Source organism: Mariniflexile maritimum, from assembly GCF_009746565.1.
GTDB classification, from domain to species: Bacteria; Bacteroidota; Bacteroidia; order Flavobacteriales; family Flavobacteriaceae; genus Mariniflexile; species Mariniflexile maritimum.
In genome coordinates, this window is sequence record NZ_WRPN01000009.1 from 1 (window position 1) to 115,343 (window position 115,343).

Below are 115,343 nucleotides of genomic sequence, written 5' to 3' on the forward strand. Positions count from 1 at the left end.
CCATGCGTAAAAAATTGAAAAATAAATACTAAATTTAACCACAAATGAATCGATTTTGAGCGCTTACTTAGCTATGCTCACTTTCATCCGCTGCAAGTGGTTCACTTTGCCCGCCCTATCCAAAATAGCCAAATTTTCAGCAAAAGTTGTTTTTCCTGTTTTTGGATGTCCAACTATAAGACCATGTGAGCCTTCCATTATCCCGTTCCATAAAAATTTGGGTTCAGGTTCCCTTTCAACTCTTTGAATTAAATCAATTAATTTTCTTGTTTTAACTTTATTAACTTCATTTTTTATTTTCATAATTAAAATTTTTAAGATTGCATTAATCAGCATAATCAGTGCAATCAGATTAATTTCAGCAACTATCAAACTGAAAAATTCCATTCATATATTAAATTGATAGTTAAAATTTTAAACTATGGAATAAAAAAGCCACACATTATTAATGTATGGCTAAATCAAATTTCTGAGTCTTTATTTTTTTATTTATTTTATACTTCTCTTTTTCTTTTTTTTATCTTTTCGTTTCTCCAAAAATCATGGGTTTAACCACGTTTAAAACATGTCGCAAGGTACAAAAAAAAATTCAATTTAGCAAACATTTTCTTACATATTTTATAAGCGAAAAAATTATAGTTTATTACTTTTTAAATTACTTATTTCTCTGCATTTAAAGCATTGCACATAGTAGTATATACAATGCATTAAATAAAACAGAGCACTCTAATTCATTTTCAGTGGTTTTGTAGTTTATAGAGTAAAAACCGTCTCAAAAGCTTGGTTATCCAAAATACAGCATAAACCTCTTTATTAATCATCTACAATAATTTCAAAATAATGGTAATAGTAATAATGTCCTTTTATTTTATAAACTGTTTTAAGTTCCATCGTTACTTTAACTTCTTCAACCCAAACAATATCACCTTTCTTTAAATCACCTATATCATGTTTTAAACACACTTTAAAAGGACAAAAAAGCAGCTTCAATAGGTTGTTCCAGGTTACCACATAAAGGGTTTTGGGGCTGCAATAGCTTAGCAATTCAGCCAACTGTTTTTCATCCATAACTAATCTTTTTTTAGAAGGCTAAATTCTGTTTTTAGCTATATTATTAATTATGAAGGAACCAATTATTGGTGCTGTTTTTAATAGAATTACCAAGGTTTTGTACTAACTCGAATGCATTAACGTTACGCTCAAAATTAGAATCAATGTAAGAACCTTTATTCGCTTCAGTAAAAAGATTGTATAAATTCCACAAGTTAACAGAACCATCTGCACTACGTCCGAAGTTATCACAGGTATAATATTGTTTCACCACTTGATTGATTTGTGAATCACTTAAAGCCATAGGAAATAATCCATTTTGTTCAGCCTTACTTAAATGACCGTACATTCTAGCTTTTCCAATAAATTGAGCAAACTGTTTTTCTGATAGCTCATAATTTGGTAATTCATGCATTAATTCTAAATGCTGTTGCATGTTATACCCTTCAAATAATTCCATCGCCTTATCTGATAATTCAGATATTGAACCAATCCTAATTTCATTCGAGAACCCGTCGGTACTGACACATAAATTTGTGCAAACCTTATTCTTAAAACCTATAAACAACTTGAATTTCTCTAATGATTTTCTACTGTAAAGGTTCTCTTGGTTGTACGCCCTCACACCGCCTATTGTCAATGATAACTCATTACCATTTATTATTTGTTTTATAGATGGTATCTCAATTACAAATGCACATCTTTCATAGTAAAGGGTCTTTTCATGCTCTAATAGTTCTTTAGCTGGCTTTCCAATAGCGGAAGGAATTCTTCCTTTTATTATGTGCGACACCCTTATATCTGGCTGCATGATTTCTACATCAGGGAAAAGCTGTCTTGCAATTTCTTGAGTACTATCTATAAATTGGTAGTGGCTGATACTGGTTTCGTTGTCCTTAGCAAAAACAGGGATGGTGCAATCCCTTTTAAGGTGTTCTAAACTTACTTTTTTTGTATTAGCTTCAATAAAATTTCCATTTGAAGTTCTAGTAATTACTTCATTTTCAGAAATAATCTGATTTTCTATATTATTTTGTACTGTTATCAGTTCCATTTTGTTGGTCTTTAGATTGGTTAATAATTTCTTGATTAGGGATAACTTGTGTTTTCAAGGTTTCTATTTCACGTTGCCGTTGAATAATATGTGGTTTTATCCTATCCTGTATTTCAGGATACTTCGCATAGACATATCTTAATTGCTCTATGGTTTTACAGCTTGAAATTTCTTTTGTGACGTCTTCACTTTTAACTTTATCTGATTGATTGCACCATTGTAAAATCTTTTTGCCTGTAGCTGCATTAATTACAAACTCTGGTTTATCTGATGAAAACAATCCTGTTCTGTCCTTGCTAGCTCTAACTAAATGTTGGTCATTAATGATTTCAAAATTTACAGTTAGCTCATACTCGAATCCTTCTCTTGTAATTTCCTTCATGCCATGTTTGACAACTTTTGTACGTCCATTTGAAGTGGTGTCTATAGAATAGTCTATTTTACTTCTAACAGTAGTAATAACATGACAGGAACTACCCAAAATAGCATCAATAAAAGCCTGATGTCTTGGTGTAACTTGAGCCCAATCCTGAAACCTACCGCCTAACTGTTCATGTATCTGTAAACACCCTCCTTTACCCTGCCATTCATGGGTTATACTGTCAATAATAATGACATCCATAGACGCATTTTCACAGGTTTTAATGGCTTCAATATATCTTTCTGGACTGTAAGGCTCATTTAATGAAAGCACGTTAAAATCTCCTAAATGTGAGTATAAAGATGCTGAATTGTTTTCTGTGTCTATGATGGCTATTTTAGTCCAATCATTTGTAATTCCATAAGCTAATAATAAAGCGGAATAGCTTTTGCCAAACCCACTTGCTCCACTTATTCCAAGTCTTAATTTCACTTGGTCTCTTTGTGCCTTTTGTAGTTTCATAATGTTTTTAATTTAGGTTTGTAATGAAATTTGTTATAGTTTCTAAGAAACTATGACATAAAAAAAGAGCCTCATTTCTGAAGCTCTATTTATCTTATGCCATTGGTTATTTACGCTACCAATTCTTCATCAATAACATTTTCCTTTACTACACTTTCTGCTCTTGCTGTAGTAAGTGTAATACCGTGCGTTTCTTTTCTTCCTAATAATCTGGAAATATCAACGGTTGTTCCAGGTAATTGAGCAACTGCTCTACCTGCGTAATCTCCTTCAGTTTGAATAACAAGATTGATGGAGCTCCCTGCTTTGAATGTATCAGGATGTGCAGCAATACTTTTGGTATAAAACCTTGTCAAGACGTCTTCTGTACCACCATCGGGGTATTTAATTTGGCTTGTCCCTAATTTATAAGGCGTTAGCTTTTCATTGTTTAGATTATAGACTTCATCTTTAATCTCTTTAACTACGGCTGGAACATGAACTTCCAATAGACCTGTTTCTTTGTTTCTTTTCTCTACCATGGTAAAAAATATTTAAAAGTTAATAAATTAATTTATGCCGAACCCGACGCGGGGACGTGCAAAGTTGAAGAAGTGTAGGGTATGATTGCTAGATAGTCCAGCGTATACAACCATACCAAAAAAAATTACTTGGAAAAAAACAGGGGGGGGGTACTTATAAAATTGTGGTAATTTGAAAAATTAAAAAGCGTTCTGAAATTTTGGTCAAAAAAATTTTTTTAGTCCCAAAGGATTCCTCCTTGGAAAAATTGAAGATTCATTTCTTCACATTTTGGGCATTTATAGAAACCATCTGTTAATACATTATTAAAGCTTTGTTCTACTATTTGGTTTCCTTTCTTACCAATTAAATGTTTATTATTATATGAGGATATTTTTGATGAACCACAACTAGGGCAAATTAACTTATCAGCTTTTAAATTACCTTGAACCATATCATGGCAATTTTCACAATAGCATGGAAAGCATTCTACAGTTTTAAAGTTTAACCTACCACCACCAATCAATACTTCTTTATTATACCCACATTTACATATTGCTTTAACTTGCGAACCCATAGTTGAAAATAATGTTTTTATAGAGAATTGTTAATAATAAGTTATTTCTCTTTCTATAATAGCCTTTGGCACTCCATCTAGAAAATCTATCCTTTTTATCCAATTGCCTTGTATATCGTAGATATATTTCCAATTCTTCATAGGACTTTGAGTACCATCTGAGTCATAGTGCTGTTTCCATTCAATTGGATTATTATTTAAATCATATTTTCTACTGTATTTAGAATCTAGAATTCCATCAGGGTTGTACTGACTCCATTCAATTCCATTACCTCTTGTATCATATAAAGAAGTTCGTTTATAATCTAAGCTTCCATCTGAATTGTATTGTAGTTGTTCTATTTGATTACCCATATCATCATAAAGACAGGATGACTTAGTAATGCGGTCGGTAGATAAATCATGAAAAAACCTCTCCTCCCGTTTACCATTGTCATAATAGTTAACAACTAATTTATAAACAATAACTCCCTCATCATTATAGTAAATTTGTATTTCATTCCCTTGTTCATCATATAACATATTCTTTTGACTTCTCAGTTTTCCATCTTGGTTAAATATATTTTCATCAATCAATTTACCCTCTTCATTGTATTTTTTTTTAACCTTATACATTAGTACGTTGTTAGGGGAATAATAATTTTCTTCAGTAATATTACCTAAATCATCATAATATTTAACTGAATCATGTTCATAATCTATCCTTTTTTTTATTCCTTTTAAAATTTCTTCATATTTTTCAATTGCTTCCCAAGAAGTCTCCTTTACAATTTTCACTTTTCCTTTCATAATAAATTGATTGTTTAAAATGGCATGCCATCTTTTCTAGGTGGTATATTTCTACATTCTTCAACACGAAACACCTTTTCACTTTCTTGATGAATCACATATCTTATAACAAACTCATCTGTATCAGGATTATGGAAACTATAAGCTTTTCCAGTTGGATAACAATAGTTGCATTTTGATGGTTTGGCAGTTAATGATGTAATCCCTTTTTCTTTTAATCTTTCAAAAAGGGTCTGCATATCTCCAATAAATTCATGTTTGCTGTTGTGTGAGTAATCAGCAGTTTCATCCAAAATATTTAAAAGTGAAGAATCTAGTTTAACAAATGAACTAACCACTAAACTTTCAATATTAAATAAAACTATGTTTATCTTTTTAGTCATTGATTATACCATATCTTCGCTAGAATAAATCCTCCTCCAACTACTAGTGGATAAGCTAAAAACCCTATAACTTCTGATATTGGACCTATAACTAATAGCGACACTAACAAACATATAAATAAAGGTAGTATAGTTAAACATCCGACATCTTTATCCTTACTTATATCTATTTTTGGATTATGGTTTCTTTCTGAACGCAAAATTTGAGAATAATGCTCATCGCCAAAATAAGCTTCATTATCATCAAAAATATTTTCACTTTCCTCAATATTAATATCTGTTTTGCCATCAAACTTTTGTTGATGATTACCGGAATAACTAATTTCAGAAACCTCTTTGGTTATCTTAATTTTGTCAATGTAGTGAATTCCCAACACTTCATTTGTGTTGTTTGTACCAGTATAAGTTAAGTGTGACAATCTTGCAAAGAACACCAATTTTGTTGGGTCCGCTGTACTTGGTTCAGCTATAATAGTAGTAATATAGCTCTCACCCACTTTAAACTCACCGCCATTTGCTTTCATAAGCTGTAAGCTCTTTTGTGGAATAGTGCATAATAAGTCAATTTCCTTACCATTTGGCAATAAACCTTTAGCATTAGCAAATTTAAATATTTTCTTTTCACCTTTACTGTTAATATAAGACTGTTCTGTTTCACTTGGTAAGGTCATTAGTTTGCAGGCACCTACTAACTGTTTTCTGTCTACACCCTCATACTTTACTGTTTCAATTCTTAATGTGTTCATTTCATATAATCTTATTTACTTATTTCCAAATATAACAAATGCAGTAATATAAGGTTACAATATTTAATCTATCAAATTGGAATTTTACCATATGGTAGAATTATCTGATGAAAGACTTGAACAACTAAAAGCTTCAATTCCCAAAGAAATTGGAAACAGGGTTAAGCTTTTTAGAAAAAAAAGAGGTCTTACACAAACTCAACTAGCACAATTAGTTGGTAAGGATAGACAATACTTATATAAAATTGAAAAAGGTGTTGTAACTCCTAATATTGTTACCATTTCAGTTCTGGCAATTACATTGGAAGTTCCTTTAAGCGAATTTTTTGATATTGAATTTTAACATTTCAATTATCTTGATTAGTTAATACTAACTACAGAAATAAAATTGAACTTATTAAGACTACCTTACAATATACTTTAACCCTAACTGTATACTTCTGCTCTCATATAATTTAAATTCACTGGTATCAACAATATTGAATCCATCTAGTTCAGTAAAAAATATTGGTGTAAAATTATATCTTGCTTCGAGAATTAACCTATCATTAATACTATATTCACCTCCAAATGTAAATGCTCCATTAGCAGATATTTCTTTTATAGTTGCAAATGATGACTTATCATATCCTCCATTAATTCTGGTCAACTCCATTTTATCTTTATTTATAAATAGCATTGATGGTGTTATACCAGCTATTAGTGAAATTTTATCTGCTATTAACTGTTTAAACAACAAGGGAATACTTAGTTTAAAAACACTCCCATTATATGTATAGTCTTCAAATAATATCCCATCATTACCAGAATTAGAAATGTCTAATTTATAAACTCCAAAATTAAGTTCAGGTTGAAATACTGAGGTTTGTCCGAAATGAAACCCCATGCCAATATTAATTCCAAAAGTATTTTCATTTAATCCTTCATCTTTGACTGTATAGTTTCCTAATCCAGCCTTTAAAAAGAACTTTCCTTGTGCACTTGCACTAACACTTACACCCACAAACAATAGGGCTAATAATAAATTTTTCATATTTGTTTATTTTAAGATTTTTAAAAATTATTAATGATTTAATTTAAAAATGTGGTCAATTTAATACCACTTCACAATATTTCCTTACGGATTTCCTTAATAATCAACCCCATATCAGTTTTAACGATTTAATGAGTAAATCCACATTTACTACTTTTATAAACATAAATTAATCCTTGTAATTCCCTTTCTGAAATGGAATAAAAAATGCGTTAACATTTAAACACAATTTTATTGACAAAATCCTGAGTAATAGCAATAGACCTTTCAAATCATTCTTATTTAATACGCTTGTAGTTTTCTACGATTGCATAACCTTATAGACATGCATTAGAAGTATAACCTTAATATTATTAATTGATAATAATACTGAATCGTCAAACCTCCAAAAACCACATTTTAATGGCATCTTATTAAGATTATCAAATAAAAAATCCCAACATATATCTGGTTCTAAATGAAGTAATACATTGTTGAATACATGAACATTTAACATATAATCTTTAAATTTTAAATGAATTTTGTCAATATTAGATACTAAATAGCCAGACAATTCAACGGGCTTCAAACTTTTAATTATTTTTTTACTTTTCCATTTTTTTATTAATAATGAAATTTATTATACATTTATTTTATGCAATAATAAAATCGGTTAATGCAACCTATTTGCAGTAGCAAAAAAAAATATGCCAACAAATTTAAATGCCTTATTAAGGTATAAAGTAATTGACGAATGCTTAAAAAACAATCAAATTAATTGTAGCATTGATTTATTGATTAAGCGGTGTTCTAATGCCTTATCTGAAAGTACAGGGCAATTAAAAAGTATTTCAGAAAGAACCATTAGAGAAGACATAAGAGTATTACGAAGTGATGTATTAGGATTTAATGCGCCTATAGTATTTGAAAATGGTAGATATTTTTATGAAGACAAAAACTATTCACTTTTTAGCAAACCTATCAATCAATTAGATGTTTTAAAGCAAGTTCAAGAGTTACTAATTGAGAATTTTGAAAAAATAGATACTAATAAAAATGCGCTACATTTATTAGCTAAATTATCTGAAATTACAGGTGAAGCTTTACCTTTAAAATATAAAGAAAAAGACAGTAATATATTTGAATTTAAAATTCCTAATTATAAAAAGACATATATAGAAGAATTAGATGATTATCTATTACAGCTAAATTTCAAAAAAAACCACCATAATTTTCTTAAAAGAATTATACTCCTGTTTAATAAAAACAGCAAAAATCAAGAGCATTTCAGATGGGAATACATATTTAAAGCCATTTAGATTTAACAAAAAGGGGAAGCCAGCGATTACCTCCCCTTTAACTTTTCCATCTCTAAACTAACTTTCTTCTGAACCACTTTACCATAGCTTTCCTGCGTTATCTTCATATTGCTATGCCCTAACAATTCACTAACTATTTCCATAGGCACATCATTATAAAGCAATACAGTTGAGGCAAAAGTCTTTCTAGCCATATGCGTTGTGAAGTTTTTATCAATTCCAATAATAACAGCAATTTCTTTTAAATAGGAGTTATATCGCTGATTACTTATTCTAGCAAACACGGACTTTCCACTATTACTATAGCGTTCTATAATTTCAAGTGCCTTAGGAAGCAACGGTATTGATAATGCCTTTGAGGTTTTTTCACGCTTCATCTTAATCCATTTGTTACCATCAAACCCTTTAATAATATTAGAATACTTTAAGTCCATTAGCTCCCTGTATGGCAAGCCAGTATAACAACAGAACACAAATAAGTCTTTCACAAACTGTAACCTAGGTTGTGTAAACTCATGCTCTTCTAGTTTTTTAAGCTCTTCTGGTGATAAGAACACCACTTCTTTACTAACACGTTTAGATTTATAAAGCATAAAGGGTTCATTGTCCAAATACTTTTCAGAAACTGCCACTTTAATGGGTTTTCTGAAGCGCTGTATGCCTTTATTGATGGTAACCTGTTTCTGTTTCTTAACTACTTTTAAATAATATTCAAAGTCATTTAAGAACTGTAATTCAAGTTTTTTTAGAGGATAATCATTGGTTTTGAACTTCCATTTAATAAATGCTTTTACGTCATTTTTAACGTACTCAAACTTGTTATAAGTTATTTGTTTGATATCAATGCCTATAAGTGTTTTAAGCTGTTTTAAGTAACGTTCAAAGTATTCAACCACATTGTATTCTTTGGTCAGTTTTTCTCCCTTGTAGAGCCTGTAAATGTCATCAACAGTAAAGCTTACTTCTTTAACTTGTAACAATAAAAAAACCTTATTAATTTTTGTTTTAATAAGGCTTAGTTCTGTATTGATATAATCACTATCAGGTTCTGGTGGTTTAGCAATTTGTTGTTTACTATCCCAATGTTTAGGATTCACATACAGACCAGTAGAAAATACTTTTCTGACTTTATTATAGGTCAATCTGCACATTATAGCACAAACTCCTTTAGAGTTTTTTTTCTGCTTATTTATATTAAAAAGTATATTAATTTTCATATTGTTTACGATTTAAATTTAATAGGTTTATTTTTGATTAATTAAAGTTATTTATCTTTAAAAGGTTAAACTAAAGGGATATAGAACAATGGATTTACTATGTTCAGCCTAAACCGATGACTGCTTATTGGCAAGTCAAACCTTAAAAAGTAATTACGGTAATGTGAGGAAAGGATGAGTAAAAACCTTCAAATTAGGACATCTGAATTTATCGAAAAATCAATAAAAAGGCATGGTGATAGATTTGATTACACCAAAGTAGAATATTCTAATAGCCACACTAAAGTTTGTATAATATGCCCAGAACATGGAGAATTTTATCAATCACCAACAAATCATTTGTCAGGAAATGGATGTCCAAAATGTGCTTATCAGTATAACCATGGGAAGTATAGATTAACAACTTTTGAAACATTCCTATCACAAGCTAAGGAAATACATGGTGATAAATATGATTATTCTGAAGTGGAATGGAAAAACACTCGCACTAAAATTACTATAATATGCCCTATTCATGGTTCATTCACTCAAATACCTCAAAATCATATTAGGCTAAAATGTGGCTGTAGAAAATGCGGAAGGGAAATTGCTAGAACTAAGGTAAACAAGTATAATACACCTTATTTTCTAAAATCGGCTAAAAAGGTTCATGGGAATAAGTATGACTATTCTAATACCATATGTTTTAATGCTACTGACAAAGTGGAAATAAATTGTCCTGTTCATGGAAAATTTAAACAAAATGCAAATCAACATTTACAAGGTCATGGTTGTCCTAAATGCAACTTCGACCAAATGGCGAAAGATAGGGCAATGGGAAAGGAACTTTTTATTACTAAAGCAAAAGAGTTATTTGGTGATAAATATAATTACTCAAAAGTTGATTATGTAAATGGGAAGAAGAACGTTTGTATCATTTGTCCTGAGCATGGTGACTTTGAAGTTTCACCGAATAATCATCTGTCTAAGAAAAGTGTCTGTCCTACTTGTAATGAATCGAAATTGGAAAGAGAGTTAGCAACTATTTTAGATGAACAAAACATAATATATGAAAGACAGAAAAGGTTTAAATGGTTGGGGAGGCAATCATTGGACTTTTATCTTCCAGAACACGACATGGCAATTGAATGTCAAGGGATTCAGCACTTCAAACCAGTTGACTTTGGTGGCAAAGGTGTAAAATCGGCAAATCGATTGTTTGAAAAGAATAAAAAAAGAGATGATAGTAAACTTACAAAATGCTTAACTCATAACATACAGATGGTTTATATTATTGACAATGAAGAATATCTTGATAATAAATATCATTTTGATGTTACAGAAGCCTTTACATCTAATGTAAGTTATAAAATTATGCATATATATCATTTTGAGAATTACATAAATCATATTGTTGATATCTCTAATTTTTTAAAACAGAAATGAAGTATACCAAAATGAAACTATTTTAATAATTTTTAAAATTTAATTATGGGTGTCTTTTGATATTATGTTGGTACCCTAATAGGAGTCTTTTATATAACAAAAAACTTAGCAATTCAGAATTTAGAAGAAAAAGCCGTTAATGCCGCAATTAATTTAAAACCCCTTGTAAATACCGCATAAAACCAAAAAAGACCTTACATTTCTGTAAAGTCTTTTTCTTGTTTTTGCTCCCCCTCTTGGGCTCGAACCAAGGACCCTTTGATTAACAGTCAAATGCTCTAACCAACTGAGCTAAGGAGGAGTGTTTGTTTTTCGCCTAAGCGAGCGCAAATATATATATATTTTTAGTTATCGCAAACAATATTTTTAAAAAATTTTAATTAAAAATGGCTTTAAAAATATCGTTGCCGTTTGCGAACAAAACCAAGGCGATCAATATAAAGAAGCCTACCATTTGGGCGTATTCCATAAATTTGTCGGCAGGTTTTTTACCAGAAACCATTTCGTATAGCAAAAACATCACGTGGCCGCCGTCCAGGGCGGGAATGGGCAGTAGGTTTAACACGCCCAACATAATGGATAAAAAGGCTGTTAAGTACCAAAACGCATGCCAGTTCCAAGTGGCGGGAAACATATTGCCAATGGCCGCAAAACCACCAATTTGCGCTGCGCCTTTTTTGGTAAATATGTATTGAAATTGCGCTAAATAGTCCTTTACTTCCCAATAGCCATTGCTTATGCCGCCACTAATACTTTCGGCTAGCGAATACTCTTTTTTGTTAAGTTTTATATAGTCCAAATCGGTTGGCGATGTCATAATGCCAATTTTTTTGTCCTCTCCCGGTACAATGGTTAGGTTCTGTACTTGGTTGTTGCGTTCCACTTCTACATTCAGGCTTCGTGCGGAACTGTTTTTTAGTTGATAGCTCAAATCGGAAAAATAGGTAATGGGCTGTCCATTAATGGCAACAATTTTATCGTTTGCTTGCAAACCGGCTTTGGCTGCGGGCGAATCTTTAATAACCGAATCCAAACTAAAGGGGTAACGTGGGGTTAAGGCAGCAAAATCGCCAGCCTCAAAAAGTTTGGTTCCAATATCCTCTGGAAGTTTTATGTCTTGAACGGTGCCGTTAGCATGTTCTACCTTTATATTGTCAACCTTTCTAAACATTAAATATTTATTAACGTCCAATGAAAGTTCTTCAAATGGTTGGCCATTTACCGAAATAATCTTATCACCTTGTTGAAAACCGTAGTCTTCAAGCGTTTTGGCCACTGCAAAACCGTATTTAATATCATCTTTGGTAGAATAATTTGTTCCCCAAACAAACAGCATCATAATAAACAGGAAGAAAGCCAGGATAAAGTTCATGAAAACACCACCCAACATGATGATTAAGCGTTGCCATGCGGGTTTCGAGCGGAATTCCCAAGGCTGTGGCGGTTGTGCCATTTGTTGGGTATCCATACTTTCATCAATCATGCCCGCTATTTTAACATAGCCACCCAAAGGCAACCAGCCAATGCCATAAACGGTTTCGCCAATTTTCTTTTTGAACAAAGAAAACTTAACATCAAAAAACAAATAGAATTTTTCTACCCGTGTTTTGAATATTTTGGCGGGGATAAAATGTCCCAACTCGTGCAATACTACTAAAATGGAAAGACTTAAAATTAATTGAGCCGCTTTGATTAAAAATACAGACATGTATTACGTTTTTTTTATAACCGCACAAAAGTAAGCTTTTAACATCATATAGAAAACATAAAGCACTGTATTACTAATCTTTTAACACGGTTTTATTAAATATTCCATTATTTGTAAACAATTTCACAAAAAGTAGGCCTGAAGGAAAAGAGGCGACATTAATTTGGGGTGTCCAGCCAGATTGCCGTACCAATTGGCCCAAAGCGTTATAGATTTTTATTTCTGAAATTTGGGTGTGCTCGGGTTTTATAATGGTTAATTCATCTTTTGCCGGATTGGGGAATAGGTGTATCTGGGAGGAACTACTCAAAGCATCAACGCTTAAAGTTGTGGTGTTGTTTTTTGAAATTAAATCGGCATCGGGATCAAATGTGATGGATGCCACCGCAAAATTGATTTCTTTGATAACATCTTGATTGTTTTCGGTAATAATGAATGTTTCGTCTTGGGTTTCACCTAAAGTACCGGTAAACCTTATTTTTACCGGGGCCTCAAAAAAAGAAACCGATGCATCACTTTGTGTTTGCGAAACGTTTATAATTACTTGGTTTGAAGTGGGTTGGTGCCATTGAACGGCATAACTTGGATGCCCTTGTTGGTATATCCAATCGTTAAAGAACTCGGTTAAATTTTCGCCACTTGTTGTTTCCATTATGGCTTTGAAATCTTGGGTTTTTGCATAGCCATAAGCCAAATTTGGGGCACTTAAATAATTTTTTACGCCCTGAAAAAAAGTTGCATCGCCCAATTTTTGTCTAAGCATGTGCAACACCATGGCACCTTTATTGTAGCTTAATCGAGCACTAAAAATCCTATTTACGAAGCTTGTATCGGCATCTGTTAAATATACTGCACCATTGGTAAAAGCGGTTATATTGGAAATAAGATCTTGCCGCCAAGTTTTAAACGCTGAAGGGCCATCGAGGTTTTCAATAACCAATCCCGATAAATAGGTTGCAAAACCTTCGTTCAGCCAAATGTCCTTCCAGCTTCCACAGGTAATTTTATTGCCAAACCATTGGTGCGCCAGTTCGTGGGCAATTAAATTTCTGTCAAACCCACCCATAAACGATACTGTGGTGTGCTCCATGCCGCCGCCATAGCCAAATTGGGCATGTCCATATTTTTCGTTGGCAAATGGGTATTCCTCAAAAAGATTGGTGTATAAATTCATAATATCAACCGTAATGGGCGTACTGTTTTGGGCTACTGTTAAGTTTTCTGGATACACATAATTTACAATGTTGAAAGGTTTGCCGTTGTTGGGCACGGGGTGTGAATACACCTCATAATTGGTAACAGCAATGGCCACCAAATACGCAGGAATGGGGTAGCGATGCTTAAAATGGGTGGTTTTGTTTGCTCCGTTAATTTTTTGGCCTTGCTCTAAGCCATTTGAAACTGCTACATAAGCATTGTTTGAAGGATTGAAGGTAGGCGAGGTGATATACACATCCAAAGAATCTGCCTTATCGTTCAAATCTTGTTTACAGGGCCACCACGCCTTGGCGCCGTAGGGTTCGGAAAGCGTCCAGATTATAGGGTTGCCTTCATGTTGACTTTGCACAAACGAACCAAAACCAGATGTTATTGGGTTTCCTGAATAACTTATGGTTATCGAGTCTAAAACACCCTGATTTTGGGTTGTTGGCAGGCTAATTATCAATTCGTCGTTCGCATTATGGGTAAATGAAAGTGCGCTACCTCGCTGCGTTACTTGCGAAACGTTCATGTTGCTGGCTAAGTCAACAGTAATTTGGTTTAAATTTGTCGTGGCTTCAAAATAGGTGGTTACACTACCCGATATTTGAGCCACCGAAGGGTTTACGCTAACCTCTAAACGGTGGTATTTTACATCATAATTTCCAGTATTTGAATTGGCTTTAAAAAGCATTTGGCTTAATGCGGCCTTGGCCTCGGTTTTTTGTATGTGGGTGAATGTTTTATGATAATCCTGCGCCAATAACCCGAAAGAGACCAAACAGCAAACGTATAGCAAACATGTTTTCATAGATTTGATTTTTAGGTTTTTGTGTTAACGAATAGCAAATTAGGGCATTAAAATACTATTTTATTATGAATGTGTCGTATTTTTGCGCCATTATACACTGTTTCTCTTTAAATAACATCGTATGCTTTCCTTTTTTAAAGACTATAAACTATTCGCAATTGTTTTTCTGGTTTTATCCATCATCATCGTTTCAATTATTTACAATACTTTAAACGTGTACCAACCCTTGCCCATTTACCAACCATCTATGGTAAGTACCGAGTTGGTGGACAGCACCCTTCAATACAAAAAAAAATACCATAAAATAGCCAATTTCAAACTTATTAACCAAAACGGAAAGACCATAACCCAAAACGATTACAAAAATAAAATTTACGTTGCCGATTTTTTCTTTACAACCTGCCAAACCATTTGCCCGGTTATGACAAGCCACATGGCCGACATACAACAGGAAATTTTAAATGATGATGAGGTTATGCTGCTATCGCACTCGGTTACCCCAGAAATTGATACCGTTGCACAATTGAAACGCTATGCCATAGAAAAAGGCGTGAACGATGCCAAATGGAATTTGGTTACGGGCGATAAAAAACAAATTTATGAACTGGCACGAAAAAGTTATTTAGCCGTAAAGGATGTTGGCGATGGTGGCCCTTTTGATATGATCCATACCGAAAACTTTATGCTTATTGATAAAAAGAAGCAAATTCGCGGGTTTTACGACGGCACCAATCCGGAAGCCATAAATAAACTTTTAGAAGATATTAAAATCCTTAAACAAGAAAAATAGGTTTTTTTTTGTTGTTTGTTGTTGAGGCGTTGGCTGTTAAGATGTAAATCAACTTAACGCCTCAACAACAAACGACTTAACTTTAAAAAACCAAAACATTTAAACCTTTTAACCTTTAAACTTTAAACTTTTTAGATTACTTTTGCTTCTTTAAAATCAATCTAAATAAGTTGCAGCATACAATAGCCGATTTAAAACGTGGCGAACGCGCCATTATCTTGGATGTTTCATCCATACATATTCCTTTAAAACTCTTGGAAATGGGCTGTTTGCCCGGTAATTCGGTAGAACTTGTTCAGTTGGCACCGTTCAAAGATCCTATGTACTTAAATATTAACGGTACGCATTTGGCAATACGCAAAGAAACCGCCATGCATATTTTAATTGAAAAAGAAACATGAGCAAGCAGATAAATGTTGCCTTAATAGGAAACCCCAATACCGGAAAAACCTCTGTTTTTAATGCACTTACCGGCTTAAACCAAAAAGTGGGCAATTACCCCGGCATTACGGTTGAAAAAAAAGAAGGCGTTTGCAAATTGCCCCGTGGCGTAAAGGCCCATATCATCGATTTGCCCGGAACCTATAGCTTAAATGCATCGTCACTTGATGAAAATGTGGTTATCGAACTGCTCTTAAACAAAAACGATAAAGATTTCCCCGATGTGGCCGTGGTGGTAAGCGATGTTGAAAATTTAAAACGTAACTTACTGCTTTTTACCCAAATTAAAGATTTGGAAATACCTACCATATTAGTGATCAATATGGCAGATAGGATGCGCTACAAAGGGATTTCATTGGATATTCCGTATTTAGAAGCTCAGCTTCAAACAAAAATAGCCTTGATGAGCACCCGAAAGAAAGAGGGTATTGAAACCTTGAAAAATCTTCTTTCAAATTACAAGGATATTCCGGTTTCGGCATGCATCAATCCTTCAGATATTGATAAAGATTACTTTGAGAGCTTACAAAAGGCATTTCCAAACCAGTTATTATATAAACTGTGGCTTGTAATAACACAGGATGTAAATTTTGGAAAAACAGACCGAAATGAAATTGAGGCAGTTGCCAATTTTAAAACAAAAAGTAAGGCCGATTTAAAACGCCTGCAACAAAGAGAAACCGTAAAACGCTATCAGTTTATAAATAATGTACTTAAAAAAGGTCAGACCATTGATATAGCGCAGGCGAAGGATTTGCGCAGTAAGCTCGACCGCGTTTTAACCCACAAATTTTGGGGTTACATCATCTTTTTTATCATTCTCTTAACCATTTTTCAAGCCATTTACGATTGGTCCAGTGTGCCCATGGATTTTATCGACAGTACCTTTGCCTTCTTTAGTGAATGGACAAAAAACCATTTGCCCGAAGGCGCATTCACCAATTTATTGGCAGAGGGCATCATTCCGGGTCTAGGGGGCATTGTTATTTTTATTCCGCAGATAGCCTTTTTGTTTTTGTTCATTTCGGTTCTTGAAGAAAGCGGTTATATGAGTCGCGTGGTGTTTTTAATGGATAGGGTGATGCGCCGTTTTGGATTGAGCGGGAAAAGCGTGGTGCCCCTAATTTCGGGTACTGCCTGCGCCATTCCTGCTATTATGGCCACCCGAAATATTGAAAGCTGGAAGGAACGCTTAATTACCATATTGGTCACGCCTTTTACAACCTGTTCGGCTCGATTGCCCGTATATTTAATCATTATTTCGCTCATTATACCCGAGGGGCGGTTTTTGGGCTTGGGCTATCAAGCGTTAACGCTCATGTTTTTGTACCTTATAGGGTTTGCTACTGCGGTAATTTCGGCCTATATATTAAATAAAATATTAAAGATTAAAAGCAAAACATTTTTTGTGGTTGAAATGCCCAATTACAAATTGCCGTTGTTTAAAAATGTAGCGTTAACCGTAGTTGAAAAAACAAAATCGTTTGTGTTTGGTGCTGGAAAAATTATTCTTGCCATCTCCATTGTGCTTTGGTTTTTGGCATCGTATGGCCCCGGGGAAAAATTTAACAACGCCGAAGAAATTGTTAAAACCGAATATGCATCGCAGCAATTCACCGAAGAGGAAATAAATCAGCATATTGCCTCTTACAAATTAGAACATTCTTATATTGGTATTACAGGTCAGGCCATTGAGCCAATTATCAGGCCTTTAGGTTACGATTGGAAAATTGGCATAGCCATTGTAAGCAGTTTTGCTGCCCGCGAAGTGTTTGTTGGTACACTCGCTACTATTTATAGTGTTGGAAGTGATGATGAAGCCACCATAAAAAACCGTATGGCCGCAGAGGTTAACCCCATATTGGGAGGTCCTTTGTTTAACTTTGCGTCGGGAATTTCATTGTTATTGTTTTATGCTTTTGCCATGCAATGCATGAGTACCCTTGCCGTGGTAAAACGAGAAACCAATAGCTGGAAATGGCCCATATTGCAATTATTTATAATGAGCGGTTTTGCCTATATTGTAGCTTTAATAGCGTTTCAGGTATTGAAATAATTTTTTCGGATACAGGCATAACATGTAATGAAATGTGAACCATCCCGACCAACAAAAAGCATGAACACCATTATACAGAATATCCTTGTTTTTAGCGCACTGGCTTTTGCGCTTTTCTTCTTGGTTAAGAAATTCTTTTTAAAAAAACCGAAATCAAAAAAAGCATTTGGAGACCATCATGATTGTGATAAATGCCATTGATTTATTGAATGATTTCTATTCAATTTCCTTAGTACCGGGACTATAAGTTAAAACGCCATTAATAACGTTTGCTGGTTTGGTAAACGGATGCTCGGTTGCTTTATTTTCTCCCATAATATGCAAAACGTTCCAACCACTAACCTTCAAATAATCGGACACCATCGAGCGATGGCAACGCCACCAAACTGCTTCCGAACACATATAAACCGTGCGTTTGTTTAAGGCAATGGCCTCTAATTCCTGAATACCTTCCTTAAACGCATCCGTTTCCATATAATCGGCATAACTACGGAAGGCTGGATGCCTCCAAACCAAGTTTTTTGAATGTGGATTTAGCTTCCGCCTCCCGCCCAATTTCTTTAAATGTACATATTGGAAATTGTTTTGTGGCAACGAAATCTCTAAGGCTTCTTTGTTGAATTGTGGAAACTTGCGCGACCCAGGAAAGCTTCTAATATCGGCTACTATTTCAATTTTAAAGGATTCCAACATTGCTAAAAATGTTGCTAACGTATGGGTTGAATGTCCAATGGTCCAAATTGTTTTATGTTGTTTATTGGTATTCATGGTCATTATAAATGTAATATTTTTCAAAAAACAATCCGCCAAATTTGAGCCACTAAAAAAGTGACGATAAAACCTAAAATTACAGGCATTACCGATGCGAAAACCGTCCATTTTATACTTTTGGTTTCTTTATAAATGGTGTAAATGGTCGTACTGCACGGGTTGTGCAATAAACTGAACAGCATGAGGTTGATGGCGGTTAACAGGGTCCAACCACCCGCTCGTAAAATAGCACCCGTGGCGTTTGCAGAATCCAGTTCGAACATCACGCCCGCACCTGCACCTGCATCCAAGCCTGTTACCAAAACGGTTAGCATCAATATGGTAGGAATCACAATTTCATTGGCTGGAATGGCAACGATGTAGGCCAATAAAATAACGCCATTTAAGCCTAACAAAAACCCAAAACCATCCAAAGCGTCTATGGCCCATGCCGCAATACTTTCGTTGCCAATATGGATGTTTGAAATAAGCCATATTGCCGCACCCGCAGGTGCTGCAAATACAATGGCGCGCCACAGAACAATCATGGTTCTGTCTATCAATGAAGTGTAAATGGTTTTCCAAAAACGTGGCGGACGGTATGGGGGCAGTTCTAAATTAAAGGTTGAAACTTGTCCTTTCAATACTGTTTTCGACAATGCCCAAGATGTTGTAAACATAAAAAACATGCCTAAAACAGCAATGCCAATAACCGCCAATAACGAGGCTAAACTAGAAAACGACGATGGTGCAACGGCTCCAATAAAAATGGTCGCAATTAGTATTTGGGTTGGCCATCGCCCATTGCACAACGAAAAATTATTGGTAATAATGGCAATTAAACGCTCTCTGGGGCTATCAATAATTCGGGTGGCTACCACACCGGCGGCGTTACACCCAAAACCCATGCTCATGGTTAATGCTTGCTTGCCATGTGCCCCCGCTTTTTTAAACAAACTATCTAAATTAAAGGCAATACGGGGCAGGTAACCAAAATCTTCCAATAAGGTAAACATAGGAAAAAATATGGCCATAGGCGGCAGCATGACGGCAATAACCCAGGCAACGGCCAAATAAACGCCATCAATTAAAAAACCATCAAGCCACCAGGGCATGCTTATGGCAGCAGCTCCACTTTTTAATAACGGATGAATGGTGTCTAATAAAAGTTGCGCTAATAATGACGATGGGTAATTTGCCCCAACAATGGTGAGCCACAAAACCGTTGCCAATATTAAAAACATGATAGGGAACCCAAACGTTTTGCTGGTTACTATCTTATCGATTTGTCGGTCTAACCTGAAACGTTTTTTTGAGGTATCCACCTGTACCGAGTCGCTTACTATTTGGGCAGCATCGGCGTAAATACCTTCGGTTAGGTTATCATGGAAATCGTCGCCAATTTGCCAGCGCAATTCATTGGAAAGTTCTAAAATATGGTCTATGTTTTTGTGTTCCATAATGAAATTTATACTAATTCGCCCGTTTTTAATGCATTTATTATATGCGTATCACCTTCCAGTAACCTAAATGCTATCCATCGGCTATTTGGAATGTTGGGAAACTCCTTCTCAATTTCTGCGGAAAGCGTTTTAACCGCATTTTCAATATTATTGGGCACGTTTTTGATGCGATGCGGTTTGCAAATAATGTTGCCGTTGGCAATCTCGCTAATGGTATGGATTAATTCTGGAATGCCTTGGTTGAAACGCGCACTTGCGGCCACCACGGGAATACCCAAATCGCGCGCCAAAGTGCGCTCGTCAATACTAATATGGTTGCGCTTTGCCTCATCCATTAAATTAAGGCACAATACGGCCTTATCGGTAATTTCTAAAATTTGGAGCACTAGGTTTAGGTTGCGTTCCAATCGGTTGGCATCGGCAACAATAACCGTAACGTTTGGTTTTCCGAAGAGTAAAAAATCGCGCGCCGCCGCTTCATCCTCAGACGTTGAAAGCAATGAGTAAGTGCCCGGTAAATCGACCAATTTAAACTTTTGGTTGTTGTATTCAAAGCCGCCTTCCGCCCGTGTTACTGTTTTTCCGGGCCAATTTCCGGTATGCTGGCGCAATCCTGTTAAGGCATTAAAAACCGTACTTTTCCCGGTATTTGGATTGCCCGCCAAAGCAACCACAAAATCGAAATTGGTGGTATTTATGCCCAATTTTTTTAAGCCATCGGCATTAAAATGCACACAGGTTTCGCAGGCACTTTTTACTTTTGTATCCATGGTTCAATTTTTTTGTTCAGTTTATAATCAAACTTTATAACAGAAATATAAACAGTTGACTTTTAATTTTTTAAGTCTTTTTAGTTGCCAGACCTTGCAGGTTTTTGAAACCTTTGCGGTTTTTTCAAGTACTTACTCTTTTTTAATAAGAATTTTTGCCGCTTGGTCGTGGCGCAATGCAATGGAGGTTCCTTTTATTAAATACGCATTGGGCTCGCCTAACGGGTTCATCAAATCTATTTTGATGGTTGCTCCTTTTACAAATCCTAAATCCAGGAGGCGCCTTCTGCTTTCACCGCGACTTTCTCTTGAAATGCCTATAATTTTGGCGGTTTCATCTTCTTTCAAACTTGATAATCTGGCAATGTTTTCTTCTAAAACAACTTTTTCTTCCAAAAGTGCCACGGTTAAATTGGCAGCAACAATGGGTGCCAACCTAAATTCCTCACCTTCCGATTGAAAGGTGATGCGTGTGGCATTGTTTTCAATAACCCGAATTATGGACCCTATGTGAATGTTTTCTGCTAAAATCTGTTTATAGATAATTTCGGGTTCGTCCTCAATATGCGTAATCCTTCCAATGGCATTTACGGGCAGCAGAGGCAATTCCATACCGCTCACTTCTGCCATTTTCCCGGTGTGGGTAGGGATAGGATCGCCATGGGGGTCGAATTTTGGGTTTCCCAAGCGTGCTGCCAGCATGTTGGTTTCGTCATGGCTTAACCTGTGTTCCATCATTTCTGCCCTATCGTGCCATTCTTCTTTGCTAAATCCGGTTTTATCGGCCAAATAGCGTTCCCAGAGGCGGTGAACGCGCACAATTCTAAGCGCATAATCGCGTCCGGCTTCGGTTAATTTCAATACATCCGATTCAAAATAAATCAAATCGTTAATGGTCATTTTTTTCAACACCTCTATAATGTGATGGTTGCTAAATTTTAAAACCTGTACCAGTGTTTTGGTATCTATTTTGTTGCCCGAATTTTCAAAATGGTAAAGTTGCTTTAAAATATCTTCAATAATAACCTTTTCATTGCTCTTAAAATTGTTTTTTATAATCCAAAACCAGCCTTTTGTAGGGCGAAGGAGTACATATAAAATACCCGCTATTAGTAAAAAAAGCAACAAAGCTTGTATGGGGTTGTAGCTGTTCATGGTTAATGGCTTAAGTAAAGGTTTTTGGCGACTTCTTTTGAAATATTTATTGTATTGCTGTTGGTTTGTATAATCATTGAGCCATCAAACGGTTCAAAATCCATGATTTTGATGGCATCGCCCAAGGCCAGATTGGTTTTGTTCAAATATTTTAAAAATACGTCCGACGAATCTTTAACATGCACTAAAACGCCTTGGCTGCCCACTTCCATTTGTAAAATATTGATGCTTTTCGAAAGCGTGTAATTACCGTTTTTGTCGGGAATGGGGTCGCCATGCGGATCGTGCGTGGGGAAACCCAAAAAAGCATCCAGTTCGTTTACCAATTTCAATGATTTTATATGCTCTAACTGTTCTGCCACATCGTGTACCTCGTCCCATGAAAAGTGGAGTTTTTCCACTAAAAATACTTCCCACAAGCGATGTTTTCTAATTACCGAGGCGGCCGTTAAGCGCCCCAGGTTTGTGAGGCTAACTCCTTGGTACTTAACATAGTTGGCTAGGTTTTTATCGGCCAGTTTTTTAACCATATCGGTAACCGATGATGCCTTGGACTCTATTTTTTCGGCAATAGCGTTGGTGCTTACCGCTATGGTGCCTTGTTGCCCTAAGTGGTAAATGGTCTTTAAATAATTTTCTTCAGAAAGTGTGGTCATACTTCAACTTTAATATACAAAGATAGCGAATTTTATATTAAAGTAAATATTTTTTTAGGGGTGGCTAAAAATGAGTTTTGAATTATTTCAAATATAGTTTTGTTGTGAAAACACAATAGTGTATTTTTATAACCATGTATAATGTTGTGTAATATGGTTATAAAAGATTATTATTCTATTTCGGAAGTCTCGGAGATTCTTGATAAAAGTACTGAAACTTTAAGACGATGGGACAGCTCAGGAAAACTTCCTGCTGTTCGAGAACCCATGAGTGATTATAGAATCTATAAAAAAGAGCAACTTGTTTTATTCCCTAGGTTTAATGAGTATATAAATGGTTTTAAATTTTTGGGGAATCAGGTCAATCCCAACAAAGAATATTCTGTTTTAGAACTTTTTGCAGGTGCTGGAGGTTTAGGGTTAGGGTTGGAAAAAGCAGGTTTAAAATGTGTTGCATTGAATGAGATAGACAAATGGGCTTGTAAAACACTACGTCAGAACAGACCCCATTGGGAGGTATTAGAAGGTGATATTAAAAATTATGATTTTTCCAAATATGAAAGTAAAGTTGATATAGTAACAGGTGGTTTTCCTTGTCAAGCCTTTAGTTATGCGGGTAAAAAATTGGGGTTGAACGATACCAGAGGCACACTTTTTTATGAATTTGCTCGTGTTGTTGATGAAGTGAAACCAATAATTTGTTTAGGAGAAAACGTGAAAGGTTTGTTGAGTCATGAAAAAGGAAGAACTCTTGATGGCATGATTTCTGTTTTGGATGAAATTGGTTACAATGTTGTAACTCCTGTTCAGGTGCTTAAAGCGATAAATTATAAAGTTCCACAAAAAAGGGAACGTCTCATTTTAATTGGTGTAAGAAAGGATATTGATATACAGTACAAATACCCTTTGCCATACGACACTATCTACAATTTAAGTGATGCACTTAAAAAAGGGATATTGTTTGATTGCGATGTTCCAAACTCAAACGGAGCAACCTATCCTAAACATAAAAAAGAGGTTCTAGAATTAGTGCCCCAAAAAGGCTATTGGAGAGATTTACCTTTTGATATTCAAAAAAAATATATGCAGAAAAGTTTTTATTTAGGTGGCGGAAAAACGGGAATAGCCAGACGTATTGGTTGGGACGAACCTTGTTTAACTCTAACTTGCAGTCCTGCCCAAAAGCAAACCGAACGCTGCCACCCAGAAGAAACTCGCCCTTTTACGGTTAGGGAATATGCGCGAATACAAACGTTTCCAGATGATTGGGGATTTTCTGGACCTATTTCTCAACAATATAAACAAATAGGAAATGCCGTTCCAGTGAATCTTGCTAAAGAAATAGGCTATTCTTTAGTAACATTTTTAAATGAATGTGATAAAAAAAATCAAGAAAATTTGGCTTCAATTTCTTTGGCAAGTGCTTCAATGGTTTGATGCAATACTTTCGTCCCATCAACCTCTAGCGCTATTTCTCCAATAGCATCAATTAAATCGAGATAGAAGTCTTCTTTTCCTGTTAAGCGAAACCAGAATTCCTTTCCAATTAACACTGGGTAATTTTGGTTTATTCGTTTGTAATGCGAACTTAATTCGGAAGCCTCTCCATAAACAACACCAACTACCAAATCATTAATCGAAATATTCAAATTATTAGTTCTAGCTAAGTTCACAATGCCTTTAAAATGATTGAAAATAGTTTCAACATCGTCAAAATTTATGGTGTTGGGGCCTGATTTTAATTGACAATATTTTTTCCTTCCATCTAAAGCATCTATAAATTCAATATCAATTCCCGGAGTTGTAGAGCCAAAGCCTTCAAAAAGTTGGCTTATCAGTTTCTGAATTTGCATCCCAAAAGACGTATTAATTGAAGACCCTAGTATCCTAGGCAATACCAAAGCTTCAGCAATGCTCTTGGCATCGTCATTACCTTTCAAAAAATTAGCTAAATACTTCATTAAAAAAGGATTGATGTTGTAATTCTTTAATTTACTGGCTCTATTGCAAGCGTCAATAACATGTTTTTCAACTATCTCATTTCTAAAGAATTCCTTAGCTTTATTCAGCAATATTAATCTTTGATTTTCTTCCATAAGAATATTTTCAAGTCAAATATAAACTTTTAATTGGTTCATTTTATCTCAAATTTAACCGAATTGTATAACATTTAAAATAGTAATAACTTAGCTTCATGGCACAACACAACGAACTCGGTAAAAAAGGCGAACAACTGGCGGTTGATTTTCTATTGGAACACGGCTATGAAATTTTAGAGCGCAATTGCAGGTTTGCTAAGGCCGAGGTTGATATCATCGCCAAAAAAGAAGGCTTACTGGCTATTATTGAGGTAAAAACACGTTCAACAAACGATTTTGGAAATCCCGAGGAGTTTGTAAAGCCCAAACAAATACAGCGCCTTGTGAACGCGGTTGATACCTACATTATTGAAAACGAACTTGAGGTTGAGGCGCGTTTTGATATTATTTCAATTGTAAAAAATGGTAAAAACTTCCATGTCGAGCATTTACAGAATGCCTTTTATCATTTTTAATGCCTATTTCGGCACTTGCAACAATTCATTTTTTGTCAAAAAAAGCCTTTAATGCTTCTGTGTCGAAAGGTTTTGCTACTATTTTTTTGTCTTTATCAAGCACAAAATAGGCAGGGGTTAGTTCCACGCCATAATCGTCGCCAATGCTGTTGCTCCATTTGCCCAACCCTAGCATGTGTATAAAATTGGGAAAACTTTTTATTTTTTCTTTCCAAATTTTATCGTCGTCTTCCAACCCAATTGCAACTACCTCAATGCTCCCTGCTTTTTTTGTTTCTAGGTAAGTTTCCAATTTTGGGATGTCGTTTAAACAATGCGAACAGGTGCTGCTCCAAAAAACGATAATGTAGTGTTTGGCGGTGTTTAGCTCGCTAAGTTTTTTGGTTATTTTGGTTTTTCCTTTTATGCCGTCAATATAAAAATCGGGTGCTTTGTTGCCAATGGAAAGGTTTTTATATCGTGTTAAATCGTTAACCAACGTGGTGTCTTTTAACGATTTGGCAATGTCAATCAAGTAAGTCGTTGTAATATAATTGGCAACAGCGGGCAACTCCAAGTCGCGCATTTGCTGCCACAAACTTACCAATAAAATACGTTTTACGGTTGCAGGGGCACTTTTCATGGCCATACAGAAGGCATCGATGTTTGCTTTGTAATTGGCTATCTTGTCCTTTCCTTCAGCGGTCATCCCAAATATGTAATTGTTCATGCGTTCTTCCAAAAAACTGGAGCTTTGCAGCGTTTTATTGTTGAAATCTATATTATCAAAATAACGGGTTTTTAAATGGTTGATGTAGGTTTTAACATCTTCATATTTTTTTGGGATATACGGTTTGTTGGCTTTAATAAATTGAAGCGCGATGGTATTGGTGGCTTGTTTTTCGTAGCGTGCCTGGGTTTCGCGCTGCGTTTTAAAAATGGTGTTGAGGGCTGTGGTATCCTTTTTGTTTCCTCGGTAATAATTAGTGATGCTTTGCGTAACCATCGACATGCTTTTGGTGTACGAAGCCAATAATTTATTTTCGGAAGAAGTTTTGAACGTAACGCCCGTTTCTGCATTAAATGCCAGTTCAATATCTTCTTTGGCATTGTAAATTACATCGAAATTATAATCTTCCTGAGGCACTGCATATACAATACGGTAAATGCCCGCTTCTGCCGAAGCATCCAACTGGATTTGAAAACTTCCGTCGTTATTTATTTCGGTGTTTTTAATGTATTCCGAAACGGTTGGCGTTACCTTATACAATAGTACTACTTCATAATTTTTTGCTGGTGAAAACACGCCTTTTATGCTGTGTTGCGCCAAAAGAATGTTGGGTAATATGAGCAATAAAGTAACTATTTTGGATAACATGGGGTTTAGGTTATAGGGTTAAAAAGTTATAGGGTTATAAGGTTATAAGGTTAAAAAGTTATAGGGTTTAAGATACAAATTTTACGCCACAATGGGTTTTAGTACTTTTAAGGCTTGTTTTACCGATTTTATATTTTCAAAAGTAAGCATAAGGCGCAAACCGTTTCGGGTTTGTTTCTCTTTCATTTTGCAGGCAGTTGCGTTGGTTTGCACAAATTGTAACACTTTGGTAAAGTTGTTGCTTTGGTAAAAACTACTTTGTTGGTCGTTTATAAAATAGCCTATAAGTTTGTTTTGTTTCATCACAATTTTTTCAAAGCCCGCTTTGGTGGCAATCCATTTTATTTGAACGCTGTACAGCAAATCGCTTACTTGTTTGGGCAATTCCCCAAAACGGTCTATTAATTCGGTTTCAAATTTTTGCAGTTCTTCTTCGGTTTTTAGTTCGTTCAATTTGGTATATAAACTTAAACGTTCGGCAATGTTGTTTACATAATCATCGGGGAAGAGCAATTCAAAATCGGAATCGATGGTAACGTCCTTAACATAATCTTTCGTTTCATCAAGGTTGTCATAAAGGTCTTTAAACTCGTTTTCCTTAAGTTCTTCAATGGCTTCGTTTAATATTTTTTGATAGGTGTCGAAGCCAATTTCGTTAATAAATCCACTTTGTTCCCCACCCAATAAATCGCCTGCACCGCGAATTTCCAAATCTTTCATGGCGATGTTAAAACCGCTTCCCAACTCGGTAAATTGTTCTAAAGCGGTAATGCGTTTTCGGGCATCATCGGTCATTGCCGAATATTCGGGGGTAATAAAATAGCAAAATGCCTTTTTATTGCTTCGCCCCACACGACCGCGCATTTGGTGCAAATCGCTCAACCCGAAATTGTTGGCATTGTTAATAAATATGGTGTTCGCATTGGGCACATCCAAACCGCTTTCAACAATGGTGGTACTTACCAGTACATCAAACGCGCCATTCATAAAAGCCAGCATGAGTTCTTCCAGTTTTTTACCATCCATTTGCCCATGGCCAACACCAATTTTAGCGTCGGGCACCAACCGTTGTATCATGCCCGCCACTTCCTTAATGTTTTCTATACGGTTATGAATGAAAAATATTTGGCCACCACGTTCAATTTCATAACTCACGGCATCGCGGATGGTTTCTTCATTAAAACGAATAACATGACTTTCAATAGGGTAGCGGTTTGGCGGTGGGGTGGTAATAACCGATAGATCGCGTGCTGCCATCAAGCTAAATTGTAGTGTTCTGGGTATGGGCGTTGCGGTTAAGGTTAGTACATCTACATTTTCTTTTAACGTTTTTAGCTTCTCTTTTACAGCTACGCCAAATTTTTGTTCCTCATCAACAATAAGTAGCCCTAAGTCTTTAAATTTCACGGTTTTATTTACCAGTTGGTGTGTGCCTATAATAATATCAACACTACCATTTTCAATACCTGCCAGTGTGTCACTTTTTTCTTTGGCGGTTCTAAAACGGTTTACATAATCAACCCTTACCGGAAAATCCTTTAAGCGTTCCTTAAATGTTCTGGAATGTTGGTAAGCCAAAATGGTTGTGGGCACCAAAACGGCCACTTGTTTACCGTTATCAACCGCTTTAAAGGCGGCACGTATGGCGACTTCGGTTTTGCCGAAACCCACATCGCCACAAACCAAACGATCCATAGGGCGTTCGCTTTCCATATCGGCTTTAATATCGGCGGTGGCGGTACTTTGGTCGGGCGTATCTTCATAAATAAAGGAAGCTTCCAGTTCATGTTGCATATAGCTATCGGGGTTGTATTGATAGCCTTTTTCGGTTTTGCGTTTGGCGTACAGTTTTATAAGGTTAAAGGCAGTGTGCTTAACCCGCGATTTTGTTTTTTCCTTAAGGGTTTTCCATGCGGTACTGCCCAATTTATAGATTTTTGGCGGCTTCCCGTCCTTCCCATTAAACTTCGTGATTTTATGAAGCGAATGGATGCTTAAATACAGCACATCGCGTTCGCCATAAATTAATTTAATGGCTTCTTGTTTTTTGCCTTCCACATCAATTTTCTGTAAACCACCAAAACGCCCAATACCGTGGTCGATGTGGGTTACATAATCGCCAATAACCAAATTATTGAGTTCCTTTAGGGTAATGGCCTGTTTTTTGGCATAGCCATTTTTTACATGAAACTTGTGGTAGCGTTCAAAAATTTGGTGATCGGTGTAGCAAACCACTTGGTTATCATGGTCGATAAAACCTTGGTGCAATGATAATACGATGGTTTTATATGGTTTTACCTCCAAATGCGAATCGTCAAAAATATCGTGAAACCGTTTGGCCTGTTGTTCGCTTACACAGGCGATGTAGTTGGTGTAACCTTTATCAAAATGGGTGTTTAAATCTTCAATTAACAGGTTGAATTGTTTGTTGAAGGACGGTTGGGGCGTGGTGTTAAAAGTAATTTCGCTATTGCGGGTAGCGTGCAACGAAGCAATTTCTTCATTACGAACAGATTGCTTCGTTGCTCCCGCAATGGCGTTTGCGAAATAAGTTGTTGTGCCAAATTCAATAATCGAAAAATCCAGTAGCTGTTTTTTTAATGTGGCTGAATTACAGAACAATTCTTCTGGTTTTGCGTGTTTTATATCCGAGGAAAGGGTTTTAAAGGCCTGTTCCGCTTTGTCAAAAAAATCGTCAATTCTTGAAAAGAACACATCGGCATTTTTAAAACAAACCACTGTTTTTTGGGCCATGTATTGCAAAAAACTTTGTCGGTTATCCTGCAGAAGCTTGTTGGCAACGTTAGGGATGATGTTTATTTTTTTTATGTGCTCGATGGAAAGTTGCGTTTCTACATCAAAGCTTCGGATGCTGTCAACCTCATCGCCAAAAAATTCAATGCGGTAAGGTTGGTCGTTTGAAAACGAAAACACATCCACAATCCCACCGCGCACAGAGAACTCTCCGGGTTCGGTAACAAAATCAACACGTTTAAATTGATACTCGAACAACACTTCATTTACAAAATCGATGGACAATTTATCCTGTACCGAAATTTTTAAAGTATTGCGTTCCAGTTCTTTTCTGGTAACCACTTGCTCAAAAAGCGCATCGGGATAGGTAACGATGATGGCGGGTTTTTTTCTGGAATTGATGCGGTTTAAAACTTCGGCGCGCAATAATACGTTGGCGTTATCGGTTTCTTCTATTTGATAGGGCCTGCGGTAACTGCCCGGATAAAATAGTACATCCTTATCGTTACAAAGTTGCTCCAAATCGTTTAAATAGAATGCGGCTTCTTCCTTATCGTCAAAAACAAGTAAAAAAGGCAGGTCGTTTTTATTGAAAACACTTGCTATAACAAATGAAAACGAAGAACCTGCAAGTCCCTTTAAATGTATTCGGGCGTCATTTTTGGCAATGGCAGTTTGCAGATTTTGCACTTGCAAAGTCTGTAAATAGGTTTGAGAAAGGAGGGTTTTGCTCACCTAAAAATCGGGTTTTAAAGTGCAAATATAAGGTTAAGAATTCTTTTTTGAGAGCTTTGTGCCTAATTCGCAAAGTTTTTTTGGTACATGCAAAAAAGAAATATCGGTTCGTGTGCCCGCACTAAGCATTGGTAACCAAAAGGTGTAGGGTTTAAAAAAAGATTTTAATACAATTTCTGAAAACGGCATTTATTTCCTAACTTAGATGAAAGCAACACACTTTGAATTTTTTTTCAGCAGAAAAACGAAAAAAATATGTAGGTTTGCACCTTAAAAAAAGAATATATGTCGTTTTCAGATTTATTTGATAGTGGTTTTAAAAAGCGCAATGAAGACCATTTTGCCGCCATTGTGCGTGTTGCCATGAATGATGGTGTAATTTCTGCCGATGAAAAGGCGTTTTTAGACCGATTGGCCACCAATTTGGACATTAGCGAACAGGATTATAAAATTATTTTAAAGGATTACCAATCGCATCCCATTAACCCGCCCGTTGAATACGACAAACGTTTAGAACGCCTCTACGATTTGGTGCGCATGGTTCATGTGGATCAAATTAAAGGCGATCCAGAGCATAAATTATTGAATAAAATAGGCGTAGGCCTTGGTTTTCATGCGGTTAATGTGAAGTATATTGTTGATAAAGCCTTAACATTGGTTAATAATGGGGTGGATTTAGATACGTTTATACACGAAATTAAACACATGAACCAGTAGTTTTAATCTTGCTTAAACCAGCAAATACGCACCCTAAAATAGGCTTGCATTTTTTATATATTAATCAAACTTATTTCTACTTTTACGCTGTTTCTTTTATCATCAAAATGCTAAAAATCAACTGTTTTCTTTTAACGGTTACTTTAAGTTTCTTCTCCTTAGTTCTGTTTAAGGGTGAAGGCGCTTTGGCATTGAAAACAACCAGCTCTAAACACGAGATTCGTTATGATAATTCCGTTAACAAAACAGCCATTTCAATTGATAATTCTTTTGAAGAATTTATTCATATTGATAAGCAAAAAAGACAAAACAGCATAAATCATGTTTCGGTTTTTAAACCATCAAGCAACCATCTTTTTCAAACGGATTCGCATTATTTAAAAGTGTGCGATTTCCTTGATGTTACCCTAACAGTTGATAAAATAATTTTCCCTTTTCATTACTTCTTGTAGCACGTTATTTTTTATATGTCATTAAAAATCAATCATTAAACTTCTTTTTTAATGAGGATTTTCAGTTCAATAAAAATAATTTAAAACATTTACAAGATGAAATCATCCATATTAATTCTTTCAATCATTTTAATAATTACCTTATTTTCCCCATTTATTTACTTTATGCTTAAAGGTTTAAAAAATAAATCGGGTGCAAAAAAACACATAAACGACCTACTAAAAGACAACGGTATTGTTTACGACCAAAAGGAATTTTGGCGCAAAAGTTTTATAGGATTGAGTGCCGATAAAAAAACCGTAACCTTTATTCAATTACATGAAGGGAAACCTGTTGCCAACAGCATTTCTTTAGAAGACGTGAAACATTGCAACATAATAAGAAGCAACGAAAGGGAAAACGCCGTTGGTTTAAAAAACCTAGATTTAGAGTTTGTATTTAAAACAGCCGGAAAACCACAGGTTCGCATCAACTTTTTTAACATCGATACCGATTTGAACGAAGATTTTGAACTGCACCGTATTGAAACCTGGCATGCTTTAATTAAAAATGCCATGACCCAACCCCATCAGGTTAAAATAGCTTCATAAAACCTCCACAAAAAGCCTTATTTCTTAGTTAGCGATAAGGCTTTTGTGTTTTTTAATACGTTTGAAATTAGCTGCTTGTCATAAAACGTAATGCGAATGCCCCACAACAAAAAGAAACCGCCCACAACCATTTGAAAGGTTAAGGTTTCATCTAGCAACAACCACGCCAAAACCGATGCCAACACGCCTTGTGCCAGCAAACTAACCGATACCCGGGTTGCGCGCATGTGTTGCGTTGCATAACTTATAAGCGACCATGCCAAAAGTTGGCAAATAGCTGCTTGCGCGAATAACACCAACCAACCTTCATTTGAAAATCCGTAAAAAGGTTGGTTAAGCGCAAAACTAATAATGCCCAGATATATAGATGATGCCGCTAAACTTATAAGCATAAACGAGGTTACCTTCATGTATTTAAGTACATGTTTGCTTAGCAGCATATAAATGGCATAAAAAATTCCAGAAAGTACGGCAAAATTAAAGCCCAAATCAAAATCCAGATTTTTAAATATAGAAAACCCAACAAGCATGATCATGCCAAAAACGGCAACCGTGGTGCCAATCCAAAAGTTCGATTTTGGTTTGTCCTTCAAAAATATCAAGGATAAAAACCCCACCCAAACAGGCGATAGGTTTGTAAGCAACGATGCTTGTGTTGCGGTTGATGCTTGTATGGCAATGTTCCAAACGGCCACATCGCTTCCAAAAATAACACCGCACAAAGCGGCCAAAAGCACCACCCTAAAACTTGGCAACTCCAATTGTCTCTTAAAAAAAACATACGGAAGTAACAGTAAAAACGAAAACAACATTCTGTAAAAGGCCGAAATAAGCCCCGGGGTTAAGGCCATCTTTACCAAAATAGGAAATATGGAAATGCACATAATGCCCACAAACAGTGCTAACCGCGCCTTTTTCATGCGTACTTTTTAGTAATAATTAAATCGGTGTAAAATTAGTGTTTAAAGGGGTTTGTTTTTATTAAAAAAGTAGATTTTCAATAAAATATGAATAGTTGATTTTCAATTATTTATACAGCTAATGATGCAATTTTAACTGAATTCGCTTTCGCGGAACATCCACCTCAAGCACTTTCACGATAATTTGCTGGTGAAGGCTCACGTGCTCATTCACATCTTTTACGAAACTATCGGATAAATTGGATACGTGAATGAGACCACTTTCCTTAATGCCAATATCAACAAAACAACCAAAATTGGTAATGTTATTTACGATTCCCGGAAGCAATTGCCCTTCGTGAACATCATTTATTGTTTTTATATTTTGATTGAACGTGAATACTTTGGCCTGCTCTCGAATATCCAAACCAGGTTTTTCAAGTTCTTTTATAATATCTTGTAGCGTTGGCAAACCTACCGCATCGGTACAATATTTTTTTAAATCAATCTTTTGAAGTACTGCGGCGTTTCCTATTAATTCTTGAACGCTTTTGCCCAAATCTTTTGCCATTTGGGTTACCAAATCATAACGTTCAGGATGTACCGCCGAATCATCTAACGGGTTTTGGGCATCCTTAATCCGTAAAAAAGCGGCACCTTGTTCAAAAGCTTTTCCGCCAAGGCGGGGTACGTTTTTAATATCATTTCTGGAAGCGAATGCACCATGTTCATCGCGAAAAGCCACTATGTTTTCGGCAAGTTTTGGGCCAATGCCCGATACATAACTTAATAAACTGGCACTGGCCGTATTGATGTTTACGCCCACCGCATTTACGCAACTTTCTACCACCACGTCCAATGCTTTTTTAAGTTTGGTTTGGTCCACATCGTGTTGGTATTGCCCCACGCCTATGGATTTGGCATCAATTTTAACCAATTCCGCCAATGGGTCTTGCAATCTTCTACCAATAGAAATAGCACCACGTACCGTAACATCATAATTTGGAAATTCATCGCGCGCAATTTTTGATGCCGAGTAAATGCTGGCACCCGCTTCACTTACCACAAATACCTGAATATCATTTTTAAAATGGATTTTTCTAATAACCGCTTCCGTTTCGCGCGATGCGGTGCCGTTTCCAATAGCGATGGCTTCAATTTTGTAGGCTTCCGATAAGGAACTTATCTTTTTCATAGCTCCCAAACTATCATTTTGTGGAGGATGCGGATACAAGGTTTCGTTGTACAATAAACCGCCCTGTGCGTCCAAACAAACCACTTTACAGCCTGTGCGAAACCCAGGGTCGATGGCCAACACCCGTTTTTCGCCCAATGGCGAACCCAATAACAGTTGTTTTAAATTTTTGGCGAATACCTGAATGGCGGAAGCATCGGCTTTTTCTCTTGCTATTTGAAGTGCTTCGTTTGCAAGCGATGGCAACAACAAACGTTTGTAGGCATCTTGAATGGCGAGTTGGAGGTGTTCAGCACCATCGTTTTTAGAATGAATGATTCTGTCTTCAATCTTTGCTAGTGCTTTTTCATCGTCAATTTCAATTTTATATTTGATGAATCCTTCGGTTTCGGCTCTTAAAATGGCTAATAATCTATGTGACGGAATTCTGCTCAAGGCTTCTTCCCAATCGAAATAATCGCGGAATTTTTGGGCGTTTTCATCGTCTATTTTCGTTTTTACCACTTTCGTGGAAATCATAGCGAACCGTTCAAGTTGGTAACGGATGTTGTTTCTAATGTCGGTACGCTCGTTGATCCATTCGGAAATGATGTGCCGTGCGCCTTCCAGTGCGTCTTCCGCGGAAGCGACCTCGCCTTTTACATACTTAAACGCTATTGATTCTATAGCGTTAGCGTTTTGGGACATAATTATTTTTGCCAAAGGCTCCAACCCGTTTTGGCGTGCGGTTTCAGCCTTGGTTTTTCGGCTTTTTTTGTAGGGTAGATATAAATCTTCAAGCGTTGTTAAATCTTGGCTTGCCTTAATTTTTTGTTTTAATTCTGAAGTAAGCACATCTTGTTCTTCCAAGGCCTTTAAAATCGCTGTTTTACGTTTTTCTAAAGCTTCAAATTGTTCCTTGAACTTAACGATTTCGCCAATTTGAACTTCGTCTAAATTGCCTGTTCGTTCTTTTCGGTAGCGAGAAATAAATGGAACGGTGCATGCTTTATTTAATAAATCGACGGTGTTTTTTATGGCTATTTCCGGTAGTTGTGTGTGCGAAAGGATATAGGAAATCATAAGTGGTTTTTTTAAGCAATGGAAAGTAATAAAAAACCTCGCAGGGATAAGCTACGAGGTTTAAAATAGTTATTTGGGAGTTTATTCTTCGGCTTTAAAAACGGCCAATGGCGCCATTCTAGCTTTATTGAGCGTCATGGTGTTGCCGTTAAGTGAAAAATTGTCGGCAATATTGAGCACTTCCATAAATTGTTTTTCCGTAGCCATATCGGGGCATGCCATCATGGTTGTTGCCATTTTCGACAATTTAAGTTGGCTGCCGTTTTTAATTTCAAACGCGCCATTAAAACTGTTGCAGCTATTGTTTCCGTAAACCTTATTGTTTTCTTCGGTAAACATAATGAAAGCCTTCGTATCAACTACCTCTTTTCCAAAAAGCGTTACAAGTTTCCATTTGGTGCCCGTAAAGGCTATTTCTTTGGTAATCAATTTATTTAGGATATAAAGACTTGCCAAATCGCCTTCAATTTTTTCGCCCGAATTATCCAAACGCGTTAAGGTGTTTTCGCCAACAAAATAATTCCTGTTGTTATCGGAAAGGGTTATTTTTTGACCGTTACTAAGCCATTTAAAAGTGCCTTTGCTTTCAAAAACGCCCTCTTTTTTGCCTAAATACACTTCTTTAATTTTGAAGGTTAAATCGTTATTAAGGGTAATGGTTGTTTTAATGCCTTCACAATCTGCGCATGGAAGAACGCCTTGGTAAGTGCCTTGCCAATCTAATGAATTTTCACTGGTGTGCGTATCCGCAATTTGCGTTGCTTGTGGTGTTTCGGCGTTTTTCTTATTTGAATGGCAACTGGTTATTGCCAATAACAACATAATTGCCCATTGTGCTTTAAGTATGTTCATCATGCTTTAAAATTTAATTACCGGCTTGTTGTTTGGCCTCTTGAATCATTTTTTCGTTTGGTAGAATGGCGATGTTTACACGTCGGTTTTTGGCGCGACCTTCGGCCGTATTGTTGTCGTGCAACGGTTGGGTTTCACCAAACCAATTGGTGGTTAAGCGGCCGCTATTTATACCATTTGCCGTTAGGTAATTGGTTACGGCATAGGCCCTGTTTTTTGAAAGCGTTAAGTTATAGTCATCGGCACCTTGGCTATCGGTATGGCCAACAACCAACAAATTGGTGTCTGGATATTCCTTAAACACGCCAATTAATTTATTAAGTGTTGCCTGTGAAGCTGCGTTGATATTAAATTTATTGGTATCAAAATACACCCCGCTGCTTTCATCAAAAGTTAAAACAATACCATCATCAACACGTTCAACTTGTGCTCCAGGAATTTCTTGTTCAATTTTTTGGGCTTGTTTGTCCATTTTATTACCAATAAGCACGCCTGCACCGCCACCTATTACACCACCTATTACCGCACCCAGTTCGCCGTTGCCACCTTTGCCAATATTATTGCCCAAAATAGCGCCCAAAATAGCACCACCAGCAGCACCGATAACAGCTCCTTTTTGTTTGTTGTTTGCATTTTGAACCGGTTTACAGTTTGTGAACCCCAGGGTTATAATTACTGTAAAAAGGATGATGCCTGTTTTTTTAATTACTGTTTTCATTATATAGTGTTGTTTATTGTTTGTTAAAATTCATGGTAATAATAAAGGCTTTTCCATCAACCGAAACGGTTTGCTGCCATTGCATATCGGTTTCTGACAAGGCTGTTAAACTTAAGCGAAACCCTTGGTTGGTTTCCGATTTGCCTTTTGCGTTGGTTGGCTTTAACAGAAAGTCGTAAAGTCCGGTTTCGGCATTTACCTCTTGAATGGTAAATACAAAATTTCGTAAACCTGTGGCGCAACTCGCTTGGTTTATGGTATAGGTTCCAGTGTTGTTGTTAGGTACAAATTGCCATGTGCTGCCCTCTAAGCATGATTTGGTAGCATCGTTTAACAGGGTTACGTTGTAATTTCCAGTTTGATTGTAGTTAATGCTATTTAAACCCCACTCGCCCTTAATTACTTTTTTGGAGGCTCTAACGGTTTTTGAAGATCCGCAACTCACTAAAACTATGGCTAAACATAGCAACACGAATTTTTTCATATCTATAATTTTTTTAATTGTTGTACAAAGATGCAATTACGAAATGATATTTTTGTTATAAAATTCTTAATTATGGTTATTAAATTTACACTTTTTTGCCTAAAATCTGCATGAAATAAAAAAACAGGCACATCAATTTGAAGGCCTGTTAAAAATTTATGGTTATTTATTATAACTACGCTACTTTTTCAACCAGATCGTGGCACGGGCATTTTTTACAACGCTTTTTTTCAGCCTTTTTATATTTTTCGCAGCAAGAAATTTTAAGATTGTTAGGCAATCCTATTCCAGCTTTTTTCAGTTTTTTGAGTGCTTTCTTTTGTTTTTTCTTGCCCAAGGTGCTTATTTTCAGATAACTCTTGTGCAAAAGTAATTATTTTTATTGAATCTAAATAAGACTGTTTGTTAAATTCAGGGCATGTTTCCAGTTGCAGCTGTATTAACGGTAAGGTTAACAATATCTCTGTCAAACAAGTACAGCCCACCTTTGTCATCGCCAATTAAATTTATCTTATCCAAAATGGTGCGTGCCATAGCTTCTTCCTCAATTTGTTCAGCTACATACCACTGTAAAAAATTGTGGGTAGCATAATCTTTTTCCTGTAAGCTTATGTGAACCAATTCGTTAATGCTTTCCGAAACGAAAACTTCGTGCTTGTAAAGCTCTTCAAACATTTCCTTAAACGATTTAAAGGATACGTTAGGTTCGGCCAATTTTGAGATTTGTGCATGACCACCACGTTCGTTTACAAATTTGATAAGTTTAAGCATGTGGTCGCGTTCTTCTTGGGACTGTGCATACATAAAACCTGCTATTCCTTCTAAACCTTTTACTTCTGCCCAACAAGCCATGGCCAAATATATTTGAGCCGATTCTGCTTCTATACGGATTTGATTGTTCAACGCTTTTTCAATATTTTTCGATACCATAATTTTGTGTTTTTGTAAAGTTAGTGAATTCTATTTGGTCTTTAAAAATGTTGCGATTGAATATTTATTTTTTAATCGAATACCGTTAACTTATTGGCAACCCGTTTGCAACCTTTGGGTCGTCGGGGTTTATAAAAACCAATTTTCCTTCGGCGGTTTCGGTCATTAAAATCATGCCTTGGCTTTCAACACCACGAAGCTCCCTTGGTGCTAGATTTACCAATACGGTTACCCGCTTACCAATTACTTCTTCGGGTGTAAAGCTTTCAGCAATACCAGAAACAATGGTGCGAATATCTATACCAGTATCGACTTTTAAAACCAATAATTTTTTGGCTTTTGGCATTTTTTCGGCTTCTATAATGGTGCCAACACGCATATCCAACTTTGTAAAATCATCAAACGCAATGGTTTCTTTTTGTGGTTCCATAGTTTTGTTTGCCGCTTCATTGGCTTTTTTGCTGGCTTCTAATTTATTTAATTGAAATTGAATGGTTTCATCTTCAATTTTAGAGAATAATAATTCGGGTGCGCCTATCTTGTGTCCTGCTGAAATTAAAATGTTTTTTGTTGAAATACTTTCCCAAGAAACGGCTTCATTGCAAGATTTGTTTTTTTGGGTTATCTTTTCAATGGATGGGATAAGCGTGTCGCTTCTCTCTTCGTTATGGTGTAAACCTAGAATATTTTTCAATTTTTCAGAAGTAAACGGTAAAAACGGCTCGCTTAAGGTTGCCAAGGCCGATGCTATTTGAAGCGCAACAAACATGATGGTTTGTGTACGGGCCTCATCTACTTTAATCACTTTCCAAGGTTCTTCATCGGCTAAATATTTGTTGCCAAGGCGTGCCAAATTCATCAACTCTTGTTGCGCTTCCCTAAAGCGGTAGCGCTCAATAGAACTTGAAATCACTTCAGGATACGCTTTTACGGCTGCCAACGTTTCTTCATCTATTACTGAAAATTCATGGGGTTCTGGTACAATGCCGTTATAATATTTTTGGGTCAACACCACCACACGATTGATGAAATTTCCAAAAATAGCCACCAATTCGTTGTTGTTCCGTGCTTGAAAGTCTTTCCAAGTAAAATCGTTATCCTTGGTTTCGGGCGCGTTGGCAGTTAAGGCATAGCGCAACACGTCTTGCTGCCCAGGAAAATCCTTTAAATATTCGGGCAACCAAACGGCCCAATTTTTAGAGGTTGAAAGTTTGTTTCCCTCTAAATTTAAAAATTCGTTTGCTGGTACGTTTTCTGGTAGAATGTAACTGCCTTCTGCTTTTAGCATTGCAGGAAAAATGATGCAATGGAACACGATGTTATCTTTTCCTATAAAATGCACAAGCTTGGTATCGTCGCTTTTCCAATAAGGTTCCCAATCAATACCTTTTTTTTCAGCCCATTCCTTGGTTGATGAAATGTAGCCAATGGGCGCATCAAACCACACGTACAGCACTTTGCCTTCGCCACCGGGCACGGGCACGGGAATGCCCCAATCCAGATCGCGGGTTACGGCGCGTGGGCGCAAACCATCGTCAATCCATGATTTTACTTGGCCATATACATTGGGTTTCCAATCTTTTTTATGGCCTTCTAAAATCCATTCCTTTAAAAAATCTTCGTATTTTTCCAAAGGCAAAAACCAATGTTTTGTTTTTTTTAAGGTGGGCACGTTGCCTGTTAAAGCCGATTTTGGGTTTATCAAGTCGGTGGCATTCAAGCTGGTACCGCATTTTTCGCACTGGTCGCCATAGGCTTCTTCGTTGCCACATTTTGGGCAGGTGCCCGTAACGAACCTATCCGCCAGAAACTGGTTGGCTTTTTCATCGTATAATTGGGCGGTAACTTCTTCAACAAAACAGCCTTTATCATAGAGTGTTTTAAAAAAGCCGGAAGCCGTTTCATGGTGTACCTTAGCCGAGGTACGCGAATAGTTATCGAACGAAATCCCAAATTCCTCAAACGATTTTTTTATAATGGCATGGTATTTATCAACCACATCCTGTGGCGATACGCCTTCGTTTTTTGCCTTGATAGTAATAGGTACGCCGTGTTCGTCGCTTCCGCCAATAAAAACAACATCATTGCCTGTTAAGCGCAAGTAGCGTGCATAAATATCTGCCGGCACATAAACGCCTGCTAAATGCCCAATATGAATGGGGCCGTTGGTGTATGGAAGTGCCGAGGTGATGGTATATCGTTTTGGTTTGTTCATCAATTTAAAAGTTAAATTTTACCGTCATGGCGAGGTGTAAAGCGACGAAGCAATCGTGTTCATTGAAACTCCTAACAAACAGATTCCCCATACTTCATTCGGAATGACGTCTTATTTTGAAGCCGTAAAAGTACACATTTTGAGTGCCATTTAGAAAAAAAATGTACATTTACATCATGTCTAAAATCACGTTTATCACAATGCTACTTTGCGCGGTTTTTTTCTTCGGAAAAACCCCAGTTATTGCGCAAAATAACACCATAAAAACCACTACATTGATGCGTCCACCTTATTTAAAAGCAGGCGATACGGTTGCCATAGTTGCACCGTCGGGTATTTTGAAAAACAGAACCACCGAGATAGAAAAAGCCAAAGACTTACTTAAAAGTTGGGGTTTAAATACACTTGTTGGTAAGAATGTGTTTAACCAAAACAACCATTTTGCGGGCACCGATGCGGAACGTGCCGAAGATTTGCAACAAGCCATGGACGACCCGAAAATTAGTGCTATTTGGTGCGCCAGAGGTGGCTACGGAACGGTACGGATTTTAGATAAATTGAATTATGCCAAGTTTAAGAAAAAACCCAAATGGGTGATTGGCTATTCGGATATTACGGCACTTCACAATCAAGTCCATAATGAAGGTTTTGAAAGCTTGCACGCCATGATGGGCACTAGCTTGCAAGACGATGTTACGGCCATTCAGGAAACCATCGCAACGTTTAAAAGTGCTTTATTTGGAAAGCCGCTGGCTTATACCTTAGAAGGTTCGAAATACAATAAAACGGGCACAGCCTCGGGGCAATTGGTTGGTGGAAATTTAAGTATTTTGCAAAGTATGTTGGGTTCAAAAACCAGCATTGATACAGCAGGTAAAATTCTATTTATTGAAGAAATTGGCGAATACGAATACCATATAGACCGCATGCTACAAAGTTTAAAGCGTGCTGGATATTTTGATGGTTGCAAGGGCGTTTTGGTGGGCGATATAACAAAAGTTAGAAAAAACACCACGCTTTGGGGAAGCTCTGTGCAGCAACTTATTTTAGATGCTTTGGCCGAATATACGTTCCCAATTGCCTTTAATATGCCCGCAGGCCATGAAAAAGATAACCGTGCGCTTATTTTGGGCAGAACGGTTGACTTATCCGTTGAAAAGGAAAAGTCTGTTTTGAAATTTAAAAATTAACTTAACTGTTTCTAATACAATAACTTGTAAATGCATCTAAAGATAACTTTGTACATGTAAACTATTAGGGTTATCTTTGCACTTAAGATTTTCCATTCAAAAAAAATGACAACAGTTTATTTTCTATATTATAAAAATAGTGTTTCGGTGCTTGCGTTGTCATTGTCTTATTTGTTGGACGATATATTTTTAAAAAGCTCGAAAGAGTTTATTTATTAGTCCCTGTTGCGACTCAAAACAGGGCATTTTTCCATAAATAAATTTTAATCCAAATTTTCTTTTTTTTTTGACGCTATTTTTTGCGTTCCATTTATTGCGAATCTCATTTTGCTGTATTTGAACGGTTGGGTCATTTATACATGTAGTATCAGAAAAAAAAAGTTTCAATACTAAAAAATATATCATGTCAGAACATATAATTATAACTACTGGAATATACGATATGATCAAGGATCATGTCAGAAGAAAAAAAGTAACCAAGGAGGAAGAGGATCGTTTAATCCTTGAACTTAAAACCGCCAAACAAGTACTTCGCAGAGATTTGCCAACGGATATTGTTACCGTAAACCGTCGCGTTAAAATCAAGGACCATACAGCCCAAAAAGAGCAAGAATATCTGTTTGTTTCTTCCAATAGGGCCAAAATAAAAAAAGGGAAGTTTTCTATTTTATGTGATGTTGCAGTAGCTACCGTTGGCCGAAAGGTTGGCGATATCGTTACTTGGCCATTTAAGGATGGTGAACGAAAACTTGAAATTTTAATGGTAGAAGCCATTTAATAGGGTTTTATCGTGTTTGTAAATTAAAAGTCCTTGGTGGCAGATGGCCAAGGACTTTTCTTTTTCTTACAAAATGGTAATTCTATAATACAAGCAAAAAAAGTTGTAACAGCAATAAATGCCGATAAACGCATCTTTGTAATGTAAAATTTTAAAAACATAATTATGAAATACATAGAAAAAATTTCTTTAGCTGTTCTGTTATTGCTTGGGTTTACAACCATTTCCAACGCCCAAATTAATGATGCCGCAGCACAATTTGGTGTAAAAGGTGGCGCCAACTTTTCAAATTTATATAACGATGATGTGGATGATAATAATGTGCTAACCAGTTTTAACGCTGGGGTTTATGCTACCTTGCCCTTAACCGATTTTATGGCCATTCAACCAGAGGTTTTATATTCCAGAAAAGGTGCCGAAATGGTGTACGATAACGCTTTTGTTTCGGGAACGGCAAAATTTAAGTTAAACTATATTGAAGTGCCCGTATTGTTAAAAGTGAACCTAGCTAAAAACTTGAGTGTGCATGCGGGTCCTTATTTTTCTTATTTGGTAGATGCGCAAATAACCAATGAAACCGATAGTGGAAGCTTTGATTTTGAAGAAACTTATGATAATGATGATTTTAACAAATTCGATGCCGGTTTAGCCGCCGGTATAGGTTTGGATTTTGATAAATTTGGTATTGGCGTGAGATACAATTATGGCCTTTCTACGGTTGGTAAAGAACGTACCATTGCCGGACAAACCTACACCATTCCTGATGGGAAAAACAGTAATTTGAGTTTGTACTTGGCTGTGCAGTTAAACTAAATTACAAATTTGCACAACAGCAAAATAAGCAAGTGCCCAATAAAACGGGCACTTTTTTTATTTATTTCAATCCATCAACCGTTACGCTAATATTGCCCGTTACCTTTAAAAACGCCAATATGGCTGTATTGGTTAATTGTATTTTTTGAAAATCGATATCGTTCATGGTGCCGTTTACAAAAACACCGGTCATGGGCGAATAATTATTAAGGTAACTTAACATGGTTTGTTTGCCTTCATCTAAATTTGGTTGGATGGAATAGCGGCAATTCTCTTGTATTTTTTTTAAAATCAAGCCTTTGGCCAGCCAATTGGCGGTTTTTATCAATTTGTTTTTGGTGTCTAACACGTAATCGAGTTTTTCAAAATACACTTCTTTTTTGGCACCATCGTATTGCGGGTTCCCTTGCAGATAGATGCTGCCGTTCACGGCCCCTTGCAAATCGAGCGCAATCACCATGCCTTCATTTTTATGCCACAACGCTACTTTTTTCACCGTTACTTTTTTTGTGCCCGAGCCAAATTCTTGTCCCGAAAAATTCTTGGTCATTATTTTTGAAGCATCCTCATAAGTGGAAATGGCTATAATATTGGACGTAACGTGATTTGGCATTTTTTCAACAGGCTTCAAAACAATGTTTTTAGCATCGAATTTCGATTCGGGCTGTTTGCCAATTAAGGTTTCCATGGTACATTTCATGCCCATTTGCAGCAATACGTTGTCTTTTTTCAGTTCAGCATCGGTGGAATAAATTTCAATGGGCACAATTCTAAGCCAACTTTCATAATCGTCGCTCATCTTAAAAGGCACTGTTAGTTTCTCAATAGCGGCCAAAACGTTTGGTTTAAAATCCATCGAGGTTTCTATGGCTTCATCGATGCTTTTTTCAATAGAGCTCCTAAAAATTTTTACGGCAGGGTTTACAAGATAGGTTACCGGTACATTTTTGCCATAAACGACCATGGACGGACTTTCTTTCCATTGCAGGTCGGTTATCTGCGTTTTCGATTTTAATTTCCAGTTCGACAGCCCAATGTGGCTAGTTAACGTTACCACGCCATTTAAGTTAAACTCATTTGTTTTATACAGATTTACCCCCATGGCTTGGGTGCCTATTCTATATTTAACGATGGCTTTTAAAGGAAGCACGGTTTTTATTTTTCCACCTTTTGAAGCGTTGTCGTTTTGAATGGTGATGGGCGCTTGTTTCCAGACCTTTATTTCAATATCATCATCTTCAATGGTTTTGTCTTCATAAATCAAGCCTTTTAAAATGGTGTTTATTTGATTTTCAATATCCTTTAATTTGATGCTTACAGGTACGTTTATAAACGAGGGAGTATGGTCGTAAACTAACGGAGCTGCCTCTTCGGGTTCGGGCTTTATGGTCATTAATTGTTGTTTTGAGGCACAAGCGGTGTTAACAAGTACAGTTATCAGCACACTAAAAAACACACTATATTTAAGCATTAACAGACTTTTTTATTGGCAAAAATAGCAAATGTGCACTGTATTTAAACAAACTATTTTTTATGGAACAACAGCATTTAACGATTGCCGATGTTAAGCGATAATTTAGGCAGGTAAACCAGAAAAAATGAACAAAAACAGTAAAGAAATGCTACATTAAATAAGGCTGCTTTTTGGTTAACGTGCTTAAAAATGCACCCGAAATGATAAAATAACGATAAGAAATGTAATAATTTTTATTTTTTATTTGCACGCACTTAGAATAAAACCTACATTTATAAATAATTAATTTTTAACAAAACAAAAATCAACAGAACTATGGAAGGATATTGTGTAAAATGTAAAGACAAAAAGGAGATAAAAAATGCTGCTGAAGTTACTATGAAAAATGGTAGAAAAGCAATGAAAGGCAAATGCCCAACTTGCGGAACAGGCATGTTTAGAATCTTGGGTAAATAGCGTCTTGCAAAACCTTATTAAAAACAAACTGGTTTAGTTTACAATGTATGCTAAACCAGTTTTTGTGTTTTATAGTTTCCCGATAGCGCGTTTGCCTATTATAAGGAATGAGCCTCACTTCTTACAAATATTTATTAAAAGGTTTTACTTATTATAGGTTGCTTTTTTCTTTAGGAAATTACAGTTTTCTGCACATTTGGAAGTATAAAGAGAGGTTAAAATTTACCGTTTCAGGCAATATAAAATGCCGCCCAATAGGTGCTGCCTAAAATTTGGTTCGGCATACGATTCGATGGTGTGGCCAAGGCCTGTGTAGAACGATCGGCCGCCATTAAATTCATGATACCACGCGATGGGGTGAAAAGTGCCATTGTTGCCACCTTCATAAGTTGACTCATCTAAAGTTAGCAGTACGTTTATATCCTTGTTTATCGATTTAAAATTATACCATTCATCAAAACGAATCCATTGTTTTGGCAAGTGTTTGGTAGCAAGATGTTTGTTGTTTATATTGTTTAGAGTTGCCGTTGTTGGTTTTGGATGGTTCACAAAATAGGCACCCACAAGTTTGCCAAACCAGGGCCATTCAAACTCCGTGTCGGTTGCGGCGTGCACGCCCATAAAACTACCGCCATTTTTAATATAGGTTTCAAATGCCTGCTCTTCATTGGCATTTAAAACATCGCCCGAAGTGTTTAAAAATAGAACCAATTTATATGGTTTCAAATATTCAGTGGTGAATAAAGAGGCATCTTCAGTATTTGTAATTTCAAAATGGTTGGTTAGGCCCAATTCTATAATGGTTTCAATGCCAGTTTCAATAGATTTGTGCCTAAACCCACTCGTTTTGGTAAAAACAAGAACCTTGTCTGGACTGCCGGAATGGAGGGAAGGTTTACAGGCTACTATTAAAAAAGCAAACAGAATTATCAGGGTTTTTTTCACGAACAATTAATTTAAGGACATTAAATACTTTTTTGGGGTGGTACCATATTTCTTTTTAAAGGCGGCTATAAAATGGCTGCCGGTGCTGTAGCCTACTTTAAGCCCAACTTCGTTCACGTTGTTTTCGCCCGATTCCAGTAATTTTCGGGCAACCTCCATTTTATAATCGAACAAAAAACTAAATACCGAATCGCCATAAATTTGTTTAAAGCCTTCCTTAAGTTTTTTTAGGTTCAGCCCAATCTCGTCTGCAAGTTCCTGTAAACTGGGGGGTTCGGCCATACGCGACACTATAATATCTTTCGCTTTGCGTATTTTAATTACATTGGTTTCATCGGCAAGAAACGGGCATTGCTCAATATTGGCATCCTCACTTCTGTTGAAATATAAGCTTAAAAGCTCGTATGATTTTCCTTTGAAGTATAAATCCTTGATGGACTGGTTGAGGTTGTAGTTTACAAGTTGGTTCAAAACAATGGACATGGAAGGGCTGATGCTGCCATCTTTATAATATTTTTTGTCTTTATTGTCTTCATTTAAAAATGAAATATAATCGGCTTCCTGCGAAAACAACCCATGGAATTTCTTTATGGAAATGAGAACCGAGACCATCCATGAATTAGGTGAAACCTGAAGGTTAATGGGCAAATCCTGTTGCGGATTGTACAATAACAGCGAGTTTTCCTCAAGGATGTTCAACAAATAACGACCTTCATTAAAAATAAATTTACTGGAGCCTTTTATGCAAAAGTGAAATTGGATATAAGCACTATTAATATCTTTAACAAGGTTTTGGGTGGTGTTGCCGTCGTTTTTATAGACCAGAACCATAAAACCATCGTCCACTTTGGTTTCTTCAAACGAACTTTTAGCGTTGTTTTTTTGGGTTGTATTTTCGTTGTTTAACATATATTATTTAGATTAATTCTAAATTAAGCAATTGAAAAGCCTTGATATAACTGCAAAAATATGACAAATATCATATATTTATTAAAAAACGGCCTAAAAAACCACCAGCGATACTTAAAGTTCTTTTAGCGTTACTTTTTTAATGCGCATAGATATACATTTGCTTTCAGATTTTTCAAAATAACCAATGCACCAATATAATATATCTAAAAGCAAATACTTTTATGCCATAGGGTTAAGCTACAAAAAAGCCGATGCCAACATAAGAGGTCTATTTAGTTTGGATGATGATGCCAAAAGTGCATTGCTCAATCAGGCCAAGGAAAGCGCTATTGAAAGCTTGGTGGTAACATCTACCTGCAACCGTACCGAAATTTATGGCTTTGCAGAACACCCGTTCCAACTCATACAATTGCTTTGCGATAATGCCAGGGGTACGGTTGAGGAATTCCAAAAAGTGGCCTATGTATATAAAAATAGCGATGCCATTGCGCACATGTTTCGCGTGGGTTCAGGGTTGGACAGCCAGATTTTGGGCGATTTTGAAATTATAAGTCAGTTAAAAGTTAGTGCCAGAAACTCCAAACTACTTGGGTTGCTCAATCATTTTACCGAGCGTTTGGTAAATGCCGTTATTCAAGCAAGCAAGCGCATAAAAAACGAAACCGATATTTCTTCGGGCGCAACCTCGGTGTCATTTGCTTCGGTTCAATATATTTTCAATACGGTTAAAGATGTTTCAAATAAAAACATCTTGCTTTTCGGTACCGGAAAAATAGGTAGGAATACCTGCGAAAATTTGGTGAAGCATACCAAAAACGAGCAAATAACCTTAATAAACAGAACAAAGGACAAAGCCGAAAGAATTGCAGGAAAATTTAACCTAGTTGTTAAGGATTATGCCAATTTGCAGGAAGAAATACAAAGTTCGGATATTTTAATCGTTGCAACGGGCGCACAACGCCCAACCATTGACAAGCACTTGATTCAAACCGATAAGCCTTTATTGATTTTGGATTTGTCCATACCCAAAAACGTCGATGCCAATGTAGAGGAATTGGATAACGTGTTGTTGGTACATCTTGACCATTTATCGCAGATTACCGATAAAACACTCGAAGCCAGAAAAGCACACATTCCATTGGCCGAAGCAATAATTGAAGAGGTAAAAGCTGAATTTAACGATTGGTTGGAAACCCGCAAATTTGCCCCAACCATTAAGGCGCTAAAACATAAATTGCAAGATTTTGCTGCGGCCGAAGTAGAAAGCCAACGCAAAAAAAACACCAATTTTAATGAAGCCCAAGCAGCATTAATAAGTAATTGCATCATTCAAAAAATAACCAATCACTTTGCACATCATTTAAAGGATGATGGCATACCTACCGATGAAAGTCTGGAACTCATAAAAAAAGTGTTTCAGTTAGAAGAACCCATATTACATGTCTAAAATTATAAGAATTGGTACGCGCGATAGCGAATTAGCGTTATGGCAAGCCAAAATAGTACAAAGTCAGCTCGAAAGTTTAGGATATAAAACACAACTGGTGCCTGTAAAATCTACAGGCGATTTAGTTTTGGACAAACCCCTATACGAAATGGGCATTACCGGCATTTTTACCCGAACCTTGGATATTGCCATGTTAAACCACGACATTGATATTGCGGTGCACTCATCAAAAGATGTGCCCACGGTGTTGCCCAAAGGCATTGTTCAGGCCGCCATTTTAAAACGTGGCAACGTGCACGACACCCTGGTTTTTAAAAACAATGAAGAATTTTTAGGCTCTAAAGAAGCGGTAATTGCCACCGGAAGTTTACGCCGTAAGGCACAATGGCTTAACCGTTTCCCAACACACACGGTGGTCGATTTACGCGGCAACGTGAATTTACGATTGCAAAAACTGCAGGATAACCCATGGAACGGTGCTATTTTTGCAGCTGCAGGTATTGGTAGAATTGGGCTAAGGCCCGAAAACGCCATCAATTTAGATTGGATGATCCCAGCCCCTGCACAAGGTGCCATTATGATAACCGCTTTGGCGGAAGATGATTTTGTGAAAACCGCGTGCGCGGAACTAAACCACGAAGAAACAGCACTTTGCATAGCCATTGAACGCGAATTTTTAAACATTTTAGAAGGCGGATGTTCAGCACCCATAGGCGCTTTGGCAGTTATAAAAAATGAAGAAGTTCACTTTAAAGGGGTGTTGTTGAGTTTGGATGGCTCAAAAAAAATTGATGTAACGCGTGTTAAAAAATTAGGCGAACACCACGATATAGCTGCATTTTGTGCCAATTTAGTAATTGAACGTGGAGGCAAACGCTTAATGGACGCCATTAAAAGTTCCGATAGAAAAGCAACGGTGTTTTCTACCAAAAAATTAACGGAAGATCAGCGCTTATTGTTTCATGAGAAAGTAGTGGTTGAAAGTGCCGATTTTATAAAAATAAGCCTCAACCGCATCCATCCGCGTTTTTTCAAAAAAGAAATCCAAAACGTGGTAATAACCAGTAAAAACGCGGTAGAATCGTTAATAACCAATTATTCTGCCATCGAACTTCAGTTTAAAAATATTTATTGCGTGGGCAGGCGCACTAAAAAACTGGTAGAAACCAAAATTGGCAAGGTGGCACATTTTGAAAACAGTGCTGAAAAATTAGCTAATTACTTGGTGGAATTTATGGAAGGTACCGAAGTAACCTATTTTTGTAGCGACTTAAGGCTGGACGACCTCCCAACCATATTGGAAAAAAACAACATAAAAGTAACCGAGGTTGAAGCTTACCAAACAAAATACGATGCGGTAAAATTACCCGAAAGTATTGAAGCTGTAATGTTTTACAGTCCTTCAACCGTGCAAAGCTTTATAAAACAAAATGAAGCCCATGTTATTGCCTTCTGTATAGGGGAAACTACGGCAAAAGAAGCTAAAAAATATTTCAGCGATGTAAGGACTGCAAAAGTGCCAACCGTAGAGAGTGTTATAGAGTTGATAAATGAGCACTATATTTAACACGACTTTCTATAATTATTTAGATATTTGCGGTTAATTTTGCACGGGATAATTTCGCAATACCAGATTTAGAAATGTTCCCATATTTTAAGTGAAATAACGAGCTGAAATGAAAAGAGAATCTTTACTCAATTATATTTATAGGTTTTTTGATATTATCGTTCTTTTTTTTATAGTATTCGATTTTGGCTACGATTTCGCTGAAAACTTTACCGCGCCACATGTTCTGGGGTTATTGGTTTTGTCCTTTTTTCTTTTGCTTTTCAATACGGCAAAATTTTTTATATACAAGGTAAAATCCAACAAAAAAATAGCCCTGGTAAACATGGTTATTATTTCGGTGCTGCTTCTACTATCGCTTTTTGTTGCTTTAGGCAATATGGAGCATAGCTACCTTGTAAGACTCCAAAAAATAAAACCTATTCTTGAGGGTGGATTGATCCTGTATTTTCTATTAAGGTTAATGGTGTTGGTAAGGCACATTTATGATGTGTATTTTAATCCGGCCATTGTATTTGTGGGCAGTTTTTTAATTTTGGCCCTAGCGGGGGCTTTTTTGCTCATGCTTCCAAGTGCTACGCCCCACGGCATTAGCTTTACAAATGCATTGTTTACAGCTACCAGTGCTGTTTGCGTAACGGGTTTAGCCGTAGTAGATACCAGTACAGATTTTACGTTGGTAGGGCAATCCATTATATTGGTTTTGATCCAGTTGGGTGGTATCGGTATTTTAACCTTTACCTCATTTTTTGCTTTTTTCTTCAGAGGTAGTTCTTCATTCAAGGAAGGCCTGAATACCAAAGATTTTTTGGCCCACGAAGGGTTGAAGGATGTATTTAGGGTTGCTTTAAACGTAGTTGTTTTTACAGTGGCCATTGAAATTGTAGGCGCTGTTTTTGTGTATTTCTCGCTAACAAACAATCATTCAATAAGCAATAAAATTTTCTTTTCCGTTTTTCATTCCATATCGGCGTTCTGTAATGCGGGATTTTCAACAATTTCATCGGGTTTATTCGACCAAAACATTCGTTTTAATTACATGTTCCAATGGATTATTATGGGACTCATCGTTTTTGGCGGTTTGGGGCATCACATCATCTTTAATTTTTTCAAATATTTAAAAACCTACGTGTTGGAGTTTTTCCATAAAAAATACATCCACAAACGCGTTCCAGTGGTAACATTAAACTCGAAAATTGTACTATATACAACTTTTATATTGTTGTTTTTTGGCTGGATTTTTCTGTTCTTTTCAGAATACAACAACACGCTTTTAGAGCACAAAACCTTGTTTGGCAAAATTACAAATGCTGCTTTTGGATCGGTAACGCCCCGAACGGCAGGCTTTAATGTGGTAGATTATACACAGATGACGGTGCCTTCGTTATTGTTTGTTATCTTTTTAATGTGGATAGGGGCTTCACCCGCCTCAACCGGTGGTGGGATAAAAACCAGTACCTTTGCATTGGCTACCTTAAACATAATTGCTATTGCAAAAGGAAAAAGCAGGATACAAATTTTTGGCAGACGTTTTACGGCCGAATCCACATCAAGGGCTTTTGCCATTTTATGCATTTCGTTAATAGTCATTGGTGCCGCTATATTGGCAGTATTGATTTTTGAACCTAAAGGCACGCCACTGCTTAACGTTGTGTTCGAGTGTTTTTCGGCTTACAGTACCGTGGGGCTTAGTTTAAATTTTACGCCAACGCTTTCAGATACAAGCAAATACATTATTATTGCGGTGATGTTTATAGGAAGAATAGGAATGTTGAATTTAATGATTGGTTTAATGCGCCAAATTAACCATCAGTTTTATGAGTTGCCCAAAGAAAATATTTTGATTAACTGAGTATAAAAATTACTGCGAATTCGCAAATTTACTAGGTGTGCATTCGTAGAAAAGAAATAAAGTTCCCTTCCAAGCTATAAAGATTTGAGGGGATGAAAAAACAGTAAACCATGAAAATAATTGTTTTCGGCCTTGGAAATTTCGGTATGGCTTTATCGCTAAGCTTAACCGAAACTGGCAATGAAGTTATTGCGATTGATAAGCAAATGGACAAAATAAATCTGGTAAAGGATAAGATCTCTCATGCCATTTGTATGGATTCCACCAACGAGCTCGCCTATGAGGCCTTACCGCTAAAGGACGCCGATAAAGTGATTGTTGCCATTGGCGAAAATGAGGGTGCCGCCATTATTACTACGGCCATTATCAAAAAATTGAGCGATGTAAAAATTATAAGTCGCGCACTTTCACCCATACACGATACCGTTTTAGAGGCCATGGGCATTCACAGCATCGTACATCCCGAGCAGGATTCGGCGGATAGGCTTACCAAACAGATTAATTTCAAATCGACCCTTGAAAATTATCAGTTGGACAATAATTTTACCATTTCAGAAGTAAAAGCAAAGAAAGAATTTTTTGGAAAGACGCTTCAGGAACTGGACTCCATCGATAAATACCGTTTAACCCTGGTAACCATTATTAGGGAAATTGAAAAAAAGAACTTGATAGGAAAAAAAACACGGGTAAAGGAAACCATTGGGCGACCTTCCCCAGAAACTCAAGTTCAAGAAAATGATATTTTAGTGGTTTATGGCCATAATAAAGACATTGAGAACTACTGCAAAGGCGAGGAAGAATACGATTTAAGAAACAAAAACATATAACCGAATAAAACCCCTGCCACCATAGGAAAGAGAAAGATATGATAAAGAACGATTTATTTTTAAGAGCATTAAAAGGAGAAACCGTTAACCGCCCACCCGTTTGGATGATGCGACAAGCAGGCCGTTACTTACCCGAATTTATAGCACTTCGCGATAAATACGATTTCTTTACACGTTGCCAAACCCCCGAAATAGCCAGTGAAATTACCGTACAGCCCATACGCCGCTACGGGATGGACGCCGCTATTTTATTTAGTGATATTTTGGTAATTCCGCAGGCCATGAACATTGAGGTGCAAATGAAACCCAATTTTGGGCCCTATTTACCAAACCCTATACGAACATCAAAAGACGTTGAAAATGTAATTGTACCCGATGTTACCGAAGCCCTAAACTATGTTTATCAGGCCATTAAGGCCACCAAGGAGCTGTTGAACGACGAAATCCCGCTTATAGGTTTTGCCGGTTCGCCATGGACAATTTTATGCTATTGCGTACAAGGCCAAGGCAGCAAAACCTTCGACAAAGCCAAAGAATTTTGCTTTACAAACCCCGTAGCAGCACACACTTTGCTTCAAAAAATAACCGATACCACCATTGCCTACTTAAAGGAGAAAGTAAAGGCCGGCTGTAATGCCGTACAGGTTTTCGATTCATGGGGAGGCATGTTATCACCAACCGATTATCAGGAGTTTTCATGGCAGTACATCAATCAAATCATTGAAGCCCTCAAAGACGATGCCCCCGTTATCGCCTTCGGTAAAGGCTGCTGGTTCGCACTTGGCGATATGGCAAAAAGTAATGCTTCCGCTTTGGGTATCGATTGGACCTGTTCCCCAAAAAACGCACGTTATCTAACAGGTGGCAACATCACGTTACAAGGTAATTTCGATCCGGCGCGCTTACTGTCGCCACCAACGGTAATCAAGCAAATGGTAAAGCAAATGATTGATGAGTTTGGCAAGGACAAATACATCGTCAACCTAGGCCATGGCATTTTGCCCAACATCCCTTTAGAAAACGCCAAAGCCTTTGTTGATGCCGTAAAAGACTATAAAGTTTAATATTGGGGCGTTACCTTTATCCTGAAAAAAAATTCAGGATAAAGGTCGCGCTTTTCGCTATATCTTTTGTTTTTTGGCACGCCTACACCAGGGCAGGAATTTACAAAATGGCAGTAAATTTATTTTTAGGCTCGTTTTAAACCCATAAAAAACAAAAGGATGCCGCTTCAATCGCTAACGCAAAACAAGCTTTATGATTAAAAACATCGCTTTAGCAATACAAGCCTATTTTGGCGCCTTTGGTTTAATATCGCAACTAAGGCTCTGGAAATATTTTGCGGTACCAATGCTTATCAGTTTTTTTACGGCCATACTTATAGGTGTCACCGCGTATGGGTTGTCCGATACCATTGGTTCCCACATCGCACGGGTTTGGGTTTGGCATTGGGGCAAGGAAACGGTTGCCTTAATAAGCAACATTTTGGGCGGTCTGTTTATAGTGCTTATCGGGCTCATACTTTATAAGCATATCATAATGGCACTTTCTGCACCATTTATGAGTCCGGTGTCCGAAAAAATTGAAAAGCATTTGTTGGGCACGTTGCACGGTTCCAGAAATACCACTTTTGCACAGCAACTTTGGCGTGGGGTTCGTATAAACATTAGGAATTTAAGTATGGAACTGCTGTTAACCATACCCATTTTACTGTTGGGCCTAATTCCAATTATTGGCATCTTTTCAACAATATTGCTATTTTTCGTGCAAGCCTATTATGCCGGCTTTGGTAATATGGATTACACTTTAGAACGCCATTTTAAGTATAGCGAAAGCATCCAATTTGTTAAAAACCATAGGGGATTGGCAATAGGAAACGGAATTGTGTTCATGTTTTTTTTACTAATTCCCATAATTGGCGTAATTTTAGTGCTTCCTTTTTCGGTAACTGCAGCTTCTGTAAAAACCATAGAAGCATTACAAATAAAAAATAAATAAAACTATATGGTTCAAAAAATCATCTTATCTCCATTTCAAAAGTTTGTAAAAATCGAAAGTTTTAGCGGTATTTTATTGTTGTTGGCAACTGTTTTGGCACTTATTTGGGCAAATTCACCATACTCAGAAAGTTATCAAGCGTTGTGGCAATATAAAGTGGGCTTCACCACCGAGAGCTTCGAATTAAACAAACCACTTATTTTATGGATAAATGATGGGTTAATGGCCATTTTCTTCTTCTTGATAGGTTTGGAAATTAAACGTGAATTTTTAATAGGCGAACTTAATTCGGCAAAAAAACTGGCATTTCCCCTTTTTGGCGCATTAGGCGGTATTATTGCCCCAGTTACGTTCTTTTTTATATTAAACCAAAATCCAGAAACCTTAAAAGGTTGGGGCATACCCATGGCTACCGATATTGCTTTTTCGTTGGCACTTTTAAAAGTGTTGGGAAACCGCGTGCCATTAAGCCTTAAGGTTTTTTTAACGGCTTTCGCCATTGTGGACGATTTAGGGGCCGTTTTAGTGATTGCCATATTTTACAGCAGTACCATTCAATTGGAATTATTGGGGATGGCCTTTTTGCTATTGGGCGTTTTGTATTTCTTATCGTACAAAAACTATTATTCCAAGTTTTTAATGATTTTTTTAGGAATCATCATTTGGGTATTATTTTTAAAATCGGGCATCCACCCCACATTGGCAGGGATTTTATTGGCGTTTTCGGTGCCCATTCGCCAAAAGATAAAAACGCCCGAGTTTATTGATAATTTAGTAACCATTACCAATAACATTAAGGAAGCAAGTGTTTTAAAAAAGCCCATTTTATCTAAAGAACAAATCCAAGAAATCGACGATTTGGAAGATTGGGCCAGCAAATACCAATCGCCATTACAACACCTAGAGCACAGTTTGCACGATTGGGTTGCCTACATGGTCATACCCATATTTGCCCTGGCAAATTCGGGGGTTGTATTAAACAATGGCTTTGAATTGGAAAATCTGTTGATAATAAATATCGTAATATCTTTAGTGTTGGGTAAAAGTATCGGGATTACGGCTGTGGTGCTGCTTGCAAAAAAATTAAAACTAATTGAAGTCCCTTCCGATATTAGCACAAGGCATATTGTAGGCGTATCTTTTTTGGCAGGAATTGGGTTTACCATGGCCATTTTTATAGCAAGTTTAGCGTTTGCTGATAGCCCCATTTATATCGATTCGGCTAAAATAGGTATTTTAGTAGGCTCATTTATTGCGGCACTTATTGGGTACATTATTTTACGTTGGAAAAAATAAGGATGACGACCTGCAAGGTTTTCAAAACCTTGTAGGTCTGAAAAAATAAACCATGAAAATTGAAAAAATAGAGAAAACCCATTATTATCATATTTTCAATCGAGGAATTAATAGCGCTGTTATTTTCAAGACTGAAGATAACATGGCATATTTCCTGGGTTTAATTGAAAAGCATTTAACGGGAAAAGTTGAGGTACTTGCCTATTGCTTAATGAGCAATCAGTTTCATTTAATTGTAAACATCATTGAAAATGCCGAGGTGGTAAGTAAAGCGTTTTCAAATCTTTTCAATGCGTATGCGAAAGCTTTCAATAAACAACAAAATAGAACAGGGAGTTTGTTTGAAAAACATTTCAGAAGAAAAAGGATTACCGATGAAACGTACTTAAAAAATTTAATTCTTTATGTTCATAAAAATCCTGAAATTCATAATGTAGCGACGAGTTTTAAGGAGTATAAATACACATCATATAAAAATTTCTTTTCGGATAACGAAAGTTTGATATCCAAAAACAAGGGTTACGTTTTAAGTCTTTTTGGAGGTTTAACAAATTTTGAAGTTACGCATCAATCAGACCTGCGAGGTTTTCAAAACCTTGTAGGTCTAGAAAATCCAGATACCATCCACCCCAACCCACAAGGTAATGAAAAGCGGGATGCTCAAAATACCGTCCATCACAACCTGCAAGGTCTCAAAGACCTTGTAGGTTTGCCAATGAAAGACAAATTCCAACAATACATACAAACCTTGCAAGATACCATTACTTCAAAATTGGAAGCAGTTGATGGTGCCGCAAGGTTTAAAGAAGATATTTGGCAACGACCGGAAGGCGGTGGCGGACGCACGCGAGTTATCGAAAACGGCCATGTTTTTGAAAAAGGTGGTGTTAATATTTCGGCGGTACACGGTAAATTGCCCGAGTCGATGCAAACATTGTTCAACGTAGGCGAAGCCGATTTTTTTGCCTGTGGTTTGAGTTTGGTGCTCCATCCAAAAAACCCCATGGTACCCACTGTTCACGCCAATTGGCGCTATTTTGAAATGTATCCAGATAAGGTAAGTGGGGAAGCTTCCACTTTGGGGGCTAGAGGGCTTTCTTGGTTTGGTGGCGGCCAGGATTTAACGCCCTATTATTTGTTTGAAGAAGATGCCATGCACTTTCACCAAATTTGTAAAATGGCCTGTGATAAGCACAATCCAGATTTTTATCCCAAATATAAAAAACAATGCGACAACTATTTTTGGAACGCACACCGCAACGAAGCCCGTGGCATTGGCGGATTGTTTTTCGATTATTGTAAAGTTTCCGAAGACATGCAAATGGCAGATTGGTACAACTTTGTAACCGAAGTTGGTAATAGTTTTCTTGAGGCTTACGTGCCCATTGTTGAAAAACGCAAAGGGCTGCCTTATACGAAGGCCCAAAGAAATTGGCAGGAAATTCGTCGAGGACGTTATGTGGAATTCAATTTAGTGCACGATAAAGGCACGCTTTTCGGACTCAAAACAAACGGACGCATAGAGAGTATTTTAATGAGCTTGCCACCTCATGTACAATGGCTATACAACCATCACCCTGAATCCGGAAGTGACGAAGAAAAGTTATTAGAAATATTGAAAAAGCCCAAAGATTGGATAACTTCCTAACCCCAAACGGGAACGCGAACGCAAATGAATATTAAAACAAAAATAAACCGTCTTTCAATCCCCTCTTTGGGGGTTAGGGAGCTTTAAACCCTATTGACCCCTAATAGGAATTCCCTCTTTTGGGGGTTAGGGGACTTATATGTATCCACTTAGAAGAAACCGACGATTAAGAACCAACGAAGCCATTAGAAGTTTGGTTCGCGAAACCATCATTTCGCCCAACGACTTTTTAGTGCCTCTTTTTGTGGTTGAAGGCAAAGGTGTTAAAGATGAAATCCCCTCCATGCCCAATTACTTTCGCTACAGCTTGGATTTGTTAGAAAACGAAGTAAAAGAACTTTGGAAGTTGGGTTTAAAATCGGTGTTGCTATTTGTAAAAGTGCCCGATAACTTAAAAGACAACCAAGGTAAAGAAGCCCTAAACCCAAACGGTTTGATGCAACGGGCCATTAAAACCGTAAAAAACGCATGCCCCGATATGTTGGTAATGACCGATGTGGCACTCGACCCCTATTCTGTTTACGGTCATGATGGTATTATTGAAAACGGTATGATAGTAAACGATGCTACTGCCAATTTTCTTGCAGAAATGAGCCTTTCTCACGCTAAAGCGGGTGCCGATTTTGTAGCACCAAGTGATATGATGGACGGACGCATCCTGACCATTCGTGAAGCGTTGGAAAACGATGGTTTCATCAATACAGGTATTATGAGTTATTCCGCTAAATATGCCTCGGCGTTTTATGGGCCCTTTCGCGATGCCCTAGATTCTGCTCCGGTGGATATGATTGATATTCCAAAAGATAAAAAAACCTATCAAATGGATTATGCCAACCGCAAAGAGGCCATTAAAGAAACCGAAATGGATATTGATGAAGGTGCCGACATCGTGATGGTAAAACCAGGATTGTGCTATTTGGACATTGTTCGCGAAATAAAAAATGCAGTAGATGTTCCCGTAGCAGTATATCAAGTTTCTGGCGAGTATGCCATGTTAAAAGCCGCAGCCGAAAAAGGTTGGCTAGACCACGATGCCGTTATGATGGAACAAATTACCGCCATAAAACGAGCAGGAGCCGATGTCATTGTTTCTTATTTTGCCAAGGATGTTGTGAAAATTTTAAATAGATAAAAAACATAACTATTGAAACTTTATATGGCTCTAGCAACGCAGTCAAAGCGTTTTTAAATTGTTTTTGAAATGAGTCCTAAATTAAAACCACATGGAAACCTGCATCATAAAAACCCCTTTAGGTTTTGCCAAAATTAGTGGTGATGCACATGGTATTTCTGAAATAACGATTCTTAATTCTGAAGAAAAAACAACCGATATCATTCCTGTTGCACTGGAAGATTGCGTGTTTCAACTCAATGAATATTTTGAAGGTTCTCGCACACATTTCAACCTTAAATTAAATCCAGAAGGTACCCATTTTCAAAAGCAAGTATGGAAACAGTTGGAACAAATTCCGTATGGAAAAACCATTTCCTATTTAGAACTTTCAAAACAATTGGGCGATGTAAAAGCCATTCGCGCCGTTGCAAATGCCAACGCCAAAAACCCGTTATGGATTATTGTTCCGTGCCACCGCGTTATTGGTAGCGACGATAGTTTAACGGGTTATGCTGGCGGGTTGCACCGAAAACAGTGGTTATTGGAACACGAAAGCCCGAATAAACAGCAAACTTTGTTTTAAACCAATACCGCGAATACACAAATTTTAACCTAATACTAAGTATAAAACCAATTTACTCTAACGTTTACCTTTAGTTGTGATTATTGTTTTCACACCAATTTTTAGCCTCATTCGTGTATTCGTAGCCAAAATAAAATATCTCCTTACCCAGATTTTAATCGCATCGTCGGTTGGAACACATAAAATATTTCCTATATTTATTTCAACTAAACACATCAAAAAAAATGAGATTCTTAAAAAAATTCCTTAAATGGTTTGTAATCATCATCATCGCTCTTGTTGCGCTCTTGTATATTTTCGATTACGGCTATATTTTAAAAGGCATCCGCGTGGTGTATTTTACGGGCCATAACACCGCTTTTATTGATGACTATCCGTATTTTGAAAACGATACCATTAAAAAAGGCACCACGCCCCAGCCCTGGCCCGTTCATAAAGATTATAATACCGTTAAAGCAACCGAGAAACTTTCCAAAGTCAATAAAGAGTGGGGCACCATTGCCTTCCTCATTATTAAAAACGACAGTATTTGGTTTGAAAATTACTATAATGGTTTTAGCGATGACTCCAAAACCAACTCCTTTTCCATGGCAAAAAGCATCACAACCTCGTTACTTGGTAAGGCCATAATGGATGGGTATATTAAAAGTTTGGACCAACCCATAAGTGATTTCTATCCTGAATACAAGGGCGAAAAAACCACGGTGGGCGATTTGGCCTCCATGGCTTCGGGCTTGGATTGGGTTGAAGATTATACCGGCCCTTTTTCAATTACTGCACGGGCGAATTATGATTCTAATTTGGCCAAAACCATGCTAAACCAAAAAATAGTAAACACCCCCGGAAAGGCATTTGAATATTTAAGCGGAGACACCCAATTATTAGGGATGATCATTCAAAAAGCAACCGGAAAAAAATTGGCCAATTATCTGTCTGAAAGCTTTTGGGAACCCATGGGCGCCACAGATGATGCCCTTTGGCAACTGGATGATGGCGAACACCGACTTGCCAAAGCCTTTTGCTGTATTTCCAGCAACGCCAGGGATTTTGCACGTTTTGGAAAACTCTATAAAGACCACGGCAAATGGAACGGCAAGCAACTATTGGATTCGGCGTTTGTTGCAAAATCCATCACGCCACGGTTTAAGGAAAGTCCGCAATACGGCTACGGCTGGTGGATGAAGGATATTGGCAAAAAGCACTTTTTTATGATGCGCGGGCATTTGGGCCAATACGTGATTGTTGAACCTGATGATAATGTGATAATTGTACGCTTGGGCCATAGAAAATCGCCCGATGAAGCAGTAGGGCAATTTACCGAAGACATTTCAGTTTATATTGAAGAAGCTTATAAGATGTTGCATAAATGATTTCAAAATTAAACTTAGAAAACATCTTATTTCTAGATATTGAAACCGTACCCGAAGTTCAATATTTTTCTGAATTGGATGAAACCAAACAAGCGTTGTGGGAACACAAATCGAAATACCAAAGAAAGGACGATGAAACGGCCGAAGATTTTTACGAACGCGCCGGCATTTGGGCCGAATTTGGTAAAATAGTATGTATTTCGGTTGGGTATTTCACGCTTAAAGGCGATGTTAGAAACTTTCGGGTTACTTCCTTTTACGGCGATGAAACCAAAATTTTAAAGGATTTTAAAAACTTGCTCATTTCGCACTTCAGTGAAACAAAACATTTACTTTGTGCGCACAATGGTAAGGAATTCGACTTTCCGTACATGGCACGACGCATGATAATCAACAACATAGCATTGCCCCATAAACTCAACCTTTTTGGAAAAAAACCTTGGGAAGTTCCGCATCTGGATACCTTGGAACTGTGGAAATTTGGCGACTACAAAACCTACACTTCCTTAAAGCTATTAACCAATGTGTTGGGAATTCCATCGCCAAAAGATGATATTGATGGCAGTGAAGTGTGTAGGGTTTTTTATGAAGAAAACGACATCGACCGCATTATTGTTTATTGTGAAAAAGACACTATTGCCGTAGCGCAAATATTTTTACGTTTGCGTGGTGATAACCTTTTAACCGAAGACGAAATTATTCATATATAATTTAGACCTCACAGGTTTTCAAAACCTGTGAGGTCTTTTCAAAAAAAAAAGCAACTTATTATTTAATTCACAAATGCCCCAAAACGCCATTTTAGCCATCAACAATCTTTCTATTTCCTTCGGAGAAAACGAAGTGATCCATAACATGTCCTATCATTTAAACCAAAATGAAATATTAGGGATTGTAGGCGAATCGGGATCGGGGAAATCAGTATCCTCATTGGCCATTTTAGGCTTGCTTCCAAAGAAAATTTCAAAAATCACATCAGGAAAGATTGTATATAAGGATGAAGATTTAACCACGCTTCCTTCAAAAGCCTTCCAAAACATCCGCGGCAAAAAAATAGCGATGATTTTTCAGGAACCCATGAGTTCCTTAAACCCATCCATGACCTGCGGAAAGCAAGTTCAGGAAATATTATTACAGCACACCAAATTATCGAAACAAGAAGCAAAAACAGAAACCCTTTCGCTTTTTGAAAAAGTAAAACTTCCGGATGTTAAGCGTGTTTACGATGCCTACCCACATGAAATTTCGGGAGGCCAAAAACAACGGGTCATGATTGCCATGGCCATAAGCTGCAAACCCGATATTTTAATTGCCGATGAACCCACCACAGCGTTGGATGTGACCGTTCAAAAAAACATCATTCAATTGCTAAAAGAACTGCAGGTTGAAACCCAAATGAGCATCATTTTTATTACACACGATCTGTCTTTAATATCTGAAATAGCAAACCGCATATTGGTGATGTATAAAGGTGAAATTGTAGAACAAGGCGCTGTTTCAACCCTATTTAAAACACCTAAGCATAATTATACCAAGGCACTTATTAATTCGCGCCCCTCGTTAAAAACGCGCTTAAAGGTACTGCCAACCATTAAAGATTATTTGGAAAATACCACCAAACATGAGATTATAACACCAGAAGAACGCCAATTAAATCATGAAAAACTATACAGCAAACCGCCTTTATTGGAAGTTATAAATGTTGAAAAAGCCTATATTTCAAAATCGGGGTGGTTTACAAAACCAGAAATTTTTAAAGCCGTAAACGATGTGAGTTTTAAATTGTATGAAGGCGAAACCTTGGGGTTGGTAGGCGAATCGGGCTGCGGAAAATCTACTTTGGGTAACGCGATCCTTCAGTTGGATAAGGCCACGGCAGGACAAATTTTATATAAGGGTGTTGATATCACAAAGCTTTCAAATGCAGAAATAAAAAAACTTCGGAAGGATATCCAGATTATTTTTCAAGATCCCTATTCCTCTTTAAACCCAAGAATGCCCGTGGGTGAAGCCATTATGGAACCTATGAGAGTGCACAACCTCTATAAATCGGATGTAGAGCGAAAGGAACAGGTTTTGGAAATCTTAAAAAAAGTTGGCTTGTCCGAAGCTCATTTTAACCGCTATCCGCACGAGTTTTCGGGCGGACAACGTCAACGTATTGGTATTGCTCGAACCATTGCGTTACAGCCTAAATTGATAGTGTGCGATGAGTCGGTTTCGGCTTTGGATATTTCCGTTCAAGCGCAGGTTTTAAACTTATTGAACAAGCTTAAGGCAGATTTTGGGTTTACCTATATTTTTATATCGCACGATTTGGCAGTTGTAAAATATATGAGCGACCAATTGTTGGTAATGAATAAAGGAAAAATTGAAGAATTGGACGATGCCGATGTTATTTACGCATCGCCCAAAACAGATTATACTAAAAAGCTAATAGCGGCTATTCCAAAAGGCTTATAGCATAAAGATTTTTTTGGTTAAATACAGTAAACTTTTAATAAATCGTAAATTCCCACGCATGGTTTCTTTGAATTTACTTTCTTGAAAGGTAGGTTGTTCAGGTAGATTTGCGGTAAAATTCATAATGTTAAGTTTAAGGTAGATTTGGGGAAATCCAATGTATTATTAATATGGTTTATTTGGGGATAGCTAATATCACATTTTTTTTTCAAAATACCAGACTAAAATCAAATAAAATCGATTAAAACACAAAATATTTAACATTCACGCGATTTTTCCTAAGGTTTTGATAACGGAATAGAAAGGTGCTTTCCACTAAAAAAAGAGGATTGGGAACCAACAAATTTAATAGCGATGGCATCCAATAAACACAAAAAAAAATCGCCTAAAACTTATGTTTTAAGCGATTGTTTATTTTTTATGTGAAAAAGCAGACTTAGTCCTTTTTTTCATCATTCTTTACATCGTCTCTGCTGGCATCCTTAAATTCTTTTATACCACTGCCTAGGCCTCTCATTAATTCTGGAATTTTTTTGCCTCCAAACAATAATAAAATAACCACCACAATAAGTACAACTTGCATTGGGCCAATAGCTCCTAGAAATATACTTGATGAGATCATAACGGATGAATTTATTTGGCAAAGTTAATAATTAAAATTTAATATCATCGTTTTTGGTATAACTTTAGCAGTTCAATAACATTAAAATATAAAAACACCCATTTTGCCGATTTTTTTTATGGTTTTTTAGTGTTTTCAATGTGTGTGATAATTTAAGTGAAACCCTTTTTGCAAATTTTTAGAGTCATTTATTCGTGAAAATCAGCGCGATTTGCATCAAAAAACAAGGAGATGTATTATAATGCGGCTGCCCCAATAACTTTAGCATAAAGCCAACGCGTCTTGCAATAATTTTATTTAATTTTGTTTTTAATATGGAAGAAAAGAAAAGAGGAAATAAAAAGATAAAACGAAAATTACTGGATAAGTATCGGTTGGTAATACTTAAAGAGAGCACCTTTGAAGAACGTTTGTCCATTAAGTTAACCCGTTTGAACGTTTTCGTTCTGGTCTCCTTGTCGGCTATTTTTTTAATTGCCGGCACCACCATATTAATTGCTTACACCTCACTGCGTGAATACATACCGGGGTATTCATCGGCAAAATTAAAGAAGCAAGCCACAGAGTTGAATTACAAAACCGATTCCTTACAACAGGTCATAAACTTGAACGAACGCTATTTTGCTTCTATAAAAAAGGTTTTACAGGGCGATGTAAGTGCCAATTTGGATAAGGATTCCATTATTGCAGCAGTAAAATTAGAGGCAAGTGAGGTAGATTTAACCCCAAGCGCAGAAGACTCGCTTTTACGGGAAAAAATAAGTAAGGAAGATAAGTACAACCTGTTTGAATCGGCAACTTCGGCATCCAATTTCGTGCTGTTCTCGCCAGTAAGCGGTACCATAAGCGATACCTACAACCCCAAAAAGAAACATTACGCTGTTGATATTGTAGTACCCAAAAACACCCCAATAAAGGCCACAGCCGATGGTACGGTTATTTTTGCCGATTGGACTGCCAGTACGGGCTATGTTATAATTATTGAGCATAGTTATGGGCTTATTTCGGTTTACAAACACAATGCAGCGTTAACAAAATCGCAAGGCGATTTGGTAAAGGCGGGCGAGGTTATTGCAACCGCAGGCAACACGGGCGAACTTAGCACCGGCCCCCATTTGCACTTCGAGCTTTGGAACGACGGCTACCCCATAAACCCCACAAATTTCATCGATTTTAAATGATATGGTTTGGATCTGTTATCGGCTTTCCCTTCTTCAGTCATCGGTATCCCGCCATTTGCATCCCTCATCCCTTCATTCAACATAAAATAGCATGATGTCCCTTAAATCCATCCTAGCAAAACCGTTTGCAAAACAAGTTTACAAAACCATTCAAAAATGGGCGCAAAAACCCATCGAAACCCAAGCACAGGTATTTAAAACGTTGATTTTAGAGGGCGCGGGCACACAATTTGGGAAAGACCACGATTTTAAAAACATACAGACCCATACCGATTTTGTTAAACGCGTTCCCATTAGGGATTATGAAGATTTAAAGCCCTACATAGAACGGGTTGTTGCAGGTGAAGACAATATACTTTGGAAAGGGAAACCCCTTTATTTTGCCAAAACATCGGGCACAACCTCGGGCGCAAAATACATCCCTATTACCAAGGAAAGCATGCCACATCACATTGAAGCGGCCAGAAATGCTATTTTAATGTACATTCACGAAACAGGCAACAGTAAGTTTGTTAACGGAAAAATGATTTTTCTTCAAGGAAGTCCGCTACTTAAAGAGCAAAACGGCATACAATTGGGGCGACTTTCCGGAATCGTAGCGCATTATGTGCCTAAGTACCTTCAGAAAAACCGCTTGCCATCATGGGAAACCAACTGTATTGAAGATTGGGAAACCAAAGTGGATGCCATAGTTGAAGAAACCTTGCCCGAAGATATGACCATTATTTCAGGAATTCCTTCGTGGGTACAGATGTATTTTGAAAAACTTCAGCAAAAAACAGGTAAAAAAGTAGGCGATGTATTTAAAAACTTCAACCTGTTTATTTTTGGAGGCGTTAATTATGAACCTTACCGGGCCAAATTTGAAAATTTAATAGGCCGAAAAGTAGATAGTATCGAGCTCTATCCGGCAAGTGAAGGTTTTTTTGCCTTTCAGGACACGCAAAATGAAAAGGGAATGCTGCTGCAATTAAATTCGGGCATTTTTTATGAGTTTATTGTTGCTGATGAATTTTTTAGCGAAAACCCAAAACGGATGATCTTGGAAGCTGTTGAAGTGGGCATAAACTACGTGATGATTATTTCAACAAACGCCGGTCTTTGGGCCTATAATATTGGCGATACGGTTCAGTTTACATCCATTAAACCCTACCGCGTTATTGTTTCGGGGCGTATCAAGCATTTTATTTCGGCTTTTGGTGAGCACGTTATTGGTAAAGAAGTGGAACAGGCCATGCAAGAGGCGGTTTTTGGCACCGAGATACAAATTTCAGAATTTACGGTGGCACCACAAATAAGCCCAAAAGAAGGCTTGCCCTATCACGAATGGTTCATCGAGTTTGAAAATGAACCCGAAAATCTCTCGGCTTTTGCAACAAAAATTGATGCCTCACTTCAAAAGCAAAACATTTATTATTTCGATTTAATCCAGGGCAAGGTATTGCAACCCCTTAAAATAACCAAGGTTAAAAAAGGTGGTTTTCAGGCTTATATGAAATCGGTAGGCAAGTTGGGCGGACAAAACAAGCTGCCACGACTAGCAAACGACAGGAAAATTGTTGAAGGGCTTACACAAACAAATTAACGCAAATAATGTTATATTTGCCTGATTAAAAAAAAGATATGGGCAACAAAAAGCACCACGAAAGAACACGCGCTCAAGAAAGCACCAATGCTATTGAACGGATGTATATTACTATGCGCCACTTGTTTAATAGGGGCTTTTACAAGCCAATGGGCATTTCTGGTGAAACGCTTCGTCAATCATTGTTGTTGCTAAGACCCGAGATTTACGGTTCCATAGGCGAGGAAAAAGCCGAACTAGAGGGCTTGTTGTATGTTATAGATAGGCTTCCTATTGGCATTGAAGAGTGTACCTTTATCAATTTAACGAGCGATGAGGGCTATTCAAACTCACATTTCAAAGTCATGATTCCTGAAAAAAGAAGGCGTAATTGCTACCGAATCGATTCCGAGCAAATGAATATTGAAATTACCCGTGGCCGTTCGGAAATTTATGATATTTTAACCCATCTTACCTTTCTTTTTATTGAATCGTATAAAATAAGCAGTCGTGTTTTAATTGATGAAAGTGGCGCCACCACCCGCGATTGGGTAAAGCTGGAAAGTGCCGTTTTGTCCAAAAAGAAACTTACCCAAGCCGAACGGGAAATAGCCCTTACCCATACCGCCAACATTTTAGGGCGCACCTTTGATGAACTTAGGGAAGTGTATGCCAGTTTTGCAACCCCCTCGCAACCAGAACGATTGCTGCATATTGTGTATTGGTTAGGGAAATTGGCCATAGAAGAACAAATAAACAACAACAAGCGAACCGTTACGTTTAGTCCTGTTTTAAGAGAACGTTTGGGCCACCACATACACGGTGAGATTTGGGCCGACACCATAAAGGAAGTACTGTACAAAAACAATTTATTAGAAAGACCCATTCATATCATTAGTGCCAACATGCACAGCGTTATGAATACCCTTTTTTCGCCCTCGGCTTTAAAAACCGCAACACCACAAAAGGATGTTTATAGTGTTTATGAGCAGTTAAGCATGAAAGAAAACAATGAGCTTCGCAACAAAGTAACCAAAGAAGCCTTAAAAAACGGCATGATTTATATTGAAGATGCTTCGGGCACCAAGATAGACGTACAAATTTTTGATACCAGCAAGCTCGATGTTTCAAAATTGGATATTCAAGTTGATGAAAATCTTATAAAATCTACAAAGCCGGTTATCTTGGTTATGGATTATGCCTTTGGCGAACAAGCTTATGAAACCATTGACGAGCTTTTAAAGCCCTACAAAGTAAAAGGCAAAAAAACACATTTGAACATCGATTCCATTTCCATCATGGGGAAAGCAGGTATTTTGGAAGGTGGCAAAGGCGATATTATGATACCTACGGCCCATATTTTTGAAGGCACTGCCGATAATTACCCATTCCACAACGAACTATCAAAAGAAGATTTGGAGGGGCAAGGTATTGATGTGTATGCAGGCACCATGATTACCGTATTGGGTACTTCGCTTCAAAATAAAGATATATTAAAATTCTTTTACAATTCTACCTGGAGCGTTATTGGGCTAGAAATGGAAGGAGCCCATTACCAAAAGGCCATTCAAGCGGCCTCGAAGGTAAGAGGCAGCATCAGCCCCAATGTAAAGGTAAGGTACGCTTATTATGCCAGTGATAATCCTTTGGAAACCGGTGCAACTCTGGCTTCTGGCGGTTTAGGGACAACGGGCGTAAAACCAACCTATTTAATTACACGAAAAATAATAGAACAAATATTTAATTAAAAACAAACTACCAAATGAGCAAAGATTTGCCACAACCACAACCATCTGAGGAAGTTGAATTAGGACAGTTATTCAAACTAATAGGAAATGCTTTCGACCGTTTTTTTAAGTTTATAGGAAATATTTTTAAAAATTTATTTTTGGCTTTTGTATGGTTTGTGTTTTTTATTAAAACACATATTATAAAACTTGCCATTGCAGGCGTAGTTGGATTGGGCATTGGGATTTTGCTGGACAAAACCTTAGAACCCGTTTATAAATCATACGCAACAATTAAACAAAATTACCCTACCGGAGAGCATCTATACAATTCAATAAGTTATTATAAAGATTTGGTTAGGCAAAATGATATTAATACTCTTAAGCACACCTTGAATATTGAAGAGTCGGAAGCGGCATCCATTTTAGATTTTGAAATTACCCCAGTTATTACTGAAAACCAAAAGCTTCAAAATTATGATGCTTACATCAAGACATTGGATTCCGTAGTAGCATCAAAGGTAAAATACGAAACCTATATATCAAATTTTGAGGATTATACTTATGAGTATCAACAAATTGCGATTAAGGCCAAGGCAAGGAACAATTTCAAGAAAGTATTTGACAAAATTGTAGAAAACATTGATAAGAATGAATTTTTTGCTAGAGAACAACAAAAAGATTTAAGCGAATTGAAAAACGAAGAAGAGGCTTTGCTCGAAGCCCTTAAACAATCCGATTCTTTGCAAAGCACCTATAAGCGTGTACTTGAAAAAGTGTTGGATAAAGATAAAACGGCACAAACCAGCATCACCTTTGAAGGTTCCACTCAAGTAGATAAAACAAAAGAATATGAACTATTTAAAAGTAACTTGGAAATAAGAGAGAAATTAGTTGAAAACAGAAGGAAACAAGCCGACAAGGAATTTGTAATTGAAGTGGTTTCAAGTAAACAGGAAAGTGGTGTTATTGATAAAACAAAAAAGGTTTTTGGCAAAACAGTTAGCAGTAAAATGTTTTATGCCGGTGGTATTGTATTTTTAACATTGTTGGTTCTATTAGCGTTACAGTTCATTAAATTTTTAGAAAAGTATAAAAATTAGTAAATGAAGATTTTAATTACCGGAGGCGCCGGATTTATTGGCTCTCATGTAGTAAGGCAGTTTGTAAACAACTATCCAAATTATCATATTTTTAATTTAGACAAACTCACTTATGCCGGTAATCTAGAAAACCTAAAGGATATTGAAAACAAGCCCAATTATACGTTTATTAAAGCCGATATTACCAACGAAACCTTTATAAACAACTTATTTGAAAAGCACCAATTTGAAAGGGTTATTCATTTAGCGGCCGAATCGCATGTAGATCGTTCCATATTACACCCATTGGCATTTGTAAATACAAACGTAATAGGCACCATCATTCTTCTAAATGCGTTCAAAAATACATGGGAAGATAATTTCAAGAATAAATTATTTTATCACATCAGCACCGATGAGGTGTATGGCGCCTTAGGGCAAACGGGCTTGTTTAAGGAAACTACGGCTTACCACCCCAATTCGCCCTATTCCGCTTCAAAAGCAAGCTCCGATCATTTTGTAAGGGCTTATGGGGAAACTTATGGCATCCCTTATGTAATAACAAATTGTTCTAATAATTATGGCCCAAACCAATTTCCTGAAAAGTTAATTCCACTATTTATAAATAACATCATAAACAACAAACCCTTACCTGTTTACGGCGATGGCAATTATACCAGAGACTGGCTGTATGTAAAAGATCATGCTGTTGCCATTGATTTAGTTTTTCATAAAGGAAAAAACCTAGAAACCTATAATATTGGAGGTTTTAATGAATGGAAAAACATAAATTTGGTTACGTTGTTATGCCAACAAATGGATAAAAAGCTGAATAGGGAAAAAGGTGCTTCAGAAAAATTGATAACTTATGTTAAAGACCGACCGGGTCACGATTTAAGGTATGCTATTGACGCATCAAAAATAAACAAAGAATTAGGTTGGAAACCAAGTGTAACTTTTGAACAGGGACTGGATAAAACCATTGATTGGTATTTGGAAAATGAAGTTTGGTTAAAAAGTGTTACTAGTGGCGATTATCAGTCGTATTACGACAGGCAGTATAGTTAAGTTAAAAGGTTATAAAGTTAAAAGGTTATAAAGTTATGATTAGTTGTGCTTAGATAATTATTATGGATAAAGCAAAATCTCATAAAGATTTAAAAGTTTGGCAGGAATCTATGGACTTCGTTATTCTTATTTATAAGGTTTCTGAAGATTTCCCTAAGCATGAGATTTATGGACTTTCTTCTCAAATTCGAAGAGCGGCTGTTTCAATTCCTTCAAATATAGCTGAAGGGGCAGGAAGGAAAGGAGAAAATGAATTTAAACAATTTTTATATATTGCTTTGGGATCACTTTCAGAAGTTGAAACACAATTAGAAATTTCTCTAAGATTAGGTTATATAAATGATATAGAAATTATCAACAACAGCATTTATTTTATTAGGAATATACTTTCAAACCTTATAAAAAGTTTAAAGTAAACATAACCATTTAACCACGTAACCATATAACTATATAACCATATAACCCCATAACCCCATAACCTCAAAAAAATGAAAGGCATCATACTCGCAGGAGGCTCCGGAACACGGTTGCACCCACTTACCAAAGTGGTTAGTAAGCAACTCATGCCCATTTATGATAAACCCATGATTTACTACCCGTTAACAACGTTAATGTCGGCAGGAATTCAGGAAATCCTCATCATCTCAACCTCAAAGGATACCCCCCGATTTAAAGAATTATTGGGAAATGGAAAAGAATATGGTTGCACTTTTGAATACGCCATTCAAGAACAACCCAATGGATTGGCAGAAGCTTTTTTAATTGGCGAAACATTTATAGGGCAAGATAGCGTTGCACTTATTTTGGGCGACAATATTTTTCACGGTTCGGGTCTCAACGAAATCCTTCAAGCAACCACTAACCCTAATGGGGGCGTTATTTTTGCCTATCATGTGCAGGACCCACAGCGTTATGGAGTGGTTGAATTTGACTCGAACAATAAGGTTATTTCAATCGAGGAAAAACCAGAAAAACCAAAGTCGCATTATGCCGTTCCGGGTATTTATTTTTACGATAATTCGGTTGTTCAAATAGCAAAAAACATACAACCCAGCAAACGTGGCGAACTGGAAATTACCGATGTTAACAAAGCCTATTTAAAACAAGGCAAATTAAAAGTACAAATGCTCGATAAAGGTATCGCATGGTTAGATACCGGTACGTTTCAGTCGTTAATGCAAGCATCCCAATTTGTACAGGTCATTGAAGAGCGCCAAGGTCAAAAAATAGGATGCATCGAAGAAGTCGCTTATAAAATGGGCTATATCAATATAAAACAATTACATAAACTGGCAGAACCGTTATTAAAAAGCGGTTATGGCCAATACCTTCAACAATTATAATTTATGGTTATTGAAGAAACATATTTAAAAGGCTGTTTTGTTATTACACCAAAGGTTTTTGAAGACGAAAGGGGTTATTTCTTCGAGAGTTTCAACCAAAAAACATTTGAAGCCGAAACCGGATTGAAAGTTAATTTCGTTCAGGACAACCAATCAAAATCCTCAAAAGGTGTATTACGTGGCTTACATTTTCAAATAGGTGAACATGCACAGGCAAAATTAGTACAGGTTATAAAAGGGAAAGTATTGGATGTTTGTGTTGATATTAGAAAAGAATCGCCCACATTTGGGAAGCAATTCTCATTAATTCTTGATGAGGTAGATCGCAAGCAACTTTATATCCCCAGAGGGTTTGCCCACGGGTTTGTGGTTTTGGAAAACGACACCATTTTTTCGTATAAATGCGATAATTTTTATAATAAAGCTTTTGAAGCAGGTATTATATTTAATGATGAAGATTTAAAAATAGACTGGGGTTTTTCAAAAAAAACACTTCTTATTTCAGAAAAAGATTTATCGCTCCCTTCATTTAAAGACTTAAATTTTTAATTTTCTTTTTTTATGGAAACGCTAGCACCCAACACCCAACACCCAACATACATAGTGGTAACTGGTGCCAACGGGCAGTTAGGAAAAACGATTGAAGAATTGTTTTTTAATAATGAAGAAGGCTTCCATGTCACCTTTGTTTCAAAAGAAACGCTTGATATTACAAATGCTTCGGAACTTAAAAGTTTTTTCAACAAAAACAATTACAACTATTGTATAAACTGTGCTGCCTATACAAACGTTGAACAAGCCGAAAAAACACCCGAATTAGCTTACAAAGTAAATGCCGAAGGCGTTAAAAATTTAACCGAGGCTTGCAAAGAAACCAACACCATTTTAATCCATATTTCAACCGATTATGTGTTTGATGGCAAAAAAAATGAACCTTATACCGTTACCGACCTGCCAAACCCCATAAACGAATATGGCAAATCTAAGCTATTGGGCGAACAGCACATCCAAAACAGCTTAAAACGTTATTTTATTATAAGAACATCGTGGTTGTACAGTAAAAAATACGGCAAAAATTTTTATAGGACCATTCTTGAAAAAGCAAAAACGGCAGAAGTGCTATCTATTACAACAGAACAAATGGGCTGTCCTACCAACACCGAAAATCTTGCCGCCTTTATTTACACGATCATTAAAACCAAAAACAATAATTTCGGGATTTATCACTTTTCAGATAATAAACCAATGACGTGGTACGATTTCGCAAAACAGATTTTAACCGAAAACAACTTATTAAAAAACATAAACCTTGTTGAAAGTGATAAATACCTTACTTTTGCACAGCGACCTAAAAATTCGGTATTAAAAAACAATTAAAAACCAAATCAACCTGCCTAACCGCTTAGCATGAAAGCAAAGAAAAGAATCCTTATTGTATTTGGAACCCGGCCTGAAGCCATAAAAATGGCCCCTTTGGTTAAAGCATTTGAAAGGGAAAATGAAAATTTCGAGACAAAAGTTTGCATTACGGCACAACATAGGGAAATGCTAGACCAAGTGCTTGATTTTTTTGAGATTACGCCCAACTACGATTTAAACCTTATGAAACCCAATCAAAATCTGTATGGGTTAACTACCGATATTATCCTGAGTTTAAAACCTGTTTTAGAAGAATTTAAACCCGATTATGTATTTGTTCATGGCGATACCACCACCACCATGGCCACAAGTATTGCCGGGTTTTATTCTGGGGCGCAAATATGCCATGTAGAGGCTGGTTTACGAACCTTTAATATGCAATCGCCCTTCCCTGAAGAGATGAACCGCTCTGTAACTGGCGTACTTGCAAATGTTCATTTTGCACCAACACCAACTTCAAAACAAAATCTGCTTAACGAAAACAAGTTGGAAACAAGTATCGTAATTACCGGAAACACGGTTATAGATGCCCTATTGTATAGTGTTGAAAAGGTAAATTCAAAGGATTTTACTGATGAGGAAATAGAATCTCTAAAAAAAGCAATAAACCCCGCCAAACGATTGATTTTAGTTACGGGACACCGCAGGGAAAATCACGGACAGGGGTTTATAAACATCTGCAAAGCACTAAAGCAAATTGCTGTTGAAAATAACGATTGCGAAATAATTTATCCTGTACATCTAAACCCAAACGTTCAAAAGCCCGTTTATGAGCTTTTGGCAAATATTGAAAACGTGAAATTAATTGCGCCTTTATCATACCCGGCGTTTGTTTGGTTAATGGAAAAAGCATATCTCATTATAACCGATAGCGGCGGTGTGCAAGAAGAAGCACCAAGTTTGGGAAAACCAGTTTTGGTAATGCGAAACACAACCGAACGTCCCGAAGCTGTTGAAGCAGGTACCGTATTGCTTGTAGGCACCGACACAGAAAAGATTGTTTTTGAAACGCACAAGCTTCTAAAAGACAACCATTTATATACCAACATGAGTAAGTTGCACAATCCGTATGGCGATGGCAATGCGTGTAATAAAATTGTAAACCATATCAAAACATTAAAATAATGAATCAACCAAAAGTCGTAATGATAGGACTGGGCTATATAGGCCTACCCACAGCAGCATTAATAGCGCAGAGCAAAATGCACGTTCACGGGGTTGATATCAACCCGGTAGTTGTTGATACCATCAATGCCGGTAAAATCCATATCGTAGAACCCGAGTTGGACCATGCCGTTGCCAGTGCCGTTAAGGCAGGGTTTTTAAAAGCATCAACAACGCCCGTTGAGGCATCTACATACCTTATCGTGGTTCCAACACCGTTTAAGGCCAAAAACGAACCGGATATTTCGTTTGTAGAAGCTGCCACAAAAGCCATTATTCCGTTACTTAAAGAAGACGATTTATATATTATTGAATCTACTTCACCAGTAGGGACCACCGAAAAAATGATGCAACTCATTTATCACGAACGCCCCGATTTAAAGGGAAAATTAAACATTGCCTACTGTCCGGAACGTGTACTACCAGGAAATGTAATGTATGAGTTGGTCCATAACGACCGTGTAATAGGTGGCGTAAATGAAAGGTCAACCGAAAAAGCCATCACCTTTTATAGCCAATTCATAAAAGGCGATTTGCATAAAACCAATGCCCGAACCGCTGAAATGTGCAAACTTGTAGAAAACTCATCGCGCGATGTGCAAATTGCGTTTGCCAATGAGTTATCGCTTATTTGTGATAAAGCCGACATCAATGTTTGGGAACTCATCAAATTAGCCAACAAGCACCCTAGAGTGAACATATTGCAACCGGGTTGTGGTGTAGGCGGCCATTGTATTGCGGTAGATCCTTATTTTATTGTTTCAGAATATCCCATGGAATCAAAAATAATAGGGAAAGCAAGAGAGATAAACAATTATAAGTCGTTTTGGTGTGCTGAAAAAATACAAAGCACCAAGTTACAATTTGAATTAAAGCACGGAAGAAAACCAAGCATTGCCTTAATGGGGCTGGCATTTAAACCAAATATTGATGATTTAAGAGAGTCGCCCGCAAAATATATTGTTCAAAAAGTACTGCAAAATGCGAATAATGAAGAATATTATATTGTGGAACCCAATATAGAAACGCACAAAGTATTTAAACTTACAAATTATAAGGAAGCTGTTGAAAAAGCAGATATTATTGCATTTTTGGTGGCCCATAAAGAGTTTAAAAATCTTGACATATCTAACAATAAAATTGTTTTGGATTTTTGTGGTATTGTACAGTAGTACAGTTGTTAACGGCTTTGGTAGATAGCTAATGTTTCGTTTTGTTTATAGATGGTTTCAAAATGCTCTTCAATTACAAGATTTCACTAAGTCAACATGGTTTTATAAGTAAAATTTAAACTACCTGTAATTATTTACTTAAAAAAGTTATGATTAAAAAAGTATATTCTAATTTGTTTTTTAAAAATGTTTTAAAGGTTTCTACTGGAACGTTTTTAGCACAGGTTTTGATGCTTATTGGGATGACTATCATAACGCGGCTTTATGATAAAGATACGATAGGTATTTATGCACTTTTTGTAGCTTTTATAGGTGTAACAACCTCCTTTGTTTCATTAGCCTATGATACCACCATTGTATTACCAAAGGAAGAGGACGATGCCGGCGCACTACTAAAAATTTCCATCGCAATTTCTTTCTTTTTTTCTTTTCTAACGTTTTTGATACTTTACCTGCCATTAGATTTTTTTAAGGAATATGTTTCAATATCTTTATTTATAGCTATCGGAACCTTTTTGCAGGTTGTAGTAAATTCTTTGGAGTATTTTAAAATTAGGCACGATTTGTACCATATTTTAAGTAAATCGAAAGTTTTAAGAAATTTTATACTTATTGTTTGCCAAATAGTGCTTTTTTATTTGGGTAGTGCCAATGGGCTTATTATAGGTTTTATACTGGCCATGTGTGCAACCATCCTTTATTTAATCTATAAGGATGAATTTATTTTTATTGGATTATTTAAAAAACAAGACAAAGAATTATTAAAAAAAAATCTAATTACCTATAAAGAATACCCTAAATACTTTTGCTGGTCCAATTTAATTTTTGCTCTATCGGCTGGATTGCCCGTATTAATATTTAATCAGTATTTTTCGCTTGAACAAATAGCTTTTTATTCAATAGCCTTTAGCGTTATAATCCAACCTGCGGGCTTGATATCGTCATCAATAAGGCCAGTTCTATTATCTAAATTGGCACAAAAAGTCAATGCGAAAAGCAGTATTTTAAAAACGTATAATAAAATATTCTATGCTTTATTAGTGCCAGGAATTGTTTTGTCTATCGGTATATTTTTAATCTTGCCACATTTGGTTGTTTTGGTTTTTGGTCCAAGTTGGTTTGAAAGCGGAAAATTAACCAGATTTTTAATACCTATTTTTTTATGGTATTTTATATCAATACCTTCCTCGATAACTTCTAAGGTCTATCCTTTTCAAAAGTACTCTTTGTTCTATACCGTTGTTTCATTAATTTTTAAGATAGGGTCAATTTTCGTAACAATATATATAGGTTTAAATTTTAATAATGTAGTTTTGGTTTATGCTATTGCAACGCTACTCTCGGATGTGGCAAATCATTTTATTATTGGTTACAAGGTTAAAAAGCATGAGTTTACACATAAAAACACAATAGAATGTGCGGTATAGCTGGATTTATTGATTTCAATAAAAAATCTTCTAAAAAACTTTTAGAGAACATGACCAATGTGTTGGCCCACAGAGGGCCAGATGATTGTGGCTATTCTTTTTATGAAACTAATACTGCACAGGTTGGATTAGGGCACAGGCGGTTATCTATTTTAGACCTCTCAAGTCTTGGGCACCAACCCATGAAGTTTAATGATTTAGAGATTATTTATAATGGCGAGATTTATAATTTTAAGGAAATAAGAAGTGAACTTATTACATTAGGCTTTGAGTTTGCTTCCGATTCTGATACGGAAGTTATCATTAAGTCGTTCAGTTGTTGGGGCGATACGGCCGTTCATAAGTTTAATGGCATGTTTGCCCTGGCTATTTTTGATAAAAAAAATGCAACGCTTAAAGTATTTAGGGATAGGGCTGGTGTAAAACCATTGTACTGGGGCTGGGATAATGATTTATTTATTTTTTCAAGTGAGCTTAAAAGCTTTTCTGAACATACCGACTATAAGAAAGAGATAAACCTAAATAGCCTAAGTGTTTATTTACAATACGGCTACATACCCCAACCGTATTCCATTTTTAATAATACACATAAATTAAAGGCGGGTCATTACTTGACCATTGATTTGATTACCAAAACCATTAACGAGCAACAATATTGGAACGTACTTGATTATTATAACAAACCTAAATTAGCGCTTAGTTTAAATGATGCCATTGAACAAACCGAAACATTACTTACTTCATCTTTCCTTTACCGCATGGTCTCCGATGTTCCGGTTGGCATATTCTTAAGTGGAGGTTATGATAGTTCCTTAACAGCAGCCATAATACAACATAATAGTGCCCAAAAAGTAAGTACATTTACCATAGGTTTTAAAGAAAAAGGGTTTGATGAAGCGCCATTCGCAAAAAAAGTTGCTAATCATATAGGCTCAAACCATACAGAATACTATTGTACCCCGAAAGACGCACTTGCCATTATTCCTCATTTGCCTAATATTTACGATGAACCCTTTGGTGATAGTTCTGCAATCCCAACTATTTTGGTAAGTCAATTGGCTAAAAAGGAAGTGTCGGTTAGCTTAAGTGCCGATGGTGGTGATGAAATATTTGCAGGATATAATAAGTACATGCTTCTGCAAAAATATTTCAACAATTTTTCAAAAATACCTTTTAGAAAAGAAGTTTCAAAAGTTATGAAACGGGTGAACCCGCAGCACATACCTTATTTCCGAAATACTGGCAATTTTGATACGAAATATTTCAAATTGGCAAATATGTTAGGTGCTAACGATACCATTAAGATGCTAACATATTATAGTGAACATTTCACAATAGGGGAGGTTAATAAATTATTGCTGAAACCCACTGTAGCACTTTCTACCAATTTTGAAAACAGCAATGTTTTAATAAATGAGACTGATACGATAAACAAAATGCTGGCCACAGATTACCAAACCTACATGGTAGATGATATACTCACAAAAATTGATAGAGCAACCATGTCTGTAAGCCTCGAGGGAAGAGAGCCTTTGTTGGATTATAGAATAATTGAATTTGCGGCACAACTGCCATCAAAATTAAAATTGCACAATGGCATTGATAAATATATACTAAAGGAGATAACCCATAAATATATACCAAAAGAGTTGATGGACCGACCCAAAATGGGCTTTTCGGTTCCTATTTACACATGGTTTAAAGAAGAGCTCAACCAAATGTTCAAACACTATTTGAATAAGGATAGGCTGGATAAAGAAGGTATATTTAACGCTAATGAAATAATTAAATTAAGGGATAAATATTTGAATGGCGACCAAGAAAACATACAAAGGCTATGGTTTATACTAATGTTTGAAATGTGGTATGAGAAATGGATGAGGTAAAAAAAATTGGCGGTAGGATAGGGCAATTGGATCTTTTAAATTGCTTATTGTTTTTAGTAAGCCCTTTGTTGGCTCTTCCTACTATTTTTGCGGGCATATATAAAAAAAAGCAAATCAGCTTATACCTGCTCATTATTTTTGCTTCCTTAATAACCTATCAATTGGTGCCAGCCGATGATTATGATTTGTACCAATTTTACCGGTTTTATAAAGATGTAAAAAATCTAGATTTTGATGCTTTTTTCAAAATATTACTATCAAAGCCCGATTTTATGGTGTATTTGGCTATTTACCTTTTTGCCAAAGCAGGACTCTCGGGGCAGGTTGTTTTTTCTATTTGTACCTTTTTCACCTTGCACCTTATCTATTTGGTTTATAATAAGTTTGCGCTTAGGGAAGAAATATCAAACAAATATTATGTATTAGGGCTAATAACGGTGTTTTTTTCGTTTGAGCTTCTAGGATTGTATTCCGGAATTAGAAATATTCTTGCCGCGGCCATTGTTTTGTATAGCTTTCACGAAGGCTTGTTCGAGAATAAAAAAATGAAAGGACTCCTGTTGTTTGTTCTAGCAGTCTTTACCCATTTTAGCGTTTTGCTTTTCTTTCCTGTATATTTTTTCATCATTATAAAACCTCTAAAGCGAAAAACCGTTCTCATATTTTATCTGGTATCTTTTCTCTTTCTATTCCTTACCAAAGAATATTTATACAACATGGCCATTCAGTTGCCTTTAACGGAAGCTATCGAGAAAAAAATAAAATCGTATCTCTTGGGGCTGGATTTTACCGAAAGAGGCAACCTAAAATCAATCGCCGCATTAATATCCTATAAAATTAGGGTGTCGTGGATTTATTTCGCCAACGCCTATATTTTAATAACCTATAAAAGAAATTCCAATTATAGAGACCTGGTTGTTATGCTAATGGGCTTACTCAACATTTTTAGTGTCGCACCAGATATTCACATGCGTTTAACCTATCTCATTGAGTTGCTGTTTATCTATCTTCTTTATTATGAATATAAGTATCGCCACAATAAACTTTTCATCATATTGTTCTTTATTTTTTTAATTCCAAGTTTTGTGGTAAATGTGATGGTGTATAGAGACTATTTTATGAACAGTTTATTCAATGTCAACTTTTTAACACTCATAGGGATTTTGATGAAGAAAGTAGAGCTCGTATTTTTATGGTAAATCCATTTTAGAAAAAACAACTGTAAGAACTTAACCTAAACACCATACAATAATAACATGAAAATCACACTAATAATCCCAACATTTCTTCAAGGAGGCATGGAAAGAATCATGAGTGAATTGGGAAATTATTGGGCTGAAAATGGGCATGTTATCGATATCGTTTTCCTTGTAAACCATACACCATCCTTCACAATAGGCAGTAAAATAAACACGGTTACCATGCCGCATTTTTTTTATAAAAAAACGGCCCTATCAAAGTTTTTTTATTCCATAAGATTATTGTTTTATTTAAGGCGACATATCAAAAAAGTATCACCAAGTGTTATATTGAGTTTTGGCGAAGGGTACAACTCCTTCGTGCTTTTAAGTGCAATTGGGTTAAATAAAAATGTTTATATCTCCGATAGAAGTAACCCGTTAGCACCTCTTTCAAGGTCGCTAAGGTTTTTTCAAAAATTGCTATATCCACGGGCAAAGGGTATTTTTGCCCAAACTTCTTTTGCAAAGCAAGTTTTACTAAAAACAACCAAACAAAAAAATGTGATATTGCTTCCCAATCCAATAAAGGTAATTAAGAATGAACCGTTAGAAAAAAAAGACATAATTTTAAATGTTGGAAGACTTGTATGGGAAAAGGACCAGCTATCCTTGATACGCATTTTCAAAAACCTTTCCCATCTTGGGTGGAAGTTGCATATTATTGGCGAAGGGCCCATGCGGGGAGCGTTGGAGCAAGAGATAGAAAAACTAAATTTGCAGGGCAAAGTTGTTTTGTTGGGCTCTCAGAAAAATTTGGGCAAATATTTTTCAAACGCAAAAATATTTGCTTTTACATCGGTTTCTGAAGGCTATCCAAACGCTTTGTGCGAAGCCATGGCATTTCCGTTGGCTTGTATCAGTTTTGATTGTGATGCGGGCCCTAGGGATATTATTGACCATGGTATAAATGGCTTATTGATAGAAGCAGGAAACATGAAAAAATTTGAAGAGGAACTATTAAGGTTGATGACATCGGAGGAATTGCAGGACAAATTAAAAAAACAATCGGTCAAAATTGCAGAAAACCAAACCATTGATAAAATAGCCAATACCATCTTGAAGGAATTTGAAAAATGAAACTACTTGTAAATACTTCCAATCTTGTAATAGGCGGCGCTATACAAGTAGCCATTTCATTAATTGATGAATTTTCCAAAGGGAATAATGAGATGGATTATGTTATTGTTTGTTCCAAACAAATAGCAAATCAAATAAACAGTAAGAAATATCCAGATAACTTCAAATTTTATGAGCTTTCAAAATCGCCTGCAAGTTTAAAAACAAGAACAAAAATCGTTAAGGAGCTAAAAGCAATCGAGAAAGCCGAACGACCAGATGTTGTTTTCTCTGTTTTTGGCCCATCCTATTGGACGCCACAATCGCCACATCTTATGGGGTTTGCATTAGGGTTGATAACAAACCCGGATAGTTTATTTTACAAAAAAATTTCCATTAAGGATAAAATCTATTTCTTTTTATTAAATCATTATCAAAAGTACTATGTTTTGAAAAACTCAAAAGAGTTTTGGTGCGAAACGGAAGATGTAAAGGCTAAAATGGTTAAGTATTTAGGATTAATTGAACACCATGTTCATGTGGTGGGAAATACGCATGCAAGCTTTTATACGAGCTATTACGATAGGGATTTTGTTTTACCAACCAAAAAAAATAATGAGTTTAGGCTTATTACAATAAGTGCCAATTATTTGCACAAAAACCTATCGGTTATAAACCAAGTAGCAAAAATATTGAAGGAAAAAGGGGTAAATGTTACTTTTTATTTAACACTTCCCGAAGCAGAATTTAACGCCATGTTTACTAACGCCCAAGAACAAGGTATTGTAAATTTAGGGGTTGTTAGCGCTAAAGATTGTCCTTTTATCTACGAACAATGTGATGCACTCTTTCTGCCAACATTAGTTGAAAGTTTTACAGCTTCGTACCCTGAAGCCATGATTATGGAAAAACCAATTTTAACATCCGATCTTTCATTTGCAAGAGATACCTGTAATGATGCCGCATTGTATTTTAACCCCGTTGATCCTGTTCATATAAGCGAGAAAATAATAGAATTAATGACCCAAGATACTTTAAGAAAAACGCTAATAAACAATGGTTTGAAAAGAGTAGCGTCTTTTCCTTCCTCATCACGAAGAGCCGAAATGATTACCACTATTTTAATGGAATTGGCAAAGAAAAGGAACAATTGAAATTATGGAACAAAACACTAAATTTAACTTTAAGAAGAAGGTAGTTAGGTACTCTAAAATTTATGGCTTTGGCCGTACTTACGTGAAAATTGCTGGAAGATTAAGAAAAAACCCGCTCCCTATTAGGTTTCCTATATCTATACTCAAAAAAAAGAAAAAAAACGTGGCTATAATTGGTTGTGGACAATTTGCTTTTGCCACAATAAGCTATTTCCTCAAACACAAATTTGGAGACATTATTTTTGGTGCTTTTGATGTAAATGAGTCGCACTCAAAGGGTTTAGTAAAATACTATAAAGGAAAGGTTTTTACTGATGCGGAGTCGTTAATTAAAAACAGTAATGTAAGCTACGTTTATATAGCTTCAAACCATGCAACGCATACCGATTATGCCATAAAAGCACTTAATGAAAATAAAATTGTTTATGTAGAAAAGCCTATAAGTGTTACCAAAAATCAACTTAACGATTTGATTTTGGCAGCTAAGGGAAAACAGATTTTTGTAGGTTATAACAGGCCGTTTTCTCCTGCTATCCAAACAATTAAACCATTTCTTGAACAAGTGAAAAAGAGAAAACCCTTAAGTTTAAATTGTTTTATCACGGGGCATAAAATCCCAAAAGATCATTGGTACCGCAATTTTGATGAGGGCACAAGGGTATGTGGCAATATTGGCCATTGGTTAGATCTGTCCATCCATTTACTGGCGGCCATTGGATTACCATCTTACTTAACAGTTTCAATACATGCCAGTTCAAAAAAGGAAAAAGACGATAATCTAAATATTACCTTAGTATCAGATCGGGAAGATATAATATCCATAATGCTTAGTTCAAGGGAAGAACCTTTTGAAGGCATTAATGAAACTATAAATTTGCAACACGCCCATACCATTGCCAAGATTGATGATTTTAGAAGACTTACAATTTGGAACCGCGAAACCCTAATAAAAAAAAGATATTTCAGAAAAGATGCAGGCCACAAGAATGCCATCCTGCAACCGTTTAATAAAAAAGGAATGGTTCGCAATTTTGATGAGGTTATAGTTTCAACCCAACTCATGTTGGAGATTACCGAAGCAATTAGGTCGGATAGAAATGAGTTTGTATTTAACATAAATTAGTAAGCAAAAGTTAACTAAAAGGTGATGATGAATAATGATGCAAAAGAAATAAGCACCAATGTTTCGGTTAAAAACATACCATTCTATGTGTTAGGTTTGTTGTTTTTTACAATTCCCTTTGGCACAAACTTAATGTCTAAGGTAATTATACTATTGGTCATTGTTAGTCTTTTTCTTCTTCCAAAACATAGTTGGTCAAATAGGTTTTTGTACTGTAAGGAATATTTGGTGCCTTCAATATGTATATTTGTGCTGTTCGTTTTGGGAACTTTTTGGTCGGAAAATATTCCAGAAGCGTTAAAAAAAATAGAACAAGCACTGTCTTTTCTTGTTTTTCCTTTGCTTTTGCCTCTGTTTAATTTTTCAAAAAAAGATATTATCCTTCTTTTCAAAATTTTTGTTTTTACATGTTTGTTTATCTTAATCATGTCTTTTGTGCGGTTTATATATATAAGTATCGCCCATGATGAATATATTATTTTGGGAGAAACGCACCTTGGCGACAGACCCGGCAATGTTTATGAATTTTTAAGCAACAATTTTCTTGTAGTACAGGTTCATAGAACCTACTTCTCTGCGTATCTACTGGTTTGTATATTATTTATAATGACTTATTTTAGTGAGTTTAATGCTGTTTTAGGAAAAAAAACCAAATGGTTTGGTGTTTTGGCTATTATACTTCTCAGCCTAGGAATCATTTGTTTACAGTCCAAGGCAAATTATGCGATATACATAATACTTATTATTTATTATACCATTAAGAAATTAAGAAAATCGCCAAACTTGTTTTTTAAAATGGTTTTAGTATTTGTGGCTATTCTGTTTTTTTCTAAGAACATTATTATAAATAGGTTAAAACCGATGGTAGATGAAATAGAAAATATAATGTCGCCCAAAAATGAGGATGAAAAAAAATTTACAAAAGTGCTTCGACCAGGCAGTACAGAAACGCGATATATGTTGTATAAATCATCATTGCAATTAATTAAACAGTCTCCTTTTCTGGGTTATGGCACGGGCGATGTTAGAGATGTAGTACGCGAACAGAATTATATAAATAACTATAAAAGTATTGCGCACTTAAATTACGACCCACATAGCCAAATACTATATATGTTGATAGCGTTAGGTATTGTTGGATTTTTGGCTTTTACTTCATTATTCTTATTTCCATTTATCAGCAGTATTACAATTAAAGATAGTTTTACAAGTTTAATTCTATTAGTTTTGTTTTTAAATTGTATAACAGAATCTTTTTTCTTACGACAAGAGGGACTGATACCTTCAGTTTTATTTTTAACGGTATTGTCCCACATGAAACATGACACAAAAAAATAATTTGCATTAATGAAACAAATCATACAAGACCTAAAAAACGGTGAGACCATTTTAGAAGAAGTGCCCGTGCCCATGGTAAAATCAGGACACGTACTTATAAAAACCTCGAAATCCTTAGTGTCATTGGGTACCGAAAGAATGTTGGTAGAATTTGGTAAGGCCAATTTTATACAAAAAGCACGCCAACAACCAGATAAGGTTAAAATGGTACTTGATAAAATAAAAACCGATGGCATTAAACCTACAATGGATGCCGTTTTAAACAAATTAAACCAGCCACTGCCTTTAGGCTATTGCAATGTTGGAGAGGTTGTAGCAGTTGGCAAAGGTGTAGAGGAATTTAAGGTAGGCGATCGAGTGGCCTCAAACGGTAACCATGCAGAATATGTAATTGTGCCCAAAAACCTAGTGGCAAAAATTCCGGATAATATCACCGATGAAGAAGCCGCTTTTACCGTAATAGGCTCTATTGGTTTACAGGGAATCCGGTTGCTAAACCCTACATTTGGAGAAACAGTAGTAGTGGTAGGTTTAGGGCTGATAGGCTTAGTTACTGCCGAATTGCTAATGGCAAACGGTTGCAACGTTATAGGTTTTGATTTTGATTTAGAGAAAATAAAAATAGCTAAAGATAAAGGGATTATTGCCATAAATCCGGCAGAAGGGACCAACCAATTAAAATTCGTAGAATCATACACAAACGGTATTGGTGCCGATGGTGTTATTATTACGGCCTCTAACAAAAGCAACGAAATTATCTCGCAAGCTGCAAACATGTGCAGAAAAAAAGGAAGGATTGTACTTGTTGGCGTTATAGGGCTGGACATTAGTAGAGATGATTTTTTCAAAAAAGAGCTCACTTTTCAAGTTTCTTGTTCGTATGGCCCTGGAAGATATGATGAGGAATATGAGCAAAAAGGGCATGATTACCCCATTGGATATGTGCGATGGACCGAAAAAAGAAATTTTGAGGCCATTTTATCGGCAATTTCAAAAGGTATCTTAGATGTAAAACCTTTAATTACAGAACGCATTGCTTTAGCAGATTACAAAAAAATTTATGGAGATATGCAAAACTCCAAAACCATCGCTTCAATTATTGAATACAATTCTACTAAAGCGCCTCAATCTACGGTAACCGTTGTACAAAAATCTTTTGAAGGCAAAAAGGGGGTTATAGGCATTGTAGGTTCTGGTAACTTTACAAGTTCTACCATATTGCCGAATCTTAAAAAAATAGATGCTGCTATAAAATATATAGCCAGTTCTGGTGGTTTATCTTCAACCATTATGGCAAAACGGCACAATATCGCAAAATCTACTTCCAACTATAAAGAAATTCTTGACGATAGCGATGTTGATTTAGTGTTTGTTACAACAAAGCACAACATGCACGGATCCATGGTTTTAGAAAGTATTAAAGCCAATAAAAGCGTATTTGTAGAAAAGCCATTGGCACTTAATGAAACTGAGCTGCAAGCAATCATTTCAGAATATAATGAGCGGCGTGTTAACGTTTCCGTAGGCTTTAACAGGCGTTTTGCTCCTTTAGCTAAAAAAATGAAAACACTTTTGGGTAATGATAACGCGCCAATTAACATTGTAGCAACCATGAACGCCGGTTTTATACCTGCAGATCTGTGGGTACACGACATGGAAGTTGGTGGCGGCAGAATTATAGGTGAAGCTTGCCATTACATAGATTTATGCAGCTATTTTACAGGTAGCAAGGTAAAAGCCGTATGTATGAATGCCATGGGCCTAAATCCTGAAGAAAATACCGATAACGCAACCATCCTTTTGAAATATGAAAACGGCTCCAATGCGGTTATAAATTATTTTGCCAACGGAAGCAAAGCCTATTCCAAAGAACGGGTTGAAGTGTACTCACAAGAGCGTACCTTGGTCATGGATAATTGGAGAAAATTACAAGCATTTGGGTTTAAAGGTTTTTCTAAAACAAGTTCAAAACAAGACAAAGGGCATTACAACCAATTCAACGAACTTGTTCAGCAGCATATAAAAGGCGGAAATCCAATCATTCCTTTTGAAGAACTGGTAAATACAACAAGAGCATCCTTTGCAGCCATAGAATCATTAAAAAACGGAAACTGGATTAATTTATAAGCATAATATGAACAAAACTTTAGTAGCGCTTATCGACAAAACATTTTATCCTAAAACCGAGGATAGGTGGGATGACAAAATTTTTAGGAACGAAATTCTCAATGTTATCAAACCATCCAGTATTGTGTTGGATATTGGTGCTGGTAGAGGAAGAATTCTAGAAATGGACTTTAAAGGTCTATGTACCAAAATATATGGTGTTGATCCAGATGAAGGTGTTCTGCAAAACCCTTTAATCCATGAAGGATATTTAGGACTTGCCGATAGCATGCCCTATTTTGAAGACAACTATTTTGATTTAGTGTTTTGTGATAATGTACTTGAGCATGTTGAAAACCCTGTTCCTTTTTACAATGAAGTTTATAGGGTTCTTAAAACAGGAGGTGTTTTTTTGTCAAAAACCCCCAACAAATATCATTACATGCCAATAATAGCCAGAAGTACCCCTACTTCATTCCATAAGTTTTATAATAAGCTAAGAGGAAGGGACTATCACGACACTTTCCCTACGTTTTACAGAGCTAATTGTTATAAGGACTATAAGAAGTTTTCAAAAACAAGTAAATTCAATATCTCTTTTGTAAAGTTTTTTTCAGGTCGCCCTGAATATTTAAGGTTGTTTTTTTTAACATACATAGTTGGTGTAATCTATGAAAGAACGGTGAATAGTTTTAATATTAACTTTTTTAAAACAATAATTATAACCAAAATGGTGAAATAAAATATTTTTGTTGGCATCATAGTGCAATCATTCAAAAAAAAGTGGCTAAAGCATCCGGCGTAAGAGTACAACCTGTCTTTTTAATTAAAAAATATGCAGCCAACGGGTGCCATACCACAATACAGAAATAACATGAAGCAAATACTTGAAGAACAACACATTTGCATTTTTGTTAAATTCATTAAACCGGGGTAGATGTATATAAAGAAACTTATTTTATTTGTTGAAACCATAAAACATCTTAAGGTAAAACAAATTTATTATCGGCTTTATTATTTTGCCAGAAATCGTTTTTTAAGAGTAAAGTATAAAAAAAAGCTGCCAAATCATTCGTTCTCCATATTTTGGGATACGCCATTACTATACACTAATAGTTTCTTTGGCGCTAACACATTTCTTTTTTTAAATATAAAGCACACTTTTGAGAGCCAAATAGACTGGAATTACCCAGGATTCGGGAAACTATGGACCTATAACCTAAACTATTTTGACTGTTTAAATCAAGAAGAATTACAAACCAAAAAAGGCATTGCTTTAATTGAAAATTACATACAAAGCGACCAAATATTAAAAGACGGAAAAGAGCCCTACCCAATTTCGTTACGCGGCATTAATTGGATAAAATTTTTATGCAAAAACAAAATTTCAGATCATAAAATAAATCAAAACCTATATAGCCATTATCAAATATTATCCCAAAATATAGAATATCATCTACTAGGCAACCACCTTTTGGAAAACGGCTTTTCATTGCTATTTGCAGCTTATTATTTTAATAATGAGGCGTTTTATAAAAAAGCAAGTAAAATCCTTACAGAAGAGCTTACGGAACAAGTATTAAACGATGGTGCTCACTTTGAATTGTCGCCTATGTACCATCAGATTTTATTACATCGCCTGTTGGATTGCATTAATTTAATTAAAAATAATTCTTGGAAACAAAACAAATTATTGAATTTTTTAGAAGGGAAAGCAATACAAATGCTTTCGTGGTTACAACTTGTAACCTACAAAAATGGTAATATCCCTATGGTAAATGACAGTGCATATCACATAGCCCCAACATCGCATCAACTTTTTAGTTATGCGAAATATTTAGGGTTGTTATGGGAAACAGGCAAATTATCAGATTCTGGATACCGTAAATTTAGCAATGATATATTTGAGCTTTTTGTTGATGTTGGCAACGTAGGGCCAACATACCAACCGGGGCACGCACATTCTGACACCTTCAATTTCGAGTTGTATGTTAATGAAAAGCCCTTTATAGTAGATACAGGTGTTTCTACTTACGAAAAAAACGAACAAAGGCAAAAGGAACGCTCTACTGCTTCCCATAATACGGTAATGATTGGCGATAATGAACAAACGGAAGTATGGGGTGGATTTAGGGTGGCAAAGCGAGCAAAAATAATCAGTTGTAAAGATACTAATGAAACCGTGGAAGCAACACACAATGGTTATAAAAAAATAAATCTTCAGCACACACGAAAATTCACAATTAGCAAATCGCAAATTATAATCAAAGACACAATTTCACATAAAACGGATAAAGAACAAATTGCTTATTTTCATTTTCATCCTAATATTAATCACATTCACATTAATGGAAATGATGTAATATTAGATGAAGCAGCGATACTAATGAAATTTGATGGGGGCATTTATAAAATTGAAAAAGAAGATTATAACTATGCCCTAGGATTCAACCAAACAAAAAAAGCCATAAAAATAAAAGCCTTTTTTGAAACCAAACTTACAACTACAATAAATTTGCGCCAAAAAATAAATGCATGAAACTCCTTTTTTTAACCGATAATTTCCCACCCGAAGTTAACGCACCGGCAACACGCACTTACGAGCATTGTAAAGAGTGGGCAAATCATGGTGTTGAAGTAACGGTAATAACATGTGCTCCAAATTTCCCGAAAGGGAAGGTTTTTGGCGGGTATAAAAACAAACTATACCAACAAGAAATAGTGGAGGGTATAAAGGTAATACGGGTTTGGACCTATATTTCAGAAAACAAAGGTTTTGTAAAGCGTATTTTAGATTATGTTAGTTTTATGCTAAGCGCTTTCATTGTTGGGCTATTTCTGAAAACAGATGTTATAATAGCTACCTCGCCACAGTTTTTTACCGCTATTGCAGGAAGATGGTTGTCCTTTTGGAAAAGAAAGCCATGGGTTATGGAGGTTAGAGATCTTTGGCCAGAATCAATTAGTGCCGTTGGTGCCATGAACAGAAGTTTGGCACTAAGGTTTTTTGAGTATCTTGAACATGCGATGTACAAAAGAGCAAATAAAATTGTTGTTGTTACCGACTCCTTCAAAGAAATTATTGCAACAAAACATCACATCAGCAAAAAGAAGATAGAAGTAATTAAAAATGGGATCAATACCGAACTATTCAAGCCAGTAGAAAAAAACCAATCTCTTTTAAACAAATTGGGCCTAAATAATAAAACAATAGTGGGCTACATTGGTACACATGGAATGGCACATGCCCTAGATTTTGTTTTAAAAGCGGCTAAAAACATCAAAAACGAGCAGATACATTTTCTCTTTTTGGGCGACGGGGCAAAAAGAGATGAGTTGATACAGTTAAAGGATTCTTTAAAGCTCGATAATGTAACCATGTTGCCGTCAGTCGATAAAAAAGCAGTAGCAGATTACATTTCAATTATTGATATCGCATTAGTGAACCTAAAGAAATCCGATACCTTTAAACATGTTTTACCGTCAAAGATATTTGAAATGTGCGCCATGCATAAGCCTATTTTGTTGGGAGTTGAAGGGGAAGCCAAACAACTAATAGAAAACTATGATTTGGGTGAGACTTTTCAGCCAGAGAATGAAGAAGACTTTAGGTTAAAAATCAATAAAATGGTTCAAAACCCCAAAAATCACTCAAATGGTTTTGATAATTTATTAAAAGATTTCGACAGAAAGGAGCTCGCGGCCAAAATGTACAGATTTATCATCAAGCCCTAAACGTTTTTACAATTGTATAATAAAGCAGTTTTATAAATAATTAAACCTGCACTAAAATTGAGCTACCAATTAAATTTATTATTTTTGGCAAACAAAACAATCAGCTAGTGCCAATATATTACGCCATATTTTTTTTTGTAGGAGCTTATATTATAACGTATTTAACAATTCCCAAAATTATTAAATTAGTGGAGTATAAGAACCTTATGGACAACCCTACCAAAAGGAGCTCCCATATTTGCAATACCCCAACGTTGGGTGGCGCCTCCTTTTTTTACACATTAATTTTAGCGTTATTTTTTCTCAAGGCATGGGGCAATCACGATGAGGCCATCTATTTCATCCCGGGGCTTACCATTCTTTTCATAGTTGGCTTAAAAGATGATCTGCTGGTGCTTTCTCCCTATACAAAACTCGTTGCCCAATTGTTGTCGGTAACCTTTATTCTAAGCAACGATAGCTTTATGATTCATTCTCTAAATGGTTTTTTTGGAATTTATGACGTTCCAATATATCTATATTATTTTATAGGTGCTTTTATGATGGTAACCATCATAAATGCCTACAATTTAATCGATGGTATTGATGGGTTGGCAGCTATGGTTGGCATAGTAATACTTATTATTTACGCCACAATATTTTACATGACCAATGATTATTTCTATTTTTTGCTTAGCCTTACCTTAAATGGTTGTTTGATAGCATTCCTTAAATTTAATTTGGCACCAATTGATTCAAACAAAAAAATTTTTATGGGTGATACCGGCTCATTAATAGTGGGATTCATTATAAGCGTTTTAACGTTGAAATTTTTAGCATTGTCGCCAGATTCTGCTAAACAAAACTTGCCATTTTTAATTGAGAACATTCCATTAATAGCGATAAGTATTTTAATTGTTCCCTTATTTGATACGGCCCGGGTTTTTACCATAAGATTGGCCAGTAAAAGAAGCCCTTTCTCTGCCGATAGAAATCATACACACCACATTTTAATCGATTATTTTAAAATGTCACACAGAAAGGCTAGTTTAATTATTGGTGGTTTTAATCTAATTTTTGTTTACCTCTTCATTATACTCGGAAGTTCTTCCTATAACTCATGGCTCATTACTATTTTAGTTATTACGGTCATACTTTTAGGGTATTTCTTCTACAAATACGATTATAGCTTTGCTAACATTAAACGAAAAATCCGATTCAGGAAAAAAGTAGATGTCGTAAAGGAAAAGGGAAAAAATATAATTAGGAAAAAAGACAAATGAAAATATCCGTAATTGGTACAGGCTATGTAGGGTTGGTAACAGGCACTTGTTTGGCGGAAACCGGAAATGATGTGCTTTGTATTGACAATGACAAAGACAAAGTAAAACAGCTAAAAGAAGGTATAGTGCCCATTTACGAACCTCATCTGGATGTTTTATTCGATAGAAATATTAAAGCAGGACGGTTAAGTTTTTCAACCTCTCTTGAAGAAGGCCTAAGTCATGGCGACATTATTTTTCTTGCGTTACCTACACCAGAAGGCGAAAATGGTTCTGCCGATTTAAAATATATCCTAGGGGTTTCAGAGGAAATAGGAAAGCTCATTGAAAATTACAAGATAATTGTTGATAAAAGCACCGTTCCCGTAGGAACCGCCGAAAAAGTAAAGGCCATTATTGAAAAAAACACGCAAGTAGATTTTGATGTCGTGTCAAACCCAGAATTTCTACGTGAAGGTTTCGCGGTAGATGATTTCCTTAAGCCCGAGCGTATCGTTATTGGTTCTAGCTCTGAAAAAGCTACCGAAATCATGATGAAGCTCTACAAACCCTTTGTTAGGTCTGGAAATCCTATAATCGTGATGGATGAAAAATCGGCTGAACTAACTAAATATGCTGCAAATTCATTTTTAGCGACCAAAATTACCTTTATGAACGAAATTGCAAATTTTTGCGAACTAGTTGGGGCCAATGTCGATAAAGTTCGAGCAGGCATGGGAGCCGACTCGCGCATAGGCAAGCGATTTCTGTTCCCTGGCATAGGTTATGGCGGTTCCTGCTTTCCAAAAGACGTTAAAGCACTTCACAAATCGGGTAAAGATTCAAATTACGATTTCAACATTTTAAATGCAGTAATTAAAGTGAACGATACCCAAAAAAAAATATTATTACCTAGAATAAAAACGTATTTTAATGGCAATTTAAAAGATAAAACCTTCGCCGTTTGGGGCTTGGCATTTAAGCCAGAAACGGATGATATTAGAGAAGCACCCTCATTATTTATCATAAGCGAATTATTAGCAGAAGGCGCAACCATAAAAGTTTTCGACCCCGAAGCGATGCCAAACATAAAAAAAGAGTTTTCCAATAAAATTGTGTACGCTCTCAATAAAGATGAAGCAACCATGGGTGCAGATGCTTTAATTATTTGTACCGAGTGGAGCTTGTTTAGAACACCAGATTTTGAAAAATTAAAGTCCAATTTGAATCAGCCTGTTATTTTTGATGGTCGAAATCTGTATGATTTGGAGGATATTCAAAAAGAAGGATTTTATTATAGTTCCATAGGAAGGAAAACAGTAAACCCATGAAAAACGTTTTAATAACCGGGGCAGCAGGATTTTTAGGCTCGCATTTATGCGACCGTTTTATCAAAGAAGGTTATAAAGTGATTGGAATGGACAACTTTATAACTGGCGATAAAAAAAATCTGCAGCATTTAGCACACCATCCCCATTTTGAGTTTATCGAACACGATGTAACCCAATATATTAAAATTGATGGTGATTTAGACTATATTCTCCATTTTGCATCACCGGCAAGCCCTATCGATTATCTAAAAATCCCCATTCAAACCTTAAAGGTAGGCTCGTTGGGAACCCATAATTTACTGGGTTTGGCAAAAGCTAAACAAGCAAGAATTCTTATTGCATCAACTTCCGAAGTTTATGGCGACCCTTTGGTGCACCCTCAAACAGAAGATTATTATGGCAATGTTAATACCATTGGTCCAAGAGGCGTGTATGATGAGGCCAAACGTTTCCAAGAATCCATCACCATGGCCTACCATAGGTTTCATGGGTTAGAAACCCGAATCGTTCGTATTTTTAATACTTACGGCCCCCGAATGCGCCTAAACGACGGCCGCGTGATACCTGCTTTTATGGGGCAAGCACTTCGCGGTGAAGATTTAACCATTTTTGGCGACGGTTCTCAAACACGCTCCTTCTGTTATGTTAACGACCAGGTAGAAGGCATTTACAGGTTGCTATTAAGCGATTATGCAGAACCTGTTAACATTGGGAATCCGCACGAAATATCCATTAAGGATTTCGCTGAAGAAATCATCAAGCTAACGGGCACTTCACAAAAAGTGATTTATAAAGACTTGCCCGTAAACGACCCCATGCAACGGCAGCCCGATATTACCTTGGCCAAAAAACTATTAGGTTGGGAGCCCAAAGTCGGTCGCGCGGAAGGCATGAAAATAACGTTCGATTATTTTAAAAATTTAACAACAGAAGAGCTTTATAAAAGTGAGCATAAAGATTTTTCGGGCTACATAAACAAATAGCTTATGGAATTTAAACGCGGTAGGTATTCGTGGTTGTTAAGACCTGTATTGATTATATACGATCTTTTTGTTATCAATTACCTTGCGTTTTATTTTTTGAGACTTAATGATGAAAACCTATACTTTTTCTCATCCAAATGGCTCAACGATAAATACTTATTATATGCCCTGTATTCCATCGTCTTATGGCTCATTTCAACCTATTTTTTAAAATTCTATAAAATTTATCGGCACACTTCTGCCTTAAATATCATATCGATTTTATTTAAGCAATTTTTAGTTTATGCGGTAATCGTTTTTGCATTTTTAGGCGTCTTTAGGAGCATAGACATATCAGCCTTCGTAACGTTGCACTATTTGTTTTACTCGTTTGCCGCAATTGGAGTGGTTAAAATAGCTAGTTTTTATGTGCTAAAAACGTTTAGGTTATATTTAAAAGGGAATATTCGAAACGTTATAATAGTAGGCACTGGCGAAGGCATTGATGAACTTAAACAAATTTTCAATACGAAAAAAGAACTTGGGTACAATCTAAAAGGTATTTTTGGAAACACAGCAACTATCAATACAACAGGAACGATTGCCGATAGTTTTCGTTTCTTGGAAAACAATAAAAATATCGATGAAATATACTGCGCAATTGATGAACTATCTGAAAAAGAAGTGAACGAATATGTTAAGTATGCCAATTTGCATCATTGCAATATCAAATTTGTGCCCAATACCTCAAAACTTTATACAAAGCGACTTCGTACAGATTATTATAGCTACGTTCCTGTTTTGTCCATTCAGGAAGGCACATTGAATAATGAAATCAATAAACTTATAAAACGAAGTTTCGATATTGTTTTTTCAATGTTTATAATCATTTTTGTGCTCTCATGGCTAACTGTTATCCTTTTTGTATTGATAAAGCTCGAATCTAAGGGGCCGTTGTTCTACAGGCACAAAAGAAACGGTATTAACTATAAAGAGTTTTATTGCTATAAGTTTAGATCGTTAACTATTACCAAAGAAGTTAAAGGGACTTATGTCAAGCAAGGTGATAACAGGGTAACGGCCATTGGTAAGTTTTTGCGCAAAACCAGTTTTGACGAATTGCCCCAATTCATAAACGTACTAAAGGGCGAAATGAGTGTAGTGGGGCCACGACCGCACATGTTATCTTATACCGATGATTATTCTAAAATAATTGACAAATATAATTTTATCTACCGGCACCATGTAAAACCAGGTATTACTGGTTTGGCTCAAATAAAGGGATATAGAGGTGAAGTTGAAACTGATAATGATATCATTAATAGAGTTAAATACGATATTTTTTACATTGAAAACTGGTCGTTGTTATTGGATTTAAAAATCATCATACAAACATTCATCAATGCTTTGAAAGGCGAGGAAAAAGCTTATTGAACTATTTTGAAACCCTTAGTGTCCGTCATAACGCCCCTATTCAATTCTGAAAATTATATTTCAGAAACCATAAACAGCGTTATCAACCAAACCTATCAAAATTGGGAATTGCTTTTAATTGATGATGGCTCAACCGATAAAACCGTCGAGATAGTTACTAATTTTATGGCCAAAAACCCAAACATAAAACTGCTAAAAAACGATATTAATTTGGGTGCAGCCATTTCAAGAAATAAGGGCATCGATGCGGCCCAAGGTGATTATATAGCGTTTCTGGACGCCGATGATATTTGGAAACCCGAAAAACTACAAGTACAGATCAAATTTATGCAAGCCCAAAATGGCCTTGTTAGTTTTAGCAGCTACGAGCAAATAAACAAATATGGCCAACCGCTCAACTTATTAATAAAGGCATTACCCGAACTTACCTATAAAAAACAGCTAAAAAGCAATTATATAGGCAATTTAACAGGCATGTACAACGCCAAGGTTTTGGGAAAAATAAAAGCACCCAATTTGCGCAAACGGCAAGATTGGTTATTATGGTTAAATGCTATTGAAAAATCGGGAAAACCTGCCATAGGGATTCAAGAATCGTTAGCTTATTACAGGGTTAGAACTGATTCTATGTCTTCCAATAAAATGAATCTCCTTAAACATAATTATTTGGTATATAGAAAAGGTTTGGGGTTTTCAACCTTAAAATCGGTTTACTGTATGCTTGTGTTTTTATATGAACACTTTTTTGTGAAATCAAAACAAGTTGTTTCTACAAGTACGACTTAAATTGTTTTAATTTTCCTCTGTTGGAACGGTCTAACGAAGGTTTTCTTTCAAAAAAAACCATTAAGTTTGGTTCTAAATATTTAGAAATAGCGTTTTTAATATCGGTTAATTTTTCTTCTGAAAGTTCATAAGCACTTGTGTAGCTTATTTTAAACGTATCCAATTTCAACTGTTCAATGATGAATTCTTTTACGTTGCCGTCTTTTTCAATAACGGTTTTAGTAACGTAATAAAAGGTAAGGCCCGCTGCCTTTTTTCCGCTGGGCAACGCCACAATATCGTTGGTTCGGCCAACCAAAGTTTCCAAAATGGGCTTATTTGGCGTACTTTCTTTTGAAAGTTTCCCAATATCGCCCAAATCGTAGCGTATAAACGGGTGGGCTTTGTTGTACAGTGCCGTAATTACAACGCGCCCTTCCTCGCCATAGGGCAATACCTTGTTGTTTTCATCTAAAATTTCAATATACAGATCTTCAGAATTTACAACCCACTCTTTTTCAGCATCTTGAAAGGCTATCAAACCCAATTCGGCAGCGCCATATTCATTAATAACAGCGATACCAAATTGTGTTTCTAAAAGCGTTCTATCTTCAGGAAAAAGCATTTCGGAAGTAACGATACATACTTTTAGTGACGGACAAATAGTTTTTAAAACAATGTTTTTTCGTTGTAAATATTTAGCAAACTGAACAATAGCACTGGTGTAGCCATTAATATATTCAAACCTGGTTGTTTTAAATATGTTGAGGTTTTTTTCAAATTGTGTATCAGTTAAATTAAACACCGAAAACCGATAACGTTTGCTTAAAACATCTTTAAAACGTTCTTTGTAATAGCTTTTTTTATCTAACGGAATGCCATAAAACCGCGCTTGTTTCGAGGTGTTGAAATCCAACCCATACCACCCATATCTATCAATAAAACCCGCCCAAGTTAAAGCATGACAAAATGGGTCTTTAGCAAAAATAAAGGGGTCGCCCGACGATCCGGAGGTTTTATTTACATAACTATTTTTTATTGAAAAACCTTCTGAAAGTCGCTCTGTTAACGGTTGTTGCAATTGGCGCTTGGTCATTACGGGAATGCTGTTCCAATCGGTTGGGTTTGCATTTTGTGCAAGGTTTTTGTAAAAAGGATTGTGCTTTAAATGGTAAGTTACAATCGCTTTTTTTTTTGTTTTTAGATAGTCATTAAAATCATCAGTATCTTGAATGGTTTTCAAAATATGTTTGGCTTTTTCTAATGGAAAGCCTTTAAATTTTAATGAAAGATTGAACAATTTCAAGTTAATGCGTAATTTTTGGTAAAGTAACTAAAAAATAGTCTTGATTTCATGGCATTAATTTTATTTTTGTACTTCATTTAAAAATTAATCAATGAACATTTTAATTCTAGGTCCTGGCGGAAGGGAACATACTTTTGCTTGGAAAATTGCCCAAAGTCCGTTATGCAAAAACTTATTTGTTGCCCCTGGTAACTCAGGAACTGCTGCAATTGCTACCAACGTAAATATTGGTGTAACCGATTTTGGTGCCATTAAAAACCTAGTATTAGACAAAAAAATCGATATGGTCGTTGTAGGGCCGGAAGACCCTTTGGTACTTGGCGTGCACGATTATTTTTTAAACGATGATGCCATTAAGCACGTAAAAGTGATTGGCCCGCAAAAGGCCGCGGCCGCTTTGGAAGGCAGCAAGGAATTTGCAAAGGAGTTTTTATTCCGTCACAACATACCAACGGCAGCTTATGAAAGTTTTACCAAAGAAACCGTTGAAAAAGGCTATACGTTTTTGGAAACGTTAAATCCGCCCTATGTTTTAAAAGCTGATGGTTTGGCGGCAGGCAAAGGGGTTGTTATTTTAAATGATTTGGAGGAAGCCAAAGCTGAATTGAAAAGCATGCTGGTCGATTCTAAATTTGGGAATGCAAGCTTAAAAGTGGTTGTTGAAGAATTCTTGGATGGTATCGAATTGAGTTGTTTTGTGTTGTCCGATGGTGAAAACTACAAAATATTACCAACCGCCAAAGATTATAAACGTATTGGCGAAGGCGATACGGGCTTAAATACGGGCGGTATGGGTGCCGTTTCACCAGTGCCATTTGCAACCGATGAATTTCTGGAAAAAATTGAGGAACGTATCGTAAAACCAACTATTGCCGGGTTTAAAAAAGATAACTTGCCCTATGTGGGCTTTGTGTTTATTGGGTTGATAAAAGTAGGCAACGACCCCAAAGTTATTGAATATAATGTGCGCATGGGCGACCCCGAAACGGAAGTGGTTTTACCAAGAATAAAAAACGATTTTGTTGAAATCCTGCTGGCCATGGCAAACGGAACGCTGGATAAAATAACCATTGAAATTGATGAGCGTGCCGCAACAACCATCATGTTGGTTTCTGGTGGCTATCCGGAAGAATATGAAAAAGGCAAGGAAATAACAGGTATCGAAGCCATCCATGATTCTATCCCTTTTCATGCCGGTGCACAATTGGAACACGGAAAAGTGCTAACCTCTGGTGGTCGTGTTATGGCCATAACTTCCTATGGAAACAACTATCAAGAGGCCATAAAAAAATCTTACCAAAGTATAGAAAAACTACATTTTGATAAGATGTATTATCGAAAGGATATTGGGTTCGATCTATAAATACGAATGAGACGTTATGCTCTTGTTTTCTTCTTTATTGTCGTTATACTTTTTTAATTGTAACATCCAATAAACAAAGGCCGCAAACCCGATAATCATAAAAATCCACGAAATGATATTTGCCATAAACCAACTTGTAAGCTCTAAAGTTCTTAAAGCATCAAAAGGTGCAAAAAGAACGTTTACGAATAAATCCTCTATGGCGTAAAAAAAATCTTTCATAAGTACTATTTGTTGTTTTCTAACCGGTTATTGTTAGTATATTTACCAAGCAAAAATACAAAAACAGTTAATGATAACAAGCATTTTTAATAAATCTAAACCAATAAATTTTATTATTGTTTTTTTTATCACGGCACTGGCATTTATTACAGCTAGAACGGGGCTTTTGGATAATCCCATGGCATTAGGCATCATGTTTAAGCAACTGGCGGTGTTTGCCATTTGCATCATCACAATTTTGTTGTTTGATTTCATCATAACCAAAAACAGTTTAACCAAAAGCAACAATTACGAGATTTTGCTTTTTAGTTTGTTCCTGTTAACCCTCGTGCAAACAACAAACAACACGCATATTCTATTATCCAACTTTTTTTTGCTGTTGGCACTTAGGCGAATTATGAGCTTAAGTTCGCAAAAAAGTGTAAAGAGCAAACTTTTCGATGCCGCGTTGTGGGTAGCCGTGGCATCGGTATTTTATTTTTGGGCCATCCTATTTTTTGCGGCCGTTATTTTAAGTTTGATTTTATATACCGATAACAACATACGCCATTGGGTGCTGCCTTTTTTGGGTGTGGGCACCGTTTTGGTTATCGCAATGAGTGTTTCTATACTATGTTATGGCGATTATTTTGAAATATCAAAAGAATCGCAAAGTATTAGTTACGATTTTAGCCCCTATAATTCCGTTAAGTTTTTAGTGGCCATAACCATGCTGCTGTCTTTCGGTATTTGGTCGTCCATTTTCTATTTACAGAACATCAAAAAGAAGAAAAAAGCATCTAGGGCATCATTCAAAATGGTTATTATTGTTGCTGTTATCGCCTTTATATTGGTATTGCAGGCACCCAAAAAAAATGGCAGCGAATTTTTGTTTTTGTTTGCGCCATTGGCAATAATTATTACCAATTACATCGAAACCATTGAAGAAAAATGGTTTAAGGAAGTGTTTCTTGCGGTTTTGATGCTATTGCCTTTTGTGCTATTAGTGTTGTAGTTTGCTGCCATAGGCCAAATCGCCGGCATCTCCAAGCCCAGGAACAATATAGCTTTTTTCATCAAGTTCATCGTCAATGGCGGCAATCCATAAATGTACGGTATCGGCAACGTGTTTTTCAACAAAGGCAACACCTTCCTTAGTGCCAATAACGCTTACCAAATGTACCTCTTTGGGGGTTCCATACGGTTTTAAGGCTTCATAAGTAGCCAACATCGAGCGTCCTGTTGCCAACATGGGGTCGGCTAGGATAAGTGTTTTGTTGGTTAAGTTCGGACAAGCTAAGTATTCAACAACAATCTCAAAATTTTCAGGGTCGTTGCCGTGGTGCCGGTATGCCGAAATAAAAGCGTTTTCGGCGGTATCAAAATAATTGAGTAACCCATTATGCAACGGGATGCCCGCTCTTAAAATGGAACATAAAACAAGGTCGTTTTCCATTAATTCAATATTACACAATCCTAATGGGGTTTGAATGGCATGCGGTTTGTGGTTAAAAACCTTGCTCATTTCATACCCTAAAATTTCACCAATACGCTCAATGTTGCGTCTAAATCGCATCCGGTCTTTTTGGATGCTTACATCTCTAATTTCTGAAATAAACCTGTTCAATATTGAATTTTGATTGGAAATAGTATGGATATGCATAAAATACAAGGTGTTTTTGGAACGTAAAGTTAGCGAAATTGAAGCATATTTTAGGGCAACGTTTTTTAAAATGGCAAATCATAAAAGCAACATAGCATGTTATCCTTATAATTTGTGTAAATTTACGTCTCAAAAATTAAAAAAATCAATAGATCATGTTTACAAGCAAAGCCAATAAAATATTTCAAGCTGTTATTGAAAAATATCACATAATCAACACCGTAGATCAGCCATTTGTTAACGCTTACGCGGAAAGCGATTTACTAGAACATTTATTGTACAGAAAGTGTTGGATTGATACCGTACAATGGCATTATGAAGATATTATTCGCGACCCACAGATTGACCCCGTTGCTGCCTTAACCTTAAAGCGCCAAATTGATGCTTCCAACCAAGACAGAACCGATATGGTGGAATATATTGATAGTTATTTTTTAGAAAAATATAAGCATGTTACGCCAAAACCAAATGCCACCATCAACACCGAGAGTCCTGCTTGGGGCGTCGATAGGTTGTCTATCCTGGCCCTAAAAATATACCACATGCATGAAGAGGCCACACGTACTGATGCTACCGATGCCCACCGTGCAGCTTGCCAAAAAAAATTGGATATTTTGTTGGAACAACGGGTTGATTTGAGCACGGCCATTGATACCTTGTTAAGCGATATCGAGAAAGGCGATAAGTACATGAAAGTGTATAAGCAAATGAAAATGTATAACGATGAGGAGTTAAACCCCGTATTGCGTTCACAAAAATAAATGCCCGCAAAAGTAGGAACCTCATCTTAAGCGTTTCGTTTAAATGTCTAAGCAGTCAAAACACCTTCTCGTCATCCGTCTTTCAGCCATGGGCGATGTGGCTATGGTTGTGCCTGTGCTACGGGCCTTTGCGCAGCAATACCCCCATGTAAAAATAACTGTTTTAACCAGAGCGTTTTTTAAACCGTTTTTCAGGGATTTGCCTCAGGTTTCGGTGTTTCCTGCTGAAGTACGTGGAAAGCATAAAGGCATATTCGGACTTTTTAAACTTTCAAAGGAATTAAAAAATTTGGAAATTGATGCGGTTCTCGATTTACATAATGTGCTTAGAACTAATATGTTGAAATATTTTTTCTTCGGAAAACCTTTCCTTCAAATTGATAAGGGCCGAAGGGAAAAGAAAGCATTGGTGTCGGGTGAAATTTTTCAACAACTTAAAACAACGCATCAACGTTATGCCGATGTATTTGATAATTTGGGTTTCAAGATAGATGTGTCTAAACCCGTTTTTCCCAAGCCCAGACCTTTAAACAATACCCTTTTGGGCATTATTAAAAAAGATGCCCAAAAATGTATTGGTATAGCCCCTTTTGCTGCCCACGAAAGCAAAATGTACCCGTTGGATTTGATGGAGCAGGTAATAAAAACCCTTTCAAAAACGTATAGAATCATTTTGTTTGGTGGCGGAAAACGCGAAACGCACCTTTTAAATGGCATTGAAGACACCTTTGAGAATGTTGTGAACCTTGCCGGAAAACTCTCTTTGGATGAAGAGTTGGATGTCATCTCAAATTTAGATGTAATGCTTGCCATGGATTCTGGGAACGCCCATTTGGCGGCCATGTTAGGCGTAAAAGTGGTGACCATTTGGGGCGTAACGCATCCGTTTGCTGGGTTTGCACCTTTTAACCAACCATTCGATTATGCCCTATTATCAGATAGAAGCAAATTCCCGAAAATCCCAACATCCATTTATGGAAATAAGTATCCAGAAAATTACAAACAAGCTTCTGGAAGTATATCGCCAGAAACGGTTATTGAAAAAATTAAGTCTTTAATTCCTGCATAGGCAGAAATCTTTTAGTAAAAACCGCGGTATTAAAGTTTTCTAGCCTTATTCGTGAAATTTCTGTTTTCGTGCAACAAAAAAAATTCCCTTTGGCTTCGGGGCTTTTAAACATCATCATAATCTACCACAATCGTTGGGGTAGTTGGATGTGCCTGACAGGTAAGTATCAAGCCAGATGCCACTTCTTTTTCGGTTAAAATATTGTTTTGCCGCATGGTTACTTCGCCTTCTTTTAAACGGGCCAAACAACTGCTGCAAATACCGCCTTGGCAAGAGTAGGGGGCATCAATATCTTCATCCAAGGCCGCTTCTAAAACCGATTGCTTTTGCGACATTTCAAAGGTTGTGGTTTCGTCATCAACCGTAAGGGTAACTGTGGTGGTTCCAGAAACCGATATTTTATCGGCAACCTCTAAAGGTTTTGCTGCTTTAAAAAGTTCAAAATGAATGCGGTTTTCATCAATGCCGTTATCGGTCAGTACGTCTTTTACCGTATGGATCATGGCTTCGGGGCCACATAAATAAAAGGCATCAACCTCAATATGTTTGTGCTTATTAAGCATCACATAGTTTACGGTGCTTTTTTCAATGCGACCAAAAATGGAATCGTCCTTATCTTGTTGGCTGAACACAAATTGAATGGAAAACCGGTCTTTGTAACGATGCTGAAGCTCTAAAAGTTCGTTTAAAAACATGGTGTCTTCGGTCGATTTGTTCCCATAAACCAAAATAACCTTGCTATGTATTTCTTCTTCCAAAGCACATTTTATAATGCTTAAAATGGGTGTAATGCCACTTCCGGCCGCAAAAGCTGCAATGTTTTTGGTTTTGGAATCGTTGGGTTCAAATACAAAACGGCCTTTAGGTGGTGCCACTTCAAGCACATCGCCCGCTCGTAATTTATAATTGGCGTACGATGAAAACAAACCATCGTGCACTACTTTTACCGCAATTTTAAGTTCGCCGCTTTTTGGGGGTTCGCATAATGAATAGTCGCGGCGCACCTCGTTGCCGTTAAGGTTGGCTTTTAAGGTAATATATTGGCCAGCTTTAAAAGTAAAGGCTTCTTTTAAATGTTCTGGCACATTAAAAGCGATACTTATGGCTTTATTAGCTTCTTTTTTTATATTTTTAATCGAAAGTTTGTGGAATGTTGACATGTATTAATTTTTGACAAAAATAGTAAAGTTGATTTGTTAATTTTAACTTTGCCTGTAACAAATAGTTAAAAGGAGTACTAATTAATGGAATTCTTCAAACAAATAACAATTAATAATTTATAAAAATGAAAAAAATTTTACTAGTAGGTCTATTTATGGTTGCCATGGCGGCACAAGCACAGGAATCAGCCGAATTTAAGGCGGAAACCATTGAGTTCATTAAATTAACTGGCGCAGGAAAAGCCTTTGAAAATGCCATTGATCAAATTGGATACAATGTTGCTGAAACCAATAAAGAAGCCTACAATAAAGACGCTAACGCCACTTTAGAAGGGTTGTACAGTAAAATGGCCGAACTTTACATGAATGAATTTACCCAAAGCGAAATTAAAGAGTTGGTCGCTTTTTACCATACCGATTTAGGAAAAAAATTAGCAGAAAAACAATTGGGCCTTACCCAAAAAGCCATGGGTTTAGGACAAGCTTGGGGCATGGAAGTGAGCCAAATTGCCCAAAAATATAACTAACCCTTACCATGGTTAAACATTTTATAAGTTTAGAGTGGAAATCTTTTTTTAGGTCGGCAAGTTTTGGAAAAAGTATTGGCATAAAAATATTTATGGCGTTTATAGCGCTTTATTTTACTGCCATTTTTTTGTTTCTGGGTTTTTTTATGTTTAAAATCCTTAAAGAAGTGTTTCCCAATCAAGATCCGTTTGTTGTTTTTAACGGCTTGTTGTTTTTTTGGGTTTTAGCCGATTTAATAATTAGGTTTTTCTTCCAAAAGCTCCCAACCATGCAAGTTAAGCCTTTATTGGCTTTGCCTGTAAAGCGAAAAAACATAGTTAATTATGTGTTGGGCAAATCGCTTATGGCTTTCATAAATTTTTTGCCTTTATTTGCTATCATCCCATTTGGCATTACTTTAATGCTTAACGGGTACGCCCTAAGTAACATGCTGGTATGGATGCTTACTTTAGTGCTAATGGTGGTAATAAACAACTACCTTAATTTCATTATTGAAAGTATTTCTGCTGAAACTGAATTGGCCTTTTTGCCCATGTTAATAGGTGTTGCCGTTCTTTTTGGGTTAAACCACTATCAAATTATCAATATTTCCGAAGGTCTTTCAAAGGGCGTTAGGGCTATTTCAGAAAATCCGGTGTGGCTGGTCGTTCCTTTCGCGATGGTAGCGGCTTTATATGCTTTTAATTTTAAAATTTTAAAAAATAAATTGTTTCTGGACAGTGGCTTAAAAGAAAAGGTTGCCGAAATAAGTACATCAAATTTAGAGTGGACAAAAAATTTTGGTGCCATTGCGCCCTTTATGCAGTTGGACTTAAAATTGATTTGGCGAAATAAACGTAGTAAATCCTCCGTATGGATAGTTTTAATGGGATTGCTTTACGGATTGTTTTTTTACCCCCAACCAACTTATCAAAGCATGCCTTGGTTTTTTGTGTTTATAGGTGTTTTTTCAACGGGCATTTTCTTGATAAACTTCGGCCAGTTTATTCCGGCCTGGGATAGTAGTTATTACAAGCTGTTAATGAGCCAGAACATAAAGTACGAGCAATACCTGCAATCTAAATTTACTTTAATGGCGCTAAGTGTTGCCATTTTGTTTATTCTTGGAATTCCGTATGTTTTTTTTGGATGGAAAATTTTGCTGGCTCATTTTGTTGCGGCCATTTATAACATAGGTGTTAACACACATGTTATTTTATATGGCGGTTCTTTCAACAGAAAAAAGATAGACCTAAGCCAAAAAGCGGCCTTCAATTACCAAGGCACGGGTGCCGTGCAATGGCTTTTAGGCATTCCGTTGCTGCTCATTCCTATGGGCATTTTTGCGTTGTTCTATTTTCTAGTGGGTTTTGAAGTGGCTTGTTTGGTTTTGGCAAGTCTGGGCATTGCAGGAATTGTGTTCCATCAAAAACTCATGAAAGGTATTACGGCAAAATATTTACAATCAAAATACAAGATGATTGATGCATTCAATCAAAACAACTAACACAAAAACACCATGATACATACATCAAACTTATCAAAAAAATACAATGCCAATTTGGTTTTAAACATCCCGTCGCTAGCTATTCCAAAAGGGCAAAGTTTTGGGCTTGTAGGCAATAACGGCGCGGGAAAAACCACGTATTTTAGTCTGCTTTTAGATTTAATTCAGCCCACAACGGGTTCTATAAAAAACAACAACATTCCAGTACATGAAAGCGAAAATTGGAAACCATTTACATCGTCTTTTATTGATGAAAGTTTTTTAATTGGCTACCTAACCGCTGAAGAGTATTTTTATTTCGTGGGTGAATTGCGTAACCAAAACAAAGCGGATGTTGACAAACTTTTGGCCGGTTTTGAAGATTTTTTCCATGGCGAAATTTTAAAACAGAAAAAATACCTGCGCGATTTAAGTAAAGGCAACCAAAAAAAAGTGGGCATTGTTGCTGCTTTAATAGGAAATCCTGAAGTGATTATTCTGGATGAACCTTTTGCCAATTTAGATCCCACAACACAAATTCGTTTAAAGGGCATCATTAAAAATTTAACCGAAAAACAAGCGGTTACGGTGTTAATTTCCAGTCACGATTTAATGCACATTACCGATGTGTGCGAACGTATTGTAGTACTGGAAAAGGGCGAAATTGTTAAAGATTTGGCCACCAACGCCGCCACGTTAAAAGAATTGGAGGCGCATTTTTCTGGGGCAGTTGTTGTTTAGTTTTAGGTCGCAGTCGCAGTTGCAGTTTTTGTCTTGACGCTCACCTTCCGTCAATTTTCAACTTCGCGATTTTGCTTGCCAAAATTAATATTCAATGGTGGTCGCAGTTTTCAGCTAAAACAACCTCTGCGAATTTCGGCGAAAGCTCCACCGAACAGCCACGGACTACCATTCTGCCCTCTCTTTTCAACCAAAAGTCCCTTCATTTTATGGGTTAATGAAAAAAGATGCTTATTTTTACCTGCTTTCATACTATAAGCACAAAAATTTAGTTATTTTATTACACTAAAAATACCAGCATTGAAACGACCTGTTATCGCAACATTTATTATAGCAACTGCACTTATTTTAAGTTGTTCTAGGAAGAAAGACAAATTCATAAACCGAAACTTCCACGCAGTTACTGCGGAATTTAATGCGCTTTACAATGGCTACAATGCCTTGGAAGCAGGCCGAAACAGCTTAAATGCGAGCTATTTTGATAATTATTGGGATGTGTTGCCCATCGAGCGCATGCAAATTTCCGAGGAAATTGTGCTTCCCGGACAATCAAAAAACGACAATTTCACCACTGCCGAGGAAAAAGCCGTTAAAGCCATCCAAAAACACAGCATTTCCATTGATGGCAAAGAAAAAAACCCCCAAATCGATGAAGCCTATTTGCTTTTAGGGAAAGCCCGCTATTTCGATCAACGGTTTGTGCCCGCCTTGGAAGCCTTCAATTTCATTCTTTACAAATATCCAGCCAGCGACAAGATTAACCAAGCAAAGATTTGGCGTGAAAAAACCAATATCCGATTGGATAATGACGCGCTAGCCATAAAAAACCTTAAGCGTTTATTAAAACAGGAAGAACTAAAAGACCAAGATTTGGCAGATGCTACCTCCATGTTGGCGCAGGCATACCTTAACACAAAATCGGTCGATAGCGCCATTACCCAGCTTGAAATAGCCTCAAACGCTACAGAAAACGATGACGAGCGTGGGCGTTACCGTTTTATACAAGGACAATTATACAACGAATTAGGAAAAAAGGATAGCGCAAATTTTGCTTTTGATAAAGTTATTGAGCTAAACCGCAAAACCCCAAGAATCTACATGATTAGCGCCGAAATAGAAAAAATAAAAAATTTCGATTATCAAAACGGCAACAAATTTGAAGTACTGGAACGACTTACAGAACTCGAGGAAAATCGCGAGAACCGGCCGTTTTTAGATAAAATTTACCACCAAAAAGCAGCGTATTTTCTACACAATAAATCCGATTCCTTGGCCATACGCTATTTCAATAAATCCTTGCGAACCAATTCCAACGACAACATTCTTAAAGCCAAAAACTACGAGATTCTTGGCGACATGAATTTTGATAAATCCCTTTACAGGGAAGCGGGCAATTATTATGATAGCACCATGACCCACCTAGCGGAAAACTCCAAACCCTACCGCACCATAAAGCGCAAACGCGATAATTTAGAGGATGTTATTTTTTATGAAGCCGTTGCCAAGGTAAACGACAGTATCCTGTATTTGGTAAATTTGCCCGAAACCGACAGGGTTGCTTATTTTGAAACATTTATTGAAAAACTAAAAGTGAAGGCCGAAGAAGCCAAACAACAAGCCGAAGCCGCCGAACGCAATACCGGGTTGGCAACGGTTAACAAAAACCTGGTTGACAAACAACGCCAAAACATTGGCACGCCACAACAAACGGCCATGTTCTATTTTTATAATCCAACCACCGTGGCCTATGGTAAAAATGAGTTTGTTAAAATTTGGGGCGATCGCATGTTGGAAGACGATTGGCGATGGAGCAATAAATCAAAAGCTTCATCCATAAACGCAATTGAAAACAACGTAGCTTTAGCGGGCGCTTCGGAAGACGAACTGTTCGACCCGCAGTTTTACATTTCCAAAATCCCTACCGAAGCAAAAGAAATTGATAGCATTTCCAAAGAACGGAATTACGCATATTATCAATTGGGGCTCATCTATAAAGAGAAGTTTAAGGAATACGAGTTGGCAAAAAACAAATTTCAAGATTTACTAAAAAGCAACCCCGAGGAACGCTTGATTCTTCCTTCAAAATACAATTTGTACAAAATCTATGAGCAATTGGGCAATACCGATGAAGCATCAATCGCTAAAGCCGATATTGTTACCAACTATCCGGAAACGCGGTATGCCACTATTTTGAACAATCCTGAAGCCACTTCGGAAAAAGATGAAAACAGTCCTGAAAGTTTGTATGAATCACTGTATCAGCAATTTGAAAGGCAGGAATATATGGCGGTTATCTCAAAAAGCGAGGCATATATCCAACAATTTGATGGCGATCCCATAGTATCAAAGTTAGAGCTTTTAAAAGCTACGGCCACAGGCAGGTTGTATGGTTTGGAGGCTTACGGTAAGGCCATTAATTACGTTGCCATTACCTATGCCAACACGCCCGAGGGCAAACAGGCGCAAGATATTGAAGCCAACGTGTTGCCAAAATTGGGAAGTTCAGAGTTTATAAAGGCAAACGACAGCATTTCTAACCAATATAAAGTGGTTTTTAAGTTTGAAAACCCCAAGCCACAGCAAGTGGAAACTTTTAAAAACACCTTGGATAAGGCACTTGAAAACATTAAATACCATAAATTAACGGCATCGGTGGATGTGTATAGCCCAAGTACAACCTTCGTAATCGTGCATGGATTAAAAAATGCCCAAATAGCCAATACCTTCGACCAATTATTAACGAAAGACGATAAGAAAAAAATTAAGGAACCTTACTTTACAATAACCTCAAACAATTATCAGATCATACAAATCCATAAAAATTTGGATGCGTATCTAAGTACCATATATAACCCCAAATAACCTACATTATGTTCTCTGACAACAAAAAAGACAAACACGCCGTAGAAGCTGCCTCTAGCCAAAATATTATTTCGCAGGGCACCAAAATAGTGGGCGATTTAACCAGCGAAGGCGATTTTAGAATAGATGGCACCGTGGAAGGCACTATTAAAACCCATGGTAAGTTGGTAATAGGAAAAACCGGTTTCATTAAAGGCTCGTTGCAAGGTACCGATGCTTATTTTGAAGGTAAGTTTTCGGGAAAACTGGCTTTATCCGGCACCCTAACATTAAAATCGACCGCCCATTTAGAAGGGGAAGTGGTTGCAGGCAAACTAGCTGTGGAACCGGGTGCTACCTTCAATGTAAAATGCAATATGAAGGGTACCGTAAAAGAAATGAGCAAAGATGGACAACAACAAGCAGAAGAAACCGGGAAAACAGCTTAAAAATGCTGTTGTTTTAACGGGAATTGCTTTTCAAATGGGCATTACCATCTATTTATTTGTGCTGTTGGGCAAATGGTTGGATTCAAAATATGCCGATGGCGGTAAATTATTTCTAATTGTGGGCACATTACTTGGTGTGGCCATTTCCTTATATGTTGTGTTACAGCAATTAAAGAAGTTTAATGATTGATGAGAAAACTTTTAATTGTAAATATCCTAACCATACTGGGCGTTTCCATTAGTTCTTATTTTATATATGTGTGGATTTTACAATATACCAAAACCGATGTCCTTAAAAGCCAAATCATACTAGCGTATGTAATAAATACCATATTGGCAATTGCTATTATGTGCGCCTTATTTGCATTTAGAAAAAAATTCAAGGATTTGTTGGGTTTTGTTTTTATGATGGGCAGTTTTGTAAAGTTCGCGTTCTTTTTTGTCGTTTTTTATCCAACCTACCATTCCGATGGCATCATAACGCGGCAGGAATTTCTGTCTTTTTTCGTGCCATACGTTATTTGTTTAATCGCCGAAACCTTAACTTCCATAAGGCTTCTCAACCGATTGGATGCGAAATAATAGGTAATAAATTGTGCTTGTAAATAATGTGAAATTTTGTTTTTTGATTTTAAGATAAAAACATACCTTTGCACGGATTTTTAGCCCACTATTAATTACATGATATGCAAAACATAATGTCATTAAAAAGATTCTGCTTCTTATTCATATTTGTAACCGCCTTTGCCCATGCAAACGAAGAAACAAAACCTGAGGCAGGAGATCTTAAAACTGAAATAAAGGAATATATAAGCCACCACTTGCTTGATACGCACGATTTTGGGTTGTATTCTTATGTAAATGATGCTGGTGAACATATTCATATTGGCTTTCCGCTTCCGGTAATTTTATGGGATAATGGCCTTCAAGTCTTTTCGTCGTCTAAACTAAACCATGGCGAATCGGTAGCAGAGGTAAATGGCAATTACTACAAGTTATATCACGGAAAAATTTATAAAACAAATGCTGAAGGTGAAATTCGGTATGATGAGCACCACCATGCCGCAAACTACAAGCCTTTAGATTTTTCAATTACAAAAAACGTATTGGTCATTTTTTTAGTGGGTTTGTTGATATTCTTCATGTTTGGAAGAATGGCCAAATCGTATAAAAATGATGCCTTGCCAAAAGGAATGGGCCGATTATTAGAGCCTATTGTTCTGTACATTCGCGACGACATTGCCATACCTAATATTGGCAAGAAGCATTATAAGCGTTACATGAGCTTTTTATTAACCGTATTCTTTTTCATCTGGATAATTAATTTATTGGGCTTAACACCACTGGGCGTTAACGTAACGAACAATATTGCCGTAACCTTTGCGTTGGCATTACTAACATATTTAATCACCACATTTACAGCTAATAAAAATTATTGGGGCCACATTTTCTGGATGCCAGGTGTGCCGTGGCCCATGAAAATTATTTTAGCGCCCATAGAATTATTAGGAACATTCATTAAACCATTCTCGTTATTAATCCGTTTGTATGCAAATATTACGGCAGGACATATTGTATTGATGAGTATTATAGGATTAATGTTTATTTTTAAAAACTGGTTAGGAAGCTCGTTATCGTTTGGTCTAGCGTTTGTGCTGGCCCTACTAGAGCTTTTGGTGGCGGCTTTACAGGCTTATATTTTTACAATGTTATCGGCATTGTACTTTGGTTCGGCTGTAGAAGAGCATCATCACGACAGCCATTAAATGGCAGTTTTTTTCATTTTAACATAAATGAAAATATAAATTGAGTGTTTAATTTTTAATATATATATTATGACTATTCCAAACATTGTAGGAGCTGGTTTAATTGTTATCGGTGCCGGTATTGGTATTGGTAGAATTGGTGGACAAGCTATGGAAGCTATTGCTCGCCAACCAGAAGCCTCAGGAAAAATCCAAACTGCTATGCTTATTGCAGCAGCACTTATTGAAGGTATTGGATTTGCTGCGTTATTTGCAGCCTAAAAAACCAAAAACAGCTATAACGGTTGGTTATAGCTGTTTTTTAAATTAAAAATTAATTCGTATCTAATATAAAACATATAAATGGAAAAATTAATTGAACAATTTTCATTAGGGTTATTCTTCTGGCAACTGGTATTATTTGTTGTATTGGTTTTATTGTTGAAAAAGTTTGCTTGGAAACCAATTCTTGATGCGGTTGAAAAAAGAGAAGAAGGCATTAAAGGCGCCCTAGAGTCGGCTGAAAAAGCAAAATTGGACATGCAAAACCTGCAGGCCGATAACCAAAAATTATTAAAGGAAGCAAGGGCTGAGCGCGAGGAAATGCTAAAGGAAGCACGAGATATCAAAAATAAAATGATTGAAGACGCTAAAGGTGAAGCCCAAGCACAGGCTAACAAAATGATAGCACAGGCTCAATCGGCTATTGAAAGCGAAAAGAAAGCAGCCATTGCCGAACTAAAAACGCAAGTGGCAAACCTTTCAATTGACATTGCCGAAAAAGTAATTCGCGAAGAATTATCCAACAAGGACAAACAAGAAAAATTGGTTGCTTCCATGTTAGGTGAAGCTAAATTAAACTAAAAAAATTCAGAATTCAGAATTCCGAATTCAAAATCATTAGAATATGGCAGGAGCAAGAGCAGCAATACGTTACGCAAAAGCGGTATTAAGTTTAGCAACCGATCGTGGAACGGCCGACACGGTGAATAACGATATGAAGCTAATTGTTGATACCATCGCTCAAAACAAAAACCTAAGCGACACGCTTCAAAGTCCGGTAATAGGCGCAACAACCAAAAAAACAATTTTATTGGAAGTGTTCAAAAACACCAATAAAACAACCCTAAGCTTATTGGAAACCTTGGCGGCAAACAATAGAATTGCTATTTTAGGCGACGTTGCTTCTAAGTACAGCCAATTATTCGACCAGTCCAAGGGCATTCAACTAGCAACCGTAACCACGGCTGTACCCTTAACCGATGCCTTAAAACAACAAGTACTGGCAAAAGCAAAAGAACTTACCGGAAAAGATATTGAGGTACAGGGCATTGTTGATGAAAATATTATTGGCGGTTTCATTTTACGTGTTGGCGACATCCAATACAATGCAAGTATTGCAAACCAATTGAATAAATTAAAAAGAGAATTTACGTTAAACTAAAATGATTTAGAATTTAAAATTCTGAATTTAAAATTAATAAAAATGGCAGAAGTAAAACCAGCTGAAATTTCAGCAATCTTAAAGCAACAACTATCCGGTTTCGAGGCAAGCGCTTCATTGGATGAAGTTGGAACTGTTTTAACCGTAGGTGATGGTATTGTACGTGCTTATGGATTGGCAAACGCACAATATGGTGAGTTAGTTGAATTCGATGGCGGATTGGAAGGCATTGTTCTTAACCTTGAGGAAGATAACGTTGGTATTGTATTGTTAGGGGTTTCAAAAAAAATCAGTGAAGGCTCAACAGTAAAACGTACAGGTAGAATCGCTTCCATTAAAGTAGGCGAAGGCATTGTAGGACGTGTGGTGGATACCTTAGGAAACCCCATCGATGGTAAAGGCCCAATTGCTGGCAAAACCTACGAAATGCCATTGGAGCGTAAAGCGCCAGGGGTTATTTTCCGTGAACCCGTAACCGAACCGTTACAAACCGGTATCAAATCAATCGATGCCATGATTCCTGTTGGTCGTGGCCAGCGTGAGTTGGTAATTGGCGACCGTCAAACTGGAAAAACCACCGTTTGCATCGATACCATCTTAAACCAAAAAGAATTTTACGATGCGGGCAAGCCGGTGTATTGTATCTATGTTGCTGTTGGGCAAAAAGCATCAACAGTTGCAAATATCGCCAAGACCCTAGAAGATAGAGGGGCGTTGGCCTATACTACCATTGTTGCCGCAAATGCATCCGATCCTGCACCCATGCAAGTATATGCGCCTATGGCAGGAGCTGCTATTGGCGAATATTTTAGAGATTCGGGGCGTCCGGCATTAATTATTTATGACGATCTATCAAAACAAGCCGTTGCTTACCGTGAGGTATCGTTATTGTTGCGTCGTCCACCAGGGCGTGAGGCGTATCCCGGAGACGTGTTTTACTTACACTCCCGTTTGCTGGAGCGCGCCGCAAAAATAATCAACAATGATGGCATTGCTAAAAACATGAACGACCTTCCAGATTCGTTGAAACCTTTAGTTAAAGGTGGCGGTTCGTTAACGGCATTACCAATTATTGAAACACAAGCGGGCGACGTTTCTGCATATATCCCAACAAACGTAATTTCCATCACCGATGGACAGATTTTCTTGGATGGCGATTTATTCAATTCGGGAGTTCGTCCAGCTATTAACGTAGGTATCTCGGTATCGCGTGTGGGTGGTAATGCACAAATTAAGTCCATGAAAAAAGTGGCGGGTACCTTAAAATTAGACCAAGCGCAATACCGCGAGCTAGAGGCATTTGCAAAATTTGGTTCCGATCTGGATGCGGTAACCTTAAACGTAATCAATAAAGGAAAACGCAATGTTGAAATTTTAAAACAGGCACAAAACGACCCCTATAAAGTTGAAGATCAGGTAGCTATAATCTATGCTGGCTCCAAAAACTTATTAAAGGATGTTCCTGTTGAAAAAGTAAAGGAATTTGAACGCGATTATATAGAATTCCTAACAGCAAAACATGCAACGGTTTTAGCCGAATTAAAGGCAGGTAAATTAACGGATGAAATTACCGATACATTAACAGCCGTAGCTAAAGACTTATCAGCTAAATACAAAGCATAAAAAGTTATGAGTTCAGAGTTATGAGTTCAGAGTGTTATACCATTCTTGATACTCATAACTCTAAACTGATAACTCATAACTAGAAGAAATGGGTTTAAACGAAAGTCCTATAAGGATTAAGAGCTTCGAATTTGCCTGTGAAATAGTTAAATATTGTGATAAGTTAAAAGAACAAAAGGATTTTGAATTAGCTTCTCAATTATTAAAAAGCGGAACCAGTATTGGAGCAAATACTAGGGAAGCACAAAGAGGGGTTAGCGCAAAGGATTTTAAAAATAAGTTTGGTATTGCTCTTAAAGAAGCTGATGAAACTAAATATTGGTTAGAATATTAGAAGCAACCGGAAGAGAAGTATCAAAAGAAATGAAGAATAAGTGTGAGGGGTTAATTAGAATTTTGGTAGCAATCATTAAAAACTCATAACTCAGCACTCATAACTCATAACTTGAAACATGGCCAACTTAAAAGAAATACGCAATAGAATAGCATCGGTTTCTTCAACCATGCAAATTACCAGTGCCATGAAAATGGTATCGGCTGCAAAACTAAAAAAAGCACAAGATGCCATTACGGCTATGCGACCTTATGCCAATAAGTTAACCGAGCTTTTACAAAGTTTAAGTGCCACCTTGGATGCCGATTCTGGAAGTAAATTTTCAACACAGCGTGAAATAAAAAAGGTTTTAATCGTTGCAATTACCTCCAATAGAGGTTTGGCGGGCGCATTTAATTCAAATATCATCAAGGAAGTAAACAGGCTAACCACAAAAACCTATGCGAACCAAGAAGTATCTTATGTAGCAATAGGTAAAAAGGCCAATGATGCTTTTAAGAAATCA

General features: G+C 36.6%; 107 protein-coding genes, 1 tRNA gene and 2 pseudogenes (1 of these 110 running past the window's edge). 73 read left to right on the forward strand and 37 right to left on the reverse strand.

Going from position 1 to position 115,343, the window contains the following annotated elements; genetic code table 11:
• Positions 1–63 precede the first annotated feature (63 nt).
• The 9 genes from GQO80_RS11715 to GQO80_RS11755 form a co-directional block, all read right to left on the reverse strand.
• Positions 64–387, reverse strand: a complete 324-nt coding sequence (locus GQO80_RS11715) for a hypothetical protein (protein WP_157208555.1) — start codon at positions 385–387, stop codon at positions 64–66.
• 426 nt (positions 388–813) lie between these two features.
• Positions 814–1,068 carry a hypothetical protein gene (locus tag GQO80_RS11720; RefSeq protein WP_198037778.1) on the reverse strand — a complete coding sequence of 85 codons (255 nt, stop codon included), beginning with the start codon at positions 1,066–1,068 and terminating at the stop codon, positions 814–816.
• Between the two features lie 46 nt (positions 1,069–1,114).
• Positions 1,115–2,104 carry a DUF3871 family protein gene (locus GQO80_RS11725; protein WP_157208556.1) on the reverse strand — a complete coding sequence of 330 codons (990 nt, stop codon included), beginning with the start codon at positions 2,102–2,104 and terminating at the stop codon, positions 1,115–1,117.
• On the reverse strand, positions 2,079–2,987 hold the full coding sequence (locus GQO80_RS11730) for an AAA family ATPase (RefSeq protein ID WP_157208557.1): 909 nt from the start codon (positions 2,985–2,987) through the stop codon (positions 2,079–2,081). The genes GQO80_RS11725 and GQO80_RS11730 overlap by 26 nt, the downstream gene beginning before the upstream one ends.
• A 110-nt stretch (positions 2,988–3,097) precedes the next feature.
• Complete coding sequence (locus GQO80_RS11735) at positions 3,098–3,508, reverse strand: hypothetical protein (RefSeq protein WP_157208558.1); 411 nt, start codon at positions 3,506–3,508, stop codon at positions 3,098–3,100.
• 218 nt (positions 3,509–3,726) lie between these two features.
• Entirely contained in the window at positions 3,727–4,065 is a 339-nt protein-coding gene (locus tag GQO80_RS11740) for a hypothetical protein (RefSeq protein WP_157208559.1), read from the reverse strand.
• Between the two features lie 30 nt (positions 4,066–4,095).
• Complete coding sequence (locus GQO80_RS11745; RefSeq protein ID WP_157208560.1) at positions 4,096–4,854, reverse strand: hypothetical protein; 759 nt, start codon at positions 4,852–4,854, stop codon at positions 4,096–4,098.
• Between the two features lie 14 nt (positions 4,855–4,868).
• Positions 4,869–5,237 (reverse strand): hypothetical protein, encoded by a 369-nt coding sequence (locus tag GQO80_RS11750; RefSeq protein WP_157208561.1) that lies wholly within the window; start codon positions 5,235–5,237, stop codon positions 4,869–4,871.
• Positions 5,234–5,983, reverse strand: coding sequence for a hypothetical protein (locus GQO80_RS11755; RefSeq protein ID WP_157208562.1), 750 nt, complete (start codon positions 5,981–5,983; stop codon positions 5,234–5,236). The genes GQO80_RS11750 and GQO80_RS11755 overlap by 4 nt, the downstream gene beginning before the upstream one ends.
• 91 nt (positions 5,984–6,074) lie before the next feature.
• Between GQO80_RS11755 and GQO80_RS11760 the strand changes: the two genes are divergently transcribed.
• Positions 6,075–6,326 (forward strand): helix-turn-helix transcriptional regulator, encoded by a 252-nt coding sequence (locus GQO80_RS11760; protein ID WP_157208563.1) that lies wholly within the window; start codon positions 6,075–6,077, stop codon positions 6,324–6,326.
• Positions 6,327–6,386: 60 nt separating this feature from the next.
• On the opposite strand, the gene GQO80_RS11765 is transcribed toward GQO80_RS11760, so the two are convergent.
• On the reverse strand, positions 6,387–7,016 hold the full coding sequence (locus tag GQO80_RS11765) for an outer membrane beta-barrel protein (protein ID WP_157208564.1): 630 nt from the start codon (positions 7,014–7,016) through the stop codon (positions 6,387–6,389).
• A 686-nt stretch (positions 7,017–7,702) separates the two neighbouring features.
• Here GQO80_RS11765 and GQO80_RS11770 point away from each other — a divergent pair.
• Positions 7,703–8,314, forward strand: coding sequence for a hypothetical protein (locus GQO80_RS11770; RefSeq protein ID WP_157208565.1), 612 nt, complete (start codon positions 7,703–7,705; stop codon positions 8,312–8,314).
• 26 nt (positions 8,315–8,340) lie between these two features.
• On the opposite strand, the gene GQO80_RS11775 is transcribed toward GQO80_RS11770, so the two are convergent.
• Positions 8,341–9,531, reverse strand: a complete 1,191-nt coding sequence (locus GQO80_RS11775; RefSeq protein ID WP_157208566.1) for a site-specific integrase — start codon at positions 9,529–9,531, stop codon at positions 8,341–8,343.
• A gap of 174 nt (positions 9,532–9,705) precedes the next feature.
• On the opposite strand from GQO80_RS11775, the gene GQO80_RS11780 reads away from it, so the two are divergent.
• On the forward strand, positions 9,706–10,956 hold the full coding sequence (locus GQO80_RS11780; protein WP_157208567.1) for a PDDEXK family nuclease: 1,251 nt from the start codon (positions 9,706–9,708) through the stop codon (positions 10,954–10,956).
• A 227-nt stretch (positions 10,957–11,183) separates the two neighbouring features.
• Here GQO80_RS11780 and GQO80_RS11785 read toward each other — a convergent pair.
• The 3 genes from GQO80_RS11785 to GQO80_RS11795 form a co-directional block, all read right to left on the reverse strand.
• A tRNA-Asn gene (locus GQO80_RS11785) sits at positions 11,184–11,257 on the reverse strand.
• A gap of 75 nt (positions 11,258–11,332) precedes the next feature.
• Positions 11,333–12,664, reverse strand: coding sequence for an RIP metalloprotease RseP (rseP, locus tag GQO80_RS11790; RefSeq protein WP_157208568.1), 1,332 nt, complete (start codon positions 12,662–12,664; stop codon positions 11,333–11,335).
• A gap of 73 nt (positions 12,665–12,737) precedes the next feature.
• Positions 12,738–14,675, reverse strand: a complete 1,938-nt coding sequence (locus GQO80_RS11795) for a M1 family aminopeptidase (RefSeq protein ID WP_157208569.1) — start codon at positions 14,673–14,675, stop codon at positions 12,738–12,740.
• Positions 14,676–14,796: 121 nt separating this feature from the next.
• On the opposite strand from GQO80_RS11795, the gene GQO80_RS11800 reads away from it, so the two are divergent.
• The 3 genes from GQO80_RS11800 to feoB (GQO80_RS11810) all read left to right on the forward strand — a co-directional run bounded on the left by GQO80_RS11800 (position 14,797) and on the right by feoB (GQO80_RS11810) (position 17,962).
• Complete coding sequence (locus tag GQO80_RS11800; RefSeq protein ID WP_157208570.1) at positions 14,797–15,465, forward strand: SCO family protein; 669 nt, start codon at positions 14,797–14,799, stop codon at positions 15,463–15,465.
• A gap of 170 nt (positions 15,466–15,635) precedes the next feature.
• Complete coding sequence (locus GQO80_RS11805; protein ID WP_157208571.1) at positions 15,636–15,866, forward strand: FeoA family protein; 231 nt, start codon at positions 15,636–15,638, stop codon at positions 15,864–15,866.
• Positions 15,863–17,962, forward strand: a complete 2,100-nt coding sequence (feoB, locus tag GQO80_RS11810) for a ferrous iron transport protein B (RefSeq protein WP_157208572.1) — start codon at positions 15,863–15,865, stop codon at positions 17,960–17,962. Before GQO80_RS11805 ends, feoB (GQO80_RS11810) begins: the two co-directional genes overlap by 4 nt.
• Before the next feature lie 216 nt (positions 17,963–18,178).
• Here the strand turns inward: feoB (GQO80_RS11810) and GQO80_RS11815 are convergent, their stop codons facing one another.
• From GQO80_RS11815 to GQO80_RS11830, 4 genes and pseudogenes are all read right to left on the reverse strand, one after another.
• Positions 18,179–18,730: a DUF488 domain-containing protein gene (locus GQO80_RS11815; RefSeq protein WP_157208573.1), complete on the reverse strand. Its 552-nt coding sequence runs from the start codon at positions 18,728–18,730 to the stop codon at positions 18,179–18,181.
• A gap of 23 nt (positions 18,731–18,753) precedes the next feature.
• A pseudogene (gene feoB / locus GQO80_RS15970) lies at positions 18,754–20,945 on the reverse strand (ferrous iron transport protein B).
• A gap of 132 nt (positions 20,946–21,077) precedes the next feature.
• Complete coding sequence (locus GQO80_RS11825) at positions 21,078–22,100, reverse strand: metal-dependent transcriptional regulator (protein ID WP_157208574.1); 1,023 nt, start codon at positions 22,098–22,100, stop codon at positions 21,078–21,080.
• A gap of 2 nt (positions 22,101–22,102) precedes the next feature.
• Entirely contained in the window at positions 22,103–22,756 is a 654-nt protein-coding gene (locus GQO80_RS11830) for a metal-dependent transcriptional regulator (protein WP_157208575.1), read from the reverse strand.
• A 153-nt stretch (positions 22,757–22,909) separates the two neighbouring features.
• Here GQO80_RS11830 and dcm point away from each other — a divergent pair, with 153 nt between their 5' ends.
• Entirely contained in the window at positions 22,910–24,193 is a 1,284-nt protein-coding gene (gene dcm, locus GQO80_RS11835; RefSeq protein WP_157208576.1) for a DNA (cytosine-5-)-methyltransferase, read from the forward strand.
• Here the strand turns inward: dcm and GQO80_RS11840 are convergent.
• A complete protein-coding gene (locus GQO80_RS11840; RefSeq protein WP_157208577.1) occupies positions 24,145–24,852 on the reverse strand; it encodes a PmeII family type II restriction endonuclease in 708 nt (235 codons plus the stop codon). The genes dcm and GQO80_RS11840 overlap by 49 nt on opposite strands.
• Before the next feature lie 98 nt (positions 24,853–24,950).
• Between GQO80_RS11840 and GQO80_RS11845 the strand changes: the two genes are divergently transcribed.
• Complete coding sequence (locus GQO80_RS11845; protein WP_157208578.1) at positions 24,951–25,310, forward strand: YraN family protein; 360 nt, start codon at positions 24,951–24,953, stop codon at positions 25,308–25,310.
• Between the two features lie 25 nt (positions 25,311–25,335).
• Here the strand turns inward: GQO80_RS11845 and GQO80_RS11850 are convergent, their stop codons facing one another.
• Positions 25,336–26,667: a TlpA family protein disulfide reductase gene (locus GQO80_RS11850; protein WP_157208579.1), complete on the reverse strand. Its 1,332-nt coding sequence runs from the start codon at positions 26,665–26,667 to the stop codon at positions 25,336–25,338.
• An 81-nt stretch (positions 26,668–26,748) separates the two neighbouring features.
• On the reverse strand, positions 26,749–30,156 hold the full coding sequence (gene mfd / locus GQO80_RS11855; RefSeq protein ID WP_157208580.1) for a transcription-repair coupling factor: 3,408 nt from the start codon (positions 30,154–30,156) through the stop codon (positions 26,749–26,751).
• A gap of 285 nt (positions 30,157–30,441) precedes the next feature.
• Between mfd and GQO80_RS11860 the strand changes: the two genes are divergently transcribed.
• The 3 genes from GQO80_RS11860 to GQO80_RS11870 all read left to right on the forward strand — a co-directional run bounded on the left by GQO80_RS11860 (position 30,442) and on the right by GQO80_RS11870 (position 31,916).
• Positions 30,442–30,873, forward strand: coding sequence for a tellurite resistance TerB family protein (locus tag GQO80_RS11860; protein WP_157208581.1), 432 nt, complete (start codon positions 30,442–30,444; stop codon positions 30,871–30,873).
• Between the two features lie 107 nt (positions 30,874–30,980).
• A complete protein-coding gene (locus GQO80_RS11865) occupies positions 30,981–31,325 on the forward strand; it encodes a hypothetical protein (protein ID WP_157208582.1) in 345 nt (114 codons plus the stop codon).
• Between the two features lie 96 nt (positions 31,326–31,421).
• On the forward strand, positions 31,422–31,916 hold the full coding sequence (locus tag GQO80_RS11870; RefSeq protein WP_157208583.1) for a hypothetical protein: 495 nt from the start codon (positions 31,422–31,424) through the stop codon (positions 31,914–31,916).
• Positions 31,917–31,933: 17 nt separating this feature from the next.
• On the opposite strand, the gene GQO80_RS11875 is transcribed toward GQO80_RS11870, so the two are convergent.
• From GQO80_RS11875 to metG, 8 genes are all read right to left on the reverse strand, one after another.
• Positions 31,934–32,836, reverse strand: coding sequence for a DMT family transporter (locus GQO80_RS11875; protein ID WP_157208584.1), 903 nt, complete (start codon positions 32,834–32,836; stop codon positions 31,934–31,936).
• A 118-nt stretch (positions 32,837–32,954) separates the two neighbouring features.
• Positions 32,955–35,072, reverse strand: a complete 2,118-nt coding sequence (locus tag GQO80_RS11880) for a Tex family protein (RefSeq protein WP_157208585.1) — start codon at positions 35,070–35,072, stop codon at positions 32,955–32,957.
• 81 nt (positions 35,073–35,153) lie between these two features.
• Positions 35,154–35,927 (reverse strand): copper resistance protein NlpE N-terminal domain-containing protein, encoded by a 774-nt coding sequence (locus GQO80_RS11885; RefSeq protein ID WP_232333172.1) that lies wholly within the window; start codon positions 35,925–35,927, stop codon positions 35,154–35,156.
• Between the two features lie 10 nt (positions 35,928–35,937).
• Entirely contained in the window at positions 35,938–36,642 is a 705-nt protein-coding gene (locus GQO80_RS11890; RefSeq protein WP_157208586.1) for an OmpA family protein, read from the reverse strand.
• A 13-nt stretch (positions 36,643–36,655) separates the two neighbouring features.
• Complete coding sequence (locus GQO80_RS11895) at positions 36,656–37,126, reverse strand: lipocalin family protein (RefSeq protein ID WP_157208587.1); 471 nt, start codon at positions 37,124–37,126, stop codon at positions 36,656–36,658.
• A gap of 175 nt (positions 37,127–37,301) precedes the next feature.
• Positions 37,302–37,463 carry a hypothetical protein gene (locus GQO80_RS15780; RefSeq protein ID WP_198037779.1) on the reverse strand — a complete coding sequence of 54 codons (162 nt, stop codon included), beginning with the start codon at positions 37,461–37,463 and terminating at the stop codon, positions 37,302–37,304.
• 74 nt (positions 37,464–37,537) lie between these two features.
• Entirely contained in the window at positions 37,538–38,056 is a 519-nt protein-coding gene (locus GQO80_RS11900; RefSeq protein ID WP_157208588.1) for a ferritin, read from the reverse strand.
• A gap of 85 nt (positions 38,057–38,141) precedes the next feature.
• Positions 38,142–40,271 carry a methionine--tRNA ligase gene (gene metG, locus GQO80_RS11905; RefSeq protein ID WP_157208589.1) on the reverse strand — a complete coding sequence of 710 codons (2,130 nt, stop codon included), beginning with the start codon at positions 40,269–40,271 and terminating at the stop codon, positions 38,142–38,144.
• 161 nt (positions 40,272–40,432) lie between these two features.
• Here metG and GQO80_RS11910 point away from each other — a divergent pair, with 161 nt between their 5' ends.
• From GQO80_RS11910 to GQO80_RS11920, 3 genes are all read left to right on the forward strand, one after another.
• Positions 40,433–41,461, forward strand: coding sequence for a S66 peptidase family protein (locus GQO80_RS11910; protein ID WP_232333173.1), 1,029 nt, complete (start codon positions 40,433–40,435; stop codon positions 41,459–41,461).
• A gap of 403 nt (positions 41,462–41,864) precedes the next feature.
• A complete protein-coding gene (locus tag GQO80_RS11915; protein ID WP_157208590.1) occupies positions 41,865–42,239 on the forward strand; it encodes a GreA/GreB family elongation factor in 375 nt (124 codons plus the stop codon).
• A 165-nt stretch (positions 42,240–42,404) separates the two neighbouring features.
• Complete coding sequence (locus GQO80_RS11920; RefSeq protein WP_157208591.1) at positions 42,405–43,052, forward strand: porin family protein; 648 nt, start codon at positions 42,405–42,407, stop codon at positions 43,050–43,052.
• Between the two features lie 61 nt (positions 43,053–43,113).
• Here the strand turns inward: GQO80_RS11920 and GQO80_RS11925 are convergent, their stop codons facing one another.
• On the reverse strand, positions 43,114–44,523 hold the full coding sequence (locus GQO80_RS11925) for a DUF4403 family protein (protein ID WP_157208592.1): 1,410 nt from the start codon (positions 44,521–44,523) through the stop codon (positions 43,114–43,116).
• A 318-nt stretch (positions 44,524–44,841) separates the two neighbouring features.
• Between GQO80_RS11925 and GQO80_RS16025 the strand changes: the two genes are divergently transcribed.
• Positions 44,842–44,982, forward strand: coding sequence for a DUF5679 domain-containing protein (locus tag GQO80_RS16025; RefSeq protein ID WP_394351007.1), 141 nt, complete (start codon positions 44,842–44,844; stop codon positions 44,980–44,982).
• Positions 44,983–45,204: 222 nt separating this feature from the next.
• Here the strand turns inward: GQO80_RS16025 and GQO80_RS11930 are convergent, their stop codons facing one another.
• Both GQO80_RS11930 and GQO80_RS11935 read right to left on the reverse strand, forming a co-directional pair.
• Complete coding sequence (locus tag GQO80_RS11930) at positions 45,205–45,927, reverse strand: ThuA domain-containing protein (protein ID WP_157208593.1); 723 nt, start codon at positions 45,925–45,927, stop codon at positions 45,205–45,207.
• 6 nt (positions 45,928–45,933) lie between these two features.
• Positions 45,934–46,836, reverse strand: coding sequence for an AraC family transcriptional regulator (locus GQO80_RS11935; protein ID WP_157208594.1), 903 nt, complete (start codon positions 46,834–46,836; stop codon positions 45,934–45,936).
• 187 nt (positions 46,837–47,023) lie between these two features.
• Here GQO80_RS11935 and hemA point away from each other — a divergent pair, with 187 nt between their 5' ends.
• The 13 genes from hemA (at position 47,024) to GQO80_RS12000 (ending at position 63,004) form a co-directional block, all read left to right on the forward strand.
• Positions 47,024–48,286: a glutamyl-tRNA reductase gene (hemA, locus tag GQO80_RS11940; protein ID WP_157208595.1), complete on the forward strand. Its 1,263-nt coding sequence runs from the start codon at positions 47,024–47,026 to the stop codon at positions 48,284–48,286.
• The gene (hemC, locus tag GQO80_RS11945) at positions 48,279–49,853 is read left to right on the forward strand and encodes a hydroxymethylbilane synthase (protein ID WP_157208596.1); all 1,575 of its coding nucleotides are present in this window, start codon (positions 48,279–48,281) and stop codon (positions 49,851–49,853) included. The genes hemA and hemC overlap by 8 nt, the downstream gene beginning before the upstream one ends.
• A 109-nt stretch (positions 49,854–49,962) precedes the next feature.
• Entirely contained in the window at positions 49,963–51,705 is a 1,743-nt protein-coding gene (locus GQO80_RS11950) for a TrkH family potassium uptake protein (RefSeq protein WP_157208597.1), read from the forward strand.
• A gap of 110 nt (positions 51,706–51,815) precedes the next feature.
• Entirely contained in the window at positions 51,816–52,532 is a 717-nt protein-coding gene (locus GQO80_RS11955) for a potassium channel family protein (protein WP_157208598.1), read from the forward strand.
• 38 nt (positions 52,533–52,570) lie between these two features.
• The gene (hemE, locus tag GQO80_RS11960) at positions 52,571–53,596 is read left to right on the forward strand and encodes a uroporphyrinogen decarboxylase (RefSeq protein WP_157208599.1); all 1,026 of its coding nucleotides are present in this window, start codon (positions 52,571–52,573) and stop codon (positions 53,594–53,596) included.
• 193 nt (positions 53,597–53,789) lie between these two features.
• Positions 53,790–54,530, forward strand: a complete 741-nt coding sequence (locus tag GQO80_RS11965; protein ID WP_157208600.1) for an EI24 domain-containing protein — start codon at positions 53,790–53,792, stop codon at positions 54,528–54,530.
• A 6-nt stretch (positions 54,531–54,536) separates the two neighbouring features.
• Positions 54,537–55,826: a Na+/H+ antiporter NhaA gene (nhaA, locus tag GQO80_RS11970; protein WP_157208601.1), complete on the forward strand. Its 1,290-nt coding sequence runs from the start codon at positions 54,537–54,539 to the stop codon at positions 55,824–55,826.
• A 715-nt stretch (positions 55,827–56,541) separates the two neighbouring features.
• On the forward strand, positions 56,542–57,474 hold the full coding sequence (gene hemF / locus GQO80_RS15890; RefSeq protein WP_232333180.1) for an oxygen-dependent coproporphyrinogen oxidase: 933 nt from the start codon (positions 56,542–56,544) through the stop codon (positions 57,472–57,474).
• A gap of 139 nt (positions 57,475–57,613) precedes the next feature.
• On the forward strand, positions 57,614–58,606 hold the full coding sequence (hemB, locus tag GQO80_RS11980; protein WP_157208603.1) for a porphobilinogen synthase: 993 nt from the start codon (positions 57,614–57,616) through the stop codon (positions 58,604–58,606).
• Positions 58,607–58,697: 91 nt separating this feature from the next.
• Positions 58,698–59,171 carry a methylated-DNA--[protein]-cysteine S-methyltransferase gene (locus tag GQO80_RS11985; RefSeq protein WP_157208604.1) on the forward strand — a complete coding sequence of 158 codons (474 nt, stop codon included), beginning with the start codon at positions 58,698–58,700 and terminating at the stop codon, positions 59,169–59,171.
• Between the two features lie 224 nt (positions 59,172–59,395).
• Positions 59,396–60,541: a serine hydrolase domain-containing protein gene (locus GQO80_RS11990; protein WP_157208605.1), complete on the forward strand. Its 1,146-nt coding sequence runs from the start codon at positions 59,396–59,398 to the stop codon at positions 60,539–60,541.
• A complete protein-coding gene (locus tag GQO80_RS11995; RefSeq protein WP_157208606.1) occupies positions 60,538–61,251 on the forward strand; it encodes a 3'-5' exonuclease in 714 nt (237 codons plus the stop codon). Before GQO80_RS11990 ends, GQO80_RS11995 begins: the two co-directional genes overlap by 4 nt.
• Before the next feature lie 73 nt (positions 61,252–61,324).
• Positions 61,325–63,004, forward strand: coding sequence for an ABC transporter ATP-binding protein (locus tag GQO80_RS12000; RefSeq protein ID WP_157208607.1), 1,680 nt, complete (start codon positions 61,325–61,327; stop codon positions 63,002–63,004).
• Positions 63,005–63,440: 436 nt separating this feature from the next.
• On the opposite strand, the gene tatA is transcribed toward GQO80_RS12000, so the two are convergent.
• Positions 63,441–63,626 carry a twin-arginine translocase TatA/TatE family subunit gene (gene tatA / locus GQO80_RS12005; protein ID WP_157208608.1) on the reverse strand — a complete coding sequence of 62 codons (186 nt, stop codon included), beginning with the start codon at positions 63,624–63,626 and terminating at the stop codon, positions 63,441–63,443.
• A gap of 314 nt (positions 63,627–63,940) precedes the next feature.
• Between tatA and GQO80_RS12010 the strand changes: the two genes are divergently transcribed.
• The 27 genes from GQO80_RS12010 to GQO80_RS12140 all read left to right on the forward strand — a co-directional run bounded on the left by GQO80_RS12010 (position 63,941) and on the right by GQO80_RS12140 (position 96,166).
• Positions 63,941–64,807, forward strand: coding sequence for a M23 family metallopeptidase (locus GQO80_RS12010; protein ID WP_157208609.1), 867 nt, complete (start codon positions 63,941–63,943; stop codon positions 64,805–64,807).
• 91 nt (positions 64,808–64,898) lie between these two features.
• Complete coding sequence (locus GQO80_RS12015) at positions 64,899–66,392, forward strand: GH3 auxin-responsive promoter family protein (RefSeq protein ID WP_198037780.1); 1,494 nt, start codon at positions 64,899–64,901, stop codon at positions 66,390–66,392.
• A 38-nt stretch (positions 66,393–66,430) separates the two neighbouring features.
• The gene (locus GQO80_RS12020) at positions 66,431–68,119 is read left to right on the forward strand and encodes a DUF6909 family protein (protein ID WP_157208610.1); all 1,689 of its coding nucleotides are present in this window, start codon (positions 66,431–66,433) and stop codon (positions 68,117–68,119) included.
• A gap of 14 nt (positions 68,120–68,133) precedes the next feature.
• Positions 68,134–69,201, forward strand: a complete 1,068-nt coding sequence (locus tag GQO80_RS12025; RefSeq protein ID WP_157208611.1) for a hypothetical protein — start codon at positions 68,134–68,136, stop codon at positions 69,199–69,201.
• Positions 69,202–69,204: 3 nt separating this feature from the next.
• Positions 69,205–70,248 carry a dTDP-glucose 4,6-dehydratase gene (gene rfbB, locus GQO80_RS12030; protein WP_157208612.1) on the forward strand — a complete coding sequence of 348 codons (1,044 nt, stop codon included), beginning with the start codon at positions 69,205–69,207 and terminating at the stop codon, positions 70,246–70,248.
• A gap of 62 nt (positions 70,249–70,310) precedes the next feature.
• Positions 70,311–70,664, forward strand: a complete 354-nt coding sequence (locus GQO80_RS12035) for a four helix bundle protein (RefSeq protein ID WP_157208613.1) — start codon at positions 70,311–70,313, stop codon at positions 70,662–70,664.
• Positions 70,665–70,736: 72 nt separating this feature from the next.
• A complete protein-coding gene (gene rfbA / locus GQO80_RS12040) occupies positions 70,737–71,591 on the forward strand; it encodes a glucose-1-phosphate thymidylyltransferase RfbA (RefSeq protein ID WP_157208614.1) in 855 nt (284 codons plus the stop codon).
• A 3-nt stretch (positions 71,592–71,594) separates the two neighbouring features.
• Complete coding sequence (gene rfbC / locus GQO80_RS12045) at positions 71,595–72,140, forward strand: dTDP-4-dehydrorhamnose 3,5-epimerase (protein ID WP_157208615.1); 546 nt, start codon at positions 71,595–71,597, stop codon at positions 72,138–72,140.
• 12 nt (positions 72,141–72,152) lie between these two features.
• The gene (gene rfbD, locus GQO80_RS12050) at positions 72,153–72,968 is read left to right on the forward strand and encodes a dTDP-4-dehydrorhamnose reductase (RefSeq protein WP_157208616.1); all 816 of its coding nucleotides are present in this window, start codon (positions 72,153–72,155) and stop codon (positions 72,966–72,968) included.
• Positions 72,969–72,998: 30 nt separating this feature from the next.
• Positions 72,999–74,135 carry a non-hydrolyzing UDP-N-acetylglucosamine 2-epimerase gene (gene wecB, locus GQO80_RS12055; protein ID WP_157208617.1) on the forward strand — a complete coding sequence of 379 codons (1,137 nt, stop codon included), beginning with the start codon at positions 72,999–73,001 and terminating at the stop codon, positions 74,133–74,135.
• Entirely contained in the window at positions 74,135–75,346 is a 1,212-nt protein-coding gene (wecC, locus tag GQO80_RS12060; protein ID WP_157208618.1) for a UDP-N-acetyl-D-mannosamine dehydrogenase, read from the forward strand. The genes wecB and wecC overlap by 1 nt, the downstream gene beginning before the upstream one ends.
• Before the next feature lie 149 nt (positions 75,347–75,495).
• A complete protein-coding gene (locus GQO80_RS12065; protein ID WP_157208619.1) occupies positions 75,496–76,773 on the forward strand; it encodes an oligosaccharide flippase family protein in 1,278 nt (425 codons plus the stop codon).
• Positions 76,761–78,659 carry an asparagine synthase (glutamine-hydrolyzing) gene (gene asnB, locus GQO80_RS12070; protein ID WP_157208620.1) on the forward strand — a complete coding sequence of 633 codons (1,899 nt, stop codon included), beginning with the start codon at positions 76,761–76,763 and terminating at the stop codon, positions 78,657–78,659. Before GQO80_RS12065 ends, asnB begins: the two co-directional genes overlap by 13 nt.
• A complete protein-coding gene (locus GQO80_RS12075) occupies positions 78,647–79,858 on the forward strand; it encodes an EpsG family protein (RefSeq protein WP_157208621.1) in 1,212 nt (403 codons plus the stop codon). Before asnB ends, GQO80_RS12075 begins: the two co-directional genes overlap by 13 nt.
• A gap of 57 nt (positions 79,859–79,915) precedes the next feature.
• Entirely contained in the window at positions 79,916–80,977 is a 1,062-nt protein-coding gene (locus GQO80_RS12080) for a glycosyltransferase (protein WP_157208622.1), read from the forward strand.
• Positions 80,974–82,110, forward strand: coding sequence for a glycosyltransferase (locus GQO80_RS12085; protein WP_157208623.1), 1,137 nt, complete (start codon positions 80,974–80,976; stop codon positions 82,108–82,110). Before GQO80_RS12080 ends, GQO80_RS12085 begins: the two co-directional genes overlap by 4 nt.
• Positions 82,111–82,114: 4 nt before the next feature.
• On the forward strand, positions 82,115–83,233 hold the full coding sequence (locus GQO80_RS12090) for a Gfo/Idh/MocA family protein (protein WP_157208624.1): 1,119 nt from the start codon (positions 82,115–82,117) through the stop codon (positions 83,231–83,233).
• Positions 83,234–83,257: 24 nt separating this feature from the next.
• On the forward strand, positions 83,258–84,571 hold the full coding sequence (locus GQO80_RS12095; RefSeq protein WP_157208625.1) for an O-antigen ligase family protein: 1,314 nt from the start codon (positions 83,258–83,260) through the stop codon (positions 84,569–84,571).
• Between the two features lie 9 nt (positions 84,572–84,580).
• Positions 84,581–86,698 (forward strand): bi-domain-containing oxidoreductase, encoded by a 2,118-nt coding sequence (locus tag GQO80_RS12100; protein WP_157208626.1) that lies wholly within the window; start codon positions 84,581–84,583, stop codon positions 86,696–86,698.
• Between the two features lie 7 nt (positions 86,699–86,705).
• Complete coding sequence (locus GQO80_RS12105; protein WP_157208627.1) at positions 86,706–87,419, forward strand: class I SAM-dependent methyltransferase; 714 nt, start codon at positions 86,706–86,708, stop codon at positions 87,417–87,419.
• Between the two features lie 195 nt (positions 87,420–87,614).
• Positions 87,615–89,216 (forward strand): alginate lyase family protein, encoded by a 1,602-nt coding sequence (locus tag GQO80_RS12110; RefSeq protein ID WP_157208628.1) that lies wholly within the window; start codon positions 87,615–87,617, stop codon positions 89,214–89,216.
• A complete protein-coding gene (locus GQO80_RS12115) occupies positions 89,213–90,412 on the forward strand; it encodes a glycosyltransferase family 4 protein (RefSeq protein WP_157208629.1) in 1,200 nt (399 codons plus the stop codon). The genes GQO80_RS12110 and GQO80_RS12115 overlap by 4 nt, the downstream gene beginning before the upstream one ends.
• Positions 90,413–90,600: 188 nt before the next feature.
• Positions 90,601–91,674, forward strand: a complete 1,074-nt coding sequence (locus tag GQO80_RS12120) for an MraY family glycosyltransferase (RefSeq protein ID WP_232333174.1) — start codon at positions 90,601–90,603, stop codon at positions 91,672–91,674.
• On the forward strand, positions 91,671–92,984 hold the full coding sequence (locus GQO80_RS12125; protein ID WP_157208630.1) for a UDP-glucose dehydrogenase family protein: 1,314 nt from the start codon (positions 91,671–91,673) through the stop codon (positions 92,982–92,984). Before GQO80_RS12120 ends, GQO80_RS12125 begins: the two co-directional genes overlap by 4 nt.
• Positions 92,981–93,967 (forward strand): UDP-glucuronic acid decarboxylase family protein, encoded by a 987-nt coding sequence (locus tag GQO80_RS12130; protein WP_157208631.1) that lies wholly within the window; start codon positions 92,981–92,983, stop codon positions 93,965–93,967. Before GQO80_RS12125 ends, GQO80_RS12130 begins: the two co-directional genes overlap by 4 nt.
• A gap of 3 nt (positions 93,968–93,970) precedes the next feature.
• Positions 93,971–95,380 carry an exopolysaccharide biosynthesis polyprenyl glycosylphosphotransferase gene (locus GQO80_RS12135; RefSeq protein ID WP_157208632.1) on the forward strand — a complete coding sequence of 470 codons (1,410 nt, stop codon included), beginning with the start codon at positions 93,971–93,973 and terminating at the stop codon, positions 95,378–95,380.
• Between the two features lie 6 nt (positions 95,381–95,386).
• Positions 95,387–96,166 (forward strand): glycosyltransferase family 2 protein, encoded by a 780-nt coding sequence (locus GQO80_RS12140; RefSeq protein ID WP_157208633.1) that lies wholly within the window; start codon positions 95,387–95,389, stop codon positions 96,164–96,166.
• On the opposite strand, the gene GQO80_RS12145 is transcribed toward GQO80_RS12140, so the two are convergent.
• Positions 96,150–97,451 (reverse strand): phenylacetate--CoA ligase family protein, encoded by a 1,302-nt coding sequence (locus GQO80_RS12145; protein ID WP_157208634.1) that lies wholly within the window; start codon positions 97,449–97,451, stop codon positions 96,150–96,152. The genes GQO80_RS12140 and GQO80_RS12145 overlap by 17 nt on opposite strands.
• A 91-nt stretch (positions 97,452–97,542) precedes the next feature.
• Here GQO80_RS12145 and purD point away from each other — a divergent pair, with 91 nt between their 5' ends.
• The gene (purD, locus tag GQO80_RS12150) at positions 97,543–98,814 is read left to right on the forward strand and encodes a phosphoribosylamine--glycine ligase (RefSeq protein ID WP_157208635.1); all 1,272 of its coding nucleotides are present in this window, start codon (positions 97,543–97,545) and stop codon (positions 98,812–98,814) included.
• On the opposite strand, the gene GQO80_RS12155 is transcribed toward purD, so the two are convergent.
• On the reverse strand, positions 98,809–99,036 hold the full coding sequence (locus tag GQO80_RS12155) for a DUF6341 family protein (RefSeq protein ID WP_157208636.1): 228 nt from the start codon (positions 99,034–99,036) through the stop codon (positions 98,809–98,811). The genes purD and GQO80_RS12155 overlap by 6 nt on opposite strands.
• Positions 99,037–99,106: 70 nt before the next feature.
• Here GQO80_RS12155 and GQO80_RS12160 point away from each other — a divergent pair, with 70 nt between their 5' ends.
• Positions 99,107–100,030 (forward strand): DUF6427 family protein, encoded by a 924-nt coding sequence (locus GQO80_RS12160; RefSeq protein WP_157208637.1) that lies wholly within the window; start codon positions 99,107–99,109, stop codon positions 100,028–100,030.
• On the opposite strand, the gene upp is transcribed toward GQO80_RS12160, so the two are convergent.
• A complete protein-coding gene (gene upp / locus GQO80_RS12165; RefSeq protein ID WP_157208638.1) occupies positions 100,019–100,678 on the reverse strand; it encodes a uracil phosphoribosyltransferase in 660 nt (219 codons plus the stop codon). The two genes, GQO80_RS12160 and upp, sit on opposite strands and share 12 nt — an antisense overlap.
• A gap of 155 nt (positions 100,679–100,833) precedes the next feature.
• Here upp and GQO80_RS12170 point away from each other — a divergent pair, with 155 nt between their 5' ends.
• Together GQO80_RS12170 and GQO80_RS12175 are read left to right on the forward strand one after the other, a co-directional pair.
• Entirely contained in the window at positions 100,834–101,439 is a 606-nt protein-coding gene (locus GQO80_RS12170) for a DUF4254 domain-containing protein (protein WP_157208639.1), read from the forward strand.
• 43 nt (positions 101,440–101,482) lie between these two features.
• Positions 101,483–102,508, forward strand: coding sequence for a glycosyltransferase family 9 protein (locus GQO80_RS12175; RefSeq protein WP_232333175.1), 1,026 nt, complete (start codon positions 101,483–101,485; stop codon positions 102,506–102,508).
• Between the two features lie 104 nt (positions 102,509–102,612).
• Here the strand turns inward: GQO80_RS12175 and GQO80_RS12180 are convergent, their stop codons facing one another.
• Positions 102,613–103,668: a ferredoxin--NADP reductase gene (locus GQO80_RS12180; protein WP_157208640.1), complete on the reverse strand. Its 1,056-nt coding sequence runs from the start codon at positions 103,666–103,668 to the stop codon at positions 102,613–102,615.
• Positions 103,669–103,793: 125 nt separating this feature from the next.
• Between GQO80_RS12180 and GQO80_RS12185 the strand changes: the two genes are divergently transcribed.
• From GQO80_RS12185 to atpG, 14 genes and pseudogenes are all read left to right on the forward strand, one after another.
• Positions 103,794–104,195, forward strand: a complete 402-nt coding sequence (locus GQO80_RS12185; protein WP_157208641.1) for a DUF2059 domain-containing protein — start codon at positions 103,794–103,796, stop codon at positions 104,193–104,195.
• Between the two features lie 8 nt (positions 104,196–104,203).
• A complete protein-coding gene (locus GQO80_RS12190) occupies positions 104,204–105,682 on the forward strand; it encodes a DUF5687 family protein (RefSeq protein WP_157208642.1) in 1,479 nt (492 codons plus the stop codon).
• A gap of 12 nt (positions 105,683–105,694) precedes the next feature.
• The gene (locus tag GQO80_RS12195; RefSeq protein ID WP_157208643.1) at positions 105,695–106,402 is read left to right on the forward strand and encodes an ABC transporter ATP-binding protein; all 708 of its coding nucleotides are present in this window, start codon (positions 105,695–105,697) and stop codon (positions 106,400–106,402) included.
• 300 nt (positions 106,403–106,702) lie between these two features.
• Positions 106,703–109,264: a type IX secretion system periplasmic lipoprotein PorW/SprE gene (gene porW / locus GQO80_RS12200; protein WP_232333176.1), complete on the forward strand. Its 2,562-nt coding sequence runs from the start codon at positions 106,703–106,705 to the stop codon at positions 109,262–109,264.
• An 8-nt stretch (positions 109,265–109,272) separates the two neighbouring features.
• Positions 109,273–109,692 (forward strand): bactofilin family protein, encoded by a 420-nt coding sequence (locus GQO80_RS12205; RefSeq protein WP_157208645.1) that lies wholly within the window; start codon positions 109,273–109,275, stop codon positions 109,690–109,692.
• Complete coding sequence (locus GQO80_RS12210; RefSeq protein WP_157208646.1) at positions 109,652–109,882, forward strand: AtpZ/AtpI family protein; 231 nt, start codon at positions 109,652–109,654, stop codon at positions 109,880–109,882. Before GQO80_RS12205 ends, GQO80_RS12210 begins: the two co-directional genes overlap by 41 nt.
• A complete protein-coding gene (locus tag GQO80_RS12215) occupies positions 109,882–110,274 on the forward strand; it encodes a hypothetical protein (RefSeq protein ID WP_157208647.1) in 393 nt (130 codons plus the stop codon). Before GQO80_RS12210 ends, GQO80_RS12215 begins: the two co-directional genes overlap by 1 nt.
• Before the next feature lie 116 nt (positions 110,275–110,390).
• Positions 110,391–111,458: a F0F1 ATP synthase subunit A gene (gene atpB / locus GQO80_RS12220; RefSeq protein WP_232333177.1), complete on the forward strand. Its 1,068-nt coding sequence runs from the start codon at positions 110,391–110,393 to the stop codon at positions 111,456–111,458.
• Positions 111,459–111,527: 69 nt separating this feature from the next.
• Positions 111,528–111,719 (forward strand): ATP synthase F0 subunit C, encoded by a 192-nt coding sequence (gene atpE, locus GQO80_RS12225; RefSeq protein ID WP_162880152.1) that lies wholly within the window; start codon positions 111,528–111,530, stop codon positions 111,717–111,719.
• Positions 111,720–111,800: 81 nt separating this feature from the next.
• Entirely contained in the window at positions 111,801–112,301 is a 501-nt protein-coding gene (locus GQO80_RS12230) for a F0F1 ATP synthase subunit B (RefSeq protein WP_157208649.1), read from the forward strand.
• A gap of 43 nt (positions 112,302–112,344) precedes the next feature.
• Positions 112,345–112,881 carry an ATP synthase F1 subunit delta gene (gene atpH / locus GQO80_RS12235; RefSeq protein WP_157208650.1) on the forward strand — a complete coding sequence of 179 codons (537 nt, stop codon included), beginning with the start codon at positions 112,345–112,347 and terminating at the stop codon, positions 112,879–112,881.
• Positions 112,882–112,923: 42 nt separating this feature from the next.
• A complete protein-coding gene (gene atpA / locus GQO80_RS12240) occupies positions 112,924–114,504 on the forward strand; it encodes a F0F1 ATP synthase subunit alpha (protein WP_157208651.1) in 1,581 nt (526 codons plus the stop codon).
• 88 nt (positions 114,505–114,592) lie between these two features.
• Positions 114,593–114,927: pseudogene (locus tag GQO80_RS12245) on the forward strand (four helix bundle protein).
• A gap of 29 nt (positions 114,928–114,956) precedes the next feature.
• Positions 114,957–115,343, forward strand: partial view of an ATP synthase F1 subunit gamma gene (atpG, locus tag GQO80_RS12250; RefSeq protein WP_157208652.1) — the beginning only. It continues 474 nt past the right edge of the window; the window shows 387 of its 861 coding nt (coding positions 1–387); its start codon is at positions 114,957–114,959; the stop codon falls past the right edge of the window.

What these genes read in the sequence shown, in the direction of transcription:
- nhaA (WP_157208601.1), top strand. Translation starts at nt 54,537, where the DNA reads ATGGTTCAAAAAATCATCTTATCTCCATTTCAAAAGTTTGTAAAAATC.
- wecB (WP_157208617.1), top strand. Translation starts at nt 72,999, where the DNA reads ATGAAAGCAAAGAAAAGAATCCTTATTGTATTTGGAACCCGGCCTGAA.
- feoB (WP_157208572.1), top strand. Translation starts at nt 15,863, where the DNA reads ATGAGCAAGCAGATAAATGTTGCCTTAATAGGAAACCCCAATACCGGA.
- upp (WP_157208638.1), bottom strand. Translation starts at nt 100,678, where the DNA reads ATGCATATCCATACTATTTCCAATCAAAATTCAATATTGAACAGGTTT.
- GQO80_RS11950 (WP_157208597.1), top strand. Translation starts at nt 49,963, where the DNA reads ATGAAAAGAGAATCTTTACTCAATTATATTTATAGGTTTTTTGATATT.
- GQO80_RS11885 (WP_232333172.1), bottom strand. Translation starts at nt 35,927, where the DNA reads ATGATGAACATACTTAAAGCACAATGGGCAATTATGTTGTTATTGGCA.
- GQO80_RS11730 (WP_157208557.1), bottom strand. Translation starts at nt 2,987, where the DNA reads ATGAAACTACAAAAGGCACAAAGAGACCAAGTGAAATTAAGACTTGGA.
- asnB (WP_157208620.1), top strand. Translation starts at nt 76,761, where the DNA reads ATGTGCGGTATAGCTGGATTTATTGATTTCAATAAAAAATCTTCTAAA.
- atpH (WP_157208650.1), top strand. Translation starts at nt 112,345, where the DNA reads ATGGCAGGAGCAAGAGCAGCAATACGTTACGCAAAAGCGGTATTAAGT.
- GQO80_RS11865 (WP_157208582.1), top strand. Translation starts at nt 30,981, where the DNA reads ATGCTAAAAATCAACTGTTTTCTTTTAACGGTTACTTTAAGTTTCTTC.
- GQO80_RS16025 (WP_394351007.1), top strand. Translation starts at nt 44,842, where the DNA reads ATGGAAGGATATTGTGTAAAATGTAAAGACAAAAAGGAGATAAAAAAT.
- GQO80_RS12000 (WP_157208607.1), top strand. Translation starts at nt 61,325, where the DNA reads ATGCCCCAAAACGCCATTTTAGCCATCAACAATCTTTCTATTTCCTTC.
- hemE (WP_157208599.1), top strand. Translation starts at nt 52,571, where the DNA reads ATGATAAAGAACGATTTATTTTTAAGAGCATTAAAAGGAGAAACCGTT.
- GQO80_RS12085 (WP_157208623.1), top strand. Translation starts at nt 80,974, where the DNA reads ATGAAACTACTTGTAAATACTTCCAATCTTGTAATAGGCGGCGCTATA.
- GQO80_RS11755 (WP_157208562.1), bottom strand. Translation starts at nt 5,983, where the DNA reads ATGAACACATTAAGAATTGAAACAGTAAAGTATGAGGGTGTAGACAGA.
- GQO80_RS12125 (WP_157208630.1), top strand. Translation starts at nt 91,671, where the DNA reads ATGAAAATATCCGTAATTGGTACAGGCTATGTAGGGTTGGTAACAGGC.
- rfbA (WP_157208614.1), top strand. Translation starts at nt 70,737, where the DNA reads ATGAAAGGCATCATACTCGCAGGAGGCTCCGGAACACGGTTGCACCCA.
- GQO80_RS12170 (WP_157208639.1), top strand. Translation starts at nt 100,834, where the DNA reads ATGTTTACAAGCAAAGCCAATAAAATATTTCAAGCTGTTATTGAAAAA.
- GQO80_RS12185 (WP_157208641.1), top strand. Translation starts at nt 103,794, where the DNA reads ATGAAAAAAATTTTACTAGTAGGTCTATTTATGGTTGCCATGGCGGCA.
- GQO80_RS11925 (WP_157208592.1), bottom strand. Translation starts at nt 44,523, where the DNA reads ATGCTTAAATATAGTGTGTTTTTTAGTGTGCTGATAACTGTACTTGTT.
- GQO80_RS11920 (WP_157208591.1), top strand. Translation starts at nt 42,405, where the DNA reads ATGAAATACATAGAAAAAATTTCTTTAGCTGTTCTGTTATTGCTTGGG.
- GQO80_RS12105 (WP_157208627.1), top strand. Translation starts at nt 86,706, where the DNA reads ATGAACAAAACTTTAGTAGCGCTTATCGACAAAACATTTTATCCTAAA.
- GQO80_RS11890 (WP_157208586.1), bottom strand. Translation starts at nt 36,642, where the DNA reads ATGAAAACAGTAATTAAAAAAACAGGCATCATCCTTTTTACAGTAATT.
- hemB (WP_157208603.1), top strand. Translation starts at nt 57,614, where the DNA reads ATGTATCCACTTAGAAGAAACCGACGATTAAGAACCAACGAAGCCATT.
- GQO80_RS12215 (WP_157208647.1), top strand. Translation starts at nt 109,882, where the DNA reads ATGAGAAAACTTTTAATTGTAAATATCCTAACCATACTGGGCGTTTCC.
- GQO80_RS11830 (WP_157208575.1), bottom strand. Translation starts at nt 22,756, where the DNA reads ATGACCACACTTTCTGAAGAAAATTATTTAAAGACCATTTACCACTTA.
- GQO80_RS12210 (WP_157208646.1), top strand. Translation starts at nt 109,652, where the DNA reads ATGGACAACAACAAGCAGAAGAAACCGGGAAAACAGCTTAAAAATGCT.
- GQO80_RS11780 (WP_157208567.1), top strand. Translation starts at nt 9,706, where the DNA reads ATGAGTAAAAACCTTCAAATTAGGACATCTGAATTTATCGAAAAATCA.
- GQO80_RS12115 (WP_157208629.1), top strand. Translation starts at nt 89,213, where the DNA reads ATGAAACTCCTTTTTTTAACCGATAATTTCCCACCCGAAGTTAACGCA.
- GQO80_RS12155 (WP_157208636.1), bottom strand. Translation starts at nt 99,036, where the DNA reads ATGAAAGATTTTTTTTACGCCATAGAGGATTTATTCGTAAACGTTCTT.
- GQO80_RS12230 (WP_157208649.1), top strand. Translation starts at nt 111,801, where the DNA reads ATGGAAAAATTAATTGAACAATTTTCATTAGGGTTATTCTTCTGGCAA.
- GQO80_RS12175 (WP_232333175.1), top strand. Translation starts at nt 101,483, where the DNA reads ATGTCTAAGCAGTCAAAACACCTTCTCGTCATCCGTCTTTCAGCCATG.
- GQO80_RS12190 (WP_157208642.1), top strand. Translation starts at nt 104,204, where the DNA reads ATGGTTAAACATTTTATAAGTTTAGAGTGGAAATCTTTTTTTAGGTCG.
- GQO80_RS12110 (WP_157208628.1), top strand. Translation starts at nt 87,615, where the DNA reads ATGTATATAAAGAAACTTATTTTATTTGTTGAAACCATAAAACATCTT.
- wecC (WP_157208618.1), top strand. Translation starts at nt 74,135, where the DNA reads ATGAATCAACCAAAAGTCGTAATGATAGGACTGGGCTATATAGGCCTA.
- GQO80_RS12015 (WP_198037780.1), top strand. Translation starts at nt 64,899, where the DNA reads ATGATGTCCCTTAAATCCATCCTAGCAAAACCGTTTGCAAAACAAGTT.
- GQO80_RS11795 (WP_157208569.1), bottom strand. Translation starts at nt 14,675, where the DNA reads ATGAAAACATGTTTGCTATACGTTTGCTGTTTGGTCTCTTTCGGGTTA.
- GQO80_RS11800 (WP_157208570.1), top strand. Translation starts at nt 14,797, where the DNA reads ATGCTTTCCTTTTTTAAAGACTATAAACTATTCGCAATTGTTTTTCTG.
- GQO80_RS12180 (WP_157208640.1), bottom strand. Translation starts at nt 103,668, where the DNA reads ATGTCAACATTCCACAAACTTTCGATTAAAAATATAAAAAAAGAAGCT.
- GQO80_RS12130 (WP_157208631.1), top strand. Translation starts at nt 92,981, where the DNA reads ATGAAAAACGTTTTAATAACCGGGGCAGCAGGATTTTTAGGCTCGCAT.
- hemC (WP_157208596.1), top strand. Translation starts at nt 48,279, where the DNA reads ATGTCTAAAATTATAAGAATTGGTACGCGCGATAGCGAATTAGCGTTA.
- GQO80_RS11955 (WP_157208598.1), top strand. Translation starts at nt 51,816, where the DNA reads ATGAAAATAATTGTTTTCGGCCTTGGAAATTTCGGTATGGCTTTATCG.
- GQO80_RS12035 (WP_157208613.1), top strand. Translation starts at nt 70,311, where the DNA reads ATGGATAAAGCAAAATCTCATAAAGATTTAAAAGTTTGGCAGGAATCT.
- GQO80_RS12075 (WP_157208621.1), top strand. Translation starts at nt 78,647, where the DNA reads ATGGATGAGGTAAAAAAAATTGGCGGTAGGATAGGGCAATTGGATCTT.
- GQO80_RS11815 (WP_157208573.1), bottom strand. Translation starts at nt 18,730, where the DNA reads ATGAATACCAATAAACAACATAAAACAATTTGGACCATTGGACATTCA.
- rfbB (WP_157208612.1), top strand. Translation starts at nt 69,205, where the DNA reads ATGAAGATTTTAATTACCGGAGGCGCCGGATTTATTGGCTCTCATGTA.
- atpB (WP_232333177.1), top strand. Translation starts at nt 110,391, where the DNA reads ATGTCATTAAAAAGATTCTGCTTCTTATTCATATTTGTAACCGCCTTT.
- GQO80_RS11750 (WP_157208561.1), bottom strand. Translation starts at nt 5,237, where the DNA reads ATGACTAAAAAGATAAACATAGTTTTATTTAATATTGAAAGTTTAGTG.
- GQO80_RS11720 (WP_198037778.1), bottom strand. Translation starts at nt 1,068, where the DNA reads ATGGATGAAAAACAGTTGGCTGAATTGCTAAGCTATTGCAGCCCCAAA.
- GQO80_RS11880 (WP_157208585.1), bottom strand. Translation starts at nt 35,072, where the DNA reads ATGATTTCCTATATCCTTTCGCACACACAACTACCGGAAATAGCCATA.
- GQO80_RS11760 (WP_157208563.1), top strand. Translation starts at nt 6,075, where the DNA reads ATGGTAGAATTATCTGATGAAAGACTTGAACAACTAAAAGCTTCAATT.
- GQO80_RS11915 (WP_157208590.1), top strand. Translation starts at nt 41,865, where the DNA reads ATGTCAGAACATATAATTATAACTACTGGAATATACGATATGATCAAG.
- GQO80_RS11995 (WP_157208606.1), top strand. Translation starts at nt 60,538, where the DNA reads ATGATTTCAAAATTAAACTTAGAAAACATCTTATTTCTAGATATTGAA.
- GQO80_RS12090 (WP_157208624.1), top strand. Translation starts at nt 82,115, where the DNA reads ATGGAACAAAACACTAAATTTAACTTTAAGAAGAAGGTAGTTAGGTAC.
- atpE (WP_162880152.1), top strand. Translation starts at nt 111,528, where the DNA reads ATGACTATTCCAAACATTGTAGGAGCTGGTTTAATTGTTATCGGTGCC.
- GQO80_RS11845 (WP_157208578.1), top strand. Translation starts at nt 24,951, where the DNA reads ATGGCACAACACAACGAACTCGGTAAAAAAGGCGAACAACTGGCGGTT.
- rseP (WP_157208568.1), bottom strand. Translation starts at nt 12,664, where the DNA reads ATGTCTGTATTTTTAATCAAAGCGGCTCAATTAATTTTAAGTCTTTCC.
- hemA (WP_157208595.1), top strand. Translation starts at nt 47,024, where the DNA reads ATGCACCAATATAATATATCTAAAAGCAAATACTTTTATGCCATAGGG.
- GQO80_RS12025 (WP_157208611.1), top strand. Translation starts at nt 68,134, where the DNA reads ATGAGCAAAGATTTGCCACAACCACAACCATCTGAGGAAGTTGAATTA.
- GQO80_RS11860 (WP_157208581.1), top strand. Translation starts at nt 30,442, where the DNA reads ATGTCGTTTTCAGATTTATTTGATAGTGGTTTTAAAAAGCGCAATGAA.
- GQO80_RS11765 (WP_157208564.1), bottom strand. Translation starts at nt 7,016, where the DNA reads ATGAAAAATTTATTATTAGCCCTATTGTTTGTGGGTGTAAGTGTTAGT.
- GQO80_RS11875 (WP_157208584.1), bottom strand. Translation starts at nt 32,836, where the DNA reads ATGAAAAAGGCGCGGTTAGCACTGTTTGTGGGCATTATGTGCATTTCC.
- hemF (WP_232333180.1), top strand. Translation starts at nt 56,542, where the DNA reads ATGAAAGACAAATTCCAACAATACATACAAACCTTGCAAGATACCATT.
- GQO80_RS11715 (WP_157208555.1), bottom strand. Translation starts at nt 387, where the DNA reads ATGGAATTTTTCAGTTTGATAGTTGCTGAAATTAATCTGATTGCACTG.
- GQO80_RS12020 (WP_157208610.1), top strand. Translation starts at nt 66,431, where the DNA reads ATGGGCAACAAAAAGCACCACGAAAGAACACGCGCTCAAGAAAGCACC.
- GQO80_RS12010 (WP_157208609.1), top strand. Translation starts at nt 63,941, where the DNA reads ATGGAAGAAAAGAAAAGAGGAAATAAAAAGATAAAACGAAAATTACTG.
- GQO80_RS11825 (WP_157208574.1), bottom strand. Translation starts at nt 22,100, where the DNA reads ATGAACAGCTACAACCCCATACAAGCTTTGTTGCTTTTTTTACTAATA.
- GQO80_RS11725 (WP_157208556.1), bottom strand. Translation starts at nt 2,104, where the DNA reads ATGGAACTGATAACAGTACAAAATAATATAGAAAATCAGATTATTTCT.
- metG (WP_157208589.1), bottom strand. Translation starts at nt 40,271, where the DNA reads ATGAACAAACCAAAACGATATACCATCACCTCGGCACTTCCATACACC.
- GQO80_RS11990 (WP_157208605.1), top strand. Translation starts at nt 59,396, where the DNA reads ATGAGATTCTTAAAAAAATTCCTTAAATGGTTTGTAATCATCATCATC.
- GQO80_RS11775 (WP_157208566.1), bottom strand. Translation starts at nt 9,531, where the DNA reads ATGAAAATTAATATACTTTTTAATATAAATAAGCAGAAAAAAAACTCT.
- GQO80_RS11745 (WP_157208560.1), bottom strand. Translation starts at nt 4,854, where the DNA reads ATGAAAGGAAAAGTGAAAATTGTAAAGGAGACTTCTTGGGAAGCAATT.
- GQO80_RS11870 (WP_157208583.1), top strand. Translation starts at nt 31,422, where the DNA reads ATGAAATCATCCATATTAATTCTTTCAATCATTTTAATAATTACCTTA.
- tatA (WP_157208608.1), bottom strand. Translation starts at nt 63,626, where the DNA reads ATGATCTCATCAAGTATATTTCTAGGAGCTATTGGCCCAATGCAAGTT.
- GQO80_RS11740 (WP_157208559.1), bottom strand. Translation starts at nt 4,065, where the DNA reads ATGGGTTCGCAAGTTAAAGCAATATGTAAATGTGGGTATAATAAAGAA.
- dcm (WP_157208576.1), top strand. Translation starts at nt 22,910, where the DNA reads ATGGTTATAAAAGATTATTATTCTATTTCGGAAGTCTCGGAGATTCTT.
- GQO80_RS12065 (WP_157208619.1), top strand. Translation starts at nt 75,496, where the DNA reads ATGATTAAAAAAGTATATTCTAATTTGTTTTTTAAAAATGTTTTAAAG.
- GQO80_RS12205 (WP_157208645.1), top strand. Translation starts at nt 109,273, where the DNA reads ATGTTCTCTGACAACAAAAAAGACAAACACGCCGTAGAAGCTGCCTCT.
- GQO80_RS11985 (WP_157208604.1), top strand. Translation starts at nt 58,698, where the DNA reads ATGGAAACCTGCATCATAAAAACCCCTTTAGGTTTTGCCAAAATTAGT.
- GQO80_RS11840 (WP_157208577.1), bottom strand. Translation starts at nt 24,852, where the DNA reads ATGGAAGAAAATCAAAGATTAATATTGCTGAATAAAGCTAAGGAATTC.
- GQO80_RS12195 (WP_157208643.1), top strand. Translation starts at nt 105,695, where the DNA reads ATGATACATACATCAAACTTATCAAAAAAATACAATGCCAATTTGGTT.
- atpA (WP_157208651.1), top strand. Translation starts at nt 112,924, where the DNA reads ATGGCAGAAGTAAAACCAGCTGAAATTTCAGCAATCTTAAAGCAACAA.
- GQO80_RS12135 (WP_157208632.1), top strand. Translation starts at nt 93,971, where the DNA reads ATGGAATTTAAACGCGGTAGGTATTCGTGGTTGTTAAGACCTGTATTG.
- GQO80_RS11770 (WP_157208565.1), top strand. Translation starts at nt 7,703, where the DNA reads ATGCCAACAAATTTAAATGCCTTATTAAGGTATAAAGTAATTGACGAA.
- GQO80_RS11910 (WP_232333173.1), top strand. Translation starts at nt 40,433, where the DNA reads ATGTACATTTACATCATGTCTAAAATCACGTTTATCACAATGCTACTT.
- GQO80_RS12160 (WP_157208637.1), top strand. Translation starts at nt 99,107, where the DNA reads ATGATAACAAGCATTTTTAATAAATCTAAACCAATAAATTTTATTATT.
- GQO80_RS11935 (WP_157208594.1), bottom strand. Translation starts at nt 46,836, where the DNA reads ATGTTAAACAACGAAAATACAACCCAAAAAAACAACGCTAAAAGTTCG.
- rfbD (WP_157208616.1), top strand. Translation starts at nt 72,153, where the DNA reads ATGGAAACGCTAGCACCCAACACCCAACACCCAACATACATAGTGGTA.
- GQO80_RS11965 (WP_157208600.1), top strand. Translation starts at nt 53,790, where the DNA reads ATGATTAAAAACATCGCTTTAGCAATACAAGCCTATTTTGGCGCCTTT.
- GQO80_RS11850 (WP_157208579.1), bottom strand. Translation starts at nt 26,667, where the DNA reads ATGTTATCCAAAATAGTTACTTTATTGCTCATATTACCCAACATTCTT.
- GQO80_RS12100 (WP_157208626.1), top strand. Translation starts at nt 84,581, where the DNA reads ATGAAACAAATCATACAAGACCTAAAAAACGGTGAGACCATTTTAGAA.
- GQO80_RS11895 (WP_157208587.1), bottom strand. Translation starts at nt 37,126, where the DNA reads ATGAAAAAATTCGTGTTGCTATGTTTAGCCATAGTTTTAGTGAGTTGC.
- GQO80_RS12080 (WP_157208622.1), top strand. Translation starts at nt 79,916, where the DNA reads ATGAAAATCACACTAATAATCCCAACATTTCTTCAAGGAGGCATGGAA.
- purD (WP_157208635.1), top strand. Translation starts at nt 97,543, where the DNA reads ATGAACATTTTAATTCTAGGTCCTGGCGGAAGGGAACATACTTTTGCT.
- GQO80_RS11900 (WP_157208588.1), bottom strand. Translation starts at nt 38,056, where the DNA reads ATGGTATCGAAAAATATTGAAAAAGCGTTGAACAATCAAATCCGTATA.
- GQO80_RS11735 (WP_157208558.1), bottom strand. Translation starts at nt 3,508, where the DNA reads ATGGTAGAGAAAAGAAACAAAGAAACAGGTCTATTGGAAGTTCATGTT.
- GQO80_RS12095 (WP_157208625.1), top strand. Translation starts at nt 83,258, where the DNA reads ATGATGAATAATGATGCAAAAGAAATAAGCACCAATGTTTCGGTTAAA.
- rfbC (WP_157208615.1), top strand. Translation starts at nt 71,595, where the DNA reads ATGGTTATTGAAGAAACATATTTAAAAGGCTGTTTTGTTATTACACCA.